A 115343-nucleotide genomic window follows, 5' to 3' on the forward strand; every position below is an offset into this window, starting at 1 on the left:
ATTACCCGTTTCTTTCCGAAAGCATCACTTCAAAAGGGTTATTTTATCTTGCGCTTGGAGGCGCTTTTTACACCATCGGGATATTGTTTTATGCCATCAAAAAAATCCCCTATAACCATTTAATTTGGCACTTTTTTGTGTTGGGAGGCGCTATAAGCCATTGGGTAATGATATTTTTCTCAGTGATTTAAAATAATTACCAGCTATGACTTTAACAAATTGACTTGCAGGTAAAGTTTAGTCGATAATAAAATGTTTACTTTTCAAGTGTATTGATTCTCCAAGATGATTCTTAAATTTTGATTCCATTTTGGGAGACACTGTAAATGAAAATTCATTGTTTTTAAGAATTTGATGAAAGTATTCACTGTAAGAGGAAATATTCTCGTACGCTTTGACTTCGGCTTGTGCAACTTCTAAATTATTGTTTTCATAAAATTGATTAAAATCCCAAGATTTAATTTCATCAGGTATTTCAGGCAAGAATACCTCATCTGTGTTTTGACTGTCAAAAACTAGGTTCCAGGTATACGTAACATATTTACCATCAATTTGCGGTGGTGGCCAGGAACTGCCTCTCATTAATATCTTACCAACGTTATGATCAGACCCACTGCTGATAATAGAAATTACATTGTTAGAAAATGCATAATCAATGGACCAGTCTTTTGTTGTGAAGCTTGATAAAGGCTCCCCCGTCCTTAATGTATAGTAATCATCTATAACTACTTCATATTTATACTGGCTAAAAATAGAATTTGTGGCATATGGAATAATGTAGGGCGGATCCATACCTCCCCCCCGGGAAGATACTTGGTGAAAAATGTCATTTTGATAATCATCTTCATTAAGGTATCCAAATACTTGCATTAAAAAATGCGAAACATCTGCCCCATCATATCGAATAAGCAGAGACGTCTTATTTTCTACTCCTTCTGATGATAATGCATCTGAATCCAAAACTAGACTGTCGAGATCTTCGATTTGCACCAAGGCATGGCTATGGGTACTAAGATTAAGGTTCCACAAAGAAAAATAGATTTCGTTGGTATTTGCCATACTTGCCGTGTTGGTGCTTCTAAATAAGTTGAGTTCGCTATTGGAATTTGAACTACCTCCGTAACCATATCCTGAGGCATTTAGGACTATTGCTCCGGAGCCATCTTGGATCGGAGCCGGTATTGAGGTGATTCCTTGGTCGACAAACTTTGGAGCTACCCTTATGTTTATTTCATATGTGTCACCGCTGGATGGTTTTAGATTTAGTATGGTGGCCAAATCGCTGTGATTTCCATCCGCGCCTACAATATTATTAGCAAAGGTCAGCGCAAATTCTGATTCTGAATCTACTTCTTCTGGTGTTGTCAATACCACTCTTTCGGTATCGTTATAAACCCTTTCAACTGCCAAAAGATTTCCATTCATTCCTGATGCGAATACATAAAGACTATCCCAATCATTCTGCAAAAAATCTAGCGGGAAATTAATGCCTATCAATTTTCGATGAATTTCTAGAGGGATTTCTATAATGGTTTCATTTAGTAATTCGTCTGTGGCCTTTATAGCCAAAATACCCGTTCCTGTTGGAAGATTATCAGGGTTAAGGTCAAACGTATGATTATCCGAACCTTCCAAAACTATCAAACTTTGATTGGCAAATAGAATTTCCACCGATTGAATTGCTGATAACGCATCCGTAACGATTGGATTCAAAGAGGTTGTTTCATGGATAATTTGCTCTTCGACCAAAGATTCAAACTTAATTCCCGGTCCCGTATTGTCCGAGATAAAGGCAACTTCAAATGTCACTGTATTTTCAGCCAAGTCCGTAGCCTCTATTTTTAGGACGTTTTCGCCATCTTCCAACTGCTGTGTATCGATATTTACTTGATAATTGGCATCAATGATTTCTGTCAACAAATTATTGTTTAAATAGGTTTTCACTGTACTTAAACCCTCATTGTCACTAGTATCGAAAGTTACCATGTTGGTATCTCCATTGATTATGGTTCCTGGTTCCAATGAGACCAGCGTTATAACCGGGAGTTCATTATCTATATTTATGACTTGTTCTTGTGATGAAGTATTTCCTGAAGTGTCGGTTACAACTATTTTGAGTGTATAGTCTTTGAACTTTGCTGTCTGTGTAATTTTGGACGCGAAACCAGAAATATCAATAACTATTTGGTATGGGGCAGTAGTATCTTCACCAACTTTCTCATTATCAATGAATGCTTCAACTTTTGCAACTCCACCAGCATCTTGTGCATTGATGTTAATTTCTATTTGATTACTTGCGACGATCGGTTCTGAACCTGGATTTGAAAATCCGGCTATATTAAAACTTATTGTCGGTGCTGTAGTGTCAGGTTCAGGTTCAGGTTCTTCTGAATCCGATGAACAGGAAAAAACGATTAATGTAAATAAGGTAACAAATACTAGGTAAATATTTTTCATATGTCCAGTGGTGATTAACACCATAAATAAAAGAATTTTAAAGCAGATGTTTAAGAAAAATCGCCCAAATCAATACTAAAGTCTCCGTAGGACATTAAGGATATTAATTGCCTACAATTATTTGCTATAGATAGTATGCAATTCCTACCCCCAAAATAATTACTAGCAGTTTTTGTAGATTGAAAGAATGTCCTTGAGAACTCTCAAAAAGTATTATTGTAGATACATGAAGAAAAACCCCAATGGCCAAAGCGGTAAAAATTGGTGCGTACGCTTCTATCCAAGCTGATTGTGCTAAATAACTGCCAATAGGCGTCATTATTGAAAAGGCCGTAATGAAAAGGACAACAGAACTTGTTTTTAGCTTCGAATTGATTAAAAAGATGCTAAGAATAACGGCAACAGGTATTTTATGGATCAATATGCCATATAGGATTGAATTATCACCATGAATAGGTATGCCTTCAATTAATGCATGTATGGACAAGCTTAGGAATAGTAAAAAAGGGAATTTGTTTTTTTCTAAATCTAAATGAACATGTCCGTGTTCTGCACCTTTTGAGAAGAACTCCAAAAAAATCTGGAGTAATATTCCTGCAAGAATAAAAACTGCAATTGTTTTAGGTTTTTGATTTTCATATACCTCTGGTAGTAGTTCAAAAAAGGTGAGTGCGAGTAAGAAAGCCCCACTAAAGGCCAACAAAAGCTTTATGTTCTTTTTATCCTTTGGCTTTGAAATCCAAACAAAAGCAAAACTGGTCCAAACTGCTAAAATCGGTACAGCAAAAACCATAAAAAAAGGAAAATCCATAAGTTGGTTTGAAGGGGCAAAAATAGCCTATTTTTACCGAAAGATTTTGAAAAGTATGGCTGGGAATTTTAGGATGTTGGCCAAGACCTTTTATGGTTTTGAGCCAATTTTGGCAAAAGAACTTCGCAATTTAGGTGCTGGTCATGTGAAAGAAGGCGTACGAAATGTCACCTTTGAAGGAGATACCGGGTTCATGTATAAGGCTAATTTATGTCTTCGTACGGCACTGAAAATCTTTAAACCAATAGTCTCGTTTAAGGTGTTCAATGAAAAAGAACTCTATCAAAATGTGTACAATATCAATTGGCCGGAACATTTCGATTACGATAAGACTTTTGCCATTGACACAACAATGCACTCCGATATGTTCAATAATTCAATGTATGTGTCACAAAAGGTAAAAGATGGCTTGGTTGATAAATTCAGGAATGTAGAACGCCAACGTCCAAGCGTAAATACCCATGACCCGGATGTACGTATCAATATCCATTTGTATAAGAACTTGTGCACGGTGTCTTTGGATAGTTCAGGAAGTTCATTGCACCAAAGAGGATATCGTATTTCGACCAATATTGCACCTATTAATGAGGTATTGGCAGCTGGGTTATTGTTGACAAGTGGATGGGATGGCCAAACGGATTATTTGGATCCCATGTGCGGTAGTGGAACCTTTTTGATTGAAGCAGGAATGATTGCCTGTAATATTCCTGCGAACATTAATAGGGAAAACTATGCGTTTATGCATTGGAAGAATTATGATGCCGAGTTGCACAGCAAAATTGTCGATGCAAGCTTGAATAAAACGAGAGAATTCCATCATAGGATTATTGGATATGACAAGGCTCCTTCCGCGGTACGAAAGGCACAGGAAAACGTGGATAATGCCAACCTTTCTGAATATATATCCATTGAAAGAAAAGACTTCTTTAGAACGGAGAAACCTGTAGATTCAAAACTACATATGGTCTTTAACCCTCCATATGGAGAACGTCTTCCAATCGATATCTCTGAATTTTATGGAAAAATTGGCGATACATTAAAGCAACAATATCCAGATACAGAAGCTTGGATGATAACTTCAAATTTGGAGGCATTAAAATATGTTGGGCTAAGGCCTTCCAGAAAAGTAAAAACCTTTAATGGAAAGTTAGAGTCCAGGTTGGTGAAATATGAAATGTACGCTGGGAGTAAAAAAGGAAAATATAAAACCGATTCTACCAACAAGGAAGGGTAGTTTTAGAATTCACTCTTTCTAGATTGCTATATTGACATAATGGTTCACGGTGCAGCTCTGAATGTATTTTTCCATTCCATTGGGAATATGAGCCTCATTCCATTGCTCTCCGGTAAAATTGATTATATCTTCTTGCGTAGCCCATTTTGAAATCATTACAAAAGAATTTGGATTCCATTGAGTAGGTTTGGCAATTGCCATTTCTAACAAACCATTTTGCGTTTTGACCAAAGGAACAGAAATTTCCTTGAATTTCGCTTCAAACTCTGTGTGCAATGATGATGGCACTTTTGCCGTGAAAATTCGGATTATCATAGATGTTACAACTTATTTATCTGACCAAACAGCTAACTCATTACCCGAAGGATCAGTGAAGTGAAACCTGCGCCCTCCTGGAAAGGAAAAAATTTCTCGAACCACCTTTCCACCAGCTTCAATGATTTTTTGTTGAATGTGTATTAGGTTTTCATGATAAAGAACTATCAAGGCACCATTAACAACGGTTTCTTCGCTCGTTTCAAACCCACCTTCAAGACCACTTTCTGAAAATGCGGTATACGTTGGTCCATAATCCGTGAACTTCCATCCAAAACAACTGCTGTAGAATGCTTTTGTTTTTTCAAGGTCGAAAGCCTTGAACTCTATATAATTTATTGTCGAGTTTACCAATTTCATCTATGTGTTTTAAGTATTGACGGGCAAAAATGCTGTTTATAAATCTAATTTTGTTCGGGTGCAGCAGGTTCTTCTTTTTTCTTATTTGATTTTTTATAGAATGGAATGAAATAGGAGATTGAATAATTGTAACTCACCCCAAAATTACTTCCATCGGTAACCTTATTGAATCCGGGAATCCAAAGATTTGGAAAACGTTCCTCTTCTTTGTTGGTAATCAAAAACCCCAATCGAGCACTCATGCCCACATAGATATTTGCAAAAAGCTCAACTTTGACACCAGCAACGAATTCGAGCCATGAGGCATTAAGACCGCTGAATTCCTCACCATTTTCAACCCCGGCCAAAAACCCATCAGGATTAAAAAACCTATTGCTATCAAAAATGTTATACTCGTTCAAGGTATTGCTAAAACTTGCTATAGCATATCGTCCTCCAATGGTAATGGAGTTGTTCATGCCGAACCAATTTTCATAGGAGTTGATTTCTACCCCTAGCTTTAAATAACTTCCTGAGGTTGTATAGTTATACAAAAGACTGTTGCTAAGGCTTTCTGTTTGGGTTTTTTCTTCGTTCCCTATTTCCGCAGCTAAATATAGTTTACGCGTTAGTCTATAGTCCCCAACCAATTCCAATCCGGTATAATCTTCGTCCAAAAATGAGAAAATCAAACGACTTATATCTGCACCAACGCGCAATCCATATTCCTGTTTGTATTCAACAGTATCCTTGGGCTGAAGATCTACGGGTTTGTTTTGACTGAACCCCATGAAGGAGCTAGCAATGAAAAAAAGACTAATGAAATATCTTGACATGGATATTGTTAGAGTTTTCTATGGTTTGTTGAACTATGGTAATGTCCTGAATCCAATTTTCAGCATTATCTGGTAAGGTGACATTTACATCATCATAATTGGCAACAAATCCACATGCTCTTGATATAAATGCTTCCCTAGTAGTGTATGAAATTGTTAGTGTGTCGATATTGCCTGTTTCCTCTCCTGTGGTATCATCGTCAGCCGAATTGGTGATGAATGCAAACTGCGTACTTGCGGCATCAATTCTAAGGGGAACACCAATGGAATCTAAACTTGTCCGGTCCGTTATGGTATTAATAGTGCTGTCCAGAATAAGCTCTTTTATGCGTAATGTAGGGGCATCTTTGGCTAGGGTGGTGTCCGTAGCATCGAAAAACCCAATAACTATAAGAGGAGTATCACCATCAACGCATATATCATCCTTTTCGCAGGAGGCAGTATAAAAAAACAAGAAGGTAATCAGTAAGATGGGAAGTATTTTTTTCATGCTAAGACTAAAAACAGATTTCGTCAAAAATTATACCCGTTTCTCCAAAAGTACAACATTTTCAACGTGATGAGTTTGCGGAAACATATCAACGGGTTGCCACTTGGTTACTTTGTATTTTTCGTTCAATAGAGCCAAATCCCTGGCTTGGGTTGCGCTGTTGCAGCTTACATATACAATCTTTTTTGGAGCTGCCAATAAAAGCTGCTCTACAACAAGTTTGTGCATGCCATCGCGAGGAGGGTCTGTGATTACCAAATCTGGAGTGCCATGCTGGTCTATAAATTCTTCGTTGAAAACATTTTTCATATCACCTACATAGAAAGCGACGTTGGTAATGTTGTTATTGTGTGCATTAGTTTTAGCATCTTCAATGGCTTCAGGAACGGACTCAACCCCTATAACCTTTTTTGCATTTTTAGAGACAAACTGCGCAATCGTTCCTGTTCCCGTATAAAGATCATATACCAATTCCGTTCCGGTCAATCCAGCAAAATCTCTAGTGATTTTATAAAGCTCATATGCTTGCTCAGAATTGGTTTGGTAAAAAGATTTGGCAGTTATTTTGAACCGAAGCCCTTCCATTTCCTCAAAAATATGGTCTCTGCCAGCAAAACAGAACACTTCTTGATCATAAATAGTGTCATTCTGTTTTTGGTTGACGACATAAAGCAAGGTTGTGATTTCGGGGAATTTTTGTTGTAGATGATTGAGCAATGCTTCCCGTTGTTCTTTGTTATCATCGCAAAACTGAATCAAAAGCATTATTTCCCCAGTAGATGCAGTTCGAAGCATCATGGTCCGTAGAAGCCCTTTTTGCGACCTTGGATTAAAGAAAGACAACTCATTAGCTACAGCAAAGTCCCGAATTTCCAGTCGAATGGCATTTGAAGGATCTTCCTGTAAATGACATTTTTTTACGTCTAAAATTTTGTCCCACATTCCTGGAATATGGAAACCCAAAGCATTCCTATCTGCAATGGGAATTTCAGAATCAATTTCTTCTTGGGTAAGCCATCTACTGTCGGAAAAAGAAAATTCCATTTTATTGCGATAGAAATATTGCTTTTTTGAACCGAGAATCGGAGTTACTTCAGGTAACTCAATATTACCAATGCGTTTTAGGTTATTTTCAACTTCTTTTTGCTTAAAAAATAGTTGGTGCTCATAACCCATATGCTGCCACTTACAGCCACCGCAAACTCCAAAATGCTCACATTGCGGAGCAGTTCTTTTGTCGGAAAGAGTATGAAAGTTCGTGGCAAAGCCTTCAAAATAGGCTTTTCTTTTCTTTGTGGTCTGTACATCGACAACATCACCAGGAACTGCATTGGAAAGAAAAATCACCCTTCCATCAGAGGCTTTACCCACTGATTTTCCCTTGGCCCCGGCATCGATAACTTCGACATTTTCAAACGTTCTTCGTTTGTTTTTTCTACGCATGGCGCTAAAATAAGCATAGCTTTTTATACAGAACAATTAACTTGTATAAGGAAAATATAAAATCCACCTTTTTTGAACCTTTTTGATTGTTCTCCGTCTTTAGGGTAGAAATTCACATGAAAACAACGGAAAAAGCTTTTGACGGGTTAATGGTATTGGAATTCCAGTCAGGAAACAAAAAATCGTTCCCAGTATTGGTAAAACGACATCACCTTCGATTATGCAAACATTCATTTCGATACACCAAAGATGTTGAAGCTTCGAAAGACGTTGTGCAAGACTCTTGGAATGCTATAATCAACAAATTACATACACTGAAAGACCCGAATAGTTTTGCCAGTTGGGCGACTAGAATTGTGACTCGAAAATCGTTGGATTATGTGAAAAATGTAAAGTATCATCGAAATAAAGTTGAAACCTACTATCATGAGACCAAGATTACAGAAACAAACGATGGGCGGGAGATTCAGATAAAAAGGCTCTTGTCTGCGATAAAAAGTCTTCCGCAAAACCAACAAATGGTACTTAAGTTATTTTATGTGGAAGACTACTCATTGAAGGAAATAAGCAGCATACTGGAGATATCAGTGGGCACAACAAAATCTAGGTTGTTCCATGCTAGAGAAAAATTAAAAACAATATTAAAAGTCAATACGGATGAAAAAGGAAACTGAAAAAATAGATGAGTTGATCAAAGAGGCACTTACCAAAGAGGAAGCTAAGTTTTATGACGAATTGGGTGAACAGAATGTACTTGAAAAGTTAGGAGGGGTTTTTAAAGGTAAAACCGCTTGGCTGGCGATTATCATGAACGTGGTAAACCTAATGATTTTTGCATTCTTGATTTATTGTGTGGTTCAATTTTTTAATTCTGAAGTCACAAATGAAATTATCAAATGGGGTGTTGGTATATGTGCTTCACTTTCTTTTATGGGTATGATCAAGTTATATGTGTGGATGCAAATGGATAAGAACGACATCCTAAGGGAACTTAAAAGATTGGAATTGCAGGTTTCGGCTCTAGCACATAAAAAATAAGCCAATAGTCCAAAAGTTGGAGAAATTTGCCAAATATTTAATAATTTAGCAGCTCTTCAGGGATGATTTCTCTCCCACGCTGCTTTTTCGAGTCCTCGAAAGAATAAAGGTATTGTAGGAATAGTTGTTTTATTAATTTAACCATAATTAAAATGGCTGTTTTAGAGCATTTAACATCGCAGCATGCGATAGATTTAGAGAACAAGTACGGAGCCCACAACTACCACCCGCTTCCTGTAGTTTTAAGTAGAGGAGAAGGTGTGTTTGTTTGGGATGTTGAAGGAAAAAAGTATTACGATTTTCTTTCAGCATACTCCGCAGTGAACCAAGGACATTGTCACCCTAAAATTGTAGGGGCAATGACTGAACAGGCAAGAACCTTGACCCTAACTTCAAGAGCGTTTTACAATGACATGTTGGGGAAGTTTGAGCAGTATGTTACGGATACGTTTCAGTTTGACAAGTTGTTACCCATGAACACAGGAGCCGAAGCTGTTGAAACGGCTTTGAAAATCTGCAGAAGATGGGCGTATCAGAAAAAGGGAATAGCTGAGAATCAAGCAAAAATCGTTGTTTGTGAAAACAATTTCCATGGACGCACCACAACGATTGTTTCATTTTCGAATGATCCAGTAGCAAGAAAAAACTATGGCCCATATACAGAAGGGTTTATCAAAATTGAATATGATAACTTATCTGCGTTGGAAGCTGCCCTAGAAAACGATACTAGTATCGCCGGATTTTTAGTGGAACCTATTCAAGGAGAAGCTGGAGTTTATGTCCCATCAAAAGGTTATTTAGCGTCTGCTAAGGCACTGTGCGAAAAGCACAATGTGCTTTTTATTGCAGATGAAGTTCAAACTGGAGTAGCAAGAACCGGTAAAATGTTGGCTGTTGATCATGAAAATGTCAAACCTGACATTTTGATTTTAGGAAAGGCACTTTCAGGAGGAGCTTACCCAGTATCAGCGGTTTTGGCCAATGATGATATTATGGAAGTGATTACCCCAGGCAGTCATGGAAGTACTTTTGGCGGTAATCCCATTGCAGCGGCTGTGGGAATGGCGGCACTAGAGGTTGTAAAAGAGGAAAGTTTGGCTGAAAATGCTATGGAGTTGGGACAACTGTTCAGAGATGAACTGAACAAGTTTATACCGAACTGCGACCTGGTAACCAAAGTACGTGGAAAAGGATTGCTAAATGCTATTCTTATCAATGACACCGAAGATAGTTCTACAGCGTGGGATATTTGTATGGCATTGAAAGAGAACGGTCTTTTGGCAAAACCTACGCATGGCAACATTATTAGATTTGCGCCTCCGTTGGTTATGGACAGGGAACAACTCTTGGAGTGTGTTTCGATAATCATAAAAACGCTGGAAGCGTTTAAAAAATAAGAAAAGCCCCTTTAAAAGGGGCTTTTTTATATTCTCATTTTTAGATTTTATGGAGCAGAATTACCTTCTTTAGACCTTGCTCTACGCAATTGACGTTGAATTTTTCGAATTGCAGATTCAATGGACTTTTCTGGCTCAATAATGTTGTATTCTCCCCAAAAATCTGGATCAGAAAACCCAACAGCCTCATCACTTAGTATGATTGATTTTTTAATACGGTCCCTGTTTTTAGGTAATTCCCCAGTGCTATTTTTTTCCCAATCGGTTACGGCCATTTCAGCGGTCATGCTATATACAGAATTGAACAGTTTATCCTCCCAGTCCACTTTGAACTCAAGAAGGACATTGCTATATCCATAATACCATTTTCCATTTTTTTCACGATAATCAACTCTGTATGCAACTTCGGTTGGCCATACATCTACTTTGGCAGGCTTTCTTCGTACAAAAAGCTTTGCAGCTTTTACCTTATCGGTAATATTAAGTGTATAAATTGCACTTGTCAGTGTCCTTTGTTCAACATCGATAAAAAGTTCACCTTGATATAAAGGCTCAGCTACTGTTTCCAGCTGAGTAAACTTGATAACATAAATCAATTTGTCATTGATACGAGTTGACCTGCTAAAAGTGAACTTGTAATCCTCGATAGCTCCTGCTGAAAAAATGTATTCGGGGTACTTCATAATATCCACATACAACGTATTGAATGGCCCGCCCTGTAGTTTAAGTGCCACCGTATCCAATTTGCTGTAATCCGTACTTTTTCTGGCTTTATACAATTCCACTGCATCTTTTCGCACTGATGAGTAGGGAGATTTGTAGATATTTACGACAGCTTCCGAAAGTGATACATTTCGTTTTCTCCTTTTAATGGTTTCCCGATAAAAAGCGGTCATCAAAGTGGGGTCATCAAAATAATTATCACCTTTTCGTGCTAAAGTCTCTTTTACCAAAGCCGCCGCATCTTTTGGAGCGTTTATGTTTACCTCTGTCAGTTCGGTTACAGATATGACCAAGGAAATCTTGTTTCTATTTGGTTTGAGTTGACTAATAGGAATGCTTTTACTTTTATATCCCAAAAAAGAAACCACCACTGTGCCATCTGTCATCGTATTCGGAATTTTCAATTGAAAACTACCTTCAGTATTGGTAATGGTACTAATGTTAGTGCCTTCGACGGATAGTGTCGCAAACACCAGCGGTTTATTTGAGGAAGCATCTGTCACTTCACCTTTGTATTGCGTGAATTTTTCTTGCTCCTGAAAGCCAAATACTTTGGAAGTGCCCATAGCGAACATGAGACATAATGAAAATGCCCAGGCTAGGGTCTTAGATGGAATGTTTAGCCATTGTTTATCCATAACAACTGCATTTTTTGATTAAATAACTATTATTCTAAATTAATGATTTTTAATGATATAACTCTTCCTAGGTTTTATAAACTCCGGAATTTTAATTTGTCTTGCTTTCAGTTAAACGGTTGAGACTGTACTTTGTCCTCCATTTTCCAAACCAGTTTGGTTTTTCACCATTCGGGTAGGTCTCATCAAATAATGTCAAAGTCATTTGAGTTCCTTGAATATGATAACTATAATATTGCATTCCTCCCTCAAAACCAGGTACTTTGGCCAAATGTGCCTTGGTAGTAAAATAGTCTTTTGAAACGGTATAACCGCCAGTATTGAAAACAATGGTGCTGAAACCACGAATCATTTCCTCTTTCGTAGGATTGCTTAGATTTTCGAAGGGAACCCTTGTTTGTTCCATGGGACTCCAACAGATGCTATAACAATCCGGGGTTACCAGCAATAAACCTTTTTGGACAGGTACCCTGCTTAAAGTGGTGTCTTCTGAAATCCATTGGATTTTTTCTATTGACCATGAACCCAATAATGGATTGGTGCTGTTTGATTTTTCTTTGCAGGCCACAACCATGACCGTTAGTACAAATAAGAAAAATTTAAGGCTGCTTTTCATTGATGTGGTGTATGCTTTGGTTAAATGTAAAATCTAACGCCAATGAAGCTGTCTCTTTGTGTAAACCTTTACTATTATTTTATGTCTATGAAGCTTGTTTTGGGCTTAAATATTGAGATGGGTTTTGATTCTCAAACTTTTTGAATGCCTTGTAAAAAGATGCACGATTGTTAAAACCAACATCATAGGCAATTTGTGCTACCGTAATTTTTTCCTGAGGTTTGGACAATAATGTTTTAGCCTCTTCAATACGATATTTGTTGATAAAATCGAAAAAGGACAAATTGAAATGTTGGTTGATTATTTGGGAAGTATGGTTGCGAGATAGATTTAGCATTTTGGCTAGATCATCTAAACGCAAGGTACTTTCGATGTATGGTCTTTCGTTTCTCATTATGGACTGCAGTTTGTCTCTCATTTCCATGGACAAATCGTCTGTAAGACCTGTTTTTCGATATTTTATAAAGGGGATAACCTGTTGAATGGTCCTTCCTTCAAAGACCTCCGGTTGAACAAAACCGAAAAAACATAAAATACCAATGAAAAAAACAATTATGATGTCCACGAAATAGTCATATGCGGGGTTCATAAGGTTAAACCTCGTCAGTGTGATATAAGAGGAAAAGGCTACAGCGAATCCTAGGTAAGAACCCACAAACCACTTAAGCCATTTATTTTGTTGAAATCTGGTATTTTTTCTAGGCCCAAAATCGTGAAATGTCAAAAAGCCATAAAAAAACATGATAAAAATAACCGCCCAGATGGTTCCATTAGGCATCCAGTTAAATTCAGAGAAACGTCCCTTTTGTATTATTTCCGCTTTTTGGGAAGCAGATTGTATATAAAAGGGCAGGTTTAAAATAATTACAGTTACTATGGGAACAAGGAAATAAATATCACTCTTTCTAAATCCCGGTGCAGTTAGAACGCTCCTGCAAAAAATATATACTATGGGTCCGTATGTAAGCCAAAGTGGATAGTGGGTGATAGTGAGATGGACAAATTCGGGTTGAATTAAATATCCCGACCATTTTAAACAATTATAGAACAATTCGTATGAGAACAGTAGAGTATATATGCCTAAAAGCAAATTGGCAAAACGAATACCTTGTTTTTTGAAGAAAAAAAGTAATCCAATGCAAGTGCCAATTCCAACAAAAAAAAGAAAAAGTATGATGTGCCAGGCCATGTTCTAAATTGAGAACCAAAGATACACTTACATGAAATTTTGATGTCTCTTAATGTAGGCAGGTATAAAAATTAAGAAAAATATAGAGGTTCATTTGGTTTTTAACTGGAGCAAGGCCAACATTTCAGGGTCTTTTGTCATCTGCATTACCGTTGATCCATAGCTAGTTAAAATGTCTAAATCTGGTTTGTACGGCATTAACATTTCAACAAAATCCCGATTTCCATAAACAACAGCCCAAATAAGAGGCGAAAAGTTGTTTATTTTATCCGTGATATTGATATCTGCTCCACTTGCGATTAACTCTTTACCGGCTGTCACATTATTTTTAATAGCAGCAGCTATTAAAGGAGTCAAAATGTATCTCTTATCGGTTTTATTTACATCGGCTCCTTGGTTTAATAAATAATCGACTACTTCAAAATTTTTAAAATAGACAGCACGGTTAAGGGCAGTATGTCCGGTAGGATTCATACCGTCAATGTTGGCGCCTTTTGACAAAAGAACTTTCACCATATCCAATAAACCTAGTTCTGCGGCAGTTACCAAAAGTGGGGTTCCGGAAGCATCTTGAGTATTTGCATTTTCGGAAGTTAGAAGCTTTTTTACGACTATTGTATTATTATGTTTTACAAGTTCGATAAGTTTTTCATCTTCCGGACTTAGGTCATAATGTGTAACTCCATTTTCAACTAAGAGCCCTACAATATCCGATTTCCATTCCTTAAGTGCCACGTTCAACACCCCATCTGAATGTATACTTATAAGGTCCGTTCTAGCATTATGGTTCAATAATAATTTGGTGAGTTCTACCTGACCCAAATAGGCGGTCCAATGAATTACTGGATCACCATTTTTATCAATAATATTTACATCAGCTCCATTTTCCATCAATAATTTGGCTAGTTCCAAAGCGTTGAAATTACTGCATTGCATTAATGCAGTAGTTTTTGAGTGGTCTTGATTTATTGTATTTGGGTTAGCTCCCATGTTAAGCAAAACCTCCAGAAGTTCTACGCTTTTTTTTCGGACTGCAATCGAAATAGGATAATAGCCCGAAGAATCGATTTCATTGGTGAAAGAATGGGGGAACATTTTCACAGCTTGAATATCGTTTTCTTTTAGGGCTTTGAAAAATGAGTTAATTTCTTGGGAAGGGAATGAATCTTTTTGACTATAAGTGACATGGAAACATAACGTCAAAAGAATAACACCCAAATACTTGCACATAGTTCTAATTTTCCGCAAAATAGAGTAGGTGGCAATAAAAGGTGTCTCTTCCTTTAAGGAAACCTTAATTTAAGTCAAAAGCAGGGTGTTTACAATGGTTAGTCTACCATAAAAAGTGCGTTGGCAAAAAACAGTTTTCCATTTTCCCAGAAGCCTCTGAACAAAGGATTGTCAACCATATAAACTACACGCCCCTTTCCGAAAGATTCAACACCGAATACCAACGAATTGTTGACCTTTTTTTGTGCTTCACTTCCTGCAAATCCAGAAACAGGTTTGGTTGTACTCTCTAAATAGACCGCATTGCCACTTTTTAAATAGTTGTAGCTGGCACTTCCAAGTTTAAGGCTAAAGTAATCGGAACCGTAACCGTATGCCAATGGATGGGTATTATCCACTTTTGTTTTGAAAATGGCGCCGGTAATTAGATTTTTAATACGCTCTCGTTGGGTATTTTTATGTGGTTTAGGTTTTGGCTTAGCCGTATCCTTGGCCATCTCTTTCTTTTTGATTCCAAATCCTTTTTCCCCATCAATACCATTGATTGCTCCGCCCATGGCTACTAGCTTGCCACCACTTTTTACCCACGCTTTCAATTTTTTCAATTGATCTTCGGAAATGGAGCTTCCATAATTCCCACCCGGGAGGATGAGAATCTGATAGTCGTTTAAATCCACATTCTTCCAATAATCACTATCAATTACGGTGATGGGATAATTCAACTGTTGCTCAAAAAAGTGCCAGATTTCACCAAAACGAAGTGTTGAAGTAGGTTTTCCGGATAAGATGGCGATTTTAGGTTTGGTAATCATTTTTACATAAGAAGACCCAAAATCTTTTCCCGAGTCTACAAACCCTGTCTCAACAGAAATGAGCTTGGTATGATACTTCTTTCTGATTTGATTCAGTACCGAAATAAAATCGGCCTTATTTTGGTTATCAGCTTTGGTAATAATCAAGCTACCCCTTTTAAAAGATTTCCCTTCCAATGTAAAAGGATGATCTGTTTTACGAACTCTAATACCATTTTTTAGAAGATCAGCAAGAAAACGGGCGTCTTCCATACTGTTCCAATCAGCAATATGCGCATAGGCACTTTCCTTGAAAGTAGAAGGTCCTGAATTGATATGAACTATAGGGTCGTCTACATTGGCACTTCCAGAACTTTTTGCGTTTATCACCGACTGAGTAGCAATGGCATTCAATCCATAGGCATATGGCAGTGACCACGCTGTGATATCGTAGGTCAATGAATCACTTAACTTGGCTTTTGGTTCAAACAGGACTTTTACAAGTGTTCCTTTCGATTGGTTGGTGGATACCACAACACTGTTGTCTGATACTGGCATGGTCCCACTAGCTCCTGTAGCATAATTGAAACCTTTTACAGAACCTTTTGCAGGGGTTCCCCATTCAATTTTATGTTTTGATAATAATTGTTTTAAGGCAATGATTTTATCTTCATCTCCATTCAATACATAGTTTTTATACTTGAAACTTTTGTTTTTATAAAAGTTACGAAACTCGGTATTCAATTTATCAGCGTTGTTTGCAGATACTTCCACCGTAGACAAACCTGTTGTATGGTGATGGGCTATTCTGTCCTTTAGGGTCAGTGTATCTCCAATTTTTGTAATAACACCAAGACCTCCACGTCCGCTTCCGCCTTGTTCGTATGTCATGCCAATTGCTCCGTTATATGTAGGATAGGTATCACCATAACTGGGATAGAATAGATCAAAAATCTCTTTGGTAAAGTAAAACCAGCCGTTGGCATCAAAATATTTTGCGTGGTTTTTCCCTAAAGTGACCTGGAAGTCGCGTTGAAAGCTTGTAATTACTTCGTGGTAAGGTTCTGCAGCAGGAGCAAAGTAGTATGGATTATCTACTCCCTGCTCATGGAAATCTACATGCACATGCGGTAACCATTCATTATACACTTTAATGCGTTGTTGGCTTTCAACTTGTGTAAGCCATGCCCAATCTCTATTTAAATCGAACATATAGTGGTTACTTCGCCCATTCCACCAACCTTCATGGTGTTCCTTACTGTTCGGGTCTACCTGGTGCGGTGCGTTTTTATATTGGTTATACCAATTGCTATAGCGATCACGACCGTCAGGGTTGATACATGGGTCCATTATGACTACGCTATTATCCAGATAAGAGCTTTTGGTAGTCAATAGTTCATATATGGTTTGCATGGAGGCTTCAGTGCTTACACTTTCGTTTCCATGAACGTTGTAGCTCAACCATACAATGGCCTTGGAAGAATTTCCAGTACCTTGGGTATCTTTCAAATGTTCCTGTCTTATACGCTCAAGGTTAGACATATTATTTGCAGATGATACATATGCCAATAATAAAGGTCTGCGCTCATTGGTTTGTCCATATACAGTAAGCTTTACGCGGTCAGAAGCTTCTTTGGCAAGGTATTCATAGTAATCCACCACCTCGTGGTGTCTTGTGAATTCAGTTCCCAGTTCGTAGCCCAAAAATTCTGAAGGAGATTTAAGTTGAGCTGTGGATACAATAGAAAAAAGGAAAGACGATAAAAGTAAAAATCTTGTCATTTAGAGAGAATTAGTCTGTCCAAATCTAACAATAAATTCATGAACAATCATGCTACTTTTAGCACCATCGACTATAGTCTTAAAGCAATTAACGTATTTTTAGGATTAGAAAAAAAGAAGAGGTTTATCTTTAGCCCGATATTTCAACTTTAATGGAAGTAGATTGTATACCGTTCAAGGAAACAGGTTATTTTTCCAAACTTATTTGCGATTATCTTGACCAAGAAAAGGGCCTTGAGCCTTTTTTCAACAGATTTCCGGATATAAAGAATTTCAAAAATCAGATTCAAGAAAAGGAATCTCATTTCCCAGAAGCTTTTAGACCTATTTTGGTGAATGCCCTTAAGGAGCAGTATCAATCCATCAAGGTTTCAGAGGAAACTGCAAATAATCTTTCACTTCTGGGTGATAAAAAGACATTTACTGTTGTTACCGGTCATCAGTTAAATCTGTTTACTGGTCCATTATACTTTCTATACAAAATAATATCAACCATCAACCTGACAAAACAACTGAAAGAAGCTTATCCAAAGTATGATTTTGTCCCGGTGTATTGGATGGCCACGGAAGACCATGATTTTGACGAAATCAACTATTTCAATTTTAAAGGACAGAAAGTACAATGGAATAGAGATGCATCAGGAGCGGTCGGCACTTTAAAAACTGAGGGTCTGGAAGCAGTTTTCAATACTTTTTCTGCAGAATTGGGCAATTCTTCGAATGCAAAATGGTTGAAAGAGCTTTTTCAACAAGCGTATCTGAATCATAAAAATTTGACAGATGCCACCAGGTTTCTCGCAAACCAACTTTTTGGTGCTTATGGTTTGGTGATTGTTGATGGAGATGATGCACAGCTTAAAACGTTATTGGTTCCTCATGCGAAAAAGGACATTTTTGACCACATTCCTTATAACAAAGTGTCGGCATCGATTGAAGTACTTAAGGAAGTTTCATCCGATTACTCCATTCAGGTTAATCCAAGAGAGATTAACTATTTTTATTTAACTGATGGATTGCGAGAACGCATTGTTAGAGAGCATGACATTTTTAAAGTAAACAATACTGACATCCAATTTTCACAAAGTGAATTGGAGAGTGAACTCCAAAATCACCCTGAACGGTTTTCGCCGAATGTGATTGCACGGCCCCTATACCAAGAAACCATTTTACCGAACCTCTGCTATATTGGAGGAGGAGGGGAACTGGCCTATTGGTTGGAGCTGAAATCGTATTTTGAAACGATAGATGTCCCTTTTCCCATGTTGCTGCTTCGCAATTCAGCCTTAGTACTAACTGATAAGCAAGCTAAAAAGGTTGAAAAGTTAGATTTGAAAATTTCCGATTTGTTCTTGAAACAGAACAGTTTTATCAATAAGAAGATTCGGGAAATCTCCAATATTGATATTGACTTTTCAACCCAGAAAAAACACTTGGAAGAACAATTCAGTTCTATGTACCAATTGGCCGAGGAAACGGACAAAACTTTTATCGGAGCGGTTAAAGCTCAAGAGGTAAAACAGAAGAAAGGTCTGGATGCTTTGGAAAAGAGATTGCTACAAGCCCAAAAGCGAAAACTAAAAGACCATGTTGTGCGCATGACCGACATTCAAAATGAGTTGTTCCCAAACCAATCATTGCAGGAACGTCAATTGAACTTTTCAGAATTGTATTTGGAAATGGGGGAAACACTTATTCCTACCCTAATGGATGCACTTAATCCGCTAACAGACCAATTTATTGTTGTGAAGTACTAAATTCTAGTTTACGTAATATATTGAAAATCAATTCAGTAACCATCATCTTCATAAGATTTTATAAAAAAGATAGAAATGTGGTAGGGTATCTTATCCCTGAGTTGTTCTATATATGAAAATTGCTATGAAATTTTCAACAAACATGAGTGGTATACTCATATGTTTAGGTTGGTTTTGATTTTATTAAAAGCCCCGGAGTGGTTCCCGGGGCTTTTGTTTTAACTAACCTAACTAACTCTGAATGTTTAATTGGTACAGGCGTCCGGAATATCTCTGGTCACTATTTCTTTTGAAATTAAATGACTAATTACGGTAGTGCCTCTAAGTGTTATATCGATAAAGTCAGAACCAATCTCATTTATTACACCTGAAAAACCATTAAAGTTGAATTGTGACATAATTTCTAATCCACTTAAAGCAGTCCCATTTTGATAATCCCCACGAATACGATATTCTTGGACATAGGGTACACGGATGTTTTCGTACTCTTGATAAATATCCGCTGCAGCGGTTCCTCTACCAGCCGGAACAGTAATGGTTCTTTTAGATGAAAGCTCTAAAGTTTCTGAAGTGCTGGTCTCTGCAGTTTCTGTTCGGGTTTCTGTTGTGGTATGCCCAACACTTAAACCTGCCGTTACAGAGGCTGTCGTTGAATTGGAGGCTCCAAAAAATTGTGTATTCACGCTAGTTTCTACCGTAGAAGAAATTGTTGTGGACAAACTCGCTTCCACGGAAGTCGCCACCTGAATGGATTCAGACCATGAGTAGGTGTCCGTTCTGGTCAAAGTTTTTACTACCCCAACTTCATCGGTCAATGGGCCGCTACTACAATTTTTAAGAGCTGTATTATAAGCAGCGATAGTTTTTGATGGAGGAAGTATTGGGGCTAGAAAACTAGTGTTACGTGATTCGAAGTTCCAGTCAATTTCAAAATTTAAAATTCTAAAATGTGAGGGAGTTTCCACAGTTTGGGAAGTTATGGACGCCAAACTTGCCGAAGCAATTAAAGGGATATTCGTGGTCTGCGGAATGATAAAAAATTTGCCCGTGTCCATTTTTTGAATCTTAAATTGATAGTTGGTCCGTGAAGCAGCATCTGGAGTGTTGCCACCATTTGTGGTATAGTTCGCCTCAGATTGCACGTTTAATCTATTGTTGGCATCCATGTACAGATAATGTTTTTTACTTCCGTTGGGGTTAAAAATATTGAAGATATTATTTTCAGCATCTACAGTTTCAAATCTAAATTTGGTAAACGGAATAGTCTGTTGTGTATCGTTTATATAGTCCAAATCTGAAGCTCTACGCACCCTAACTTCAGTATCAAGATCAGTTGTGGATGTGCGCAAAGTTGCTGAGGGAGCTCCAAAAACCGAAGTAATGCTGGCATCTAAAATTTGCAGGTAATAATCTACTTCTGGGTTTAAAACTATGGGGTTGATATCGATTTTGGTCGGGTCGTCTACCTCAGTTTCCGAAGGACTGGATGTGAAAGACTTTTTAGTGCTGGTAAATACAGCTAGGACTTCACCAAGAGCATTTTCAACAGTGATACTCATGGCCACACCATCTTCAAGCTCATTCCTTTCCGTTTCTGATAGGTCTTTATTTTCAAATGAAAAGCTTGCTAAAAAGGTATCCTGACCTATGTTGGCATCATAATCACCTGCTTTTTCTCCTTCGGATATGGTAATAATAGCCTTAGTTGGAGCGTATCCCTTTCGTTTTAAACTTCGTGCACTAATGCTAAGGCCCAATTGCCCCTCATCTACTTCATATTCATTGGTGTCAACATTGGACTGGGTAGTTTCCAATTCCGAATTGGGTCCAGGTGGCATGGTTGTCCCAGGGTCATCTTTGCTGCATGCTACGACCGTAATAAGCAGGAGTAGTGTAAAAATTCGATTGAATACTAGATTTGTTGTTTTCATCACTTTTTGTTTTGCGGGTTAAACTTGATTGTTGTTTTGTGTGACCTGCCCGGGAAACGGTCTGCAGCCCTTAGCCGAGCAAGACCACAAAACGGTTGTCAACTTAATGACACTACAAACCTAAAGTGCTGATTTTGAGGAATGAAAAAACTTAGGTGGACAACAGGTGGACACCTTAAACATATGTATGGGACAATTGGTGGACAGGCTTGAGAACGCTTGTTTTTAAAGGGATAACACTAAATCTTGTAAAGAGTCTTCCGTAGTAATATCCAACTTTTTGCGGAGTCGATAACGGGCTTTTTTGATGCCTTCTTGGGATATGTTCAAGATATTGGCAATCTCTTTTGAGGACAGATTCATCTTTAAAAGAGCCAGTAAACGGAGTTCGTTTGAAGTTACTTCCGGGTATTTTGATTTTACATTACTGTTGAAGTCTTTATGAACTTCTTCAAAGTAGCGGGCAAAATTTTCCCAATTGTTATCGTCCTGCAAATCAAAATTGATGGTTCTGATAAGTTGTTGATATCCCTTTTTGGACTCCTCATTTTCTTTGAGTTCTTGGGCCTTTTGTTTTAAACTTTCCAAGACTTCGTTCTTTTTGGCTAAATGCAAAGCATGCGTAGTGAGTTCTTTCTTTTTAAAGGCGAGTTCGGCATCAACTTTCTCTTTTTCGAGTTTGTTGCGTTTTAGTTTTTGGCGGATTCCATAAAATCCAATCAGAGATAATACCAGTAAACCACCCAGGAGTATTTTTTGAAGGGTGCTGATTTCAGCTTGTTGTTCCAACACGGTAATTTCTTTTTCTTGAAGAGCGATTTGCTGTTCCTTTTTTTCAGTTTCGTACTGTGTTTTAAGTTCCTCGATTTGCTTGAATTTACTTGAATTAAATATGGAATCTTTCAACTCTTCAAATTTTTTTCTATTCTTAAGAGCCTTTTCATACAAACCCATTTTTTCTTGAATCCTAGATCTATTGTAGAAAGCATCCTTTAAATAAACCAAGGACCCAACGGAATCGGCTAAATGAATAGACCTAGCATTAAACTCCAGGGCTTTTGTATACTCTTTTTTGCCTCGATATGCATTTGTGATATCATTATAACCGATTATTTCATTATTGACAGATCCTCTTTTTTTTGCAGTATTGATTGAGTTGAAAAAATATTCCAGAGCCTTATCATATTCTTTCTGTTCCATGAAAACTGCGCCAATGTTCCCCAAGTTGGCGGCAACATAATCATCCCTGTTCATGGCGTAGCTAACCTCTAAACTATTATGATAGTTTTCTAAGGATTTATCATACTCTTTCAAATGAAAGAAAAGTGAACCTATCTCCATGTAAACATTTGCCTGCCATCGTTTATCATCTTGTTCTTTAAAGATTTCCAAGCTTTCGGAAAGTGGTTGAAGGACATCATCATAGTTACCTCGAAGAAGTTCAATTCTACCGTACTTCGCTTTTAATATCCCTGATTTCATCGGTTTTGGAATACTTAAAGTATCCAAAGCTCTCAGCGAAAACAATAAATTTTCAACTGCTTTCTTGTAGTTGCCTTGATCAACATAAGTGGTTGATTTCTGAGAAAAAGCATCGGAAATCAACTCTCCGTTTTCCAAGTTTTTCGCTATTTGTATGGTTTCATCGCAGAGGCTTAAGGCCTTCTCGAAGCTTCCTTCAAGATTTTCCAACCTAGTCCAATTTAAGAGAATTTCATATTGATTTTTTAAATCATTTAACTCTTCATAAATAGCTTTTGCTAGCTTGGAATAATAGGTGGTAGAGTCAAGATTTCTACTGGCCCCAAAGTATTTGGCTATGTTTCGGTAAGCATTGGCCTTTCCTTTTGTATAATCTATTTTTTTGGATAAGTCCAATTGTTCTTTTGCATAACCTATTGCTTTCTCTGAAGTTTCTCGGCTGAATTCAACTTTAAAAAGCTCGTCTAAAGTCTTTACTTTTTCAATACCAGCGGTTTGGGAATGGTATACTTTTAAGATACTATCTAATTTCTGTTTTTCCTGCCCAAGAGCAAATAGAGAAAAACCAAGAAATATAAAAAGGAGGGAGATTGAGGTTTTCATGAAGGTTGGATTACCAACTAAAAATAGGGATTTTAAACCAAGCTTTTGAAAAAGAGGTGTTTATAAAAAGCCCCGAGGTGATTCCGGGGCTTTTGTTTTAAAATGGTTGTTTACATATTAAAGGGGCCAATAAACTCATCATTGTCAATATCAAAGAAAACGTATTGCGTGCCTGCCTCATCAAAAAGTGCTAATAGTGTTCTGGTTTCCGCAGCGGGAAGGTCTACGCGCATTGCAGCGCCTATACTTTCAAATGGTATTTCAAAGGAGTCTCCACTTGTTTTGATCTGAAAATCCTTTATTGATCTTGCAGGTTTAAAAACACCACCTTCGCGTATGCTGTATTGGGTTCCATCTTCATTAAATACGCACAGCAAACTTTGACGACCACCAAAAGAGACGTCCATTGCCGCTCCTATAGCATCAAAAGTCAACCCCGATCCCAAGGCACTAATATCCTGAACACCCAAGAATACACCCCTTCCGTTAGAGGAGTTTATAAGATAGGCAGAGTACATATCTCCCGAAGGGTTAAAAAAGTAAATTCCATCACTGACACCTACACTTTGGGGTCTAAAAGCAGCAGCTCCAATTCCATTGAAAGGGTAGCTCTCCGCTGGTGGCCCTATCGCTCCGAGTCCAAATTCTAGTGACGTATCTCCCTTATTATTTATATGTATAAAAAAGTTATTTGAATCAAATAGAAGGTTGGATGGGTTAGAGACAGCTGCACCCCATGTTTGGGTGTTAATGCCCCCGTAAAGGGCAGCTTTAACACTGCTTCTTAGATTAGTATATATGGGTAGCCCTTCGCTAATGTTTTCGCATGTCACAACATCATAGCTAGTGGCTAAGGTTGTGCCCACAATTATATCTGGACGTTCGACACTTCTTACCACATAGGACAGAGGTAGACCTGATCTAATGTCTGTACTTTCATCAAGCCTTTTTACTATGTCTGAGATATTGGATTCACCTGCTAAACGGGCAGAACTGGTTCCTCCATAGGCGATTACCTTTATTTTAACATCTGATAGTTCGTTAAATGCATTGACGTCTACTTGCGCTGAAGCATTATCTTCAAAGGCCCCGTATGCAAGATCCAGTTTGGTATCCATTTCCTCTCGACTTGACGTGGATTCTACAAGCATATAAAAAATCCTACCATAAGTGACCGATGATATAAATGTTGCGGGGTTGTCTTCTTGAACATATATAGCCAGCTGTTCCGGTGTAACCGTCTCATCAAAAAATTCTTCAAGGCTTGTGGGCAGGTCAAAAATCATCGTATAAAAAGATTGTTGGAGCTTTACCAAAGTTCGGTTATACTGCTTGTCAGTGCTGAATGACATATCTGCCGATACTCTGGTAGTAAAAGTATTTACATCAAGCCCCATTTCAATGGCCAATTGACTTTCAGACTCTACTTGTTCTATATCCAAAACGAAACTATCAGGTACCAGACCAGTTCCATCGCCAATGATTGCGTTCATGGCTTCTTGAATTGTACTTCTTTTTACTTCGTCCACCGTAAAGCTGGATTCTATTCGGTTACTTTCATCTCCGTCCCCAATATTCAGATTATAGGAGATGGTTCCACCACCTCTTTTGACTACAATTGGTGAAGGAGTTGCATTGGAGACGGTCTTTCCCTGTAAAAGGTTACCGGGATATATAACCTCGGCATTTGTATTAAATAATGGAAATTCAGGGTTTCCATCAAGAATACTGATTGTCTTTCTGCTACATACAAAGAAGTCGTTGATTATGTTGCCTTCGCTATCCGTATATTGATACGTTTCATTTTCAGTCCCATGGTCTTCAATTACTTCTTCGGTGGGTCCTTCCGGATAAGGTGCGGGTTCGTTACCTAGTGCTATAACTTCGGCAAAAGTTAGAACTTCTGGCTCTGGGTTTTCACCCGGAGTGTTATCATCCTTACTACAAGCAACGGAAGCTAGTAGAAGTAGCACAATTAAAACCTTGTTCAATTCTTTACATGTTGTTTTCATCACGTTTTGGTTTTGTGGGTTAAACTTGATTGTTTTGTGTGACCCGCTCGGGAAAATGGTCTGCAGCCCTTAGCCGAGCAAGACCACAAAACGGTTATCAGGATTCATATAGAATTCCGATGATAGGACAAACATAGAATAGCGATTTTGGTCTTAAAAATTTAGAGGGGGTACAAAGGGGGTACGTGCCATAAGACCAATAAAAATAGGAGTTTTGAGAGTTTTTGTGAAGGATTTTAAATTGCTAAAACAGCATTTTCCAGTGAATCTTCAGATGCAAGATTCATCTTTTTTCGAAGACGTTGCCGTGCTTTTTTGATACCATCAGTAGAGATATTTAGAATGGTGGCAATCTCTTTGGAGGACATGTTCATCTTTAACAAAGCCATAAAGCGAAGTTCGTTTTTGGTAACATCTGGATATTTGGATTTCGCATTGGAGGCAAAGTCTTTATGGACCTGCTCAAAGTATTGGGTAAAGTTTTCCCAATTTTTGTCATCCTGTTGATCAAAGTTGATAGTCTGTACCAATTGTTGATAGCTTTGCTTGTTTTCGCTGATTTTTAACTCCTTGACCTTTTGTTTTATATGTTCTAAAACTTCGTTCTTTTTTGCCAAATGCAATGCATGCGTTGTGAGTTCTTTCTTTTTAAACGTAAGCTCGGTATCTAACTTTTCTTTTTCCAGTTTGTTGCGTTTCATTTTTTGGCGCAGTGCATAGTAGCCAAGCCCAAAAATTAAGAACGACAATCCTAGACAGACTCCCAGGAGTAATTTTTGTAGATTGTTTATTTCTGCCTTTTGTTCTAAAAGTGCAATTTCTTGCTCCTTTTTTTCAGTTTCATAGATGGTTTTTAGCTCTAAAGTAGCCTTTTCGCGACTGAGGGTAAAGATGGAGTCGCTAATTGCTTTGTTTCTCTTGAAATAGGTTAAAGCTTCTTCATGTTTTTGTAAAGCTTCTAGTGCAACTGATTTTTCTAAATATACCTTGTTTAAAACCTCAGGGTCTTTAATTGTCTTAGCTATTTCAATACTTGAATCAAAAAAACCTATTGCTTTTGAAGCTTCCTTCTTCTCTAAGTAACAACGTCCTAAATAAAATAGAGCATTGGCTTCATTGTTTGGGGAGCCAATCTTTTCCCATATTTCCAAACTCGATTCAAGATTGTCAACAGCTGAGTGATAATTTCCAGTGACATATCCAAGTACTCCCTTATTGTAATAAGTTCTTGCAATATTGGATGTATATTCCAATTTTTTTGAAAGGGTCAGGGCATCCTCTATATCTTTTCTAGCAGATTCAAATAACGATAACTTGATTTTTGAATCTGCCATATAATTTAATGCTTGAGCAATACTTTGATCGCTATCCACTCTTTTATAATACGCAATACTTTCGTTAAAAATGTCGACTGCTTTTTTGTTTTCACCTGTTCCCTGATAGATTATTCCAATTTGTAATAAATCTTCTGCTATTCTAAAATCATCGTTAATTTCCTTGTGCATTTTGAGGGCATTGTAGGTTTCTTTCAATGCTATATTGAAGAAACCATCGGTAATGCCAATTTTACCTTTCAGTAAAAATGCGTTACCTAAGTGGAGCGTATCACCAAAGCTTTTAAATATTGGGATATTTAAATCCATTATAGCCTTTGCACTTTCGGCATTTCCTTGGTAGTGATCAAGGATTCCAATATTGTGTCGAATGACCGCACCTCTCAGGGTGTCCCCCATAAAGAAGGATTTGTCCACAGAACTTACAAGGTAATGCCTAGCTGAATCTATTTCTCCAAGCCTATAATAATAATTTGCTTTTTGAGCATAAAGTTTGGCAACTCCTTTATCGTTATTTGATTTCTTGTAAATAGCGGCAGCCTTTTCTATGTATCCAATCGTTGCTGTTTGGCTATTGTACATAGTAAGATTGGATAGCTCCAAATAATTCCTTGCCTTTATGGTGTCAATTGTTGTTTCGTTTATGACCTCAAGGATACTGTCAATTTTTTCTTGATTTTCCTGAGCGTTAAGATTGGAAAAAAGGAAAATGCCTAAAAGCAAGCATAATTTGAATAGGGTTTTCATTGAGGTTGATTTTACCTCCTTAAAAATAGCCAATAAAAAATAACAGATTGAAAGCGAAATGTTTAACCAAAAAGTTCTTTGAAATATGCTTTGACTTCAAACAAGGTTGCCTCTGCCATGGTATCAAATCTCAAATCAGCATGACCTATTCGTTCTTCGGGACCAATTCCTACACTATAAAACCCACCGGCTTTGGCAGCATCCACACCACTTTCGGCATCCTCGAAAACAATACACTCATCGGGTTGAAGGCCCATTTTTTCCGAACCGTATAGAAAAATATCTGGCTCGGGCTTACTTTTGGAAACACTATTTCCATCCCCGATAACATCAAAATAGGCCGTTGCATTCAATTGTTGCAGCACTTTTATTGCATTTTTACTGGCACTGCCCAAAGCAACGCTAAACCCTTCTGTCCGTAAGTGGGTCAAAAGTTCTTTGGCCCCTGGCAAATAGTCTTCTGGAGTCATAGTTTCCAGACTTGCCACATAGATTTCATTTTTCTTAGCTGCAAGTTCAATAATTATTGCTTCATCCAATGAAGCATTGTTATGGTCCATGATGACTTGTATGGAATCCATTCTAGATATACCTCGGAGCTTGTTATTGACTGTATGGTCAAAAGCCCAGCCCATTTCGTCGGACAATTTTTTCCAGGCATCATAATGCGATGCTGCGGTGTCTGTAATTACACCATCCAAATCAAAGATGAATCCCTTTATCATAGCTAACCATATTTTGGACCGCAAAGAAATGATGAAAAATGTTAAGAAAAAAACTACTTAGCATTATATTCTTATCATTTGGGTTACGAAATGGAGCGAAAATGAGTACGGGAATGGAATGTTGATAAATCCTTAAATAAGTTGTGTAAATATCCTCAGAAAGATACTTTTCCAACAGTTGCAAATTGCTATTTTTGCCCATGCAAAACAACGTACTTATCCTAGACTTCGGTTCCCAGTACACCCAGTTGATTGCACGACGCGTAAGGGAACTCAATATTTACTCAGAAATTAAACCCTATAACAACCCTCCAGAGGATTTATCGTCCTATAAGGCAGTGATTTTATCCGGTTCGCCCTTTTCCGTGCGTGCGGAGGATGCTCCACACCCGGATCTTTCGGAAATAAAAGGCAAAAAACCTTTGCTAGGTATTTGTTATGGAGCACAATATTTGTCTCATTTTAATGGTGGGAGTGTTGCTCCTTCCGCAACCCGAGAGTACGGACGTGCCAATTTATCTTATGCAAAGGATGGCGAAGTTTTTTTGGATGGTTTGTCCGAAGGAAGTCAAGTATGGATGAGTCACAGTGATACCATAAAACAATTGCCAGAAGGTGCAGTGCATTTGGCCAGCACTCACGATGTTGAAAACGCGGCTTTTCGTATCGATGGAGAGCAGACGTATGGCATTCAATTCCATCCAGAAGTATACCATACCAAAGACGGGAAACAATTGCTAGAAAACTTTTTGGTGAAAATTGCAGGATTGAACCAAGATTGGACTCCGGATGCCTTCATAGAAACAACAGTTACAGAACTCAAAAAACAAATTGAGGATGAAAAGGTAATTCTCGGACTTTCCGGTGGGGTAGACTCCAGTGTGGCAGCGATGTTATTGCACAAGGCCATCGGCCCTCATTTACATTGCATATTTGTGAACAACGGATTACTACGCAAGAATGAATACGATAGCGTTCTTGACCAGTATCAGCATATGGGTTTGAATGTAAAGGGAGTGGATGCTTCGGCACGCTTTTTGGAAGCCCTGAAGGGAGAATCGGACCCGGAAACAAAACGGAAGATTATAGGAAGGGTTTTTATTGAAGTTTTTGATGATGAGTCTCATAAGGTTGAAAACGCCAAATGGTTGGCGCAAGGCACCATTTATCCGGACAGAATTGAGTCGGTTTCGGCAAGTGGAGGACCATCCGCAGTCATAAAAAGCCATCATAATGTGGGAGGCTTACCAGATTATATGAAACTGAAAATTGTAGAGCCCTTACAACTTTTGTTCAAGGATGAGGTGAGACGGGTTGGTAAAAACTTAGGTATGGATGCAAACATATTGGGCAGACACCCATTTCCGGGTCCTGGTCTTGGAATTCGTATTTTAGGTGACATTACTGCGGAAAAGGTGTCTATTTTACAGGACGTCGATGCTATTTTTATTGATGGATTGAAAAAATGGGGACTTTATGATAAGGTTTGGCAGGCCGGAGCCATGCTTTTGCCCGTAAATAGTGTAGGGGTTATGGGTGATGAACGTACCTACGAAAAATGTGTAGCACTGAGGGCAGTAGAAAGTACAGATGGGATGACAGCGGATTGGGTGAATTTACCCTACGAATTTTTACAAAAAACCTCTAATGATATAATAAATAAGGTCAAAGGCGTTAATAGAGTAGTGTATGACATTAGTTCTAAGCCACCTGCAACTATAGAATGGGAATGAAAAAAAGTATTTTAGCACTCGGTTTGGTTGTTTTTTTAATGGCAACAGTTGATGTTTTGGCCCAAAACAAGACTACCCATGTGGTCAAAGAAGGAGAGACTCTTCAAAGCATCTCACGTCAATATCGAGTTACCCCTTATACTATTTTACAATCCAATAGTGAAATCAAGACAGCAAACGATGTCAAGGTAAATACCATTTTGATTATCCCACTGGATGGCTCAGTGGTAAAACAAGAAGAAAAACCCATACAAGAAGAAATACAAGAAGAGGATAAGCCGACAGGTTTTAGCAGACATCGGGTAAGAAAAAGGGAAACACTTTTTGGGCTGACCCAGAAGTACAAAATCACTGAGGAACAACTGAAGCGCTATAACCGCCAATTATATGCAGAGCCTTTAAAAAAAGGAATGGTGCTACAAATTCCAAAGTACCCTGAACGTACCGAGGAAGACGAACGCGAGCTGGATTTTGAAACCTACACCGTACTTCCCAAAGAAACCAGGTGGAGTATCGCCCATAAATACGGGATTACTATAGATAGCATGTTGGTATTGAATCCTGACCTTGAGAAGAATTCCAATTATCTTGCAGTAGGCCAAGAATTAAAATTGCCCAGACCCAAAGGAGATAGTTTGAAGGACCAGCAAGTTGATCTTTATACTTCTTTCACTGTTCCGCCCAAACAAACGCTGTATAGCCTTGGGAAAGAATATGGTATTCCGTCGGATTCCATTGTGAAGCTGAATCCAGAGATTATGGAGCGTGGAGGACTGAAAGAAGGAATGGTACTCCGTCTACCTAAGAAAAGGGATACAACAGGGGAGGTCAATACCGAAAATTTCATCTTTTATGAGGTTAAGCCCAAACAGAATATTTTCAGACTTACCCAAAACCTTAAAGTTTCAAGCCAGGAATTGTATCGATTAAATCCTGATTTGGAAAATGGGCTCAAGGCAGGAATGGTGCTAAAGCTTCCCAAAGCAAATGCTGAGAACCTTGAAGTTAAAAATGCCTTGATACTCGATAAAATAAACCTTATTGACAGTATCAATGTAGAAAACAATCCAAGCTTGGTTTTTATGCTTCCATTTCGATTGGACCGCATAAATATGAACGACAGGAAGAAGACTTCTACCCAGATTAAGACCCGAAGAGACCTTAGTTTAAGTCTTGGTTTTTATTCAGGAGCGATGGTCGCCTTGGATTCAATTAAAAAAATGGGCCTGTCTGTCAATGTAAAAACCTTTGATACTGAACTGAATCAAGCCAAAGTAAAGGAAATATTGTTCAGGGAGAGCTTAATCGGTGTTAATGCCATTATAGGACCCATTTCCGGAACTGCTTTAGACGAGGTTGCTGTTCAAGCAGCCACCAACAATATACCTGTTATCGCACCTGTTGCTTCTGAAAGGCCTCTAAGTCATGGTAATGTATTTTACACGGTGCCCACGGAGACAGTCTTAAGGGATAAGATGTTGTCTTACATGCAAAAAATCCATACAGATCAGAATGTGGTGATTATTGCTGACTCCACACACCAAGTGGCTCATGATTCCATTTTATCGAAATTTCCTTCAGCTCAAATTGCTAAAATCATTGATAATAAATCATTGCATTTGGATGAATTTCTAATCCAACTATCTGAAGATAAAGAAAACTGGGTTTTTGTAGAAACGGATCAGGCGAATATGGTTTCTAGTGTTAGTTCAATTTTGAATTCAGCTATAACCGAGGAAATTTCTGTTCGAATGTTCACCACAAACTATAGTAGCGCTTTTGAAAATGATGCTGTTCAGGTGACCCACCTATCCAAGTTAAGATTTGCGTACCCATCCTTTTACAGGGAATCGGGTAACGATACTTTTATCAGGGCATATAGAAAGCGTTATAAGGGATTAAAGCCTGACCGCTATGCCGTACGTGGTTTTGACGTGACTTTTGATATTTTACTGAAGTTGGCGCACAAGAACAATCTGTTTGAAACTTCCAAGATTATAGGCTTGACGGAATATACAGGGAACAGTTTTGATTACTTCAATGACTGGTCATCTGGATATTACAATAAAGCAGCCTATCTGATGGAATACGATAACCTTCGAATTAAAGAAATAAAATTAAATGACCTCTAAAGTTACCTATACCGGCGAATTAAGAACTACGTGCGAACATCTTAGATCGGGCAATGAGTTTATTACAGATGCTCCTGTTGATAACAATGGTTTGGGACAGGCGTTTTCCCCTACCGATACTGTAGCAACGGGTTTGGCAAGTTGTATGATGACTATGATGGGGATCAAGGCTAGAGATTTAGAAGTGGATTTATCAGGGTCAACTTCGGAAGTGACCAAACATATGGCTGCCAATCCAAGACGTATATCAAAAATTGAGGTCAAAATGGAATTACCATCCAATATATCTGATAAGCACAGAAAGATATTGGAGAATACCGCTAATACTTGTCCAGTGCATTACTCTTTGCACCCGGACGTTGAAAAAGTCATTGAATTTCATTGGATAAGATAACTTTCATAGGATGCTTTTTGCTTTTTGGTTTCTTTGGATTTGCCCAAGAAATTGAGGAAGGTGTTTTATGGAGTGCTGATATGAAGCTTAATTGGACAGATTTCAAAGGAAAAGTTCCTCCAGCATCTGTTCCTGCCGCGACCACGGCGAGCGGCATCAGTTATAGATATTCTGCCAATTTGATTCATCACGAAGTGGAACTGGATTTTGAAGTAAATGCCTTCTTCTATCCAAATGAATCATGGTATAAACCAGAACTTTGCGATGATTTGATTTTAAGTCATGAACGCTTGCATTTTGACATCACCGAATTGTTTGCCCGCAAAATGCGAGATAAACTGAATCGAACTTCCTTTTCGGATAATGTAAAAGCTGAAATCCGCAAGATTTATAAAGAAATACTAACTGAGCTGAAGGAATTCCAAAGTCAATATGACTGGGAAACCAATTTCTCTCGAAATGCAGCCAAGCAGTTAGAGTGGAATAAAAAGATTGCCGAAGCATTGGCAACGGGTTCAGATTAACTTTTATCCAATACCGGTCATTTCATTTAAGATTACATTTTCCACCGCGTCTTCTGTGGCTTTTGTGCACATAGTGACATGTTGACTTTCCATGTGTTTCTGCCATAGCTCACGGCTCTCCCAATTTTCATAAAATAGAAACAAGTTAGGGTTTTCGTTATCCTGATAAAGGTCATAGTCGATACATCCTTCTTCAGCTTTGGTGACATTAATTAATTTTAGAAGCTCACTTTTTACCAATGCGCGATGTTCTTCCTTGGCCAAAATTTGGGCAACGATGGTTAATTTTTGATTGGACATGTTCAAGTCTTTATTTCGATTATTAATTTGGGAGTGTCTACTGATTGGAATCTGAAGCGGGAATTAAACGAGCGGTTAAATCAGGGTCCTTCATATCCTTGTCAAAAGGAAACATAGGTCTTTTAATTCTTTTGTATTCCAATCGTTCCAAATCTTGATCAACACCTCCTGGTGTCAAAGCCATAATCCAATCACCCCGCATATCATAAAGTTCGGGTACTAAGTATCCGATTTTAACTACTACGAGATCAGTGGTCCTCGGGTTTAGGTCGAGCCTTGTGAAATCCATTTCTTGGTGATAGGGCTTTCTCTTTTTTGTGACAATGACGCTAATACTACCGATTTTAACGACCACTTCAGTTTCTGCATGTTTATCGCCATGTACTATTGCGGTAATAGTTCCTGATAATTCAATAGGTGGGGAGTATCGGTTGTCGACTGCTGCGCCTGCTGGGGCTGATATTTTGCCACCAATCCCAATTTCAACTGCTTGCTCAACGAATTTCGGTCCAGGAATTGACGCATAAATTAGAGAAGGACCTTCTTCCGATTGAAATTCTGGTCGCTCCAGTATTTTTTCCAAAGTCCAGGTAACATCTCCAGCACCCCCGGCTGTAGGGTTGTCACCCATATCGCTGATGATGAAAGGTATAGTGTCACTCGCTATGGCCATATCCAGACTCTCTTTTAAAGAAGCAGTCGGAGCTACAAACTCAAATTGGTTTCGGGCTTCCCAAAAATTGGAAGCCAATTGTTCAGCAGCTTGAATTACCTCCTTTTTGTTATCACCCGTCGCCATGACCACAGCATGGTTCCGCGGTTCATCCGCCCAGGCATAACCAATCCAAATGGCGGCATCAATTACCCCTTCCTGTTCCGTTAAAGGTGCTACTTGCCCATACAAACTTTTTCCTGGCTCAATTCGGGTGCTTGTTTTTTCACCTGGTAACAAAATTGGTATTGGAACCCATGCTTTATATGCTGGTTTCCCTTTGCCATTTTCAATTCTGTCCAAAAGATTATCCACGGCTCTTTTTTTAGATTCCAGGGCATCTTCATGAGGGGCCATGCGATAACAGGTAATTAAATCTGAATGTTTTGCCAACCGCTTGGAGACATTTCCATGAAGGTCCATGGAAGTTGAAATAAGGGTTTCATTACCGATTACTTTCCTGATTCTCTCAATAAAATCCCCTTCCGGATCATCAAGCCCCTCTACGCTCATGGCACCATGGATATCTAAGAACAAACCATCAAAAGGAGCATCTTTCTCCAACATTCCAAGGGTTTTTACAACCATGGACTCATAAGCTTTGCGAGTTACAATACCTCCGGGAAGTGACCTTCCTCTTAGCGTTGGAATCCATTCGGCCCGATTCCGATTGAGTGAATCCAAATGGAAAAACGGATACATGTCCAGAATTTTTTCCCCTGTCATGGGATGAAAGGCTTCAATATGCGATTTTGCTGGAGAAAAGGTGCTCGATTCTATGGCAATGCCTGCAATAGCGATTTTAGGAAGCTTATTACTTGGATTGTTAGTGTTACAAGATGCCATAAGCAGCATCAAGAGTGCACATTGCAGAAGTTTTTTCATGGGATTCTTATTATACATCACACCTTGTGAAGGCATCTTTGAGAGCAGCAATTTTATCGTCCCAAGTGGCAATAAATTCCTGAGCTACGTAGCCTATGTATCCGGTTTCTAAGATAGCTTTCATGATGGCTGGATAATACAGCTCTTGGGTTTCATCAATTTCATTTCGGCCAGGGACACCTGCGGTGTGATAATGTCCAAAGTAAGGATGGTAGTTTTGAATACTTCGAATGATATCGCCCTCTTGGATTTGCATGTGGTAAATGTCGAAAAGTAATTTAAAGTTGTCGCTCCCCAAACGTTTACAAAGTTCCACCCCCCAAAGGGAACTATCACACATATAGTCAGGATGGTTCACTTGATTGAACAATTCCATCTGAATTACAACACCGTGCTTTTCTGCCAGTGGCATAATTTTGGAAAGTCCATCCACACAATTTTGAAGTCCAACATAGTCGTTGATTCCTCTTCGATTGCCACTAAAACATATAAGATTGGTATAGCCAGCTTCGGCCACTTGAGGTATAATATTGGTGTAATTTTCAATAAGCTGTGCATGATATTTTGGATCATTCCATCCCTCTGTCAAGCTTATTTCCGCCCCATTGCACATGGAGCAATGGATGTCATATTTTTTAAGTAAAGGCCAATCTTTGGGACCGATTAAATCAATGGCTTTAATTCCCAATCCATTTAATACCTTAAGAAACTCTTCCAAAGGCAAATGATCAAAACACCATTGGCATACACTATGGTTGACATTGTTCTTCAACTTAAAATCTTTGTACAATTGACTTTGTGCTAAGGATGAGCTGGTTACCATACCTGCGGAACCGATGGTGGCCGTGGCAATGAAATTTCTTCTCTTCATGTTGAGGTGTATATCCCTAGAAAGATAGTATTTTAGAAATACAAATGGAAATTCGACCCGATAAAGAAAAATTACTTGAACTGGCACATTATAAAATGCCATTTGGTAAATATAAAGACCGCTATTTGGTCGATTTGCCTTTGGCTTATTTAGTGTGGTTCAGGCAGAAGGGATGGCCAAAGGGAAAACTAGGGGAACACCTTACCACTATTTTGGATATCAAGGATAATGGGCTAGAGCCTTTAATTCGAAAAATCCGAAAAGAATTTCCACGGGAATAATCCAGTTTCCGGTTGCAATTTGTACCTTTACACCCCGTATTGAAATCCCAAATATGTCACAGACAAAGTACATTTTCGTTACGGGCGGAGTTACTTCTTCCTTAGGAAAAGGAATTATAGCAGCTTCTTTGGCCAAATTACTTCAAGCCAGAGGATACCGAACCACCATACAGAAACTAGATCCATATATCAATGTAGATCCCGGAACTTTAAATCCATATGAGCACGGTGAATGCTACGTGACCCATGATGGCGCTGAGACCGATTTGGATTTAGGACATTACGAACGATTCCTTAACGTTAGAACCTCGCAGGCGAACAATGTAACTACAGGTAGAATCTACCAAAGTGTTATTGAAAAGGAACGAAAAGGAGAATTTCTGGGTAAGACGGTACAGGTTGTGCCACATATTACCAATGAAATCAAACAACGAGTCCAGATTTTAGGAAAAAGTGGTGATTATGATATTGTAATCACTGAGATTGGAGGAACCGTAGGTGATATTGAATCACTACCGTACATTGAGGCTGTTAGACAATTGCTTTGGGAATTGGGCGATAATAATGGTATAGTTGTTCACTTGACTTTGGTTCCATTTCTTTCAGCTGCTGGTGAATTGAAAACAAAGCCAACTCAACACTCTGTTAAGACTTTGATGGAGAGTGGAATAAAGGCAGATATTTTGGTATGTCGAACAGAGCATGAAATTTCCGATGATATCAAGAAAAAGCTGGCACTTTTCTGTAATGTAAGACAAGAAGCAGTTATTCAATCCATAGATGCATCCACGATTTATGACGTTCCTGTGTTGATGCAGCAAGAAGGTTTGGACAAGGTGGCCCTTGAAAAGTTGGCCCTTCCAAGCGATTCAGAGCCCAATCTTGAGCAATGGAATCAGTTCTTGAATAAACATAAGAATCCAAAACACCAAGTTACCATTGGTTTAATAGGAAAGTATGTTGAGCTTCAAGATTCCTATAAATCCATTTTAGAATCCTTTATACATGCCGGAGCGGCAAACGAGGTGAAGGTTGAGGTGCGTTCCATTCATTCTGAACATTTATCCGCTGATAACATTGCCCAAAAATTAATGGGTTTGGATGGAGTACTGGTAGCCCCTGGTTTTGGTGAACGCGGTATTGAAGGAAAGATAAAGGCAGTTCAATATGCCCGCGAAAACCATATTCCTTTCTTAGGAATTTGTTTGGGAATGCAAATGGCGGTTATCGAATTTGCAAGAAATGTTTTGGGCTTGGATGGCGCGAATAGTACCGAAATGGACGGAAGCACAACGCATCCTGTAATTTCCTTAATGGAAGAACAGAAATTGGTCACTGACTTGGGAGGCACTATGCGTCTTGGTGCTTGGGATTGTACCCTGAAGGAAGATACTTTGGTCCACGAAGCATACGGAGATACTGAAATTTCGGAACGTCATAGACATCGTTTTGAGTTTAATAACGAATACAAAGACCAAATGGAAGAAGCTGGTTTGGTTGCAACAGGTCTGAATCCGAAAACGGGATTGGTCGAAGTGATAGAGATTCCATCACACCCATGGTTTGTTGGTGTACAATACCACCCAGAATATCGCAGCACTGTGGCTAATCCTCATCCATTGTTTGTTGGTTTTGTAAAGGCAGTTTTAGCGCAAAAACAGCAACAAACTAATGCCAGTTTGGCATAAACTGCGGTTTTGGACATATATTTGCCACCTGAAAAAGCAGATAAAGATTTTCACTAAATAACTTTCATGGAAGAAAAGAAGCTGGATATCAATTCCATTATAGGATTTGTATTGATTTTTGGAATACTAGTTTTTATGTTTTACCAAAATCAACCCACCCCAGAAGAATTGGAGGCCCAAAAGGCTGAACAAGCTAAGATTGAAGCCGAGGCCAAAGCGGCAGAGGTGAAGGTAGAACAGGTAGTTGAAGAAAATAATACACCTACTCCAGTCAATTTGCAAGATTCGGTTGCTGTTGCTGAATATAAAAGTTCAGTTGGGGCATTTGGTTTTACTACGGCATCTGAAGGAACAACAGTATTGGAGAACGAAGTACTCTATCTGGAAGTGGCCAATAAAGGAGGACAGATCGTTGAAGCAAGAATGAAGAATTTTGTCACCTATGACTCTATACCTGTTTATCTTATAAAGGATGCGAATGCTAATTTTGGCATTAATTTTTCAACTTCAGACAATAGGGTCCTCAATACCAAAGAATTGTTTTTTGAACCATCGCTTACCAAGAGTGGTGATAATCAAGTGCTTTCTATGAAAGCAAAAGTCGATAACAATCGTTTTTTGGAGTATCGATATGAAATGAAACCTGATGAGTATTTGGTGGATTTTAATGTTCGTTCACAAGGGTTGAATGGGATTGTCAATTCAAGTCGACCTATTGATTTACAATGGAACTTAAAAGGTATTCGCCATGACAAAAGTGTACAGTATGAAAACCGTTACACAGAGGTCATGTACAATTATGAAGATGGGAAAATAGATTATCTGTCCGCTTCTTCCAGTGAGGATGAAGAAACCGAAACAGATGTGCGTTGGCTTTCATATAAACAGCATTTCTTCACTTCGATTTTGGCAACTAAAAAGAACTTTAAAACCGCCGACCTTCGTTCTGAAAATTTGGTCGAGGAAGAAAATAAGGATATCGCTTTTACCAAGAACTTCGGTGCTTCTATTCCGCTATCACTAGAAGGAGGGGAGTTTTCCGAGAGCCTGAATTGGTATTATGGCCCTACAGATATCAAAGTATTAAGTCAATATGAGGAGTATAAACTGGAGGACACTATATATTTTGGATGGGGAATCTTCGGCTGGATCAATAGATACGTGTTTACACCATTCTATAGTTTCTTGAGTTCCTTCTTACCTTTCGGTATCGCTATTGTTGTAATGACCATTTTGGTTCGATTGGCACTTTCACCTGTTACGTATAAATCATACTTGTCTCAAGCTAAAATGAAAGTTTTAAAGCCAGAGATTACAGAGATTAACGAAAAGTATAAGGACAATGCCATGAAGAAACAGCAGGAGACCATGAAGTTGTATGGTAAAGCTGGGGTGAGTCCAATGAGTGGATGTGTGCCGGCTTTGATGCAGTTACCTATTTTCTATGCGCTCTTTATGTTCTTCCCAACCTCTTTTGCTTTGCGTCAGAAATCGTTTTTATGGGCGGAAGATTTATCATCTTATGATACTATTTTCAATCTTCCATTTTCAATTCCATTTTATGGAGACCATGTAAGTTTATTTCCAATTTTGGCATCTGTAGCCATTTTCTTTTATATGACTTTGACTACAGGACAGACCATGCAGATGCAACAACAGCCTGGTATGCCCAATATGAAATTCATCATGTACCTTTCTCCATTGATGATGTTGTTCTTCTTTAACAACTATGCCAGTGGATTGAGTTTGTATTATTTCATTTCCAATTTGATTACCATCTTTATCATGTTGGCCATCAAAAAATACATTTTGAACGAGGATAAAATTCATGCACAGATTCAAGAGAACAAGAAAAAGCCTAAAAAGGAGAATAAGTTCCAAAAGAAAATGCGTGAGATGATGGAACAAGCCGAGGAACAAAAAAAGACTGGTAGAAGATAAACCTGATTCCTAAAAGACAAAAACTCCCCCATGAAATGTGGGGGAGCTTTCACCATTGATAGGTGTAGTTTGGAAAGATTTGGGACTTCAAATATGCCACATAAATCTGCCCAAAAAAATTAATAGTTGTCAAAGCCCCCTTTTTTGTATGGTAAAGAGACCACTTTTGATGTGACATCGATAAACGGTAAACCCTTATAGATAAAGGAACTCCCTTAATTAATATTAAGGGAGTTGTTTTGTAATATTTGACTTACAAACTCAGTGTTTAATGACACTGATATTTAGTGAAGCGCATCCAATACTTCTTGAGGTAATAGCACTTTGTCGATAATGTGAACTATACCGTTACTTGCCTCGTTATCCGGACCATCGACTTTTGCATCAACATGGGTTTTGTCTCTAATAAATACACCGTGATTGATGATGGCAAAAAGGGATTCTCCTTGAACCGTATGCAGTTCTTGATGGTTGTATAGGTCTCCAGATGCAACTGCTGCACCGGCCACCACATGATACGTAAGGATTTTTGCTAGAAGCGCTTTTTCTTCTACGGTGTCAAAATCTTCCAAGCTATTATATTGGCTTCCAAGCGCGTGGAGCAAATCGATAAAAGCTTGATTTGTTGGAGCGAAAACGGTAAAAGGCCCATCCCCACTTAACACGTCAACCAAGCCAGCATCTGCCTGAATCAAGGCATCAACCAGTAGACTTAAATCATCAACAGATTGCGCCAACTCCACAATGTTTGGAGTAGGAGGGTAAAGGATATCTAGGACTTCCTGAGGCAATAATACTTTATTGATTACATGTACCACACCGTTACTGGCCTCCACATTAGGTAGGACTACTGTTGCATTGTCATCTGTGGCATCTTCTACGTGGACAGTGCCATTTTTGATATTGATTCCAACTGACTCTCCCTGTACTGTTGGAATTTGTTGACCATTGGATAAATCGGTAGAAAAAGCAGCTGTTCCTGCAACGACATGATAGGTAAGTACTTTTATCAATATGTCAATTTCTTCATCTGTATCAAAATCGCTTAAGCTGTGGAAACCTAATACTCCCAATAAATCTTCAAATGCTTTGTTGGTCGGTGCAAAAACGGTAAATGGTCCGTCGCCGCTCAAAGTTTCTACAAGACCTGCATTTGCAGTTTGTAAAGCTTCAACCAATAGACTTAGGTCGTCAGTTTCAATAGCGATTTCTACGATATTCTTTAACTGCAATGAAGCCACAAAGTCTATTGCGGATTGAGGCAATAAGACTTTGTTGATTACATGAACCACTCCATTGCTGGCCCCAACATTTGGAAGAACAACTTTAGCATTGTCATCAGAAGCATCAACGATGTAAACGTGTCCATCTTTTAGGCTGATGCCAACATTGTCACCTTGAACCGTGGCAATGTGTTGTCCATCAGATAAATCCGTTGAGAAAGCAGCTGTTCCTGAAACCACGTGATAGGTCAAGATGTCAACCAAAAGGTCTAATTCTTCTTGTGTATCGAAGTCAGACAGACTGTTGTAGTCATCTCCTAGCACCTCTAAAAGTGCACCAAAAGCTTCGTTGGTTGGTGCAAAAACGGTGAATGGTCCATCACCGCTAAGCGTTTCAACAAGTCCAGCGTTGGCTGCTTGCAATGCTTCAACCAATAAGCTTAGGTCATCAGTCTCAATTGCGATTTCAACAATGGTCTTTAACTGCAATGAAGCCACAAAATCAACAGCAGATTGAGGTAACAAAACTTTGTTGATTACATGCACAACTCCGTTGCTTGCCTTTACATTGGGAAGGACAACTTTTGCATTTTCATCGGAGGCGTCAACGATATGAACATATCCATCCTTTATATTAATTCCAACATTATCACCTTGAACGGTAGCGATGTGTTGTCCATCAGATAAATCCGTTGAGAAGGCGGCTGTACCCGCAACCACATGATAGGTCAAGATATCTACCAAAAGGTCAATTTCCTCTTGAGTATCAAAGTCGGAAAGACTATTATAATCATCTCCCAATGCATCCAATAAAGCTATAAAAGCTTCGTTGGTAGGCGCGAAAACCGTAAATGGACCATCACCGCTAAGTGTTTCAACAAGTCCAGCGTTGGCTGCTTGCAATGCTTCAACCAAGACACTTAGGTCTTCTGTTTCGATGGCTATTTCTACGATGTTCTTTAATTGTAAAGAAGCTACAAAGTCAATAGCTGCTTGTGGCAATAATACCTTGTCAATAGTGTGGGCCACTCCATTTGTTGCCATAATGTCCGTACCAGTAATATTGACGTTGGTATCCGAAGCATCTCCAATAACAAAAGCTCCACTTTCCTCAATAACAGTTATTGAATTATCTGTAAGAGCAGTTCCAACTTCACCAGCTGCCAAATCAGCTTCTAGGACCTGTGCTGGAATAACATGGTACAACAATATACTTTTTAGAAGCTCAATTTCTTCGGCTGTATCAAAATCTTCTAAGCTCATGTAATCATTGCCAAGGGCCATAAGAAGTGCTTCAAATGCATCATCTGTAGGTGCGAAAACAGTGAAAGGTCCATCACTATTTAAAGTATCTACCAAGTCAGCCTTGATTACAGCTGCTTCGAGAAGTGATAAAGCTTCGGTTTGAACAACGATATCTACCAAAGTACCGGGTCCGTTGAGCGCATCGATTATAGCCTGTGGTAATAAAACTTTGTTGATGACATGTACAATGCCATTTGAAGTATTTACATCTGGAAGAACAACTTCAGCATCCATGTCAGTTGCATCATCGATAAAGACACCACCATCCAGATTGATGGTAACTTCTTCACCTTGTACTGTGGCAATAGCCTGTCCATCGGAAAGGTCGGTGGATGCTGCAGCAGTGCCGGCCACTACGTGATATTGAAGAATAGTTGCCAGGATAGCTCTTTCTTCATCCGTATCAAAATCATCCAAAGAGTCAAAACCTTCAAGACTTTCAAGCAAGGCTGTGAAAGCGTCGTTCGTTGGAGCAAAAACAGTGAAAGGACCATTTCCGCTTAAAGTTCCAACCAAATCAGAATTTTCATTTTCGTCCGCTTTGAGTAAGGCGGCTACTAGAGAGCTTAAGGCATCGGTTGCTTGAGCGGTTTCAACAATGTTGCTTTCTGTCTCGGAAGATCTGTTGATTTCTTGGTCATCATCCTTATCACATGCTGTGAATAGTGACAATGAAAATAAAATCATGAGGAGATAACTCCTTAGGTGTAGGGTTGTTTTCATTTCAAAAGTGTTTAAAGGTTATAATTAATTGTTGAGGTAAAGAGGGGCATTTTAGTGCCCCTCTTTTAAGAATTTAATTTGTTGTATCTGGAATTAGAACTGCATCCAAAACATGGATTACTCCATTTACAGCTTGAACGTCAACAGCATCTATTCCAATTCCTGTATTGCCTGATCCATCAGTTACGTCGGCAATATTTCCATTAGTACCCGGTAAGGTTATAGTAAATGTGTCACCTTCCAAAGTAGCTGGGGTAACAGTGTCTCCATTTGGTGTAAGGTCACCTGAGCGTATGTTAGCTGCGGCAATTACATGATGTTGCAGTACGCTGGTCAATAGACCTTCCTCAATATCATCAACCGTGGTCCAATCCATATTGCTGTCAAGCAAAGCTTGGAAAGCCATGTTTGTTGGAGCGAATACGGTGAATGGATCACTTCCGGCACCATCTTGAGCAGAAAGTACGCTTACGAAATCTGTAGCGGGTGTTGCGGTGGTGAGCGCTTCAACTAAAGATGCAAAAGTCGGGTCTGCTGTTGCAAAGGTTACTACCGTTGGTAAATCGATTACAGCATCTACAGCGTGTATCACTCCATTTGTTGCCACAATATCGGCTATGGCCACATTACTTACGCCATTTAAGGTAACACCGTCGTCAGTATTGATATATAAACTTAAGTTTTCATCAGTATCGAATTCTGCTGCTGTGTTGACATACGAATTGCTAAGACCAGAAGAAAATGCAGCGGCTCCAACAACAACATGGTTGGAAAGGATATCGTTCAAATCGTTTCCACTTGGATTGGTAAATGCATCAAAGGCAGCATTAACAGGTGCGAAAACTGTGAAGCTTTCTGCTTCATCGGATAATAAATCTGTGAAAGTCATATTTCCACCATCTGTTAGGGCACTTACTAGAGATGTAAGTCCTGGATTGGCAACAGCATGATCTACAATATTTGGTAAATCAATTACAGCGTCTACGACGTGGACCACCCCATTCAATGCTTTTACATCAGCCATATCTACTGAAGAAACATTGTTGAAGGTTACCCCATCTGATGTATCAAAGAAAATACTCATATTCTGATCTCCAGCTCCAGTGGCCAATGTGTTTGAGTATCCGGAACCGAGAGCTTCCAAATCTGCTTGGAATAGAGCACCATTAATAACATGGTTTAGCAGTACATTGGTCAACACATCAACTGGAATATCACCCAAACTTGCACCATTCAAAAAGGTGTCGAATGCGGCATCCGTAGGAGCCAAAACAGTGAAAGGCCCATCTCCGCGAAGTACATTCGGCAAATCTCCATTTGCAGCTACAAGGGCAGCTACCAAACTTTCCAAATTTTCATTACCAATTGCCAAATCGGTAATGGGTACCAAAATGATATCCGCTAATTCGTCAAGAATAGCCTGAGGAAGCAAAACCTTATTAATGATGTGAACCACACCGTTTGTAGTCTCAACATTTGCTGTAGTGACTTCTGCGCTAACATCCGTAGCATCAGATATGAATACCCCACCTTGGGTTGATACGGTAAGGGTTGTGCCCTGAAGCGTAGCAAGGGTTTGACCATCGCTTAAATCCGTAGATTGAGCAGCAGCACCTACAATAACGTGGTATGTAAGGATAGTTGCCAATAAATTCTGAAGTTCCTCAGTGTTGAAATCATCCAATGAGTCAAAACCATCCAGCTGGGCAAAAAGATCATTAAAAGCAGCATTGGTAGGTGCAAATACCGTGAAAGGCCCATCCCCACTTAAAGCACTAACTAGATCATTGCTGGCGCTTTCATCAGCTTTTTGAAGGGCACTTACCAAGCTGCTAAGGTCTGCAGTTGCTAGTGCGGTTTCTACAATATTACTACCCTCGGGAGGGTTAATTACCACTCCATTATCATCGTTTGAACATGACGATAGAATGAATGTTGCACAAAAAAATGCGATTTGGGACAGTCTAACTAGTGCTTTCATGAGATTGTTTTTAAGAAAATTAATTGTTTAATGTTTGAAAGATATAGTTAAACATAAAAGGTTGCTTTTGTTTAATGTTTTTTGTGAAAAATTTAACAAAATGAATTCTAGGATATCAAACATTAAATGAAAATCCTTTGATTTTAAGTAATTGTAGGGTTCTTTGCTTCGAATTCAATACTTATTCCGTTTACAATACTTGTTATTACTAAGAATTTTATTGTTTAAGTAAATTGTTTATAATTAAAACATAATGCATTAAAACTATTTCTAGGAGTGAAGATTTTTTGCTATCAATCATGGTTTTAAAAGTGTTCAGAAAAGAGCTATTAGTGAAAAGATCACTGTAAGCTTGAATTAAGACGAAGTTGATAATGGTCACTCATGATTACTAACGACTCTTTTGTATTTTTGCACATTGAACGAGTAAGATGAAAAAGGTTGTTATTGGACTTTCGGGAGGTGTGGATTCTAGCGTTGCAGCATATTTACTAAAAGAACAGGGATATGAAGTAATCGGTCTCTTTATGAAAAATTGGCACGACGATTCGGTCATCATTTCCGAAGAGTGCCCATGGGTCGAGGATAGTAACGATGCACTTATTGTTGCTGAGAAGTTGGGTATACCATTTCAAACTGTTGATTTAAGCGCAGAATATAAAGAGCGTATTGTTGATTATATGTTCAATGAATATGAGCGAGGTCGAACCCCAAACCCCGATGTGCTCTGTAATCGGGAGATAAAATTTGATGTCTTTCTTAAAATCGCATTACAATTAGGAGCAGATTATGTGGCAACAGGGCATTATTGCAGAAAGGGGACAATTAGAAATGAAGATGGTAGTGAAACCTATCAGCTGCTGTCAGGGAAGGACCCAAATAAGGATCAATCCTATTTTCTATGTCAACTTTCCCAAGAGCAGTTGTCTAAAACATTGTTTCCGATAGGAGAACTTCTTAAACCGGAGGTAAGAAAGATTGCAGCTGAAAACAATCTGATTACCGCGGATAAAAAAGATTCCCAAGGATTATGCTTTATTGGTAAAGTACATTTACCTGATTTTTTACAACAAAAATTAAAACCAAAAAAGGGTGTCATTGTTGAAGTACCGAATAATGCCCAACAATTTCTGTTAACAACACCGGAGTTTAAAACCAAATCCGAAGAATTGGCTTTTTATGCTGAAAAACCGGAATATTCTTTGGAAGATGGAAAGGTAGTGGGAGAGCACCAAGGAGCACATTATTTCACCAAAGGACAGCGAAAGGGATTAAATGTGGGTGGAACTAAAGAACCATTGTTTGTAATAGATACCGATGTTGAGAAAAACATTATCTATACAGGTCAGGGAAAATCACATCCAGGGTTATTACGGAATACCTTATTCGTAAACAATGATGAATTGCATTGGGTACGGCAAGATTTGGCTTTGAAAACAGGAGAAACGATGGATGTAATGGCACGGATTCGATATAGACAGCCTTTGCAGATTGCTACATTACATAAAGCTGACCATGGTCTTTATGTAGATTTTAAGGAAAAGCAATCTGCAATTACAGAAGGTCAATTTGTTGCATGGTACCAAGGAGACGAATTAATCGGATCTGGAGTGATTTCATAATATGGATGAAAATAGGATTACACAACTTTTCGGAATAGAACACCCCATAATCCAAGGTGGAATGATTTGGACCAGTGGCTGGCGATTGGCCTCGGCAGTTTCCAATGCAGGAGGATTGGGACTATTAGGAGCCGGAAGCATGTATCCCGATGTCCTTCAAGAACACATAGACAAATGTAAAAAGGCAACGAACAAACCTTTTGGTGTGAACATCCCGATGCTCTATCCCAATATCGAGGAGTTGATGGATATTATCGTTGCAAATGGAATCAAAATTGTTTTCACTTCTGCAGGGAACCCCAAAACTTGGACCGAGTTTTTACAAAAAAATGGTATTACGGTGGTTCATGTGGTCAGTAGCGTCAAATTTGCTCTAAAGGCACAGGAGGCAGGAGTGGATGCCATTGTGGCAGAAGGCTTTGAAGCAGGAGGTCATAACGGAAGGGATGAGACTACAACAATGGTTTTGATTCCATCCGTGAAAGAAAAAATCAATATTCCTTTGGTTGCTGCGGGTGGAATAGCCACTGGCAAGGCTATGTTGGCAGCGATGATTTTAGGCGCCGATGGAGTTCAGGTGGGAAGCAGGTTTGCAGCCAGTATAGAGGGTTCATCCCATGATTTGTTTAAAGAGCAGATTGTTTTAGCAAAGGAGGGTGATACGCAATTAACGCTTAAAGAGTTGGCACCTGTTAGACTGTTGAAGAACAAATTCTACAATGATGTACAAAACGCATATGCAAAAGGAGCTTCCGTCGAGGACCTAAAAATTCTTTTGGGAAGAGCAAGAGCCAAAAAGGGTATGTTTGAAGGGGACTTGGAGGAAGGTGAACTTGAAATAGGTCAAGTATCTGGATTAATCCATGATATAAAATCAGCCGAAGAAATTATCAACGATATGATTGAAGAATTTGGTCGGATAAAGAATACACTTAATCGACTGTGAAACAGCGCATAACGGAATTTTGCTACATTTAGCCGACAACATGAGAACACTACTATCAACCTTCCTGGTCCTTATGATCGGTACGCAACTATTTGCTCAAATAGAGCGAGATAAAGCGCTTCATTATTTGGGAGGCAATCTTTTTGGTTTGGTCGGAGCTGGAGTGGCAAAACAAATTTCCGATGGAAATCGAGCGTGGACCTTTGTTGGTGCTGTTGCCGGTGGCGCGTTGATAGGCCTTGGAAAAGAAGCAGTTGATTCCGGTCAAGAAGGGAACCAATGGGATAATGATGATTTGGTGGCGACAATACTTGGTGGTGTCACTGTAGGTGTGACCATTGAAATATTTTCTAAAAAACGCAACAAAAAGAAACCTATGGGGAGCCTTACCACCCAACGTTTGGATTGGAAGGACTTTTCAATAACATCTGGTCCTAACGCAGTACTTACCTTGAGTACAGAGCTTCCTGATTTAACTACCTCAATGAGGTATACCTTTAATCCTTAGAGAAGTCCTCTAGCTTTAATTTCAAGATATTTGTTAATGGTGTTTATGGTCAAATCCTTCGGTTTGGTCAGAATCGTTTGTATACCATATTTCCGAAGTTCGTTCACGATAAGCTTTTTCTCATAAATGAATTTTTCAGCTATGGTCTGTTCAAAAATTTGATGAACTGTTTTAGCATTTTTATCGGCAAACTCATTCAATTCCGTATTCTCAAAAAAGATGACGACCAATAAATGCTGTTTTGCAATGGCCTGTAAATAGGGAAGCTGTCTGTGAAGGGCATCCAATGTCTCAAAATTGGTGTAAAGCAATAACAGACTCCGTTGGTTAAGATTCCGCTTTACATCGATATACAATCTGCTGTAATCACTTTCTATAAAGTTGGTTTCCAGATTATACAATGTTTCGAGAATAAGGTTCATCTGGGAACTCCGGCGTTCCGCCACCACTCGATTTTCAATTTTATCACTAAACGAAAACATTCCTGCCTTGTCATGCTTTTTTAGGGCAATATTACTGATGACCAAAGTTGCATTTATAGCATAATCCAAAAGACTCAACTCATTGAAGGGCATCTTCATTACCCTTCCTTTGTCGATGACCGAGTATACGGGTTGGGATTTTTCATCTTGATATTGATTGACCATCAACTGGTTTTTCTTGGCAGTGGCTTTCCAGTTTATGTTTCGGATATCATCTCCCTGAACATATTCTTTAATTTGCTCAAACTCCATGGTATGTCCAATCCGTCTGATTTTTTTCAGTCCATATTCGTGCAGTCGATTGGTAAAAGCGATTAAGTCGTACTTCTGAAGTTGAAGAAAAGATGGGTATACAGGTACTTCCTGTGATTGGTCAAATGTGTATCTTCTTGAAAGAAAACCAATTGGGGAAATTGCAAAAACGTTGACACTTCCGAAGGAATAGACACCACGCTCGGTCGGTCTGAGTTGATAATCATATCTTTTAGTGCCTCCACTTACGAGTTTACTTTCCAGACCAAAATCCCGTTTCTGAAATTGAAATGGAATTTCATCAATGATTTTTATTTGGGCTTGAAACAAATAAGTGTTTGAAATCTCCAGTTGAATCGGATTTTCATCTCCATTTGAAAACTTATCGGGAAGAATTCTACTTCCTGCTAAGTTTCCTTTGGAGGCAAACAACAGTAAGAAATCAATAATCAAGAAGAGTACAAAAACATAAAATAAAACTTTAATCGCGCCATAAATATCATTGTAAATAAATGATAGCAAAAAGCCCACAATAATGGCGACCAACGAAACAAAAAATCGCTTCTGAAAAAAGGTATGTTTAAATAATCTTTTCAAGGGTTATCTATCTCGGGATTTCAATACTTTCAACAATCTGCTTTACAACTTGTTCAGATGTCAAGCCTTCCATTTCTCGTTCTGGAGTTAGAATGATTCTATGTCCTAATATTGGACCCGCCACTTTTTTAATATCGTCTGGAGTAATAAAATCCCGACCGTTTATGGCTGCCAAGGCCTTGGAAGCATCCATTATGGCAATAGAGGCCCTTGGAGAAGCACCAAGATAAAGATTGGCATTGCTACGTGTATTGTCCACAATAGCGGCTATATACTTTAGCAGATTTTGCTCAACAATGACCTCTTTAATGGTGTCCTGGTATTCAGCAATTTGTTTAGCGGACAGAATACTATTAATCAGATCTTCCGCTTCGGTGTTTTTTTGTTCGTGCTTGCTCTCCAATATTTGGATTTCCTCTTCTAAACTTGGGTATTGTACATTGATTTTAAAAAGAAAACGGTCCAGTTGTGCCTCTGGGAGACGGTACGTTCCCTCTTGTTCAACTGGGTTTTGTGTGGCAAAGACCAAAAAGGGTGGTTGCATGGCATATTCAGTCCCATCCATGGTAATTTGACGTTCGGCCATAGCTTCGAACAAAGCTGCCTGGGTCTTTGCAGGAGCTCGATTTATTTCATCAATCAGAATAATGTTTGAAAACAAAGGACCTTTCTTAAACTCAAACTCAGAAGTTTTTACATTAAAAATGGAGGTGCCCAAAATGTCACTTGGCATCAGGTCAGGGGTAAACTGTATACGACTGAACTCTACATTCATGGTCTTCGCCAGCAGCTTTGCAGTTACTGTTTTGGCAACTCCCGGTACTCCTTCTATTAATGAATGGCCATTGGCCAAAATTGAGATAATCAACAGTTCAATCATATCTTGTTGACCAATGATGACTTTTCCCAGCTCTGACTTTATTTGTGAAACAGCCTCCTGTAATTTGGTAAGATCTACTCTTTGGTTAAACTTCAGGGCATCTCCTTGTGGTTCTTTTTCTTCCATCTGTTATTGCTTAAATGCGGTTATTTTTTTGTTGAGTTCAATACTCTCCTGTTCGGTATGTGATTTTTTGTTTTTTAAATGGATGATATATTCCATTAGTTCCTTTGTTCTTTTGGGTTCTTTACCAGCTTTCGCCGCTAAAACCTGAATGGTTTTTTCGTTCAATTGGCTGGTATCCATAAGGTATCTATTCCGAATATACGCCAGAAAATAGTTGATTTTTTTATGGTTCAAATCTGTAAAATCCTTGTTTTGATGGTAAAGAGAACCCACGGCTTGAGCAAACTCCACCGAAGAATTTTTTAAAGGCTCTATTACAGGTATAATGCGCTGTTCTCGTTTGGCTTTAAAGAAAACAAAAAGCAAGAGTCCTAACATAGTTAGGTAATAGGCCCATTTAAGAGCTGTTTGGTTTAAAACAAATCGCATGGGCGAATTTATTACAACTCGACCTGCTTTTTTGTAGTTGTCCCAGTAAAGAACATCTTGATTCTCTAGATATGACAATGTATGAGATACATAATCCTGATTTCCTTTGAGCATATAATAATTTGAATAGGCCACGGGAGTAGTATTCAAAATAAAATAACCATCTCCAAATTTTGTCTTTATGAAGTTGGGTTTGGTAACTTTTTGAGAAGGTTTGTCATCAATGAAATTATCGACCGTATATGATATGTGTCCTAAAATGGTAGTGTTGGTTGAGTCTACACTTGTAAAGTGGGAATTGAAATTGCCTCGCGACAGCTCATATTTTTGGTCACGGATTTCATTGTTTGTAAATTTTAAAATACTGCTTCCTTCTTCAACACTATAGTCAGAACCAATTTCAACATTTAATGTATCTGATAATTGCCATCCAAAACCGGTAGCAGCAATAAAAACTGTATTTCCCTCGGATACATAATCCAAAATTTGATTGGTTTCCTGTTCATCTAGGTCGACATAATCATTTATGAAAATGTAATTGGAGGTCCGGGAGTCGCCTTTATTGACCAATGCATCATAAACACTTTCTTCAACAGTTTTAATCTCACTTTTGTCAAACATTGTGGATAGCTCGTTGTAAAGCACATAACACCCGAACGGAATTTTATCTACGGCCGTATAAGATGGTCTCCAGTTGATGGGCTTGGGCCGTACAATTTCAGTAACTATGATTCCAAGGACCACAAGGGAGAAAATCGTAATAACTATTTTAGATCGCTTGTCCATGGATTAGTTAATCAGATTATTTAGGGTTGCAAAACGAGAACTGGTTTTGGAATAACCCGTTTCATCAATGTATTGTTCTCCATACCAAATGTACTCGTACAGGTACGATGCTTTTTGAAACTCGGTCTGCAGTTTGACTTCACCAATTTCCTTTTGATAGTCTAGATTGGTTTTTTCAAAATGCCATTCAATAATCTCTTTTTGAGACAATAGCTTTAAAATTTTTAGGAACTGATAACGAACGGCGAGCCTGTAATCCTTGTTCTCAAGAGCTAAGGCCATCAAAGCGTCTAGGTCCACCGTTTCAATATGTTGCTCAGCAAAGTCAACGTCTACAATGGGCTTGGCTTTTTTTGTGAAGATGGCATTGAACTTTTCATTAACGAATATTCGAATCAGAATAAATATGACCAGAAGTCCCATCAAGCCATAAATAATATATTCCAAAATCACCAAGGTTTGAGGTGAAATATCAACTCCAAAAGCACTGCCCAATGATTCTAAAAGCCATTTAAGAAACCGTGCCAATAGGTTTAGCGATTCACCTGTCTTTACCTCATAATTGAATTCGTCACCAGTATATTTTTTGCTCAAATCCTCATCCAGAATGCGGTCTTGCAGCAGGGATTCTTGGTCAACGGGTATTGCAATAGAATCGTTTTGACCAAACGCTATCGTGATACATAAAAGAAAGAATAAAGTAATGCTATGTTTTATCACTAGTTGGACTGTCCTATTTGATCAATTTTACTTCTTGTGTTAATGTTATAGGTTTTCTCGTGAAGGGCATAAAAGAGAATACCATTCACAAATTGGGAAAGACATTGGGCATATACCATCAAAATCAATACTAAACAGCCACCCAAGGTATAGACAATAGTTGATACCACAGAACCTCCCTCAGTGGCGCCACTCTGCACATCATGGAAGACATAAATTCCGATGATTACTGATGGAATTATCAAAATGATAAAAAACAAAAGCCCGTTTAGTAATCCTAAAATGAAATTCACACCAACGGATTTCCAAAAGCTTTTAGTGACCAAATTCCATCCTTCGCCAAAAGCGTCTGTCACACCTTTATTTTCGCTCATCATACTGAAAAAGGAAACTCCTATCCAGGCGGTGATAAAAAATTGGACGATGTATTGTGCAAACATTCCCAATAATGGAATAAAGGCAAAGATTATGGCCGCAATCATAAAGACAAGATAAATCGGAATCAACAGCAAAATGAAAAGTAATGTATTTCCCAATTTACTTTTGGTCAATTCCCAAACCTCTTTCTTATCGAAGGGCATACCTTTTTGTTCATCATATTTTACCAAATAGGATGAGCTGAGGCTAAAGTTGAGACCGGCAACTAGTAGAAAGATTATGATAAACAAAATACTCCCGGCTGCAATGTAAATCCAATAGGTATCTTCATTAGTCGGGGCAGGACCAGTACCAAAAAAGTTGCCCTCTGCAGCGATAAGACCGATGAAACCAGACACCAATAAATAGCTGGTGATGAGCAGGCCTACCAGAAACACGCCATTATAGCTCAAGAAAACATTGGTGAATTTCTTGATGTTCTGTTTTAAAAAGTCAAAATAGACAGTAAGGATGTCACCAAAATCGCGGTTTATCCTCAGTTCAATGTATTTGTCTTTCATATGATCGGTTAACTTTTATTGGGTATAAGATGTAATAAAAAAGTATCAAGAATAAAGATGTTCCTATAATGGAAAACGCTAGCCAGTTGGGCATATTGGAGTAGCGAGTGATGAAACCTTCAATAAAACCGGCAATAATAAAAAATGGTATGGTGCTAACCACTACTTTAAGACCATCTTTCGCGCCTTTCATAAAGGAAACCCTTCGGGAGAATGTCTTTGGAAATAGGATGCTGTTCCCCATAATAAGTCCGGCACAACCTGCTATAATTATCACAGATATTTCTATGGTTCCATGCAACCAAATCTGTTTATTGGCCTCAAAAAAAACCCCTTTAGTGTAAAAAAAGGTGATAAATGCACCAAGCATTACACCATTACTAAACAAAATATAAGCTGTTCCTATGCTGGTAATTACTCCAAAGGCGAAAGCCAAAAAAGCCACACGTATATTATTTATTGTAATTCCCAAAAAAGTACCTATCTCACTTCCACTTTTATATATGGCCGTGGGTTCACCATTTGCGATGTTGTTCAATGTTTCATTTACATAGGCGTCTCCCAAAATTAAACGTACAAATGAAGAATCGTTCAGTGCCGAAATACTGCCTATGGCCGATGCAACCAAAAAAATAAGAAAAGCGATTCCCAATGTGCTATGATATTGCTTAAAGAATAAAGGAAACTCACGTAGCCAGAAATCAATAATCCTATTTCCCGATTCTTTTTTGTTTTTATAAATTTTTTGATGTGCTTGGGACGCCAAGGAGTTCAGATACAATAAAGTCTTACTTTGATCGTAATACGTTTGTGCATATGCAAGGTCGTTGGTCAACTGAATATAACCATCCACTAAGCTATCCGGGTCAGTATTGGAGCCTAAGGAAAGTGCTTTTTCAAAAGCAATCCATTTTTCCTTATTTTGTTTCACAAAGGCGGCCTCGCGCATAAATAAGAATTCGTTAAGCTAAAATTACGGTTATATGGGTAACCTCCAAATCAATACAACGCAAAATGTCAATCTAGATTATAAAATAGTCAGCATTGGCGAAAGAATCGTTGCATTTTTAATTGATGGTTTCATTCTTTGGATGTATGCGTTTTTGGTCAATATTATTATTGATGCGATGGGATATATTTATGAAGATACCTGGACTCAAAGAGGACTGGCCGCACTTATCTTTTTACCGGCGATGTTTTATTCGCTTTTGATGCATAGCATTTTTAATGGCAGAACAGTGGGAAAAATGTTATTGAAAATGAGAGTGGTCCGATTGGATGGGACCCCGGTCCATTGGAGCAACTATTTGGTGCGATGGATGTTGCGGTTAGTGGACATTTGGATATTTTTGGGGTCTATTGGAATACTGTCCATACTTTTCTCTGAACGAAGACAACGGGTTGGAGATGCTGCGGCCGGAACTGTTGTGATCAGCACAAAGAACAAGACCAAGGTTTCCCACACTATCCTGGAAGAAATCAAGGAAGAATATACACCACAGTTTACAAATGTCACACTATTGACAGATAAAGACGTAAGATTGATAAAAGATACTTTTTTGATTGCACGAAGAAGCAACGATTTTAAAACCCTTACCGCCCTGCGAAGCAAAGTTGAGGGCTTATTAAGTATAAAATCGGATTTGTATGATGTACAATTTCTAGATACCGTTTTAAAAGATTACAATTATTACACCCAAAAAATGTAAATATGTTTTATCAGACCATTGACATATTGGGAACCGTTGCATTTGCTCTTTCCGGAGTGCTTGTAGCCATGGAAAAGCGTTTGGATTTATTTGGGGTATTGATCATTGCTTTTGTAACGGCAATTGGAGGAGGAACCTTACGAGATCTACTTATTGGAAATACCCCAGTTGTTTGGATGCGTGATTTAATTTATGTTACAACGATTTTTATCACTGTGGTTTTTGGGATTCTTTTTGTCAATCAACTAAGATATTTAAGAAAATCATTGTTTTTGTTTGACACGATTGGAATCGGGCTGTACACTATGGTTGGCATCGAAAAAGGCATACAAGCAGGTCTTTCGCCAGTTATGTGTGTGGCATTGGGTACAATGACGGCTAGTTTCGGTGGTGTGCTTAGGGATATTTTGTGTAATGAAATCCCGGTGATTTTTAGAAAGGAAATTTATGCAACCGCCTGTATCGCGGGAGGCTTTAGTTATTTTCTTTTTGTGAAACTGCCCATGCCAGAAGACTACGCCTATATGGCCGCTATAATTTTGGTAATTTCACTACGTATTTTGGCTGTGAAGTTGGACATCCGCCTTCCCAATATTTATAAGAAGAAAGCTTAGTTAGAGTACCTCTGCTTTCAAAATATATACATTTTGCCATGGCCAATCTCCGTCGCCTACTGGGACGTTGTTTATGGCATCTACCACATCCATCCCTTCAATGACCCTTCCGAATGGAGTGTAAGAACCATCTAAATGATAAGAGCCAGGTTTAGTAACCACAATAAAGAACTCATAAGGAGAGGCTAGTTTGTGGGGGTTGTTGCGTTCACTGCTAGGCATAGAAATGGTGCCTCTATGGTGCTTGTGTCCTTTTTTCGCATCAGGGGGAAGTAGATATCGACCAATCAACCTTCTTTTTTTAGAAGTTTCTTTATCATCAGAATTTCCACCTTGGATGATAAAATTCTTTACTACTCTATGGAATTGCGTATTGTCAAAATACCCTTTACGCGTTAAATAAATAAAATTGGCTTTATGGTAGGGTACATTGCCGTACAACTCAACAGTAAAAGTTCCCATACTGGTGGTTAATCGTACCTTGTTTTCTTTCACCTCTTTGGCGTAGTTAAAAAAGAAATCAATGGCATTTTCTTCATTAAGTACAAAAACCTCCTCTTTTTGCTCCTCAACAATTTCTTTTTTCTCCGGAATTGAATCTGTCTGAACAACAGAATCTTCAACTTTCGGATTGCTCTTTTTGGGTGATTCTGCACAAGAGACCAGAAAAAATAATAGTATACTTGTAGTTAAAGTAGCTTGTTTTAAAAACATGGATTTTAAGGAATTTTACCAACAGGTTTTAAAAATAAAAAATCTACCACTACCCGGAGAAGATTCACATCATAAAATGTCACCCGCAATGCGTGTGCAATGGTTGAAATCCAACGAGATTCAGAAAATGAACCCGAAAAGGGCAGGAGTAATGGCTCTTTTTTACCCGGATATGGATTTTAACACGAAGCTACTTCTGATTCTCAGAAAGACTTATAATGGGGTACATTCCAATCAAATTGGATTCCCGGGCGGAAAGGTTGAGCCGAAGGATAATGGATTGTTGGAAACTGCATTACGTGAAACACATGAAGAAGTGGGCGTTGCTCCAGATGCTGTTGAGGTTTTAAAGGAGTTGAGTGAGGTTTACATTCCTCCGAGCAATTTTATGGTTAGTCCCTTTATTGGCATCTATCAACAGCCAAAACCTTTTTTGATTCAGGAGACTGAGGTGGAGGCCTTGGTTGAGGTGTTTTTGAAGGATTTTTTGGACAAGTCGAATCACATCGAAGAAAACCTTACAACTTCCTACGCTAAAAATATTAATGTACCGGCCTATAAATTAAATGGTTATACAGTTTGGGGAGCAACTGCAATGATGTTGAGTGAAATCAAAGAACTATTGGAACAGGTGCTTTAGCTGCTATTTTGTAAATTAGCCCGCAAGGCATACTATATGGGGCTGTTTAAGAAAAATCCTTTCGGACATATTTTGTTTTTAAAACGATGGTTAATTCGCGTTGCGGGTTCTATCACGCATCAGCGTTACAAAGGTTTTAATAAGTTGGAAATCGAAGGATCTCAGATTATTCGGGATTTACCGGATGCCAATGTCCTTTTTGTAAGCAATCACCAGACATATTTTGCAGATGTTGTTGCCATGTTCCATGTATTCAATGCCAGTTTGAAAGGAAGGGATGATAATATTAGAAACTTGGGTTATTTATGGAATCCCAAACTGAATATTTATTATGTGGCTGCCAAGGAGACCATGAAGCAAAGTGTCTTGGCAAAAATATTGGCCTATGCAGGCTCCATTAGCATAGAAAGAACTTGGCGTGCAGATGGGCAGGATGTAAATAGACAAGTAAAGTTCAGTGATATAAGTAACATCGCAAAAGCCTTGGATGATGGTTGGGTAATTACCTTTCCACAGGGAACCACAACTCCATGGAAACCTTTACGTAAAGGGACTGCGCATATTATCAAAAGGTATAAACCAGTGGTTGTTCCGGTGGTTATTGATGGTTTTAGACGCTCTTTTGATAAAAAAGGACTACGCGTCAAAAAGAAAGGGATATTGCAATCCATGCATATCAAGCAGCCTTTGGAAATAGATTACGATAACGAATCCATCGATTCTATCTTGGAAAAATTGGAATATGCGATTGAACAACATCCTTCTTTTTTAAAGGTAATCCCAAAAGAAGAATTGGCAGCTTACGAAGCCGAACATCAGAAAAGAAGATATAGTTACAAAGGAGACTAAACCTCCAGTTTCTTTAGATCATTATAATTCTCTTTGAGCTTTTTAAGAAGTATTCCATAAAGCAATTTGTAAAAAAGCCAAATCAACAGGAGTAGCACCGCTATAAAGACTATAGAAATTATAGAGACCATTATCCAAAAAGTTATTTCATTTACATCTTGTAGCGCTGATTCAATTATTTTCTTTCCTTCGGGACCATATACAAGCACCCCATAAATGCTTATTAACATGGTGATGGTGAAAATTATAAGGTTAAACCAAACGTAGTGAGTAACGGTTTTTTTGACTTTAAGGATAGCACCCATCAACTTTTTGGAAGAATCAGTAAAAGAGATTTTTCTATAGTTCTTATAAAAACTAAAAATGAAGTAGAGAATTACACCATAATTGACAATGTTCAATACCATCATCACATTGTAAATGTGCATTGCCTTAAGTTCTTGCATGGAATTTGGGTCGCTAAAAATAATGTTTATCCCTGCCCAGAAAACAAATTCAATAATACTGATATAAAATATCCATTTGACTATGGAAGATGATTTTTTCCAAATCATCTTATATATTTCATCGTAGGACAGTTTAGGAAGGTGTTCACCCTTTTTCTGCCAGTCCTTTTTCAAGAGTTCCAGTTCATCCACCATGCTTAAGGATTTAATATGGTTCTTAATTTATTTTTTACTCTATTCATTTTCACTCGAGCATTTACCTCGGTTATACCCAAGGTTTCTGATATTTCAGAGTAATCTTTATTCTCTAAATACAAAAAGACCAAGGCCTTATCAATATCGCCCAATTGCTTTATAGCATTGTACATGAGCTTCAATTGCTTTTCTTCGGTATCATCGTATTCGTCGGTCTTAATCTTAAAAATTACCGAATCATAGTCTTGTGTCTGCACCCTTTTCTTGGATTTTCGGTATAGGGTGATAGCCGTGTTTAGGGCTACCCTGTACATCCAGGTACTGAACTTGGCATCTCCTCGAAACTTCGGATACGCTTTCCACAATTGTATAGTAATCTCCTGAAACAAATCGTTGTGTGCATCCCGATTATTGGTATACAGACTGCATACTTTATGAACAATATTCTGATTGCTCTCAAGCTCCGTCACAAAACGATGTTCAAGTTCTTTATTCACTATGGTTGGTAAGTTTGCTGTATAGGTATTAAGAAATTGACTTTTGTTACAGCATTTTTGGCAATACTTTTATTTTCTATAGTCCAAAGCAGGAGGCCTGTCCCCAAGAAGAGGAATGTATTTAAAATCTTTTCCCCTGCGTTTTTCAAGCTCCAACTTAGCTTCTTCCACTATTTTAGGATTCTTAAATATGTTCATAGCAGTAAGGGTTATTGCCTTTGCCGCGACCATCATGCCTTTTGTGCCAATGGAAGTTCCTCCAGCGGCAACGGCCTGCCAGCTATGAGCGGGTGTTCCTGGAACCCAAGTTGCCGCACTCAAGCCGACCGTGGGTACTGCAAAACTTACATCCCCAACATCTGTGGAACCATAGGCTCTGGCGGTTTCTTTATAAGGTTGAATACCTGTGGCTTTTTCAATAGCCAACTTATCATAACCAAAACTTGTGGAAATTTTTTCTGCAAAAGCTTTTTCTTCATCCGAATATGTTATACCGCCTACTTTCGATAGATTGTCATGCATTAATTTTTGAAGCACCAAGTTGGGTAGAAGCTCATGTGTTCCACCGATCATTTCGTAATCCATAGTGGTCCCGGTTCCCAAAGCGGCGCCTTCCGCAGCTTTTACCATACGGTCAAAAATATCAATGACCACATCTCTTTGATTGTGTCGGGCATAATAATATACTTCGGCAAAGTTGGGGACAACGTTGGGGGCTTTTCCTCCATCAGTGATAACGTAATGGATTCTAGCCTCTTGCGGAATATGCTCTCGCATCATGTTTATCATGGCATTCATGGCCTCTACACCATCTAAAGCGGAACGTCCCATTTGTGGTGCTCCTGCAGCGTGGGCTGATGTCCCATAAAATCGAAACTTCGCTGATTTATTGGCCAAAGCCGCGCCGGCACTGGCTGCGTTTTGCGACCCAGGGTGCCAATGTAGTGCAATATCAACGTCGTTAAAAAGTCCTTCCCGGACCATATAAACCTTCCCTGACCCTCCTTCTTCCGCAGGACATCCATAGAATCTGATTGTGCCTTGGATTTTATTGGTAGCCATCCAATCCTTAACTGCAATGGCCGAAGCCGTAGAAGCAGTCCCAAAAAGATGGTGTCCACATGCATGCCCCGCAGCTTTACCCGCTGATTTTTTTTCAGCCACCGCCTGTTGTGACAAACCTGGTAAAGCATCGTATTCTCCCAAGATGGCAATTACAGGAGACCCCGAGCCATATTCTGCTATAAAAGCGGTTGGAATCCCGGCAACTCCCTTTTTAATGGAAAATCCGGCATCTGAAAGCGTTTCTTGTAAAAGCGCTGAACTTTTTTCTTCCAAATAACCCATTTCGGCAAGGTTCCAAATCTGATGTGCAATGTCTCCGTATTGCTCTGTTTTGGAACTTAAGTTAGCAAGCACAGCTTTCTCATCCTTTTGAGAAAAACCCATTAGGGGAGATAGTACGATAATCCAAATAAAAAGGTGTGTGAGTCTCATTTCAGTTTGTTTTGTTAGTCAGGTTAAATATACTAAAAAAGGAGGCCTAAAGTCCTTTTTCCAGCATGGGAATGCGTAAATTTGTATACATGTCGAGCATGAATATTCCACAATCAAGTCTTCCCCGAATCGTCATCGTTGGCGGTGGTTTTGGAGGCATAGCATTAGCTAAAAAATTGTCCAAAAAAGAAATTCAGGTAGTTCTTCTGGACAAACATAACTACCATACCTTTCAACCCTTATTGTATCAAGTTTCCACTGGTGGATTGGAGCCGGATTCCATAGCGTATCCGATTCGTAAAGTACTACAGGGTTACCCAAATTTTTACTTTCGGTTGGCAGAAGTACTTCAGGTGGATACTGAAAATAGACGGTTGACAACCAATATTGGGGATATTGGCTTTGATTATTTGGTAATCGCAACGGGTTCAAAAACAAATTTTTTCGGAAATAAGAATATCGAAGAAAAAGGAATGGCCATGAAAACCATTCCACAGTCCCTGAACCTTAGGAGCTTGATTCTCCAGAATTTTGAACAAGCCTTATTGACTGATGACCTTCATGAAAGAGATGCCCTAATGAATTTTGTAATTGTAGGAGGAGGGCCTACCGGAGTTGAATTGGCAGGTGCATTGGCTGAAATAAAGAAAGGAATTTTACCCAAGGACTACCCCGACTTGGATACACGAAGAGCGCAAATCAATTTGGTACAAGGAAGTGATAGAATTCTTCCGGCGATGAGCGAGATTGCCTCGAGTAAGGCAGAGCGGTTTTTAGAAAAGTTGGGCGTGCATGTTTGGAAAGATATTAGAGTTATGGATTATGATGGAAAACATGTAACCACTGATGGGGATATCTCTTTTGAGTCTGCCACTTTGGTATGGGCAGCTGGTGTTCAAGCGGTCTGTCTGGATGGGTTGAACGCCAAAGAAATACTTTGCAGAGGGAATCGATTGAAGGTAAATCAATTTAACCAAGTTGATGGATTTAAGGAGATTTTTGCAGTAGGCGATGTTGCACAAATGGAAACTGAAGTCTTCCCGCATGGACATCCCATGATGGCACAGCCCGCTATTCAGCAAGGTGAGAATTTAGGAGAAAATCTAATCCGATTGATAGAGGATAAACCTTTAAAACCTTTTAAATACCATGACAAAGGGAGCATGGCAACTGTCGGTAGAAACAAAGCCGTCTGTGACTTACCAAGGTTCAAGTTTCAAGGAGTTTTTGCATGGTTTGTTTGGATGTTTGTCCATCTGTACTTTTTAATTGGTTTTAGAAATCGGGTAGTGGTTTTTATCAATTGGGTTTACAATTATATCCGATTTGACCGGGAGGCGAGACTCATTATCAGACCGTATAAAAGGAATACTAGCGTTTCCAAAGAAACAGAAACTGTTGTCTAAACAATCGGGATATATTTATTTTCTTGGGTGATAAGCATGTAAAACATCGGTAAGATGTTTGCGGTTTACATGCATATAAATTTCGGTAGTGGTAATGCTCGAATGCCCCAACATTTGTTGAATGGCCCTTAAATCAGCACCATTTTCCAAGAGGTGCGTTGCAAAAGAGTGCCTGAACGTATGGGGGCTTATATTTTTTTTCTGCCCGATTTTTTCGGCTAAACGCTTTATTATCGTAAAAATCATTGCCCGAGTCAATTGTTTTCCCCTTCTATTCAAAAAAAGAAAGTCCAAATGCTCTTTTTGAACAGGTATATGCACTCGAATTTCATTTTTGTAAATATTGATGTATTTCTTGTTCACGGCACTTATCGGGACAAAACGCTGCTTATTCCCCTTTCCGGTTACTTTTATAAAATCCTCATCAAAGAAAAGGTCGGAAAGCTTTAGATTAATCAGTTCAGATACCCGAAGCCCACAGCCATATAAAGTTTCCAAAATGGCTCGATTACGTTCTCCCTCTGGTTTTGAAAGGTCTATGGCTTCGATAAGAGCATTGATTTCTTGAATGGACAGCGTGTCGGGTAATTTTCTACCAATTTTTGGGGTTTCGACCAAATCCATGGGATTGTCTTGCCGATAATCCTCAAAAACCAGATAACCGAAAAAGCCTTTAAGGGCGGAAATGGTTCGCGCTTGAGAACGTGGATTAACGGTTTTAGCAATGGAATAAATAAACTCTTGTATTGTCTCTTGTTGAATTTGAATCGGGGAAGCTACGATTTCATGTAAATCAAGGTAATCCATGAGCTTTTGTAAGTCCAAAGAATAACTGGAAATAGAATTATCGGAAAGTCCGCGCTCTATTTTCAAATAATGCTGATAATCCTGTAAGGCCTGCTTCCAGTTCATTGGTTAAAGATAATTACAAATAAATAGTATTGACGCTACCTCCTTTTTCGATTTTAACACTTGAAGTTTTTTGGATACTTTTTTTGGCAAGACTGCGTTTTAACATTCTAAAAAACCTTTGACCAAACATGAAAACAATCATTACAACAAGTATTTTTTTGTTCTTTGTAGCTTTTTCAACCCATTCACAAGTAGATCGAAGCAATTTTAAAGCAGGCTTGAATGCCGGTATACCTGTCGGTGATGCCGCGAATTTATCCAGTTTCAGCCTTGGGTTGGACCTTGCCTGTCACTGGGGTGTTTCTGAATTATTGGATGTGGGTGTTGCAACGGGATTTGTAAACGCTTTTGGGGAAACAATTAACGAATCACAGGGTGGAGTTACGATTTCAGGTGAATTCGAAGATTTTCAATTTGTGCCTGTAGCCGCTTCCTTTAGATTATATCCAACGTACCAATTTAAGTTGGGAGTTGATGGTGGTTATGCCTTTGGAACCACTGAAGGTTTGGAAGGAGGATTGTATTATCGTCCTGTAGTTGGCTATAATATCACGGGAAATACAGAATTGAACGTTTCCTATATGGTTGTCGAAGATGATTTTTCCTTTTCTATAGCATCGATAGGAATATTATTCTTGTTTTAATTAGATAAGAAGAGAAGACCACAAAATATAAACTTATGGAAGGGACGGATTTTTCCGTCCTTTTCTTTTTGTTGTATTTTTGAGCGTATGAAACTGATGATAATCAACGGACCGAACCTAAACCTTCTGGGCAAACGCGAACCTGAGGTTTATGGAAACACCACTTTCGAAGAATACTTTTCTGAATTGCAGGCAAAGTTCCCTCAAGTCCAAATGGGGTATTTTCAATCCAATATCGAAGGGGAGTTGATAGATAAGATCCAAGAAGTTGGGTTCGAGTATGATGGTATTGTCCTAAATGCGGCATCTTACACCCATACTTCTGTAGGTATTGGAGATGCTGTAAAGGCGGTAGACGCTCCCGTCGTTGAGGTCCATATATCAAATACCCACAAGCGGGAAGATTTTAGACATGTTTCTTACATTTCTTCGGGAGCGAAGGGTGTAATATTGGGATTTGGTCTTCAAAGTTATGATCTGGCCATTAAAAGCTTTTTGTAATTACCGGACCTTGGGTAATTGTCTTTGAGAACTGATAAGGGCATATTTTTCGTATCACAAACAACCCCAATTTCTATCGGGATGCAGTCTTGTTGAGAATTGATTAAGCGTCTTTTAAGTATTTCTTATCAGCATAAAAGGTTCCAAAAGGCAATAAAGAGGCCGCAAAGAGTACCAGAAAGCGCTTAATGCTCCATTTGTATTGCCAACAAAATAGCAAAGCGATCAAGCCATACGCTATGAAAAGCCCTCCGTGGATGTATCCAACAACTTTGTTGGGCTCCAAGATATTGGCCCAATATTTCAGGGGCATGGTAAATCCGAATAAGAGGAGATAGGATATTCCCTCTAAAATTGCTGTGATTCTAAATAGTTTAAGCATCAGGCAAATAGAATTAAGAACAACAAAGGAAATAGAACACCGGCTAAGGCCAATTTCCAGCCTCGTTTACTGAAACTATTCTTTCCTTTGGTAATGAATAGTCCCGTAAAAGCAATTACCAACATGGCGGCGCCGAAAATATCAGAGTACCAAATCCAAAAACTGTTTGTACTCTTATGCAAAAACATGGTATGACCAATCACGGGAACTTTTCTTTTGTATTCCAAGAAAGCTTTTCCTGTTTTGGTATTGATATCGAGCGTAATGTTGCGTTTAAAACTAACACGAAGCTCTTCTCCCCGGATTCTATGACCATCATATTTATCTTGCAAATCCCATTTTTCAGCAATGGATCTGATAAACTCTTCGGAGTCCAGACTCTTGGGATTATCAGGCAACGCTATTTGAACCTCTTCAGTATCATAAGCATAATCCATGGGGTACCAATCCTGCCTATGATTCAAAATAATACCTGAAAAAGAGAAAGCTATAATGAGGCCAATGTAAAAATATGCAATATCCCTATGGATATTTCTGTTGTTCCATTTCATGAAAAAATGTTCTTACAGATGGATTACTTCATCATAAGCATCCGCAACAGCTTCCATTACCGCCTCGCTCATTGTAGGATGGGGGTGAACCGCTTTTAGAACTTCATGCCCTGTTGTTTCCAATTTTCTTGCAACAACAGCTTCCGCAATCATATCCGTTACACCTACGCCAATCATATGGCAGCCGAGCCACTCTCCGTATTTGGCATCGAAAATCACTTTGACGAATCCATCCGGAGTGCCCGAAGCCTTTGCTTTTCCACTGGCGGAAAATGGAAATTTACCCACTTTTATGTCATAGCCTTGTTCTTTGGCCTGTTTCTCTGTTAGACCAACGGAGGCAACTTCCGGTACACAATAGGTACACCCTGGAATATTTCCGTAATCCAATGCCTCCACATGCATTCCTGCAATTTTTTCAACACAAAGAATACCTTCGGCCGAAGCAACGTGGGCCAATGCTTGTCCTGGAGTTACATCACCAATGGCGTAGTATCCTGGAATGTTGGTTTGGTAGTAATCGTTGACCAAAATTTTATCCCGGTCTACGGCGATTCCTACGTCTTCCAACCCGATATTTTCAATGTTGGTCTTGATACCTACAGCTGAAAGTACAATATCAGCTTCCAATACCTCTTCGCCTTTAGCAGTTTTGATGGTGGCCTTAACTCCCTCACCCGAGGTATCAACATGCGTTACTTCCGCAGAGGTTTTAATTTTCACACCTGCCTTTTTGAAGCTTCGTTCCAATTGTTTGGATACATCTTCGTCTTCAACAGGAACAATGTTAGGTAAATACTCTACAACGGTTACTTCGGTTCCCATGGAATTGTAGAAATAGGCAAATTCAATCCCGATGGCACCACTACCTACAACAATCATTTTTTTAGGTTGCTTATCCAAAGACATCGCTTCGCGGTATCCAATGACCTTTTTTCCATCTTGTGGAAGACTTGGCAATTCACGACTTCTCGCTCCCGTTGCTATAATAATGTGATCAGCTGTATATTCAGCAGGATCTCCATGTTCTCCTTTTACAACTACTTTTTTACCGGGTTGTACCTTCCCATAGCCTTGAAGAACCTCAATCTTATTTTTTTTCATCAAAAATTGAACGCCCTTGCTCATGCCACCGGCAACATCTCGACTTCTTTTAACTACTGCATCAAAATCGTGTTCTACTTTTTTGGCGCTCAAACCGTAATCTTCAGCATGCTTTAAATATTCAAAAACCTGAGCGGACTTTAATAGTGCTTTGGTTGGGATACATCCCCAGTTTAAACATACACCTCCCAAACTTTCCTTTTCCACAATTGCAGTTTTGAATCCAAGTTGTGAAGCCCTAATAGCCGTTACATATCCGCCGGGACCACTACCCAAAACAATTACATCGAAGTTGCTCATTAGTTTTTGATTTTTTGCTGTTAAAAATGAAGTGCAAAAGTACGGAATTCGGACGCCATTTACCAAGGTTTGGCTATGCAGAATTGGAACTGCCGAACATCTTTTTGTTGAAATCCTTTGAACCTCCTTTGGGAATTGATAGTGAGACCCAATCGCTTCCCTTGATCATTCTGCCAACAAATACAATTTGCCCCACATGACCGGCGTAGTGGGCCAGTTGACGGTTAACAGCTTCAATAATAGTATGTTGTTCTGACCTTATATTGACTTTTGTATCAAAATTGGAAGCATTGATGCTTTCTAATGCATTAAAGAGACAGTTCCAACCTTTTTCCCAAGCGATAAGCATTTCTGCTTTAGATTGATACTCCCCTTCAAATTCCATATCACGATTACGCCAATTTTTTTCGCCATCTTCAGTTAAAAAATTGGTCCAGCGGCTGAGCATATTGCCAACCATGTGCTTTACAATGATAGAAATTGAGTTATCGGTATCTTTAAGTTTCCACAGGATTTCTTTGTCAGAAAGCTGGTCAAATGTCTTATCGCCCATCGTTTTGTACCGACGGAACTCAAACAAAACACTTTTAATGTAGTTTTCGTGAAAACTCATTCTTTTTCTGGGTCAAAACCAATACTTATAGAGTTTATGCAATATCGCTGACCAGTAGTTTCTCTAGGGCCATCATTAAAAACATGTCCCAAATGACCGCCACAGTTGGCACATACGGTTTCCGTCCGAATCATACCATGTGAGGTGTCCCTGATGTATTCAATAGCTCCTTCCACAGCTTGATCAAATGAAGGCCACCCACAACCACTTTCAAACTTATGTTCACTTTCAAATAGTTTTGAGTTGCAGGCTTTACAATGATAATCCCCATTTTCGAAATGAAGGTCGTACTGTCCGGTATGCGGCCTTTCCGTACCTTTTTGACGAAGCACAAAATATTCTTCTGGTGAGAGTTTTTCCCTCCACTCTGCTTCGGTTTTCTCGATATCGTATTTTTTGTCCATGGTTGGATGTTGTTATTTGGAGTCAGGAATAAAATCTAGGGCGACACCATTGATACAGTGTCTTTTTCCAGTGGTATTCCCGGGGCCATCATTAAATACATGACCCAGATGCCCACCGCAGGTGGCGCAATGTTCCTCGGTTCTTGGATATCCTATTTTATAATCGACATCATAAGCTACATTACCTTCGATTTCTCTGTCGAAACTTGGCCAGCCAGTGCCGGAATCAAATTTGTATTCACTTCTAAATAGGGGGGTAGCGCAAGCAGCACAAACATAGGTGCCTTTTTCTTTATTATCGAGCAAATCACTTGTAAAAGCATTTTCGGTAGCAGCCTTTCGAAGCACATAATATTCCATGTCGGTAAGTTCTGCTTTCCATTGCGCATCGGTTTTTGTGATAGCATAGGCAATTTCCGATTCTTTTTCATTAGATGTTTGCTTGTCTTCCTGAGACACTCCTTTGCATCCTGAAAGAATTAAAACAAAGACTAAAAGCAAATTTTTTCCCATGATATTCTTTTTCTCAAAATAGACGCTTTTTTTAGCTGTTCCTTTCAAAAATAAGGTAAAAAAAATCCCACTGAAATACAGCAGGATTTTAAGTTAGCATATTTGAGGGACTTAGTCCATATTTATTTTTTTGACATCACTTTCCTTAAGTCCTAAAGCAGCCATGACGTTGGCCACATTGGAAGTATCCATTTTAGAACCAGTGGCGAATACACTTGGCACAAACACAATCCTAAAGGATTGATTGTCCGTAAACGCGGTATCTATTGCAGATAAATCAAAATTTCCATCAATGAAAAGTTCCAGATCCACAAAAGTATGGGCCATTACGTATTGAATGGTACCCTCAGGTAAAAAGAAACTCTGTGGAATTTGACTCCATGCATCGGCAGTACTTCCATCGGCAAGATCTATGGTGCCATCAAAACGGTATACAAGTACAGCATCAGACTCAAACACTTCGAAGTCGGTGACATCACTAAAAGTGATAAGACTGCTAAAAATATTTCCGCTAGCATCATAATCGAAATTGACACCGTCAACTTCCACTACTTGTCCTTGAATTCCATCCAGTCCATCTTGTCCGTCCAGTCCATCAAATCCGTCAAAACCTGGAGGGCCTTCTGGTCCTTCACAAGAAGTTGCAAACACTAGGATAAATATTCCGATAATTGTACTAAATCTATTCATGATTTTTGATTTTTGATTTGTATATAATTCAATTGTTTTTCTACCAAAATCAAAAAGCGTTCCATAAATTCTGATGATTTGATAATCTGATGGATAAAATCCCATTTCTTGGGCAAAAGATGTTAATATTGCAATAGTAAAACCGATTTCATGTCCAAGGTAGTTGCACATAGTCTTTTCACCGATTTCGATATCAACCTATTTAAATCTGGGAAGCATTTTAGACTTTATGAAAAATTAGGTTCGCATCTAATGGTGGTCGATGGAGAAAAGGGCACCTATTTTGCCGTTTGGGCCCCTTCAGCTAAATCTGTCTCCGTAGTTGGGAATTTCAACTCATGGGATGCAGAAAATCATAAATTGCTCGTACGATGGGATGGAAGTGGCATATGGGAAGGTTTTATACCTGGAGTGGACAAGGGCAGTATTTATAAGTACAAAATTGAATCGCATCACGATAATATATGGACGGAAAAGGCCGACCCTTTTGCGCGATATTGTGAACAACCTCCTAAGACGGCTTCTATGGTATGGGATGCCCCATATCAATGGAAGGATAAAAATTGGGTGGATACGCGCGAGAAAAAAAATGGGCTTGATAAACCTTACTCGGTTTACGAAGTGCATTTGGGATCTTGGCGAAGAAAAAATGGCAATGAATTTCTCTCCTATTTGGACTTGGCGGATGAATTGGTAAACTACGTCGCCGATATGGGATTTACCCATGTTGAGTTCATGCCCGTTATGGAATATCCTTACGATCCTTCATGGGGGTATCAGCTTACGGGATACTTTGCACCGACCTCCCGCTTTGGAAAACCAGAAGATTTTAAGTTGTTGGTCGACAAATTCCATGAAAAAGGTATAGGTGTTATTTTAGACTGGGTACCGTCACACTTTCCAGAGGATGCCCACGGACTTGGTTTTTTTGATGGCTCTCACCTTTATGAGCATCCTGATAGAAGAAGAGGATATCACCCCGATTGGAAAAGCTTGATTTTTAACTACGGTAGAAACGAAGTGCGTGCTTTTCTCATTAGCAATGCTGTTTTTTGGTTAGATCAATTTCATATAGATGGACTTCGTGTAGATGCTGTTGCTTCTATGTTGTATTTGGATTACTCGAGGGAAGACGGGGAATGGGAGCCAAACATGTATGGGAACAATGAAAACCTGGAGGCGATGTCCTTCCTAAGGGAAATGAACCAAGAAGTGTACGGAAGCTTCAAAGGAATTCAAACCATCGCTGAGGAATCCACTGCGTTTTCTGGGGTTTCGAAGCCAGTCGACCTTGGTGGACTAGGTTTTGGTATGAAATGGATGATGGGATGGATGCACGATACTTTGGAATTTTTCAAGAAAGAACCAATACACCGTTCATACGATTTAAATGCGATTACATTCAGTATGACTTATGCCTTTACGGAAAACTTTATGTTGCCTTTTTCACATGATGAGGTTGTATATGGCAAACAGTCTTTGTTATATCGCATGCCAGGTGATGAATGGCAGCGTTTCGCCAATCTAAGGTTACTGTTTGGATATATGTTCACGCACCCTGGTGCGAACTTACTTTTTATGGGCGGTGAGTTTGGCCAATCTTCAGAATGGAATTTTCAAGAAAGTTTGGATTGGCATTTGACTCAATATGACTTTCACTCGGGAATTCAAGAAGTGATCAAAGACTTGAACAAGGTATACAAAAACAATCCGGCCCTTTATGAAAAGCAGTTTAGCCAGGAAGGTTTCCAGTGGATAGAGTACAATGATCAGGAAAATTCTGTGATTACCTATCTCAGGAAGGGTAACAATCCCAAAGATGATCTTATCGTGGCCTGTAATTTCACACCAGTACCTAGAGAAAATTATAGGGTAGGAGTTCCAAAGACCACCCAGTTGAAATTGCTTTTCAATAGTGATGATTCCAAATATTCAGGAAGTGGAATTGGCAAAAAAACGATAAAGCCATCCAAGACAGCATGGAACGGTTTTGAACAATCGGTTTCGATGACTTTACCGCCTTTGGGAGTGGTAATTTATAGATAATCGGTTAATTACAACGTTGTAGTTGAGTTGTTATGAACATCTCTTTAATTTGTCATTCTAATGTATTTTTTTTGTCTGTCTTAATTAGCCAAATATGATTACCAATACTGAAATTGAAAAAAGAGGCAATCAGTACCCCAACCATATAACAGATTTCAAACAGGAAAACGATAAGCTCTATTTTACTACTCAAAATGGGGTGGTATTGCAGATTACTATTTTACGGAATAGCACCATTCGTTTTCGATATGCTACGGAATACGCTTTTGAACCTGACTTTTCTTATGCCATTAGCGAAGACGTGAGCTTAGGCTACAACGAAATTTCTGTAGAAGAAGAAGTCTCACAATATGTTGTTTCAACCTCTAAAATCAAGATTCTTCTAAACAAAACGAATCTCAAAATAAACATCCATAATATGGATGATGTTACCTTGTTGGAAGATGAACTGGGCTTTCATTGGGAAGAAAATTACAATTATGGAGGCAACGTGGTCAAAATGAGCAAGGTTTGCCACACAGGTGAAAGCTATTATGGAATGGGAGATAAAGCCTCGCATACCAACCTTAAAGGCAAGCGGGTAAATAATTGGGTCACGGATTCGTATGCCTATGGAAAAGACCAGGAACCACTGTATAAATCCATCCCATTTTATGTGGGACTTAAGGAGAATCTTGCCTATGGTATTTTCTTTGATAATTCGTTTAGCACTTATTTTGATTTTGCCAATGAGAAAAGGAACGTGACCAGTTTTTGGGCGGATGGCGGAGAAATGAACTATTATTTCTTCTATGGTCCCAAAATGGGGAAAGTTGTGGAAGCCTATACCGATTTAACCGGAGTACCTGAACTTCCACCATTGTGGGCACTGGGATTTCATCAATCCAAATGGAGCTATTACCCTGAGAAAAAGGTAAAAGATATTGCATCCGAATTCCGAAAAAGAAAGATTCCTTGTGATGCCATCTATCTCGATATTGATTATATGGATGGATTTCGATGTTTTACCTGGGACAAAAAGCGTTTTCCAGACCCCAAAAAGATGATTGATGAACTGGAGGAAGATGGTTTTAAAACCATTACCATGATTGATCCAGGAATTAAAATAGATCGGGATTATTGGGTGTATCAAGAAGCGATGGAAAAAGGTTATTTCTGTCGTAGAGCAGATGGACCCCATTTTAAAGGAAAAGTCTGGCCTGGAGAGTGCAAGTTTCCTGATTTTACAGATCCAAAGGTTCGTGAATGGTGGGGAGACTTATATAAAGAGATGATAGCAGATCTTGGTGTACATGGCGTTTGGAACGATATGAACGAACCGGCAATTATGGAAGTGCCTTCGAAAACGGCTAATTTGGATGTACGTCATGATTATGATGGAAATCCTTGTAGCCATAGAAAGGCGCATAATGTCTATGGAATGCAAATGGTTAGGGCTACATATAATGGTGTCAAAAAGTTTATGTTTCCCAAAAGGCCTTTTGTCCTTACCAGGGCTGCATATGCCGGAACACAGCGTTACTGTGCGACCTGGACGGGTGATAACGTGGCCACTTGGGAACATTTATGGATTGCCAATGTGCAGATGCAGCGCATGTGCATGAGCGGTTATTCCTTTGTAGGTTCAGATATTGGTGGTTTTGCCGAGCAACCCAATGGTGAGCTATTTGCCCGTTGGATACAATTAGCAATTTTTCATCCATTTTGTAGAGTGCACTCCAGTGGAGATCACGGAGATCAAGAACCATGGTCGTTTGGAGATGAGATCACCGATATTTTTAAGAAGTTTGTTGAATTGAGGTATCAATTGCTTCCGTATTTGTATACCATGTTCTACAAGTATATCAAAGAAGGAATGCCTATGCTTCAATCTTTGGTTTTCTATGATCAAGACGATACCCAAACACATTTTAGAACCGATGAATTCCTTTTTGGAGAGCAAATTCTAGTTTGTCCCGTACAAGAGCCTAATGCTCAAGGTCGTAGAATGTATTTTCCCAAAGGAAGATGGTATAATTATTGGACTGAGGAAGTTGTTGAGGGTGGAATGGAAAAATGGGTATCGGCCGAGATACACCTTATTCCAATGTTTATAAAGGAAGGGGCCATGATTCCGAAATATCCTGTACAGCAATATGTTGGGGAGAAGGAACTAGAAGAACTACAAATTGATGTGTACTTTATTGAGGGAATAGAGAACTCCATCGTGTATGAAGACCAGCAAGATGGATATGATTACAAAAAAGGACGATATAGTCTGAGAAAATTTAGGCTAAAAGGAAAGGAAAATGAATTGATCATTCAACAATTTAAGGATGGTAACTTTATAACTTCCTATTCCACGTTTAAACTCACATTTCACGGATTACCTTTTACAATTGGTACCGTGGAAGTGGACAACGAACAAGTCAACCTAAAGGACATTAAGCTGAATGGGAACAATAGTATTGAAGTGACCAAGGATTTTACGGAGCTTCATATCGTTGGAAAATAATTTTTTGTATTTTCCCTAGACTAAACACTATTAACAATTATGAAGAAGTTGATTATCACAGCTGTGGTCTTTATGACCGTGGCATCATGTAAGACAAATCCATTTACGGGTAAAAGCACACTTAACTTTTATCCGAATAGCCAGATTTTTCCAATGGCTTTTGCACAGTATGACCAGTTTTTGACTGAAAACAAGGTTATTGAGGGCACTTCCGAGGCTCAAATGATAACAAGGGTAGGTCAGCGTATTTCCTCTGCGGCTGAAAGATGGTTGGATGCAAACGGTTATCCCGGCTATCTGAAAGATTACAAATGGGAATACAATTTGGTAAATGACGAAACCGTGAATGCTTGGTGCATGCCCGGTGGCAAAATTGTTTTTTATACAGGCATTTTGCCGATTACCCAAACGGAAACGGGTGTAGCGGTTGTTATGGGACATGAGGTGGCTCATGCATTGGCCGATCATGGTGCACAGCGTATGAGTGCTGGAATGGTACAGCAGATAGGAGCGGTAGCTGGAAACGTTGCAATTAAAGACCCGGAAAAACGAAATACCTTTAACCAAGCTTACGGATTGGGCTCTACAGTTGGAATAATGCTCCCTTTTAGTAGAAGTCATGAAACAGAGGCGGATAGAATTGGACTTCAAATTATGGCTATCGCAGGTTATAATCCAGATGAGGCTGCCGAGTTATGGAAAAGAATGAAAGCTAAGTCGGGAGGACAGGCACCACCTGAATTCATGAGTACGCACCCTTCAAACGATACCAGAATTAATAATTTGTCGGCTTGGGCTCCAGCGGCAAAACAAGAAGCGGCTAAATTTGGTGTAACATCATTTAAATAGCAATTGACCAAAATAACCATTATAACCACTACCCACATACTCCAAAAATTGGAATGTAGGTAGTGGTTTTTTTATTTGACAACATATGGCAAAAGCATTCGCATTAAAAGGAAGTAAAAAACTGTTGAATGCTTGGGCATTTTATGATTGGGCAAATTCTGTATATAGTTTGGTCATCTCATCGGCCATTTTCCCTATTTTTTATGGGGCTTTGTTTCGTGTTGCTGAAATTGAAAAGGTAACCATTTTTGGAGGTGAGATTGCGCGGGCTCCGCTTATCAGCTACGTCACTTCCTTGGCATTTGTTTTTATTGCTATTGTAACCCCATTGGTTTCCGGTATAGCAGATTATTTAGGAAATAAAAAAGTTTTCCTCAAGTTCTTCTGTTACTTGGGTGGTTTGTCTTGTATAGGGCTGTACTGGTTTTCTTTGGAAAATATTTACTTTGGGTTGGTTTGCTATTTCTTTGGCTTGGTAGGGTTTTGGGTGAGTTTCGCCATAAATAATTCGTACTTGCCAGATATTGCCTTCCCTGAACAACAAGATGGCATAAGTGCCAAAGGCTTTTCCTTGGGCTATATAGGAAGTGTAATCTTGTTGGCCATCAATTTATCAATGGTGATGTTCTTACCTTCCATTTTAGGTATAGAAGAAATCAATGGAGAACCGGTGGCCATCGCAATGATGAAATACTCCTTTATTATGGTCGGGGTTTGGTGGATTTTATTTAGTCAATACACATTTAAACATCTACCTAAAGGACATAAACGCGAAGGGGAAAGAAAGAATATTGTATTGAACGGCTTCAGGGAACTTAAAAGTGTTTGGAAGCAATTAGGTGCTGAAACCAGACTTAAACGGTACCTAGGCGCCTTTTTTGTATATAGTATGGCTGTACAGACCATTATGTTGATTGCAACATACTTTGGGGAGGAAGAAATTGACTGGGGCTCTGATGATTTTAGGCAAATTGGATTGATTGCAAGTATTCTAATAATTCAGGTGATTGCAATTGGAGGAGCTTATTTAACGGCGCATTTGTCAAAATTGTACGGTAATGTCAGAACATTGGTTTGGGTGAATGTGGTATGGATTTTATTATGCATTTATGCCTATTTCCTTCAGACACCAATGGACTTTTTCATTGCAGCCGGATTGGTGGGTATTGTGATGGGAGGAATACAGGCACTTTCGCGTTCTACTTATTCCAAATTTCTTCCAGAGACTACTGATACCACATCGTTTTTTAGCTTCTACGATGTTGCTGAAAAAATCGGGATTGTAATCGGCACGTTTTTGTACGGTGCCGTTGCCCAACTTACGGGAAGTATGCGCAACAGTACCATCTTTTTGGGAATTTTCTTTTTGATTGGGGCTTTGTTGCTGCTAAGGGTTAACAAAACCTCCGATTAGGAAGGTTTTGGTTCAAATTTTCAACATTATTTCCTAGCTCTTCTATGCTTGTAAAGAACGAATATGGTAACGCCCACAAGGAGAATAGGCCAGATATATACAATAGCCAAAATTGTATTTTCCACAAAATGCCACCCAAATACGACACCCTCTTTACCACGTGACCAGAAACTTTTTTCATAGGCATCAGGTTCCTCCTTATAATTTACGGTCTCATAAAGGTCAATTTGAATGGTGCTAAAGGAAATTTTATTGGTTAAGTATTTCAACTTTCCTTGGGAAGCCTCAATCTCTTCCTGTATCACTTGTAGCTTTCCCTCTGCAGCCAAAATGTCCTCAACGGTTTTAGCCTTCTCTCTGAGAACAGTTTCATATCTGCTTTTTACCTCGAGTTTGGTTTTCAAACGTGTTTTTACATCAATAAACTCCTCAGTTACATCTTTAGAGGTAATGTTTTCGTAATCCACGAACTCAGCCACATGGACAATAGTATCCATTACCCTATCAAAATAGGCTTGAGGGACTTTAAGAGTGAATCTATTCTCTAAGCTATGCAGATTGTTTTCAAAACGCATATCGGAAACATAACCATCATATTCATGAGCTATGCTCTTAATTAGTTTACTTGCCTTTTTAACGTGCTTCACCTTGTATCTTACCTCTGCAGATTTGATAATTTTTATATGTGAAGGCTGGGATGAAGTTTCGTCAGAAATATTTGTATTGGATATGACTTCAAACTCCTTGCTGATATCAACCGATTTGGTAAGAGCATTTTCTTGATAACTTTCATTTCCGCATGATGAGATGTATCCAAATCCGATAAGTAATGCTGATAATTTAATAAATCGTTTGGCGACTTTTGTTTTCATTGTGTTTATTTTTAGATATTGAATCAAATCTATTAACCACATGAATTTGAAGTTTGTAAATGGCTTGTAAAACGATTGTATTATGTCTGTAAACATTGCAATTAGCTATTAATCAATCAATTAGGTGTAATTGACAAAAGATGACAAGTTTTATTTTGACCTTTTGAAAAAAGAGGTGGTAGCGTCCTTTGCAGGGAAGCACGGAGTTTCATCCAACATCGAGGATTGGAAGGGAAGCGAAATAGCCTTGTTCCAAGAAGATTTGTTGGCTAGAGTAAAGGCAAGTATCAGTGAAAAATGGTTTTACACTTATTTTAAAAATGAAACGGGCAAACTCCCGCGAATTGATATGCTTAATATATTGAGCATATACCTTGGGTACAAAAACTGGTATGTCTTCAAGAAAAGTTATGGCGAACGAGGTGCATCCAAAAGTAAACTTGGCAAAAACGCGTATCTCCTGCTAGCTGGAATTTTGGTATTGGGCATCTTTTGGTTCTCTTGGGAAAAGGAAAATGAATTTAACTTCTGTTTTGTTGACCAATTAACAGACCGAGCAATCGTCCAAACACCTTTGGATATCAAGATTCTTCAGGATAAGGAGTCCCCCGTGGTCCTTAAAACGGATAGTTTGGGATGTTTTAGGTATAAAACCACCATGGACTATGTAACTTTTATTGTAAAATCTCCATTTTATAAGACTGATACCATAACGAGGTATATAAATACCAAATCCACAGAAGCTATCGAAGTAGCCAGTGATGATTATGCACTGATGTTAAATTTTTACACTTCAGGTAATGTAAAGGATTGGAAAAAACATAAAAGACAACTTGATGATTTAATATCAGAGGAGGCTATAGTTTATGAGCTATATAGTTCTAGCATTGGAGTTGAGGTATATACCAAGGAGGATTTTATCCAAATGCTTACGATTCCAACAACTTCTTTAAAGAAAATCGAGATTTTGGATAAACGTATAGTAGATGGGAAGATTGTGAAACTAAAATTCATGATGAAATGAAGAAGGGAACAATATATTTTGTTTTGGTTTTGTTATGTTCATGTGCGGGCAGAAACAAAGAATCAATGAATGAAATTGTGGATTATGAAGTTGAGGCCAGACATATTACTATTGAAGAATTGGCATCCCAAAAACTCAAAGATCATATTGAGTTACTTAAGATTAGGGATGATTATCCAGAATTTGGGACTAGTTTGACGTCATCAAGTGACACATTGACTATCCTTAGTTTTTTTGACCCTAAAACTATTTTGGATTTAAGTCAAATCAATATTCGACAAATAGGGAAGAAGGAGAAGGTCTCGAATTCAATAGAACGAATAAAGTTCCTTGTAAATATAAGCTCAAGTGATGACCTTTTAAAGGATTCGGTTGCGGTATATATTAAAACTTCTGAAATTCTTATAGATGGAAAACTAGAAGTATCTAGAGAATTTTTCTTTAAAAGAGATTAAATAAAAGCCTCGACCCTTAGACCGAAGCTTTTAAGTTTTTGATTGGTGATAAACTCCTAGACTAGCTCAAAAGAAGATTTATCCTTTAGATATATCTCCAGAACCAGAAGCTTTACTTTTAACTTTATCAGGATTTCCACGATAATGGATATCCCCAGACCCTGAAACTTGCGCATAAATGGATTGATTCGCAGTTACCTTTATGTCAGCAGAACCTGAAACTTGAGCGGTTACATTTTCAGCTTCCAAATCATACGCCTTAACATCCCCGGAACCCGAAACTTTGACGCTTAAATCGGTGGTTTTACCTTCTAGCACAATGTCTCCTGAACCGGAAAGACCTGCTGTTACACTTTGAGCTTCAACCGAAAGCGTAATGTCACCTGATCCCGACATACGTGTACTGAAGTCATCCGCTTTGATAGTGGTTTTACCCACGATATCTCCTGAACCTGATAGGGCAACAGAACTTATACTTTCAACAGGAACGGTAATATGAATGCCTCCATTCCAGTTAGAAGGTCTTAGGTTCACCCCTTTTTCAGTTTTGATGACCAATTTTCCGTCTTTAACCTCAGTTTTGATGTATTCCAGTAGGTTGGACTCTCCTTTTAAAGATAGTTCACCCTCTTGCCCGCTTACTAGTTCAACGTCGAACCAACCGGCCAAGGCCACCTCATCATAATCGCCAACAGAACGCTCTATGGTGACAATTTCACCGTTTCCTTTTACTCTTTTTCCCCATTGTGCACTTGTAACTGAAACAATACCTAGGGCCAAACTTAATGTGATTAATTTTTTCATGATTGTGTTTTTTGATTATTTATTATTATCCGCTTACTATTTTAAAACTTTTCTTTGAACGTTCAATAAGTGATTGCTCAATTCTCGCCGCTTCATCTTCACTGATGTTATTTTGAAACTCTTCCAAATTTAGTTTGGTATTATCTTGAAGCATTTCGATATAAAAAATGATTATTTCCTTTTTCCTATCTGCGCTTGCAAGTCCAACAAACCTTGACATCATGAATTCATCAGCAATCCTATATCCTTTTTCAATCAAAAACTTTCTGGTTAAAGCCCCTTCGTCATTCGGATTTTTCAAAGCTGCTTTTTTACTATTGTAAAACCATGTATTGTTTCTGTATTTGTTATCCCCAATATACGGGGCGTTATCCAAATCATAGTTGTAAATGAATTCATTGTTATCCAAAAACCCTTCCAATTGTACAATGAACATCTTTTTGACTGCACGTTTCTCGTCTGAATCTACAAAAACAAATCTGTCACCAGCCGCTATAGTTTTGCCCTTCACTTCCTTTGAGTATTCATCTGTCAAAGCTTGTATTTCAAATTCAAAACTTCCAACATACTGAAAATTATCACTTACTTCAATTTCTATGGTTGGATCCTTCTTCGAAATTAATCTATTGCCAACTACCCATCTGGTTTCAGCCATTTTGCTAGAATTTTCACCAGCTGCTATATCTTTCTTATCCTTTGTTTTGGTTATACAACCAAAGCAAATACTCACAAAGCAAAGTATTGATATAGAGATATTACGCATGAAAACCCAACTCATTATTTGCAATTTATATTTAGTTTTGATTAAAACTTACACCTCCGTAATCGCTGTAAATCTGAACCAGATTGCCCGAATTTTGCTTTCCGTAATAACCTTTGTAATATTTTTCACTTGATTTCTCTTTACTGATGTTGATTTCAAATGCATCTTTACCACTTACCCCAGCATATTCAGTTGAGATTTCGAAATCGAAATGATAACCCGTATTGTATCCTATTTTGACTCCGGTATAATCGGACTTGATATTGATATTTCCTGCATCAGGCGCCATCTCAGTAATTTTTATAGAACCATAGTCAGAGTTGATATTGAGATTCCCATGTACTGTTCCCAGTTTAACTCCAATGTAGTCACCATTCCCCTGGACATTTTGAACTTCTTTTACTTCAATGGAACCATAGTCGCTAGAGTAATCCAAGTTACCCATCTCATTGATTACTGCATTGGTGTAGTCCGTCTTTACAATTAGGTCACCTGCTTTTTCAATTGTAAACCCTGAGTAATCCGCGATGATTTCCGCGCTGTTGATATAATCAAAAGTCGACCTTGATGTGTAATCAAACCTGAGCTCGTTGTTTCTCCCTCGTAGTTCACCTACATCAATTTTTCCATAGTCACAGCTGATTTTGGCATGGCCATCAATACGATCTACATAAATGTTGCCATAATCATTGTTTAGATGAATACTGCTTTTTACCGGGAGCTTTATGGTGTAATTCACTTGAACATTTACATTGCGTTTTCCCCAGTTCCAGCCCCAACTGTTGCCTTTGTCCCCAAAACGGGTTCTGGCCGAAACAAGACTGCTGGTGTTTTCAAAGTCCACATCTATTTGATCCAACCTTTTTAATACTCTTTCTTCATTATTGCCGCTGGTTTTTATGTGCACCTCAATAACGATTCGGTCTTCATCCCAAGAAGTGAGATTTAAATTTCCATAGCTGTTTTTTGCCTTGAATAAGACATCGGAATTAACCTCAAATTCCTTTTTAATGGTCTTTTCCTTGGTGTACTTCCCTTTTAATTCGTCGTTGTTGGCGACAACTGCCAAAGGCAAAAGAAAGAATGCGAGAAGCGTGTATTTATATAGTAAAGTTTTCATCATTGTATGATTTTAAATTCTTAATGTTTTCAATATTGGTCAATACTTCTTTTAATAAATCTATCCTGGTTTGGAAGTTAGTAATCATAGCGTTGAGTATAATTTTACTGTTACCGCCATTTACAAGTTCTTGTTCCAAGGTTTGGTAATTATTTTCCAGCTTTTGCAATTGAAGTAAGGTGTCATCTACCAGTTTTGCTGTTTCCGGAGATTTTACATCCTTCAATTGCTGCACCTGTTCCTCGATGAGGTTGGCAAAGTAAAACTCGGTCTTGGACACCTCCGGAGCAATTTCAACAACCTGCTCCTTTAATGTGGGTTGACCGTTGAATACCTTGAGTCCCAATACGCATAATAGAATGATGGAGGCTGCTATTGAAAGTGGCCTAAACCAATTTGTTTTTCGCTTATTGAGTGTGACAACCCCCTTGGACCGATTCAATTTTTCCAAAAAACGTTCTTGGTGCCCAGAATTAGGTTCCTCAATATTAAATTCACCTTCAAGTCGTTCAAACAGTTGTTCAAAATTATCCTTGCTCATAATACTGCGTTTTGGGTCAATTTTTTTCTCAAGCTTTCTTTGGCCCTTGAAATTGTTGTTCTGCAATTGGCATAACTAATATTCATAATGCCGCTGATTTCTTCATAATCGTAACCTTCAATTAAATGTAAGGTCAAAGAAACTCTGTAATTGTCTTTTAAACTTTTCATGGTTTCCATCACTTTTTGAGCCTTCAGTTCAGTATAACCATCGTGATTTAAAGCAACTTCATCATTATCTTCGACCTTGTACATTACGTCATCCAAATCCACAGCTTTTGTTTTTAGCTGCTTTCGGTAATGATAAATACTGTTGTTGATCACAATGCGCTTTAACCATGCCCCAAAGGCGACATCCCCCTTAAATGTGTGCAGTTTGGTGAACGCGTTCAAAAATGATTCCTGCATCACATCTTCAGCTTCTGCCGTGTCTTTTACAATTCGAAAAGCAGTGTTGTACATCGCTTTATAATATCGATTGTAAATTTCCAATTGTGCACTTTGATTTCCCTTTAAGCACGATTGAAGCAGTGCATCAGTATGTTCATTTTGGTGGCTCAAAAAATGAATGGTTTGTCTTATAGATTGATGAATTTATCAATTGTTACACTTTTTTACGCATTTTTATTTTTTAATGGCATGAGAATTGCCTTTATAACCTTGAAAAAAGGGCCAAACATCCTTGTAGTGCTTACTTTTAGAGCGTTACGGCGGAGTTGGGCAAATGATGAAAAGAAAAATTGGGGTCATTCGTGACAAAATGACCGAAACTGAAGATATGGGAGAAATAAAGATTTCAACTTTTGACAATATGTCCTTGCAAGGTTTAGATGAAGATGCAGAATTAATACCCTTGCTTACCCCAGAAGATGAGGAGGAAATGAACCGGGAAACCCTTCCGGAAACCCTTCCAGTACTTCCCCTAAGGAATACAGTGCTTTTTCCGGGAGTGGTAATACCCATTACCGCGGGGAGGGATAAGTCCATCAACCTTATAAAGGATGCCAATAATGGCACAAAGACCATAGGGGTAGTATCACAAAAAGATGAAGAGACCGAGAACCCGGGTGTTGAAGATATTAACACTTTGGGTACTGTGGCAAGGATTCTTAGGGTACTGCAAATGCCTGATGGTAATACCACAGTTATCATTCAAGGTAAAAAACGTTTTGAGATTGCTGAAGTAGTTACAGAGAAACCGTATTTCACGGCAACTGTGCGAGAGGCCGAAGAAGAACGCCCTGATGAACAAAGTGAAGAATTTGTGGCCATCATCGATTCGATAAAAGAATTGGCTTTCAAAATCATCAAGGACAATCCAAATATCCCAAGTGAAGCCACCTTCGCTATTAAAAATATTCAGAGCAATTCGTTCCTGATCAACTTTGTATCCTCAAACTTGAATTTGAGTGTTGCGGATAAGCAAAAACTTCTGGAGATTCCAAATCTGCAAAAGCGGGCTTTAACAACGTTGAAGTACATGAACCAAGAACTTCAAAAGCTTGAACTGAAAAATGATATTCAGTCCAAGGTCCGAAACGACATGGACCAACAGCAACGCGAGTACTTTTTGCATCAACAGATGAAAACCATTCAAGAAGAACTTGGTGGGGTTTCGTATGAAGAGGAGGTTGATGAAATGCGGGTCAAAGCCAAAAAGAAAAAGTGGAGCAAAAAAATAAAAGAGCATTTTGAAAAAGAATTGTCCAAAATGCAACGCATGAATCCACAAGTGGCCGAATACTCCATACAACGGAACTATTTGGACCTATTCTTGGATTTACCTTGGGATGAATTTTCGAAGGACGTATTTGATTTAAAACGTGCTCAAAAGATATTGGACCGTGACCATTATGGACTCGAGGATGTGAAAAGACGAATCATCGAATATTTGGCAGTACTAAAGCTGAGAAACGATATGAAATCGCCTATTCTTTGTCTTTATGGCCCTCCTGGAGTAGGGAAGACCTCATTGGGCAAATCTGTAGCGGAGGCTTTGGGCCGGGAATATGTGCGAATGTCTTTGGGAGGATTGCGTGATGAAGCCGAAATACGCGGACATAGAAAAACTTACATCGGCGCCATGCCTGGAAGAATTGTACAAAGCATCAAAAAAGCAGGCACTTCCAATCCAGTTTTTATCTTGGATGAGATAGATAAACTTTCGAACAGTCATCAGGGAGATCCATCTTCTGCAATGCTTGAAGTTTTAGACCCAGAACAGAACAGTGAGTTTTATGATAACTTCTTGGAGATGGGCTATGACCTTTCCAAAGTCATGTTTATCGCGACAGCAAATAACTTAGGTTCTATTCAGCCGGCTTTGCGTGATCGTATGGAAATCATCAATGTGACTGGCTATACCATTGAAGAAAAAGTGGAGATTGCCAAAAAACATTTGCTTCCGAAGCAATTAAAAGAACACGGACTTTCCAATAAGGATTTGAAAATTGGAAAACCACAATTGGAAAAAATCGTGGAGGGTTACACACGTGAATCCGGAGTACGAAGTTTGGAGAAACAATTGGCGAAAATGGTACGTTATGCGGCCAAATCCATTGCAATTGAAGAGGAGTACAACATAAAGGTTACCAACGAAGATGTTGAAAAAATTCTCGGACCAGCACGTTTAGAGCGTGACAAATACGAGAACAATGATGTTGCTGGAGTGGTAACAGGTTTGGCGTGGACGAGCGTTGGTGGAGACATTTTGTTTATTGAATCCATCCTTTCCAAAGGAAAAGGGACACTCAATATTACTGGAAACCTTGGGAAGGTGATGAAGGAGTCTGCCACCATTGCCATGGAATATATCAAATCCAATGCTGAAACATTTGGTATAGCTTCGGATGTTTTTGAAAAGTACAATGTACATATCCATGTTCCTGAGGGTGCTACACCTAAAGACGGCCCAAGTGCTGGTGTTACCATGTTGACCTCTTTGGTTTCGTTGTTCACCCAACGCAAGGTAAAGAAGAGTTTGGCCATGACAGGTGAAATTACCCTAAGGGGTAAGGTATTACCTGTTGGTGGAATCAAAGAAAAGATCTTAGCTGCAAAAAGGGCTCGTATCAAAGAGATTATTCTTTGTGAGGATAACCGAAAGGACATCGAGGAAATCAAGCAAGATTATCTAAAAGGTCTCACTTTTCATTTTGTAAATGATATGAGCGAGGTGATAGATATAGCAATTACCGATAGGAAGGTTAAAAACGCCAAACAGCTTTAAACATAAAGAAGGTTTTTTGGGAGTGTACTTATAGGTTTAGGCTTTGATTTATAAATTAAACTTTGTGCCACAATGAATCATAACCATTGCTAGCAGTAGGTTGTATTAAAATCGTTCATCTGAGGTTTCAAGTGACCAAGTTTTTCCATTGAGTTCAAATTCTCGGAACATTTCTTTGGCTTCCTCAATTGTCCATTTTGTCCATTTTGGATTTAAATGATTGCCGTACCATTTTTTTGAGAAGTTCCAAATTTTCTCAATCGGTTGAATATCTCCCTTCGGAATGTTATGTCTTTTTGTCCACTTGTCAATTTGTTCTTCGTTCTCAAATATCAACATATTACTGCAAGTGTAAATCACATTGTCCCAAGCATTTTTCATGGGAATCGGGAAATGGATAAAGTAATTCTTTTCTTGAATGTCTTCGTTGATAATATTTATTTCTATTTGCTTGGTTTCCGCTCCGATTGTTGTCGTTATTTTAACATCATCTTTGAGCAAAGCAGCAACACCTAGCGAGCACCAAGCACAATTTCCCCACCATTCTCCATTCCTTGTTTTTACATAAAAATTTGTTGGGGCCAAGGAAAATGGATGAATTACCCAAACTTTCGGTTCGTTTGGATGAAGAACAACTCCGTGATATTCTTGTAGTTCATTTAATCCTTTTACAATTTGATTTTTATCTTCATTTAAGGTCTTTGCAAGTTCATCGACATTTGGTGCAAAACCGTTGTCAATTATTCCTTTGATAATTAAAAAGTGAAGATTTGAATTTGTTATCATATATTCTTTTGAAGCTCTATTTTTAAACTTGCTGCTAACATTAAAAATATCGCTGGTTTTAATGAGCTACATCGACTGATAAGTGAAGTTCGGGAATTTCTATGAAAAAGTCCAGCTCAAATTTATGTGTTGATTTTTTCAATGGATACTTTCTGGTTTCCTACTTAGTTGAGTTTTCCCTGACACGACTTTAGCCCTTTTTTTTGAAATCCTTTATTTCCTTCTCCTTATTTTTATCCCATGGGAAAGATTACAATTGCCATTGATGGATATTCCTCAACCGGAAAGAGCACTATAGCTAAGCAACTCGCCAAGGCGCTCAACTATATTTATGTGGATACCGGCGCCATGTATAGGGCGGTCACTTTATATGCCATCCAAAACAACTATGTGGGCAGCGAAGATGATATTGAAGCTCTGGTCAACGATTTGCCGAAAATCAACCTGAAGTTTGTTCCCAATGCAGATTTGGGGATTTCCGAAATGCATCTAAACGGGATAAACGTGGAGCGGGAAATTCGGACTATGTTGGTCTCTGGTCAGGTGAGCAAGGTTGCCACCATCCCAGAGGTACGGCATAAGTTGGTGGAAATGCAGCAACAAATGGGTACTGAAAAAGGCATTGTGATGGACGGAAGAGACATCGGAACCGTTGTTTTCCCCGATGCGGAATTAAAGATATTTATGACCGCCTCGCCGGAGGCTCGCGCTACCAGACGCTACAAAGAATTGTTGGATAGGGAAGAGGAGGTTTCCTATGAAGAGGTCCTTGAAAATGTGCAAAAAAGGGATTTTATCGATTCTACCAGAGAAACGTCACCCTTGCGTAAAGCCGATGACGCTATTGCTTTTGATAACAGTGACATGGGCTTGGCGGAACAATTTGAGCGCATTTTTGATTATACGCAAAGGGTTATTTTAAAAGCTTAGAGAAGCTAACAATTTTATCAATTATCTACGTAACCTTGGTCCCATGTTTTTTTTGGGTTATGATTCCGCAAATCACATTGAAAGTCTGCAACGGCCTTTAGGTTCATAAGTACAGATATCCACCCAGCATGCACCTGATAAAAATCACTTTCAGGTATATTTTCATTACTTAAAGTAAGATCTGTCCCCCCGTTTTCCATTTCCTTTAATTTAAATTTAACCAAGCTATTAAAATAGTCTAAATGGAATTCTTTACTGGGAATGCTCTTTATAATTTGACCCTGATAGGTTTGGCCATTTGGAAACAAGAAGTGAATTACATTACCATCTAAATTTACTTTTTCGGACCAGAACTTTGTTATTCCCTCAGCAGTGGTGAGCAAATCAAAAACCTTATTTGGGTCAGATGCTAACTGTAATTTCCAGGTAATGGTTTTCATTTTGAATCAAGATTTCAAATTCACTTAGCGGTATCGTATAACCGTCAGTTACGGGTTAATTTACACAGACTTTTCGGTTTAGCGCAGGCGTTAGCAATTCCGAGTGAATTCGGACGTAGTCGAATCCGCGGTAATTGCGGTTATACATTGTTGTACACCGTTATTTATATTTTCTTTTAGCAACAAGATATTCCTTTCCGTTTACTGTTTTATACTTTTTAGTCCAAACTCCATTCTTGTTGTATTTGTATCTAAAATTCTCAAACTCATACAAAAATGGTCCTCCTGTGATTGGGATTGGAAATTCTTGTTTTGGTTCATATTCTCTGTGAATTTCAATCACATTATTTCGATTGTCATATCTATAATATGTTGTAGCTTTTTCGTTGACAGTTTTTCCGTTCAAATCTTCGTAAGTACTGAATTTTGTTGATTTAATGATATTTCCTTTTTTATCATATTCCATCAATTCTTTATAAGGCCACGCTTTGAAATCAGATTCCTCAATTCTTTCAATCAGTTTGGGTTTTCCCAATTCGTTGAAGTCAGAATATTTTTCGGTCATTCCAAAATCAAATTTCTTTCTTACAAGCAATGAGTCATCATATTCCAATTTAAGGTTTGAAATATCGTTTATCTGTCCTTCGTTGATGTCAAAGGTATTTGTTTCACGTTCTACATTTCCAAATTGGTCGTATTCAACTTCCGTTCGGCTTCGTAGTTTATTTTTCCAATAATTTTCTCGTACTGAAACAAGTCCGTTTATAAGATAAAATTTAGTACTCCATTTTCCCATTTCTATGTTTTTCTCAACATAGAATTCATAATTTTTCAATAATTCAGATTCACTTTTTTGAGCAAAGGAATTATTAAAAATCAGAAGGGTAATTATGCTTGCAAGCAGGTTTTTCATATTGGTGTACAACGGTTAAGATATCGCTTGTTTTAATGAGCTATTTCGACAGAAAAGTAAAATTTGGGAAATTTAACTAAAGATTCAAAGAATAGATTTGATTCCCCCTTCTAAATGGTAAAGTTTCTTTACTTGAGCGTCTGTCAATGGTGCATTAAAAATGGATAGTTCGTCCATTAAACCGGTATAATTTAATCCAAGGAAAATTTTGGATTCCTCCAATACCCAGGTAAAAGGATCATCCACACCACTTACCGTTCCAATTTTTTCCCCGTTCAAGTAAAGATTCCCAAGACTGTTTGCTGTACCCAGACCATCATAGGTTGCAAGAACATGCGTCCAGCTGTTTTTTGAAAAAGGAGGCTCTTTCATAGTCACCAACCTTTTTTCAAAAACGGTCATTACAGGGGCATTTAGGGTGTCTTGGGTCCAAGCGTCCTTATCACCGATAAGCCCCAATCTAAAGTCAGGAGGGTCTGCATCGGTAAAATCCACCCATATGGAGGCATCATTGAATTCTGTATCGGTGATTTGAATCGGGTCCGTATAACCATCTAAGTCATTTACGGTATCAACACTCAACCAAAATGAAATGGTGCCAGACCAGCTTTGAGGGCTGTAGACAATGTTGTTTTCACTTTTATAAAAAACAACGGTATCACTTTTTTTACCGAATTCAAAAGCATCGCCAAATATGCCTTCTCCTTTAACGATGCGATGGTCAGGGTTGTTCATGCCCATCTGAATCCCTTCCAAACTTCTTCTTGAGTTAACATAGCTTGCCTTCGCGGTAAACATATTGGAATTTCCAAGAGCAAAATCTGCTGTAGTTCCATTGTCAAAAGAAACGTAAAACGTCAAAGCCTCCTTGAAATCTGTGTCGGATTTAGGCTGACAAGAAAGAAGTTGGAGAAAAAGTACTCCAATTACGATAAAACCGATATTACAATTTTTCATGTTTTGTTTTTAGATTGATGAACCACAAATTTATTAAAGTTAAAGAAGAGTTTTTAATTGAAACCAAAGTTGAGGTGTGAATAGATTGAAATGCAAATATTTTACTTTCATGCTATTACAAAAAAAAAGCGCCTGTAAGGCGCTTTCTATGGATTAGATTGTTTCTATTACAGATTTGGAATCACCAAAACTTGGTCAGGATGGATTAAATCCGGATTCTTTAAGATATTGGTATTCGCCTCGAATATTTGCTTGTATTTCATGGCATCACCATAGTAGTGCTTGGCGATTTTGCTTAAAGATTCACCACCTTTTACCGTGTGTCTGTGGTATACAGAGTCATCAGAAACAGAAATATTTGCTTTGATGTCACTTGGGCTTTCCCCTCCAATTTCCTTGATTTTGTCCCAAATCGCATTTTTCTCATATGGGGTGTTGGCTTCACCTTTTATTTTCAAAACCCCTCCGTCTTCAGAAACATCACCGTCTTTAATCGCAAATTGTTGTCCTAAATCTAAAACTGCCTGATATTTTGCTTTTACACTCATAATATGTTGTATTGTTTTAATGGTTAATATTAGGAAACAAGATATGCATAAAAGTCACATTTTGACTTAATTTTTCATTAATTATCCCGGCTGGTCGATAAGAGTTCAATAAGGGTTTGTAAAACAAGGAATTAATTGTATTTTTGCACTCCTTTTTGGCAAAGCAGCAGGAGAAAAAGGGATTACAAAAAACGATAACAACTTCCATAGCGATTGTCTAACTCCTGTAGACTTATGGAATACAAATTTAAATCAGCAGATGGCTGAAGAAAAAGCAAATGTTGAAGTAGAAGAAACTACGGCAACAACAGAAGTTAAAGAAGAAGTTACCACGCAACAAGACCCTAAGGAATTTTTGGAAAGTTTCGATTGGGACAAGTACGAGGAAGGTATTGAAAAAGTTGATGACAGCAAGTTGGACGAATTTGAAAAACTTGTTGAAGAAAACTTTGTGGACACTGCCGATGAAGAGGTAGTTGAAGGTAAGGTAGTTCACATGACAGATCGCGAAGCGATCATTGACATCAATGCCAAGTCCGAAGGTGTTATCTCGTTGAACGAGTTCCGTTACAATCCGGATCTTAAAGTAGGGGATAAAGTTGAGGTACTTATCGATATCCGCGAAGACAAAACCGGTCAGTTGGTATTGTCACACAGAAAAGCAAGAACCATTATGGCATGGGACAGAGTAAATGCTGCCCATGACAAAGAAGAAATTGTTACTGGTTTTGTAAAATGCAGAACTAAAGGAGGTATGATCGTAGATGTATTTGGAATCGAGGCGTTCTTGCCAGGTTCTCAAATCGATGTGAAACCTATCCGTGATTACGATCAGTACGTTGGTAAGACTATGGAATTCAAGGTGGTGAAAATCAACCACGAATTCAAAAACGTAGTTGTTTCTCATAAAGCACTTATTGAAGCTGATATTGAAGAGCAGAAGAAGGAGATTATCGGTCAACTTGAAAAAGGTCAAGTACTGGAAGGTATCGTTAAAAACGTTACTTCATACGGTGTGTTTATCGACCTTGGTGGTGTTGACGGATTGATCCACATTACTGACCTTTCTTGGAGCAGAATCAACCACCCGAACGAGGTTGTTGAACTTGACCAGAAAATGAACGTGGTAATCCTTGATTTTGATGATAACAAATCAAGAATCCAATTAGGTCTTAAGCAATTGGAGAAACATCCATGGGATGCTTTAGGTGATGAAATCAAAATAGGTGATAAAGTAAAAGGTAAAGTAGTAGTTATAGCTGATTATGGTGCCTTTATCGAAGTTGCCGAAGGTGTTGAAGGTTTGATCCACGTTTCTGAAATGTCTTGGTCTACCCACTTAAGATCTGCACAAGATTTTGTAAAAGTAGGTGATGAAGTTGAAGCTGTTGTATTGACCTTGGATAGAGAAGATCGTAAAATGTCATTGGGCATTAAGCAATTGACTCCAGATCCATGGACTGATATTACATCTAAATACCCTGTAGGTTCTCGTCATAAAGGAATCGTTAGAAACTTTACCAACTTTGGTGTCTTTGTAGAAATGGAAGAAGGAATTGACGGATTGATTTACATCTCCGACCTTTCTTGGACCAAGAAGATCAAGCATCCATCGGAATTTGTTGCTGTGAACGATACTTTGGAAGTTGAAGTATTGGAATTGGATGTAGAAGGACGCAAATTGAGCCTAGGTCATAAGCAAACTACAGAGAACCCTTGGGATAAATACTCAAAAGAGTTTGCCGAAGGAACTTTGCACAAAGCATCAATTGCTGAAGTTGTTGACAAAGGAGCTACTGTAAACTTCAATGAGGATATCGTAGGATTTGTTCCTTCACGTCATATGGAAAAAGAAGATGGCAAAAAGCTTGTTAAAGGAGAAGAAGTTGATTTCAAGATTATTGAGTTCAACAAAGACTTCAAACGAGTAGTGGCAAGCCACACAGCTATCTTTAGAGAGCAGGAAGAAAGAAATGTAAGAACTGCTAAAAAGCGTTCTTCATCTTCTGATGAAGCTGCACCTACATTAGGTGATGCCAATTCACAACTGCAAGCTTTGAAGGATAAAATGGAAGCTGATTCTAAAAAATAATCAGCCCTTCATTACATAATAAAAACCCCGTTGGAAACAACGGGGCTTTTTTATACCCTGTTCATTTTAAAGAATTGTTTACTTTTGTATCCAACTGAGACGGTAGTACAGCAAATGAGTCAAAAAGTTCTTCTTACTTCCAAAGAAATCAACATCATACTTCACCGTTTAGCTTGTCAACTTTTAGAAAACCATTTAGATTTTAAAGATACCGTACTGATAGGAATTCAACCTAGGGGTGTTTATTTGGCCGAACGTTTGGCCAAGGTGCTTCGCGAAGATTACAAAGTAAAGGATATACAACTCGGTTTATTGGATATCACATTTTACCGGGATGATTTTGGAAGAGGTGAAAAGACCTTAAAAGCAAGTACTACAAAAATTGATTTTTTGGTAGAAGATAAAAACGTGGTCTTGATAGATGATGTTTTGTATACCGGAAGAAGTATCAGGGCAGCCTTAACAGCCATTCAATCCTTTGGCAGGCCTTTGGATATTGAATTGCTCACGTTGATTGATAGACGGTTCAGTAGGCACTTACCCATTCAGCCCAATTATAGGGGTCGACAGGTAGATGCCATAAATGAAGAGAAAGTAAAGGTAATGTGGGAGGAGAATGATGGAAAGGACATTGTGTATTTAGTAAGCAAATAGTATAGAATGAGTGAATTAAGTGTAGATCACTTGCTAGGAATAAAATATCTTGATAAAAAGGATATAGCACTCATTTTTGAAACGGCCGATCACTTTAAAGAAGTTATTAATCGGTCCATAAAAAAGGTGCCAACACTTCGTGATACGACCATTGCGAATATCTTTTTCGAAAACAGCACCCGAACCAAACTCTCATTTGAACTTGCGGAAAAAAGATTATCAGCTGATGTTATTAATTTTTCAGCTTCCCAATCATCCGTAAAAAAAGGAGAAACCCTAATAGATACCGTAAACAATATCCTGTCCATGAAAGTGGATATGGTGGTGATGCGGCACCCAAACCCTGGCGCTGGAATATTTTTATCCAAACATGTAGACGCTTCTATAATAAATGCAGGAGATGGAGCCCATGAACATCCAACCCAAGCACTTTTAGATTCTTATTCCATAAGAGAAAAGCTTGGGGATATCGGCGGGAAAAATGTGGTTATAGTTGGTGATATTCTACATTCCCGAGTGGCCCTATCCAATATCTTTGCATTAAAACTGCAAGGCGCCAATGTAAAAGTATGCGGGCCTAAGACTTTGATTCCAAAACATATAGAATCTCTAGGAGTGACAGTCGAAACAAACCTGAGGAAAGCCTTGGAATGGTGCGATGTGGCCAATATGCTGCGGGTGCAGAATGAACGAATGGACATCAGTTATTTCCCATCTACAAGGGAATACACCCAACAATTTGGGGTTAATAAACAACTATTGAACAGTTTAGATAAGCAAATTGTGATTATGCATCCAGGTCCTATAAATAGAGGAGTGGAAATCACAAGTGATGTAGCAGATTCCGACCAGTCCATTATTTTGGAACAAGTAGAAAATGGAGTGGCGGTTCGTATGGCAGTAATGTATTTATTGGCGGCAAAAAAGTAACGAAATGATTTTCAATAAAGAAGGAACAACGACCATTGTTTTTCAGGAGAAGACTTCCATTTCCATATTCATGGAAAACCTTGAAAAGGCATATTCCAAATTAAAGCACGATAATATTGTGGTTAACCTTTTCTCCTTCGAAAAGTTGACCACGGGTGATATCTTGGAATTTCTTGATATTTCTAACACCCACAAAAACTCGAATAAATCTTTTGTCTTGGTTACAAACAAAGTTTCATATGACGAAATTCCTGACGAAATAAGCGTCGTACCCACAATTCAGGAAGCAAAAGACCTTATTGAAATGGAGGACATAGAACGGGACTTGGGCATATGAAGTTGACCATTCTCGGATGCTATTCCGCCACACCTCGCACTTTTACCAATCCTACAGCCCAAGTTCTTGAAATTAGAAACCATCTTTTCTTGATTGATTGTGGAGAAGGAACACAGGTACAGTTAAGAAAGAATAAAATCAAGTTTTCCAGAATAAAACATATTTTCATTTCACACTTGCATGGTGACCACTTTTTCGGTTTACCGGGACTTATTTCAACTTTTAGACTTTTAGGAAGAGAATCAGAACTCCATATTTATGGACCCAAGGGCATTAAAGAGGCCATCACCTTGTTTTTGAAATTGGGAGATTCATGGACAAATTACCCTTTGATTTTTCATGAATTGACCAGTAAGGAATCTGAATTAATACTGGATGACGAGACTGTCAGTGTTCAAACTATACCATTAGATCATCGAGTATACACCAACGGTTTTTTGTTTCACGAAAAGCCACTTCCTCGGAAATTGAATATTGAAGCCACCGAAAAATATGAAATAGACAGAAGTCAGTTTAACAATATCAAAAATGGAGCAAATGGTGTACAACAAAATGGCATTGAAGTTGCCAACTCCGATTTGACCATTGACCCACCAAAACCTAAAAGCTACGCTTTTTGCAGTGATACCGCTTATAATGAAAGTATTGTACCCATTATAGAAAACGTGGACTTGTTATATCATGAATCGACCTTCTTGGAATCTGAAGCCCATTTAGGTACTAAAACTAAACATGCCACAGCTACTCAGGCCGCACGGATTGCCGAAAAGGCAAACGTTGGGCAACTTGTTTTGGGACATTATTCGACCCGGTATAAGTCAATCGACCTTTTCAAAGAAGAAGCCTCAAAGGTGTTTTCACAGGTAGATTTGGCAGATGATGGCAAGACTTTTGAAATTTAAGGTCAAAGAGCAAAAACTTAACCCATACAATCTTTTTAATCTCCGTTCTTTTGTTGAAATTTGATGGTACTAATAGAGTGTCATGCAAAAAGACCTGAGCAATTACAGGAAATCCTACGAAAAAAGCGAGCTTGATGAAACGTCCATAAAGGAAAACCCTATGGAGCAATTTCAAAAGTGGTTTTATGAGGTAGAGGCAACGTATGGTATGGATGAACCGAATGCAATGACGGTATCTACTATAGGTTTGGATGGATTTCCTAAAAACCGGGTTGTACTGATGAAAAAATATACACACGAAGGTTTTATTTTCTATACAAACTATCAAAGCGAAAAAGGGAAAGCCATTGAAAATAATCCATTGATGTGCCTTTCATTCTTTTGGCCTAATATGGAACGGCAGATTATCATAAAAGGTAAAGCCGAAAAGGTTGCCGAAAACCTGTCAGATGGGTATTTTGAGTCACGACCAGTTGGTAGCCAACTTGGAGCAGTAGTTTCAGACCAAAGCGACGTGATTCCATCCAAGGCATTTCTACAAGAAAAACTGGACGCTTTGGAAAAGAAATATGAAGGGAAAGAAATACCCCGTCCGGAAAACTGGGGAGGGTATTTGGTCAGACCTGTTTCTTTTGAATTTTGGCAAGGTCGTCCCAATCGCTTGCATGATAGAATTCGCTATACCCTTCAAGAAGATTACAATTGGAAAATAGAACGATTAGCACCCTAACTACCGGAATATGAAGCGGATAATATTGATGAGGCATGGCAAATCTTCATGGGAATATGAAGTTTCTGATAAAGACAGGCCTCTTAAAGAAAGAGGAATTAATGATGCGCACTTAGTATCCCAAGAATTCAATAAAAAGGATATGCAAATCGATTTCGCGTTTTCAAGTCCAGCGAACAGGGCATTACACACCAGTATGATTTTCCTTAGAAATATTGGTTTTTCATTCAGCAGGTTTCAAGTCACAGAAGCACTTTATGATTTTTCTGGAGGTAGCGTACAGAACTTTATAGAAAATTTGGACAACCAATACGAAACTGTTTGCATTTTTGGACACAATTATGCGTTCACATCCCTTGCAAATGCTTGGGGAGATCAGTATATTGACAACGTTCCAACTGCCGGATTGGTTCAAATCAAATTTGATGTAAACAACTGGGCAGAAATTTCGAAAGGAACCACAGAACAAATCAGTTTCCCAAAACACTTAAAAGGATAAATGGTAAAGCCCAAGAACGAATATGTAAACAGAGAAATCAGTTGGTTACACTTTAATGCCCGGGTGCTTCAAGAAAGTGCCGACAAAAGGGTCCCATTAATTGATAGACTAAGATTTCTGGGTATTTTCAGTAATAATCTCGATGAATTTTTTAAAGTAAGATACGCTACGGTAAAACGTATTGTTGATGCCGGAAAAAAAGGAAAAAGCGTTCTAGGAGGGGAAAAGGCCAAAGATTTACTTGAAGAAATTACCAAGATTGTAATAAATCAACAAGCTAGAAGTCTAGAAATTCTCAACAGTATAGAAGAGGAACTCAAAGCTGAAAATATTTTTATAATAGATGAGAATGAAGTAAGTGAAAGTCAGGCAGAATTTATAAAATCATATTTTCTTAAAAAGGTCAATCCAGAATTGATGACCATTATTCTAAATGACTTAACCGAATTTCCTCTACTTAAAGATACTGCAGCCTATTTGGCCGTAAAAATGGTGATGAAGGACGATGAAACCATGGGTGTCAATGGGAAAAACCGATATGCCCTGATTGAAATTCCCAAGGGCATTGACCGTTTTATTGTGCTTCCGCAGGAAGGAGACAAAAATTACATCATCATTTTAGATGATTTGATACGATTCTGTTTGGGTAGTGTCTTTACGATGTTTGATTTTGAGTCCATTTCTGCTCATATGATCAAGATTACGCGAGATGCAGAATTGGATATTGATAACGACCTGACCAAAAGTTTTATCGAGAAGATATCGTCTAGCGTTGAGCACCGGAAAATTAGTGACCCAGTGCGGTTTGTTTATGATAAGCAAATAGACAAGGATACCCTTCAATTCCTAAAAGATAAAATGAATATTGTGGACACGGATAGTGTAATTCCAGGTGGAAGATACCATAATAGAAGGGATTATATGGGTTTTCCAAGTCTTGGCAGACAAGATCTCATGCACAAGAAAATAGAACCTTTACCCGTAAAAGGGCTTAGTATGGAAGGAAGTCTTTTGGAGATGATCAGCCAAAAAGACTATATGATCTATGCTCCTTATCACACCTTTAATTACGTTACCAAGTTTTTGAGAGAGGCTGCTCTTGACCCGAAGGTAAGAAGTATCAAAATCACCGTGTATCGTTTGGCCAATGATAGTCAAGTTGCAGCTTCGTTAATCAATGCTGCTAAAAATGGTAAACAAGTAACTGTTCAAATTGAACTTCAGGCACGATTTGACGAACAGGCCAATATTAAGTATGCAAATCAGTTACAAGCTGAGGGAATAAAACTGATTTTTGGCGTTCCTGGTCTGAAAGTACACAGCAAAATTTGCTTGGTAGAACGGGAAGAAACCGAAGGAGTGAAAAGATATGGCTTTATAAGTACAGGTAACTTCAATGAATCCACTGCAAATATCTATACGGATTACACCTTGTTTACGGCCCATGAAGGGATTTTAAAAGATATGAATCGCGTGTTTGAGTTTTTCGAGACCAATTATAAAATCAACAAATACAAGCACCTCATCGTCTCACCCCATTATACAAAGTCCACCTTCATACGACTGATTGACCAAGAAATTGAAAATGCAAGGGCGGGGAAAGAAGCTTACATCAAAATCAAGATGAATAGTTTCACTTCGTATAAAATGGTGGACAAGTTATATGATGCAAGCAGAGCTGGGGTTAAAATTCAATTAATTATCAGAGGGGTGTGTTGTCTTATTCCTGGTGTTGAGGGAATGAGCGAAAACATTGAAGCCATTAGCGTAGTGGATAAGTTTTTAGAGCATCCACGTTTGTTCATTTTCGGGAATGGAGGCGAACCCATAGTGTATATCTCATCTGCGGATTGGATGACACGTAATCTTGATTTTAGGGTTGAGGTAGGCTGTCCAATTTATGATAATGAGATTAAGCAAGAGTTGTTGGACACTTTTGACATTTCTTGGAGAGATAATTTTAAGGCCCGAGTCTTTTCGGACAAACAGGATAACGCCTATAAACCAAAAGCTCCCAATGAACCTGAATTAAGGTCGCAATTCGCACTATATGATTACTATCAAAAGAAAGTAGAATCTTAAGTAAGCCTTGCTTTGATAATTCGAAAATTTGCCGCTATAGATATTGGCTCCAATGCAATAAGATTGTTGGTGACCAATGTAATTGAGCAAGCAGATAAACCCACTACATTTAAAAAAAGCGAAATTATTCGGGTACCTGTGCGCTTGGGGGAAGATGCTTTTACCAAAGGTGAAATCTCGGAAGGTAGCTTGCAACGGTTGATAAAGACCATGAAATCTTTTAATTTGTTGATGCAGGTATATGGTGTGGAAAAATATATGTCCTGCGCAACTTCCGCCCTTAGGGAAGCTAAAAATGGAGAGATAGTAGTTGAAAGGGTGAATAAGGAAACTGGAATCAAAATTGAAATAATAGATGGAAAAAGAGAAGCATCCATAATAGCTTCGACAGACTTGAAGGAACTTATAAAAAAGGACAGATTATATCTTTACGTTGATGTTGGCGGTGGAAGTACTGAATTCACGATTTTTGAAAAAGGCAGCGTACTCGTATCAAAATCTTTTAAAATAGGTACGGTCAGGATTCTTAATGGGTTGGTTGGTGACGCTGCTTGGGATGAAGTGCATGAATGGATAAAGAAATATATTTCACGAGATAGCAAGGTTGAGATAATTGGTTCTGGAGGAAATATTAACAAACTTCATAAGATGTCCGGAAGAAAAATAAATCAACCATTATCCTATATTTGGTTGAACGCCCAGTATCTTTTTCTAAATAGTATGGATTATGAGGATAGGATTTCAGAATTGGGATTGAACCAAGATAGGGCCGATGTTATTATTCCTGCTACCAAAATATTTTTATCTGCAGCCAAATGGAGTGGCGCCAAGAAAATTCACGTGCCTAAAATCGGATTGGCAGATGGGATGATAAAAACCTTGTATTACGAGTAAAACTATCCGTGCATGGTTTCTCGTTTACCCAGATTTTTCATGAGTTTGGCCTCATATTCAAGCAATTGTTCCCATTTTTTATCCACCTCTTCGCGGTTACCATACTTTCTGGCAAATTTTAAAAACATGGTATAATGGTTGGCTTCGCTTACCATTAAATTTCGGTAAAAATCAGACAATTCCTTGTCGTCAAGTTCTTCGGAAAGTAATCGAAAACGTTCACAGCTTCTAGCCTCGATAAGGGCTGCATAGAGTAGTTTGTGAACTAAATGTGTTTCACGACTACCACCTTTTGGAAAAAACTTCATCAACTCCAAAACATATTCATCTTTGCGCTCCCGACCTAGAATCCATCCTCTTTTCAGAATTCTATCATGTACCATATTAAAATGGCCCATTTCCTCCCTGGCCAAAGCCGTCATTTCTTTGACCAATTCTGATTTTTCAGGAAAACCGATAATCAATGAAATAGCTGTGCTTGCCGCTTTTTGCTCGCAGTATGCGTGATCAGTTAAGATTTCCTCAATATTTTTTTCAACGATATTGACCCATCTGGGGTCTGTTGGTAATTTAAGACCAAGCATTTTTTAAAATTTAAAGAACAAAGATAAGGGTATTAAAAAAGAAAGTGGAAGGTTAAAAATCGAGGTCGAACTCTTTTCTGAGTAGATCAATGGCAGGATTTTTCTCTTTCAATTTCTGATATTTTTCCTCTGGAGTGAAGGCAAACTTTTTCGCCACCTCTTCATTTACGGTAATATTCAAGGTGATGGAATAATTGTTCAATTTTTGTTTTAGGTAGTCCATCATAAGACTTTGTTCCCTTTCTACCTCTTTTTTCATGGTACTGTTGGGAAGCTCAATCCATATGTTATGCTCATCTTTAAGTTTCGGAACATCGGTCTGGAAATTACTGGCCAATATTTTTCTTCCCTTAATTTCCAGCTGTTGTACCATATCGTTCCAATGTGCTTGCATATCCTGTTCCGTAAAGCTTTCCTTTGGAAGATCATCTTGGTTAACCGGAGGGGCCTTAACATTTTCATGGGCCTTCTTGGCCTTTATACTGGATATGGATAAGCCTGAAACCCTATTTTCTGGAGTTTTAAGTTGAATTTTTTTAATCGATGGAGGTGCAGCTTCAGGTTCAGTATCGGGTTCTTGCGATTGAACCTCAGGTTGTATTGGCGTTTCTTGGAACCCAGATGATTTCGGTTGTTCAGTGGTGTACGAAGGTGTGGGCTCTTCTAAACTTGGTGTAGGAGCTGCAACGGGACTACCATTATTAGATTCATTGGATTTAAAGAAGGAAGCGGGAATTATGAAATCAGACTTTTTTTTTCTCCATCAAAGGAGATGGAAGCCAATTTCATTAAAGTAAGCTCAACAAGCAGACGCTGATTTTTACTGGTTTTATATTTTAGATCAGCATTATTGGCCATTTCCAACGCTTGTAAAAGAAATGCTCTGCTAGCTTTTTTTGCCTGCGTCTGATAATGTTCTTTTACATCTTCGCCCACCTCCAGTAAAGCTATTGTTTCAGGATGCTGACATACCATCAAATCCCTAAAATGAGAGGCCAATCCAGAAATAAAATGATGACCATCAAACCCTAATGAAAGTGTTTTGTTGAACAGCACAAGTAAATCTGGAATATTGTTGGCCAAGATAAGATCGGTGGTATTGAAATAGGTGTCGTAGTCAAGAACATTTAGATTTTCCGTGACCGCCTTTCTGGTCAATGTATTTCCTGAAAAGCTAACCACTCTATCAAAAATGGAAAGTGCGTCGCGCATGGCGCCATCCGCTTTTTGAGCAATGATGTGAAGCGCACTGTCTTCGGCTTCAATTCCCTGTTGCTCTGCTATATACTTTAAGTATGCCGAAGCATCCTTTACCGTAATTCGTTTAAAATCGAAAATTTGACAACGTGAAAGTATTGTCGGGATTATCTTATGCTTCTCAGTAGTGGCCAGTATAAATATGGCGTGCTTTGGAGGTTCTTCCAAGGTCTTTAGAAAAGCATTGAAAGCAGACTGCGATAGCATATGGACCTCATCAATGATATATACCTTATACCTACCCACCTGAGGCGGTATGCGAACTTGGTCGATGAGGCTTCTAATATCGTCAACCGAGTTGTTCGAGGCAGCGTCCAATTCAAAAATATTGAATGCAAAATCCTCATCTTCCCGTTCCGTCCCGTCCTGATTGATTTTCTTAGCGAGAATACGTGCACAGGTAGTTTTACCGACACCTCGTGGTCCACAAAAAAGTAGGGCCTGCGCTAAGTGATTATGATCAATCGCATTGAGTAGCGTATTGGTAATAGCTTCCTGACCCACTACATCCTTGAAGGTCTGGGGGCGATATTTTCGAGCCGATACTATAAAGGGTTCCAAAATCAGGAAATTTGCGTTACTACAAATATAAAAATAGGAACGTGCAAAGTGCCATTGTCGTTGGTGAGGAAGCTACTTTTTATTAACAATTAGGTTACCTTTGCTCGTAGCAGGCCACCTTATCGCTTCCGGTCACCATCGGAAGAGGAAAGTCCGGACACCATAGTGCAGCATAGCGGATAACATCCGTCCGTTGAAAAGCGAGGACCAGTGCAACAGAAAGCAAGTACAGTTCGGCTGTAGTGAAATCAGGTAAACTCTATGCGGTGAAACGTCATGTAAACCAGTGTTTGAGGGCTGCACGCCCGAGTTGGAGGGTAGACGGTTCGAGCTTTTGGGCAACCAAAAACCTAGATAAATGATAAGGCTAGACAGAATCCGGCTTATGGCCTGCTTTTCTTTAATCTCCTGAAATCCAACTAATTGAAATTTTATTAAGAAAAATTGAGGTATTTTCTTTCATGATTAGCCTTAATATAAGAGTTCGTCAATCCTAACCCTCTATATATCAATTGTGTATTCCTGCTTTTGAATGGAGATGGTAGTTTTAAACCATGATTGCTTTTTGGATTAATATTATTACAGCCACTCTATGCCTTGGTTACATATGCATAAGGTTGATAAAATTTATACATCCTTCCAAAAGTCTTGATATAAAGAGCTATGAGAATGGCGAATTCCATCAATTTTGGGACGAAAGCGATAGATATTTTGATTAGTTCGTGGCTTGAAAAATTAGACTTGTATAGTATTTCGGACAGGAAAATATCAAAAAGGTATTTAAACCCTAAACAACCTTAAGGATGATTTCAACATATTTGATTTTTCCGTTTGTCCTATTGCTGTACGTTTTGGTGCTATTTTTGGATGACTATATTGGAAGAAATGGAAGGTTCTGAGCAGTTTGTAGAATGTTTCTATTTTTCGAAAAAACTAAAAATACTTCCACCATATTTTCTCGATTCCACAAAGTTGGAATGTTCCGATAAATCAGTTTGGTCCGAGTGTTCAATAATTAAAACTCCATCTTCAACCAATAATTCATTTTCGAAAACCAAAGTTGCAATTTGATGAAATTGAGACATCTCAAAGCTATAAGGGGGATCTGCAAAAATTAAATTGGCCTTTTCAGGTGTCCGTTGTAGATATTTGAACACATCAGATTTTATGCTGGTAATCGATAAATCCAACTCCTCTGCTATTTTACTGATGTACCGAACACAGCCAGCATAACCATCCACTGCAACAATGTTCTCGGCACCCCTTGATGCAAACTCGAAGCTTATATTACCGGTGCCCGCAAAAAGGTCTATTACTTTAAGTTCATCAATAAAAAAACGATTGTTAAGAATATTGAAAAGTCCTTCCTTGGCCATATCAGTGGTGGGCCTTACCGGAAGTTTTTTTGGAGCTACAAGTCGTTTGCCCTTATATCTACCCGAAATAATTCGCACTACAAGGAACTTAGGGTTGTAAAATCAATGGTCTGGGTTTCCAATTGCTCTAAGGGGTAGGTGGGGTCAATTGGAACAAAAACCGAAACATTCCTAACATAGCGATGGCATAATTCGAATATAGTATCTCCTTCCTCCACCAAACCAAACAATTTTAGCTGTACTTTTTCCAAATCGATATGCAATTGCTCTAATCCAAAAAGAAGGTAGTATAGAAAATCTTCTGCAGTTTTGTAGGTGAAGTGATTGTAAAAAAGTAGTTTTTTTTCAGAAACAACAACCATTTCCATCTCCTTATCTGATACTTGCACGTAGCAGACCGGTTCCGATGAGGCTCTAGTTTGATTCAATAGGGTACCGATTAATACTGTACCACTGTGTTTGAATTCAAACTCTCCGAAAAGGTCAAAAATGTAGTTGTTGATATTTGCGAAAGGGACATAAACATTGACCAAATCATGGTTGGAAATCTCATCATAGATAATATGATCGGTCGCCATAATTTTGGCATTGAACTTTAGGTAATTGGGTAGTTCTTCTTTATTGAAAAGAGTTTTGGGGACTAGACTGAACAACCCATTTTTATGAATAACCACAACATCTGAGAACTTATTTTGAATTTCATCCACCGTTCCCAGAAGCTTTTTAAGCTCTTTGAGCATTAAATAGGGAGTGGAAGGTGTTTTGAAGGATATCTTTTCAAACGCCAATATCTCATTTGAAATAGTATCCAAAACACAAAAAGAAAGTCCATTCAAACCAACTTGAATGGACAGTTTCTTAAAGGTATTTTCAGTTTCTGACTCCTGTATATTATTAATTTTTTCTGTCATAGATTGGAGGCCAGTTTCCATTTGTACTTACATCAGTAAGAGAGCCCACTTTAATTTCCGTACCATTCACTTCCTCAACACTTTGATGTGCATTTTCCCGCGCCACCAAATCCGTTGGCTGATCGTAAAGAACAACATTTTTGGCAACCTTAGCTTCAAAAACAGGCGCTTTATATCCTTGCTTGTCAATGATGTCTGCCTTCATTGTGAATTTTTCATCTGCTTGACCACCGGGAACTTTCATCATGTCTTTGTAACGACTATCATTTTTAAACAATGAGTCCTTTACTTTAATGAAACCAAGAGTGTCAACGATAATGGTATCAACCTGTAAATCGATTTGATATACTTTGTTATAACGCATGAAAGAAGAATCTCTTTGCTGCGTAATGGTATAATTCCCTGTATCAACAAACTGGATAAGGCTATTGAAGTTACTTGCAAATCTACCATTTACGGTTTTATATGCTTCTTGGGAATCACGTATGTCCTTCAACTTTGCGATTACTTTTGAAAATCTTTCTTGTCTCACCTTTTTAAACTCAATAGGTGCATTGATGGATTGATAAATTTTGTAGCCTAAGAAAATGCTTAAAAGTCCAAAAGCAATGACCAGAATCGGTTTTATCTTTTGAGGTAAAAACCTATCAATTAGAAATACAAGGCCTATGGTCAGTAGGCATATAACTACAACTATAAGAATTAAACTTAACATACTAATTTTTTCTTTGAGAGTTAATTTAGCGGTTACAAGCAAATCTACAATTTTTTTTTAATCACGAAACTTTTTGCTTTAAAAATCCATGCTATCTTTAGGTGCTTATGAAAGACCCTTCTTCCAGTGGATTTTTAACCCTGCTCAAGGATAAATTTCCTCACGAACCTACCTTGAAACAGGCCAGTGCTTTAGACAAACTCTCAAGATTTGTTTTAGATGGAAAGCGGGACGAACTTTTTCTCCTAAAGGGATTCGCTGGTACTGGGAAGACAACCATTGTAGGTACACTGGTCAATAGTTTGTGGAAAGTAAAAATGAGCGCGGTGCTCCTTGCACCTACCGGAAGAGCCGCTAAGGTAATGTCTTCTTATTCTGCAACCCAGGCATTTACAATCCACAAAAAGATATACTTTCCGAAAAAACAAGCGGGAGGCGGGGTTCAATTTGTTTTGGCCCCTAATAAACATAGAAATACACTGTTCATTGTGGATGAAGCCTCAATGATACCGGATACTCCGGCCGATTCTAAACTTTTTGAAAATGGTTCTTTATTGGACGATTTAATGTATTATGTGTACGCTGGTCATAACTGTAAACTGTTACTAATAGGTGATACTGCCCAATTACCTCCGGTAAAATTGGATATAAGTCCTGCATTAGAAGAAGATAGACTATCGCTTAATTATAATAAAGAGGTCGAAACTCTAGAGTTAGATGAAGTTATGCGTCAGCAAGATGACTCTGGTATACTTTTCAATGCTACCAATTTACGCGAACAACTACAATCAGAATATTTTGATGAATTCAAATTCTCCGTAACCGATTACAAGGATATTGTACGGTTAATTGATGGAACCGAAATACAAGAGGCCATAGATTCGTCATATGCAGAAAACGGAAAAGAAGAAACAGCCATAATTGTAAGATCAAACAAACGCGCCAATCTATATAATAAGAATATAAGGGAACGTATTTTGTACCTGGATCACGAAATCGCGGTTGGAGACTATATGATGGTGGTCAAGAACAATTATTTCTGGTTGAGACCAAATTCTGAGGCTGGATTTATTGCAAATGGGGATATTATGGAAATTTTAGAGCTCTTTGCTATTAAGGAATTATATGGGTTCTCTTTTGCAGAGGTAAAAGTTAAAATGGTTGATTATCCTAATCAGAAACCTTTTGAAACCGTTTTGCTTCTAGATACCATAAATGCGGAAACCCCATCATTGTCATATGAAGACGGAAATAAACTCTATCAAGAAGTTTCCAAGGATTATGCTCATGAAAAATCAAATTACAAAAGGTTTTTAGGTGTAAAAAACAATAAGTTTTTCAATGCCCTGCAGGTTAAGTTCTCTTATGCGATTACCTGTCATAAGTCACAAGGTGGACAATGGAATACAGTGTTTGTGGAACAACCTTATCTGCCAAATGGCCCCGACAAAGACTATTTACGATGGCTGTACACTGCAGTTACTAGAGCGAAACAGAAACTATTCCTTATAGGATTTAAAGATGATTTTTTTCTTGAGTAGGAATACGTTATTTTAGTCAACATCATGAGCATGAATCCCGATACCATTATAAGTATTTTTTTAGGCGTTGGCCTGGCCGCATCCGTGGGTTTTAGAGTATTTCTTCCACTTTTTGCTTTGAGTTTAGCAGCTTATTTGGGAGTATGGGATCTAAATGAAAATTGGGAATGGATAGGAAGTGTTGCAGCACTGATAGCTTTCGGAGTAGCCATGCTTGTTGAGATTTTTGCGTATTTCATTCCATGGGTAGACAATGCCCTGGATGGTTTGGCAGTTCCTCTGGCCGCCATAGCAGGTACAGCGGTTATGGTATCAACCGTAGCCAATTTAGACCCCATAATTACATGGTCATTGGCCATCATAGCTGGTGGAGGAACAGCAACAGCTATTAAGGGCGCAAATGCCGCCGGAAGAATGACCTCCACGGCGACTACAGGAGGAGTGGCCAATCCAGTAGTATCAACCATCGAAACAGGAACTGCGGTAGCAGTTTCAACAGCCTCTATATTAGTACCACCAATCGCAGCCATTCTTGTAATTGTAATTTTGGTGATTATTTTTAGAATTTATCGCAAATTGCGGCCAAAAAGGTAGTTTTGGCCATAATATAGAAGTAGTGAAAATAATTTCATTGATTCCAGCAAGGTACCAAGCCTCAAGATTTCCCGCAAAACTGATGCAAGATTTAGGCGGAAAACCGGTGATTGTCCGAACCTATAAAGCAGCGGTTGAAACAGGACTGTTTGATGAAGTCTATGTGGTAACCGATAGTAAAATAATTTATGATACCATTTCCGCTATTGGAGGCAAAGTGCTGATGAGCAAAAAAGAGCACGAAAGTGGAAGTGATAGAATTGCTGAGGCTGTGGTCGATTTGGATGTTGACATTGCAATTAATGTGCAAGGTGATGAACCTTTTATTGATGGAGAAAGTTTAAAAAAGGTCATAGAAGTCTTTAAAAATGACGAAGAAGAAGAGATAGACCTAGCTTCATTGATGACACCCATTACAGATTGGGACGAAATTGCCAATCCTAATACGGTAAAAGTAATAGTGGATAACCAAGATTTTGCACTTTACTTTTCAAGATCACCCATCCCTTATCCTAGAGATGAACAAGTAGATGCCAAATATTACAAGCATAAAGGAATCTATGCCTTTCGAAAGCGCGCCTTGCTCGATTTTCAGCGTTTGCCTATGCTTCCCTTGGAAGCCAAGGAGAAAATAGAGGCCATACGATTTTTAGAATATGGAAAGAAAATAAAAATGGTCGAAACACACGTGACCGGCATAGAAATTGATACCCCAGAAGACCTAGAACGAGCCCAAAAAGCATGGAGATAGATTTTAAGAACATAAAAGTTATAGGCTTTGACGCTGATGATACCCTATGGGTAAACGAAACCTATTTCCGAGAAACGGAGGAACGCTTCGCCGAACTTTTGGAAGGTTACGAAACCAAAAACAAAGTTGATCAGGAGCTCTTTAAGGTTGAAATGCAAAACCTTGAAACCTATGGTTATGGAATAAAAGGTTTCATGCTTTCCATGATTGAATCCGCTTTAGACCTTTCCAACAATAAAATTTCTCAAACAACTATTCTGGAAATTCTCGACTTGGGAAAAAAAATGATCCAGCATCCTGTCGAATTATTGGATGGAGTAGAGGAGGTATTGCAAAAATTACAGGATAAGTATCGGCTAATAGTCCTTACCAAAGGAGATTTACTAGATCAAGAACGTAAATTAGAAAAGTCAGGAATATCCAAGTACTTTCACCATGTGGAAGTACTCAGCGACAAAAAAGAAAATAATTATAAGAACCTACTAGACCATTTAGAGATTAATGTGGATGAGTTTTTGATGATTGGCAATTCGTTAAAATCAGATGTATTGCCTATCTTGAATATTGGGGCCAAAGCCATCCACGTTCCATTTCATACCACTTGGGTACATGAAATGGTAGAAGATGAGCATCAGGTGAATGGTCACCTGAAGTTGAACAGCTTAAAAGAAGTTCTAAAGTATTTGAACAACTAATGAAGACACAAAGCAATTTGAAAAAAGAACTTAAATCGGACAAGAATGCCCCGTACCGCAATTTCCCCATGGTACCAAGGGTGGTTTTTGGACGTGGTAGTTTTTCCCAATTGGGAGAAGTGATACTGCCCAAACGTAGAAATTCAGAAGCCCCTTTTATTTTTTTAGTGGATGACTTTTTCCAGGATACCGATATCGTAAACAAGATACCACTCATGTTTAATGATGAACTCATCTTTATCTCAGCAGATGAGGAGCCCAAAACGGAGCAAGTAGATGCTCTGGTGGCAAGAATTGGAGAAAAGTTTGAAGAATTACCATCCGGAATCGTTGGAATTGGTGGCGGAACATTATTGGATTTGGCCAAAGCGGTCGCCATAATGGCTACTAATAAGGGTAATTCCAGCGAATATCAAGGATGGGACTTAGTTCATAAACCTGCCCTCTACCACGTTGGGGTTCCAACGATAAGCGGAACTGGGGCGGAAGTTTCACGAACAACGGTATTGCTAGGGCCAGATAAGAAGTTGGGCATTAATTCGGATTTTACCACATATGACCAAGTAATTTTAGATCCGGACCTGACAAAAACAGTTCCCAAGGAACAATGGTTTTATACCGGTATGGATTGTTATATCCATTGTATTGAGTCGTTAAATGGAACCTATTTAAACGCTTTTAGCAAAAGTTATGGGGAAAAATCCCTGGAACTGTGTATGGATGTTTTCTTAAAAGATATTCCTGAAGATGAATCAAGAGATAAATTGATGATGGCTTCTTGGCATGGGGGTATGAGCATTGCATACTCGCAGGTTGGTGTTGCACATGCCATGAGTTATGGTCTCTCATACCTGTTAGGCATAAAACATGGTTTGGGCAATTGTTTGGTATTTCAGCATCTGGATAAGTTCTACCCTGAAGGAGTGCGATTTTTTAAAAAAATGATGCGAAAACAGCAAATACAGCTCCCAACAGGAATTTGCTCCAATCTAACACAAAACGATTTTGATATCCTCATAAACGTTGCCTTTAGTATGGATGCCTTATGGGAAAATGCCCTGGGAAGTGATTGGAAAAATAAGGTTACACCCGATTGTTTGCAGGAAATCTATATGAAAATATAGTAATAAGGGCTCTGCAAATTTATTAACCCCGATTACATGCATAAACTAGCAAAGTTTTTATACTTCAAAGTGTTGGGCTGGAAACTTTTGGGCACTTTTCCCGATTTGGATAAATGTATAATAATTGTGGTACCGCACACCCATTGGATGGATTTCTTTTTGGGACTTTTGGTTAGAAAAGTCATAAATAAGGAAATGAATTATATCGCAAAAAAGAGTCTTTTTAAACCTCCTTTCGGTTGGTTTTTTCGGTGGACGGGAGGAGCACCCATAGATCGTGCCAAGAATTCGAATACTGTTGATAGCGTGGCACAAATTTTTAAGGAACGAAAGGTATTCCGGTTTGCTTTGGCACCCGAAGGCACTCGCAAAAAAGTTACAGCGTTAAAAACAGGTTTTTACCATATTTCAAAAAAGGCCGAAGTGCCTATTGTAATGGCAGCTTTTGATTTTGGAAGAAAACAGGTCAAAATATCCGAACCTAAGTTTCCAACAGATGATGTTCAGAAAGACTTCAAAGAGATTAGAATGTTTTTCAAGGGCGTGCAAGGCAAAGTGCCGGAATACAGTTATTAGGTTTTATTCAACTTTTTTTCCGGCTTAGGTTTTTCAACTTTTTTGGAATTTCCAGGAAAAACCAAATTGGTACTGGAATATGAATTCCCGAAAGTTATTGCAGCCGCATAAACTTGCTGAATGGCATCAATTACCTGAGGTTCTGAAAGCTCTTTTAAAGGATGAGTATAAACGGACCAAATAATTTCATCACTTAGGGCATACTTTACATCCAAAGCCGAATGAAAGTTGGCCACTAGCGCATTTAAAAGTTCTTCCTCTCCCAGTTTTTCCCTTTCAACAATTGGCGAAATAATACGCATTCGATTCGCGTTTTCATCGAAAATGCATATCAGCATGGCATCATTAAATAAAAATTGATATTGGTTGCCATTAGTCTTGACCGTATCGGCTTCTTGCTCAATAATTTCATAAAGCTTGGCCGCGGTCATTTCCTGAGCTTGAATTGAGCCAAGAAAGAACAAGAAAATTCCGGAAATTAATATACGCATGATGGGAAGTTTAATTATTGGTCGCCAGGTTCTCCAATCCTTTACAAATACCAATGATAGTTTTAAAACTAAGAATAAATTAAGTGATTGATACCATCGACAAATTGATATTTGGAAAATATCAGAAAATCGAGAATAGCTTTCATACTGTAACAGTTTGATTTTTAGTGTATCATTAACTATACAACTAAAAACCACGTGATGAACAAATTACCCTTCCCTTATCCGTTCCGATTATATTTTTCCACTTTAATGGGCTGTCTTTTCTTATCCTCATGTCAAAACACTAAAAAAGACAATATAATCATAACAGAAGACGCCATCGCCTATGCCTTACCTATGAATGAGATTATGCTTGATGGTGATTTGGCGGAATGGCCAGATGATATGCCCAAATATCCTATCAAAAATGCCGAACTGGGAAAAACACCTAAGAACGAGGAAGATTTTCAGGGTGACTTTAAAATAGGATACAATGTGGAGAAAAATGAGATTTATATAGCCATGGAAATCTCAGATGAGTCTTTGGTTACTGAATCCGCGGATAGGTCATTTTGGGACAATCAAGACGGTCTTGAGTTGTATATTAATGAGAAAAGCTTAAAATCTGGTTCGCCGGTGACCCAATATAGCGAATACGGGGATAGCAGAAATGCCTATGGTGCAAGAACAACTTGGGACAATGTCGAGATGGTAAAACATGTTACTGAGAATGGTAAAACTGTTGAGTGGAAGGTAAAACTAGAAAAGAAAATTGAAGAGGGGATGTCATTAGGGATTGATTTAGTCGCAATTGATAAAGATAGCGACGAAAGTTTTACATGGCTCTCTTGGGGAAGAGGAATGCAAAAAGTATCGAATCCCGATAGGTTAGGGAATTTGATTTTTGTGGCTAATGCCACTGAAATTGGTTTGGTAAAAGGAAAGGTGGATACCAGTGGATTTCATTCAAAACCAATACCTGTAAGTATTAGGATAAACAGTTTGGAAAATGAAAAAATGTGGGTCCAGACCGTCGCTGATTCCTTGGGAAATTTTTCCGTCCCCCTTCCCTTGGGAGACTATCAACTTGAGGTCCCCACCAAGGTTGTAGAAGTTGATTACAGATTCAATAGGATGGCTCCAACAGAGCCCATACCTTTTACTTTAAGAAAAGATGGACATGACCCACTTCCAACAATAAAAGTCAAGATGCTTCCAGAACCTGATGTGATTCCAGTAAGGGGTCTCCTTCATGATTTTGATGATGATGCTAAAAAACAGGTCGACCAAATAATTGCAGAATATCAAGAATTTTATAATATCCCAGGTGTTTCATTGGCCCTGATCAAGGATGGTCAAATAGCTTACCACAAAACGTATGGAGTGAAGAATTCAGAAACCAAAGAGCTGGTAAATGAAAACACGTTGTTCGAAGCCGCTTCAATCACTAAACCGGTTTTTGCCTTTGTGGTTTTGAGGTTGGCAGATCGTAATCTGATTGGCTTAGATAAGCCATTGCACAAATATCTTCCTTTTGAACAACTTGAAAAATATCAAGAGTATAAGAAAATGACGGCAAGGCATGTTTTAATTCACCGTACAGGTTTACCCAATTGGGGAATTGATATGATTGCTGAACCGGGAGAAAAATATGGCTATTCAGGTGAGGGCTTTGAATACCTTAAACGTGTTGTTGTTGAAATTAGGGGAAAGCCTATTGAACAAATTTTGGAAGAAGAACTTCTTGAACCCAATGGCCTCTACCATATGGAATTTAGTGACAGTGAGGCATTGCGTGAGGTGGTATCTGATGGTCATTTTGGAGGACACCCTACCAATTGGGGTATTCCCCAAGAAGCAGGTATGGCTTTTAGCATGCACACGGAGTCCAAGGCTTTTTCAAAATACGCTCTTACCATATTGGAAAGAAAAGGGTTGAAACCAAATACATACAAAGAGTTTTTAAAGATTCATACAGAATCAAATTCGGAGTTTTGGAATTATCAAGATAAACCAGAAGGAGCAGGACTGGGAATTTTTATTCGTAAGACAGATTACGGTGACACCTTTTTCCACGGCGGTAACAATGGTGATTTTAAATGTCAATTTGAAATATATGACAAACTAAAGATGGGCTATATCATTTATACAAATTCAGATACGGGAAGCGAACTTACAATGGATGGTTGGCAGATTTTTGTTGAAGGAAAGAAGAAAGAAGACTGACCCAGTTGAAAAACTATTCTTTCATGGTGTGATAAACCTGTTGTACATCATCATCCTCTTCAATCTTCTCGAGTAACTTTTCAACATCCGCTATTTGTTCTTCATTAAGTTCCTTGGTTACCTGTGGTATACGCTCAAAGCCAGAAGAAATGATTTCAATTTCTCGGGATTCCAACTCTTTTTGAATGGATCCAAAACTTTCAAATGATGCATAAATATGGATGCCATCTTCATCAACAAAAACCTCTTCGGCACCAAAATCAATCATTTCCAATTCCAGTTCCTCTGGATCCATACCTTCTCCATTAATTGCAAAGTTGCAGGTATGGTCAAACATAAATTCTACCGAACCTGAAGTGCCCAAACTACCGTTACATTTGTTAAAATAACTTCGAATGTTCGCAACAGTTCTAGTGTTGTTGTCCGTGGCGGTCTCAATCAAAATAGCAATACCGTGGGGCGCATATCCTTCAAAAAGCACTTCCTTAAAATCCCCTTGGCTTTTGTCCGAAGCTCTTTTTATAGCCCGTTCAATGTTGTCCTTGGGCATATTCACAGCTTTGGCATTTTGAATTACCGCACGCAAACGCGAGTTGGAATCTGGATCCGGACCACCCTCTTTGACGGCGATAACGATATCCTTTCCAATTCTTGTAAATGCCTTGGACATTGCTGACCAACGCTTCATCTTACGTGCTTTTCTAAATTCGAATGCTCTTCCCATGAATTTTTCTTGATTATGGACGAGGACAAATTTAGCAAAAAAAGCCCCTTTGGCAAGTTGAAAATATAAGACGTCGGTTAGTTATTCCCAACAATGTTTTCGATGCTTTTAGCGAGGTTAAAGTCGTATTGAGTGATACCACCCGCATCATGGGTGTTTAGTTTTACGGTCAGTTGATTATAGACATTTTCCCAATTGGGATGATGGTTTTGTTGTTCGGCTTCAAAGGCAATGCGAGTCATTATCGAAAATGCTTCCTTAAAATCCTTAAAGACAAAAGATTTGCAGATACTACCATTTTCATAAGTCCATCCATCCAAATGTTCAAGTTGATGTTCTATTTGAGAGAGGTCTAGTTTTTCCATTTTTTATTTGAACTTTATTAACGGTCTAATATATGTCGTTATGGGAAAATTACTGGGGACTTTTCCGCAGTTGTACGAAGTTAACTAATCAGACCGTATTTTCTTCTGTACTCTGCGGGGGTAAGCTTGTTGTATTTTTTGAAATTGTTGTAAAAAACAGAAAGGCTATTGAAACCACTCTCAAAGGCAATGGCCTCAATACTTAAATTAGTACTGTTAATGTCGTTGAGTAACAGCAGCGAATATTCAATTCGAAAATGGTTTAGTAATTCAGGAAAACTTTTGTTTTCAAAATTATTCAGGGCCATGGACAATGTGTGCTTGTTGGTTCCCATTTCCTCGGCCAGAATAGATATGGAAAGATCATTTTTGGTAAACAACCTGTCTTTTTTTAAAATGATTATAGTATTTTTTGCCAGGTTTTTAAGTTCTGTATTTCCCAGCACTAAAGTATTGGCCGACTTTACAATAAAACCATAATCCCTCATGGCAATCAACGCAATACCAAAAAAAACAAGTACCTCACCGAATGTAATAACCACGTAAAGGAATTTATCCTTAACCAATGCCTGAAGAACAAACCCTATCCAAATAAAAATCATGGAAATCGTCAACCTGTATACCCATTTTTTCTTTTTATTTTGTCCTGGATGGTTAGACCCGTTGCCTTGGTATAAAACCCAAATACCCCTAACAAAATATATCAACATATGTCCTAAACTAGATACGTAAATAAATAGTAGCACACGATGCTTCAATGTAAACGGGCTATTATGTGTGAGCCATGGTATAACCATTAACACTAAAAGCATAGGCGCAAAATGCAAGTAATTGATTTTAATCTTTACCAAAATTGCATTGATGTAAAACCAATACAATGGGCCAATTGCCAACATTCCCACAATACCTATCGATGTTAACGTGCTTGAGTACTCAGGAAAGAGAATATATATAACAGATTTGGCAATTCTTAACGCAAAGGCTAGCAAAATGAAAGCCAATATATATCTAATAGCCCGATACTTCCGATTTCTTTTATCCATAAATAGGAATAGGGCAAAAAATATGGAAAGCCCCAATAACAGGGAACTGGCCATAACCATTAAATGTGTGTGATCCATATGGATGATTTCTATAAAAGTAATTTCCTCATTTGAAATTCTATTTCATGATTTGCAAATCAGGAAGGAGAACCTCATTAAAATTATCAAATTTGATGGTATGAATGATATGCTTATGAAACAGTTTCGGTTTTTAATTTTATTGGTTTTGATGATTCCCGTGGAACATATTTGTTCCCAGGAAAAATCCGTGGAAGTTGTGGTGCAGGAATTCATTGAAAATATGGGTGGAGAAGAACTCTGGAAAACAACCAATTTTCTTTACTTAAAAGAAAAAATGTGGACCAAACAAGCAGACCCAATAGATATGGAGGTTTGGTTGGATTTAACCATTGCAAAATCAAAGATTAAGCTTAAAAATAGAACTTTTGATAGGGTAAGGGCATTTACCGCCCATGGAGGTTGGGGCAGGCTTGAAAATGGTAGACAATATGAATTTGATTCAATGAGATTGAAACAGGAAATAGCCAACTGGAAAAGAAATATATATACCATCTGTCGAAGAATAGCACTTGAAAAAGATGAACTGACCTTTAATCTAATGCCAAATAATATTATAGAAATCTATGAAGATAGTAACGTACTCTTGTGCATTGTTGAGTTGAACAGCAATAGCAATCCCATCAAATGGAACATGAAAAGTATATATGGCGAGGAAATAACAATCCATGGACCGTTAAGTACTTTCGGAAGGTTCAAATTACCAAAGTGGAGTACCTCTGAAGATGGTCATTGGCAGTTTGAGTATGTGGAGGTAAAAGGGTTTAAAATTGCTCCCGATATCTCCTTTCAGTCAGAAAATCAGTAATTCTAAAGAATGACTTTATGAAGAAAATTTTGGGCATATTAATCGGAATACTAATTTATTCGCATGCGCATGGTCAAGAAACAAGCACGCATAGACCAGAGCGAATTGATAAACTTATGAAGGCTGTTGGTGACGAGAATTCATGGCGTATGGCCAAGGGCTTTCATATGTTGGAAATAACCAACGTCAGTAGTCATAAATTACCTTTGGTAAGAGATTTTTGGATTGATTTTGAGCAACCAAGAATTAAGATTATTACCAGGAGTATTGGAGAAAATAATGAAAGAGTTTTAAATATTAACAACGGTTGGACCTTAGAGGGTAATACCTTAACCGAATGGGAAGAGAAAACGGTAAATGGCTTCCGTTCTTTCTGGCCAGGAATTCCAACTAGGATTTTTCATCTCATAGCCTCCAATGACCCGAGTCTCAGTTATGATTTAAATGAGGATAGAATCGATTTTTATGTTGATGGAAGGTTTGCAGTATGGATTGCTACGGATTCTAATGGAAATCCAGTGGCTTATGGTCGGTCCAATAATCATGCGGAAACGCATTTTCTTGGTGAAATGACAGATTATGGCCCTATCAGATTATGGAAAGAAGCCTTTGAGCCTGGAGGCGAATGGAGCGTACTTATGGTGGACTACAGGCTTCTAAAAAGTCTATCCGATATATCGTATGAATCGCAAGAAAATTAAATGGTCATACAATGTTTCCCCAAATACATATGATTAGAACTTTGTTTTTGATATTGTTAATCTTTTGCTCCATCAGTACTTGCCAAAAAACCAACGAATTCCATCACATTTTACTTTACACATGGTCGGAAAATGTTGGAGGTCAAAAAAAGGAAGCTTTCCTTAAGATATTTGAAGAGTTACCCTCTGCCATTGAAGGTCTAGAAAAGGTAAGAATCGCCGAGATTGAGAACTCTTCAGGGGATTACGATTTTGTAATTGACCTAACATTCTCATCCAACAGAATTTTAAAGCATTATCAGAGTCATCCAAACCATCAAAAAATTGAACATTTGGCAAACGAGGTTATCCAAGATTATTCATATTTTCAATACAGTATGAAATAATGATTGTTCAAAAAGTTTAATCTACAACAATATGGTGGTCAATAATATCCTGGGATTTGACTCTTAAATTTTTCGGCAGTTTATTGTGTTTGGGAAGAGCTGCTAGATAACGGTCTTCGTTCGTGGTAAAAACACGCTTAAGTATGGGGTGATAATTCCCCATGCGTTTGATGACCTCTTTAATAAATTCTTCGTGCTGAATCAAATCTTTGCTTCCCAAATGGAAAATACCCGTTTTGTTTCTGTTGATGAGGTAATGGATTTGTTGGGTCAGTCTGTCATCATTGGTCACATTAATAATCAAGTTGGGAAATACTTCAATAGGTTGATTAGTATCCAGTAGCTCCTTTATTTCTTTGATTCTGGGAGAGGTGTTGCCAAAGACCATAGGAACCCTAAGAATTGCCATTTTTTCTTTTGGCAATCGCATCATCATGTTTTCTATCTTGATTTTTAATCGACCATAAACACTT

At 38.5% G+C, this 115343-nt stretch carries 110 protein-coding genes, 1 other RNA gene and 1 pseudogene (2 of these 112 running past the window's edge); 51 read left to right on the top strand and 61 right to left on the bottom strand.

The features are described from left to right. Positions 1-191 carry the 3' portion of a PAQR family membrane homeostasis protein TrhA gene (gene trhA / locus ACOKFG_RS08755; RefSeq protein ID WP_299484692.1) on the top strand. 445 nt of this gene lie to the left of the window's left edge, so only the last 191 of its 636 coding nucleotides appear in the window; its start codon lies off the left edge, out of view; it ends in the stop codon at positions 189-191. A gap of 46 nt (positions 192-237) precedes the next feature. Here trhA and ACOKFG_RS08760 read toward each other — a convergent pair whose 3' ends face one another. Then, entirely contained in the window at positions 238-2457 is a 2220-nt protein-coding gene (locus tag ACOKFG_RS08760) for an Ig-like domain-containing protein (protein WP_422861087.1), read from the bottom strand. A 124-nt stretch (positions 2458-2581) separates the two neighbouring features. After that, on the bottom strand, positions 2582-3268 hold the full coding sequence (locus tag ACOKFG_RS08765; protein ID WP_299484696.1) for a ZIP family metal transporter: 687 nt from the start codon (positions 3266-3268) through the stop codon (positions 2582-2584). Between the two features lie 55 nt (positions 3269-3323). Here ACOKFG_RS08765 and ACOKFG_RS08770 point away from each other — a divergent pair, with 55 nt between their 5' ends. After that, positions 3324-4502, top strand: a complete 1179-nt coding sequence (locus tag ACOKFG_RS08770; protein ID WP_299484698.1) for a THUMP domain-containing protein — start codon at positions 3324-3326, stop codon at positions 4500-4502. Between the two features lie 18 nt (positions 4503-4520). On the opposite strand, the gene ACOKFG_RS08775 is transcribed toward ACOKFG_RS08770, so the two are convergent. From ACOKFG_RS08775 to rlmD, 5 genes are read right to left on the bottom strand one after another with little or no spacing between them, the layout of a single operon-like run. Continuing rightward, a complete protein-coding gene (locus ACOKFG_RS08775) occupies positions 4521-4817 on the bottom strand; it encodes an antibiotic biosynthesis monooxygenase family protein (RefSeq protein ID WP_299484700.1) in 297 nt (98 codons plus the stop codon). A 12-nt stretch (positions 4818-4829) separates the two neighbouring features. After that, positions 4830-5177, bottom strand: coding sequence for a VOC family protein (locus ACOKFG_RS08780; protein ID WP_299484702.1), 348 nt, complete (start codon positions 5175-5177; stop codon positions 4830-4832). A 44-nt stretch (positions 5178-5221) separates the two neighbouring features. After that, on the bottom strand, positions 5222-5992 hold the full coding sequence (locus ACOKFG_RS08785) for a DUF6048 family protein (protein WP_298793553.1): 771 nt from the start codon (positions 5990-5992) through the stop codon (positions 5222-5224). Then, positions 5973-6482, bottom strand: coding sequence for a DUF6452 family protein (locus tag ACOKFG_RS08790; protein WP_422861088.1), 510 nt, complete (start codon positions 6480-6482; stop codon positions 5973-5975). The genes ACOKFG_RS08785 and ACOKFG_RS08790 overlap by 20 nt, the downstream gene beginning before the upstream one ends. Positions 6483-6512: 30 nt before the next feature. Then, a complete protein-coding gene (gene rlmD / locus ACOKFG_RS08795) occupies positions 6513-7925 on the bottom strand; it encodes a 23S rRNA (uracil(1939)-C(5))-methyltransferase RlmD (protein ID WP_299484706.1) in 1413 nt (470 codons plus the stop codon). Positions 7926-8041: 116 nt separating this feature from the next. Here rlmD and ACOKFG_RS08800 point away from each other — a divergent pair, with 116 nt between their 5' ends. The 3 genes from ACOKFG_RS08800 (at position 8042) to rocD (ending at position 10360) form a co-directional block, all read left to right on the top strand. Beyond that, positions 8042-8599, top strand: a complete 558-nt coding sequence (locus ACOKFG_RS08800) for an RNA polymerase sigma factor (RefSeq protein ID WP_299484708.1) — start codon at positions 8042-8044, stop codon at positions 8597-8599. Next, positions 8583-8963 (top strand): DUF6768 family protein, encoded by a 381-nt coding sequence (locus tag ACOKFG_RS08805; protein ID WP_298793557.1) that lies wholly within the window; start codon positions 8583-8585, stop codon positions 8961-8963. Before ACOKFG_RS08800 ends, ACOKFG_RS08805 begins: the two co-directional genes overlap by 17 nt. A gap of 152 nt (positions 8964-9115) precedes the next feature. After that, complete coding sequence (gene rocD, locus ACOKFG_RS08810) at positions 9116-10360, top strand: ornithine--oxo-acid transaminase (protein WP_299484710.1); 1245 nt, start codon at positions 9116-9118, stop codon at positions 10358-10360. A gap of 47 nt (positions 10361-10407) precedes the next feature. Here rocD and ACOKFG_RS08815 read toward each other — a convergent pair whose 3' ends face one another. The 5 genes from ACOKFG_RS08815 to ACOKFG_RS08835 all read right to left on the bottom strand — a co-directional run bounded on the left by ACOKFG_RS08815 (position 10408) and on the right by ACOKFG_RS08835 (position 17329). After that, on the bottom strand, positions 10408-11721 hold the full coding sequence (locus ACOKFG_RS08815) for a carboxypeptidase-like regulatory domain-containing protein (RefSeq protein WP_422861089.1): 1314 nt from the start codon (positions 11719-11721) through the stop codon (positions 10408-10410). 91 nt (positions 11722-11812) lie between these two features. Beyond that, on the bottom strand, positions 11813-12337 hold the full coding sequence (locus ACOKFG_RS08820) for a hypothetical protein (protein ID WP_298793559.1): 525 nt from the start codon (positions 12335-12337) through the stop codon (positions 11813-11815). An 85-nt stretch (positions 12338-12422) separates the two neighbouring features. Beyond that, positions 12423-12926, bottom strand: coding sequence for a helix-turn-helix domain-containing protein (locus ACOKFG_RS08825; protein WP_298793560.1), 504 nt, complete (start codon positions 12924-12926; stop codon positions 12423-12425). Between the two features lie 690 nt (positions 12927-13616). Beyond that, positions 13617-14756, bottom strand: coding sequence for an ankyrin repeat domain-containing protein (locus tag ACOKFG_RS08830; RefSeq protein ID WP_298793561.1), 1140 nt, complete (start codon positions 14754-14756; stop codon positions 13617-13619). A gap of 98 nt (positions 14757-14854) precedes the next feature. Next, positions 14855-17329, bottom strand: coding sequence for a M14 family metallopeptidase (locus ACOKFG_RS08835; RefSeq protein WP_298793562.1), 2475 nt, complete (start codon positions 17327-17329; stop codon positions 14855-14857). Positions 17330-17481: 152 nt separating this feature from the next. On the opposite strand from ACOKFG_RS08835, the gene bshC reads away from it, so the two are divergent. Then, entirely contained in the window at positions 17482-19083 is a 1602-nt protein-coding gene (bshC, locus tag ACOKFG_RS08840; protein ID WP_298793563.1) for a bacillithiol biosynthesis cysteine-adding enzyme BshC, read from the top strand. 245 nt (positions 19084-19328) lie between these two features. Here bshC and ACOKFG_RS08845 read toward each other — a convergent pair whose 3' ends face one another. From ACOKFG_RS08845 to pgmB, 5 genes are all read right to left on the bottom strand, one after another. Beyond that, positions 19329-21014: a hypothetical protein gene (locus ACOKFG_RS08845; protein ID WP_298793564.1), complete on the bottom strand. Its 1686-nt coding sequence runs from the start codon at positions 21012-21014 to the stop codon at positions 19329-19331. A 225-nt stretch (positions 21015-21239) separates the two neighbouring features. Beyond that, positions 21240-23099: a tetratricopeptide repeat protein gene (locus tag ACOKFG_RS08850; RefSeq protein ID WP_298793565.1), complete on the bottom strand. Its 1860-nt coding sequence runs from the start codon at positions 23097-23099 to the stop codon at positions 21240-21242. Positions 23100-23209: 110 nt separating this feature from the next. Beyond that, positions 23210-25111 (bottom strand): thiol-activated cytolysin family protein, encoded by a 1902-nt coding sequence (locus ACOKFG_RS08855; protein ID WP_299484716.1) that lies wholly within the window; start codon positions 25109-25111, stop codon positions 23210-23212. A 236-nt stretch (positions 25112-25347) separates the two neighbouring features. Further along, complete coding sequence (locus ACOKFG_RS08860) at positions 25348-27192, bottom strand: tetratricopeptide repeat protein (protein ID WP_422861090.1); 1845 nt, start codon at positions 27190-27192, stop codon at positions 25348-25350. Positions 27193-27254: 62 nt separating this feature from the next. Then, entirely contained in the window at positions 27255-27917 is a 663-nt protein-coding gene (gene pgmB, locus ACOKFG_RS08865) for a beta-phosphoglucomutase (RefSeq protein WP_422861091.1), read from the bottom strand. Positions 27918-28117: 200 nt separating this feature from the next. Between pgmB and guaA the strand changes: the two genes are divergently transcribed. The 4 genes from guaA to ACOKFG_RS08885 are packed head-to-tail and all read left to right on the top strand — an operon-like array spanning position 28118 to position 32700. Continuing rightward, positions 28118-29650, top strand: a complete 1533-nt coding sequence (gene guaA, locus ACOKFG_RS08870; RefSeq protein WP_422861092.1) for a glutamine-hydrolyzing GMP synthase — start codon at positions 28118-28120, stop codon at positions 29648-29650. Continuing rightward, the gene (locus ACOKFG_RS08875; RefSeq protein ID WP_422861093.1) at positions 29647-31782 is read left to right on the top strand and encodes a LysM peptidoglycan-binding domain-containing protein; all 2136 of its coding nucleotides are present in this window, start codon (positions 29647-29649) and stop codon (positions 31780-31782) included. Before guaA ends, ACOKFG_RS08875 begins: the two co-directional genes overlap by 4 nt. After that, complete coding sequence (locus tag ACOKFG_RS08880) at positions 31772-32176, top strand: OsmC family protein (protein ID WP_299484724.1); 405 nt, start codon at positions 31772-31774, stop codon at positions 32174-32176. Before ACOKFG_RS08875 ends, ACOKFG_RS08880 begins: the two co-directional genes overlap by 11 nt. Further along, positions 32164-32700, top strand: coding sequence for a DUF922 domain-containing protein (locus ACOKFG_RS08885; protein WP_299484726.1), 537 nt, complete (start codon positions 32164-32166; stop codon positions 32698-32700). The genes ACOKFG_RS08880 and ACOKFG_RS08885 overlap by 13 nt, the downstream gene beginning before the upstream one ends. Before the next feature lie 3 nt (positions 32701-32703). Here ACOKFG_RS08885 and ACOKFG_RS08890 read toward each other — a convergent pair whose 3' ends face one another. The 3 genes from ACOKFG_RS08890 to ACOKFG_RS08900 are packed head-to-tail and all read right to left on the bottom strand — an operon-like array spanning position 32704 to position 35468. After that, the gene (locus ACOKFG_RS08890) at positions 32704-33000 is read right to left on the bottom strand and encodes a putative quinol monooxygenase (protein WP_299484729.1); all 297 of its coding nucleotides are present in this window, start codon (positions 32998-33000) and stop codon (positions 32704-32706) included. Between the two features lie 37 nt (positions 33001-33037). Then, positions 33038-34597 carry a M81 family metallopeptidase gene (locus tag ACOKFG_RS08895; RefSeq protein ID WP_299172082.1) on the bottom strand — a complete coding sequence of 520 codons (1560 nt, stop codon included), beginning with the start codon at positions 34595-34597 and terminating at the stop codon, positions 33038-33040. Between the two features lie 10 nt (positions 34598-34607). Then, positions 34608-35468, bottom strand: coding sequence for a TIM barrel protein (locus ACOKFG_RS08900; RefSeq protein ID WP_299172084.1), 861 nt, complete (start codon positions 35466-35468; stop codon positions 34608-34610). Positions 35469-35512: 44 nt separating this feature from the next. Between ACOKFG_RS08900 and ACOKFG_RS08905 the strand changes: the two genes are divergently transcribed. The 3 genes from ACOKFG_RS08905 (at position 35513) to yidC (ending at position 39378) form a co-directional block, all read left to right on the top strand. After that, positions 35513-35749 carry a DUF3820 family protein gene (locus ACOKFG_RS08905; protein ID WP_298793576.1) on the top strand — a complete coding sequence of 79 codons (237 nt, stop codon included), beginning with the start codon at positions 35513-35515 and terminating at the stop codon, positions 35747-35749. 53 nt (positions 35750-35802) lie between these two features. After that, a complete protein-coding gene (locus ACOKFG_RS08910) occupies positions 35803-37437 on the top strand; it encodes a CTP synthase (RefSeq protein ID WP_299172085.1) in 1635 nt (544 codons plus the stop codon). Between the two features lie 66 nt (positions 37438-37503). Further along, positions 37504-39378 (top strand): membrane protein insertase YidC, encoded by a 1875-nt coding sequence (yidC, locus tag ACOKFG_RS08915; protein WP_299172086.1) that lies wholly within the window; start codon positions 37504-37506, stop codon positions 39376-39378. Positions 39379-39662: 284 nt separating this feature from the next. Here yidC and ACOKFG_RS08920 read toward each other — a convergent pair whose 3' ends face one another. Further along, positions 39663-42629 (bottom strand): fasciclin domain-containing protein, encoded by a 2967-nt coding sequence (locus ACOKFG_RS08920; protein ID WP_422861094.1) that lies wholly within the window; start codon positions 42627-42629, stop codon positions 39663-39665. Between the two features lie 73 nt (positions 42630-42702). Continuing rightward, on the bottom strand, positions 42703-44610 hold the full coding sequence (locus ACOKFG_RS08925; RefSeq protein WP_298793580.1) for a fasciclin domain-containing protein: 1908 nt from the start codon (positions 44608-44610) through the stop codon (positions 42703-42705). A 431-nt stretch (positions 44611-45041) separates the two neighbouring features. On the opposite strand from ACOKFG_RS08925, the gene mnmA reads away from it, so the two are divergent. From mnmA to ACOKFG_RS08940, 3 genes are read left to right on the top strand one after another with little or no spacing between them, the layout of a single operon-like run. Continuing rightward, the gene (mnmA, locus tag ACOKFG_RS08930) at positions 45042-46232 is read left to right on the top strand and encodes a tRNA 2-thiouridine(34) synthase MnmA (RefSeq protein ID WP_298793581.1); all 1191 of its coding nucleotides are present in this window, start codon (positions 45042-45044) and stop codon (positions 46230-46232) included. A gap of 1 nt (position 46233) precedes the next feature. Further along, positions 46234-47178 (top strand): nitronate monooxygenase, encoded by a 945-nt coding sequence (locus ACOKFG_RS08935; protein WP_298793582.1) that lies wholly within the window; start codon positions 46234-46236, stop codon positions 47176-47178. Positions 47179-47218: 40 nt separating this feature from the next. Further along, the gene (locus ACOKFG_RS08940) at positions 47219-47686 is read left to right on the top strand and encodes a hypothetical protein (RefSeq protein WP_298793583.1); all 468 of its coding nucleotides are present in this window, start codon (positions 47219-47221) and stop codon (positions 47684-47686) included. Here the strand turns inward: ACOKFG_RS08940 and ACOKFG_RS08945 are convergent. From ACOKFG_RS08945 to ACOKFG_RS08970, 6 genes are read right to left on the bottom strand one after another with little or no spacing between them, the layout of a single operon-like run. Continuing rightward, positions 47683-49017, bottom strand: coding sequence for a DUF58 domain-containing protein (locus ACOKFG_RS08945; RefSeq protein WP_422861095.1), 1335 nt, complete (start codon positions 49015-49017; stop codon positions 47683-47685). The genes ACOKFG_RS08940 and ACOKFG_RS08945 overlap by 4 nt on opposite strands. Before the next feature lie 7 nt (positions 49018-49024). After that, the gene (locus ACOKFG_RS08950; RefSeq protein WP_299172097.1) at positions 49025-50023 is read right to left on the bottom strand and encodes an AAA family ATPase; all 999 of its coding nucleotides are present in this window, start codon (positions 50021-50023) and stop codon (positions 49025-49027) included. Between the two features lie 3 nt (positions 50024-50026). Continuing rightward, a complete protein-coding gene (locus tag ACOKFG_RS08955) occupies positions 50027-51238 on the bottom strand; it encodes a DUF4350 domain-containing protein (protein WP_422861096.1) in 1212 nt (403 codons plus the stop codon). A gap of 3 nt (positions 51239-51241) precedes the next feature. Then, complete coding sequence (locus ACOKFG_RS08960; protein ID WP_298793587.1) at positions 51242-51958, bottom strand: hypothetical protein; 717 nt, start codon at positions 51956-51958, stop codon at positions 51242-51244. After that, positions 51958-52896 carry a hypothetical protein gene (locus ACOKFG_RS08965; protein WP_298793588.1) on the bottom strand — a complete coding sequence of 313 codons (939 nt, stop codon included), beginning with the start codon at positions 52894-52896 and terminating at the stop codon, positions 51958-51960. The genes ACOKFG_RS08960 and ACOKFG_RS08965 overlap by 1 nt, the downstream gene beginning before the upstream one ends. Beyond that, positions 52877-53845: a stage II sporulation protein M gene (locus tag ACOKFG_RS08970; protein ID WP_299484750.1), complete on the bottom strand. Its 969-nt coding sequence runs from the start codon at positions 53843-53845 to the stop codon at positions 52877-52879. Before ACOKFG_RS08970 ends, ACOKFG_RS08965 begins: the two co-directional genes overlap by 20 nt. Before the next feature lie 34 nt (positions 53846-53879). Here ACOKFG_RS08970 and ACOKFG_RS08975 point away from each other — a divergent pair, with 34 nt between their 5' ends. Both ACOKFG_RS08975 and ACOKFG_RS08980 read left to right on the top strand, forming a co-directional pair. After that, on the top strand, positions 53880-54605 hold the full coding sequence (locus tag ACOKFG_RS08975) for an RDD family protein (protein ID WP_299484753.1): 726 nt from the start codon (positions 53880-53882) through the stop codon (positions 54603-54605). Positions 54606-54607: 2 nt separating this feature from the next. Beyond that, positions 54608-55219, top strand: coding sequence for a trimeric intracellular cation channel family protein (locus tag ACOKFG_RS08980; protein ID WP_422861097.1), 612 nt, complete (start codon positions 54608-54610; stop codon positions 55217-55219). Here the strand turns inward: ACOKFG_RS08980 and ACOKFG_RS08985 are convergent, their stop codons facing one another. Beyond that, positions 55220-55933 carry a peptidylprolyl isomerase gene (locus ACOKFG_RS08985; protein ID WP_298793592.1) on the bottom strand — a complete coding sequence of 238 codons (714 nt, stop codon included), beginning with the start codon at positions 55931-55933 and terminating at the stop codon, positions 55220-55222. It lies immediately after the preceding gene. Between ACOKFG_RS08985 and ACOKFG_RS08990 the strand changes: the two genes are divergently transcribed. Together ACOKFG_RS08990 and ACOKFG_RS08995 are read left to right on the top strand one after the other, a co-directional pair. Next, a complete protein-coding gene (locus ACOKFG_RS08990) occupies positions 55932-56573 on the top strand; it encodes an NUDIX hydrolase (RefSeq protein ID WP_298793593.1) in 642 nt (213 codons plus the stop codon). The genes ACOKFG_RS08985 and ACOKFG_RS08990 overlap by 2 nt on opposite strands. A 36-nt stretch (positions 56574-56609) precedes the next feature. Further along, on the top strand, positions 56610-57422 hold the full coding sequence (locus tag ACOKFG_RS08995; protein ID WP_298793594.1) for a lysophospholipid acyltransferase family protein: 813 nt from the start codon (positions 56610-56612) through the stop codon (positions 57420-57422). Here ACOKFG_RS08995 and ACOKFG_RS09000 read toward each other — a convergent pair. The 3 genes from ACOKFG_RS09000 to ACOKFG_RS09010 form a co-directional block, all read right to left on the bottom strand. Next, positions 57419-58063: a hypothetical protein gene (locus ACOKFG_RS09000; protein WP_422861098.1), complete on the bottom strand. Its 645-nt coding sequence runs from the start codon at positions 58061-58063 to the stop codon at positions 57419-57421. The genes ACOKFG_RS08995 and ACOKFG_RS09000 overlap by 4 nt on opposite strands. A 2-nt stretch (positions 58064-58065) precedes the next feature. Continuing rightward, positions 58066-58560, bottom strand: coding sequence for a sigma-70 family RNA polymerase sigma factor (locus ACOKFG_RS09005; protein ID WP_298793596.1), 495 nt, complete (start codon positions 58558-58560; stop codon positions 58066-58068). Between the two features lie 69 nt (positions 58561-58629). Then, positions 58630-60009, bottom strand: a complete 1380-nt coding sequence (locus ACOKFG_RS09010; RefSeq protein ID WP_422862186.1) for an amidohydrolase — start codon at positions 60007-60009, stop codon at positions 58630-58632. Positions 60010-60155: 146 nt separating this feature from the next. Between ACOKFG_RS09010 and ACOKFG_RS09015 the strand changes: the two genes are divergently transcribed. Beyond that, on the top strand, positions 60156-61463 hold the full coding sequence (locus tag ACOKFG_RS09015) for an NAD(P)/FAD-dependent oxidoreductase (protein ID WP_298793849.1): 1308 nt from the start codon (positions 60156-60158) through the stop codon (positions 61461-61463). A gap of 15 nt (positions 61464-61478) precedes the next feature. Here the strand turns inward: ACOKFG_RS09015 and xerD are convergent, their stop codons facing one another. Beyond that, positions 61479-62375: a site-specific tyrosine recombinase XerD gene (gene xerD / locus ACOKFG_RS09020; protein ID WP_298793598.1), complete on the bottom strand. Its 897-nt coding sequence runs from the start codon at positions 62373-62375 to the stop codon at positions 61479-61481. 128 nt (positions 62376-62503) lie between these two features. On the opposite strand from xerD, the gene ACOKFG_RS09025 reads away from it, so the two are divergent. Further along, positions 62504-63019, top strand: a complete 516-nt coding sequence (locus tag ACOKFG_RS09025) for a hypothetical protein (protein WP_298793599.1) — start codon at positions 62504-62506, stop codon at positions 63017-63019. An 87-nt stretch (positions 63020-63106) separates the two neighbouring features. Beyond that, positions 63107-63520: a type II 3-dehydroquinate dehydratase gene (gene aroQ, locus ACOKFG_RS09030; protein WP_298793600.1), complete on the top strand. Its 414-nt coding sequence runs from the start codon at positions 63107-63109 to the stop codon at positions 63518-63520. Between the two features lie 103 nt (positions 63521-63623). Here the strand turns inward: aroQ and ACOKFG_RS09035 are convergent, their stop codons facing one another. The 7 genes from ACOKFG_RS09035 to ACOKFG_RS09065 all read right to left on the bottom strand — a co-directional run bounded on the left by ACOKFG_RS09035 (position 63624) and on the right by ACOKFG_RS09065 (position 68248). Beyond that, positions 63624-63902, bottom strand: a complete 279-nt coding sequence (locus tag ACOKFG_RS09035) for a DUF3817 domain-containing protein (protein WP_298793601.1) — start codon at positions 63900-63902, stop codon at positions 63624-63626. Beyond that, positions 63902-64453, bottom strand: a complete 552-nt coding sequence (locus ACOKFG_RS09040) for a PepSY-associated TM helix domain-containing protein (protein WP_422861099.1) — start codon at positions 64451-64453, stop codon at positions 63902-63904. Before ACOKFG_RS09040 ends, ACOKFG_RS09035 begins: the two co-directional genes overlap by 1 nt. 12 nt (positions 64454-64465) lie before the next feature. Further along, entirely contained in the window at positions 64466-65857 is a 1392-nt protein-coding gene (gene lpdA / locus ACOKFG_RS09045) for a dihydrolipoyl dehydrogenase (RefSeq protein ID WP_298793603.1), read from the bottom strand. 73 nt (positions 65858-65930) lie between these two features. Further along, positions 65931-66470 (bottom strand): DUF1572 family protein, encoded by a 540-nt coding sequence (locus tag ACOKFG_RS09050; protein ID WP_298793604.1) that lies wholly within the window; start codon positions 66468-66470, stop codon positions 65931-65933. Then, positions 66467-66874 carry a peptide-methionine (R)-S-oxide reductase MsrB gene (msrB, locus tag ACOKFG_RS09055; protein ID WP_298793605.1) on the bottom strand — a complete coding sequence of 136 codons (408 nt, stop codon included), beginning with the start codon at positions 66872-66874 and terminating at the stop codon, positions 66467-66469. The genes ACOKFG_RS09050 and msrB (ACOKFG_RS09055) overlap by 4 nt, the downstream gene beginning before the upstream one ends. A 12-nt stretch (positions 66875-66886) precedes the next feature. Further along, positions 66887-67387, bottom strand: a complete 501-nt coding sequence (gene msrB / locus ACOKFG_RS09060; RefSeq protein ID WP_298793606.1) for a peptide-methionine (R)-S-oxide reductase MsrB — start codon at positions 67385-67387, stop codon at positions 66887-66889. Between the two features lie 111 nt (positions 67388-67498). After that, positions 67499-68248, bottom strand: coding sequence for a collagen-like triple helix repeat-containing protein (locus ACOKFG_RS09065; protein ID WP_298793607.1), 750 nt, complete (start codon positions 68246-68248; stop codon positions 67499-67501). Here ACOKFG_RS09065 and glgB point away from each other — a divergent pair. From glgB to ACOKFG_RS09085, 4 genes are all read left to right on the top strand, one after another. Further along, the gene (gene glgB, locus ACOKFG_RS09070; RefSeq protein WP_422861100.1) at positions 68228-70123 is read left to right on the top strand and encodes a 1,4-alpha-glucan branching protein GlgB; all 1896 of its coding nucleotides are present in this window, start codon (positions 68228-68230) and stop codon (positions 70121-70123) included. The genes ACOKFG_RS09065 and glgB overlap by 21 nt on opposite strands. Before the next feature lie 94 nt (positions 70124-70217). Continuing rightward, on the top strand, positions 70218-72617 hold the full coding sequence (locus tag ACOKFG_RS09075; protein ID WP_422861101.1) for a glycoside hydrolase family 31 protein: 2400 nt from the start codon (positions 70218-70220) through the stop codon (positions 72615-72617). Positions 72618-72656: 39 nt separating this feature from the next. Then, positions 72657-73466 carry a M48 family metallopeptidase gene (locus tag ACOKFG_RS09080; RefSeq protein WP_298793610.1) on the top strand — a complete coding sequence of 270 codons (810 nt, stop codon included), beginning with the start codon at positions 72657-72659 and terminating at the stop codon, positions 73464-73466. Between the two features lie 85 nt (positions 73467-73551). Further along, complete coding sequence (locus ACOKFG_RS09085; RefSeq protein ID WP_422861102.1) at positions 73552-74880, top strand: MFS transporter; 1329 nt, start codon at positions 73552-73554, stop codon at positions 74878-74880. A 26-nt stretch (positions 74881-74906) separates the two neighbouring features. Here the strand turns inward: ACOKFG_RS09085 and ACOKFG_RS09090 are convergent, their stop codons facing one another. Continuing rightward, the gene (locus ACOKFG_RS09090; protein ID WP_299172149.1) at positions 74907-75752 is read right to left on the bottom strand and encodes a DUF4349 domain-containing protein; all 846 of its coding nucleotides are present in this window, start codon (positions 75750-75752) and stop codon (positions 74907-74909) included. A 130-nt stretch (positions 75753-75882) separates the two neighbouring features. Here ACOKFG_RS09090 and ACOKFG_RS09095 point away from each other — a divergent pair, with 130 nt between their 5' ends. Further along, the gene (locus ACOKFG_RS09095) at positions 75883-76776 is read left to right on the top strand and encodes a hypothetical protein (RefSeq protein WP_422861103.1); all 894 of its coding nucleotides are present in this window, start codon (positions 75883-75885) and stop codon (positions 76774-76776) included. Continuing rightward, the gene (locus ACOKFG_RS09100; protein ID WP_299172155.1) at positions 76773-77231 is read left to right on the top strand and encodes a hypothetical protein; all 459 of its coding nucleotides are present in this window, start codon (positions 76773-76775) and stop codon (positions 77229-77231) included. The genes ACOKFG_RS09095 and ACOKFG_RS09100 overlap by 4 nt, the downstream gene beginning before the upstream one ends. A 78-nt stretch (positions 77232-77309) precedes the next feature. On the opposite strand, the gene ACOKFG_RS09105 is transcribed toward ACOKFG_RS09100, so the two are convergent. The 5 genes from ACOKFG_RS09105 to ACOKFG_RS09125 all read right to left on the bottom strand — a co-directional run bounded on the left by ACOKFG_RS09105 (position 77310) and on the right by ACOKFG_RS09125 (position 81019). Beyond that, positions 77310-78035, bottom strand: coding sequence for a head GIN domain-containing protein (locus tag ACOKFG_RS09105; protein WP_299172158.1), 726 nt, complete (start codon positions 78033-78035; stop codon positions 77310-77312). A 25-nt stretch (positions 78036-78060) separates the two neighbouring features. Beyond that, positions 78061-78690 carry a hypothetical protein gene (locus ACOKFG_RS09110; protein ID WP_299172161.1) on the bottom strand — a complete coding sequence of 210 codons (630 nt, stop codon included), beginning with the start codon at positions 78688-78690 and terminating at the stop codon, positions 78061-78063. 139 nt (positions 78691-78829) lie between these two features. After that, entirely contained in the window at positions 78830-79918 is a 1089-nt protein-coding gene (locus ACOKFG_RS09115) for a hypothetical protein (RefSeq protein ID WP_299173269.1), read from the bottom strand. Beyond that, entirely contained in the window at positions 79899-80459 is a 561-nt protein-coding gene (locus ACOKFG_RS09120; RefSeq protein WP_422861104.1) for a hypothetical protein, read from the bottom strand. The genes ACOKFG_RS09115 and ACOKFG_RS09120 overlap by 20 nt, the downstream gene beginning before the upstream one ends. Next, the gene (locus ACOKFG_RS09125; protein ID WP_298793615.1) at positions 80456-81019 is read right to left on the bottom strand and encodes an RNA polymerase sigma factor; all 564 of its coding nucleotides are present in this window, start codon (positions 81017-81019) and stop codon (positions 80456-80458) included. Before ACOKFG_RS09125 ends, ACOKFG_RS09120 begins: the two co-directional genes overlap by 4 nt. A 217-nt stretch (positions 81020-81236) precedes the next feature. On the opposite strand from ACOKFG_RS09125, the gene lon reads away from it, so the two are divergent. After that, on the top strand, positions 81237-83687 hold the full coding sequence (gene lon / locus ACOKFG_RS09130) for an endopeptidase La (protein WP_298793850.1): 2451 nt from the start codon (positions 81237-81239) through the stop codon (positions 83685-83687). A 105-nt stretch (positions 83688-83792) separates the two neighbouring features. On the opposite strand, the gene ACOKFG_RS09135 is transcribed toward lon, so the two are convergent. Continuing rightward, a complete protein-coding gene (locus tag ACOKFG_RS09135) occupies positions 83793-84473 on the bottom strand; it encodes an alkylmercury lyase family protein (protein ID WP_422861105.1) in 681 nt (226 codons plus the stop codon). Between the two features lie 240 nt (positions 84474-84713). Between ACOKFG_RS09135 and cmk the strand changes: the two genes are divergently transcribed. Continuing rightward, positions 84714-85403 carry a (d)CMP kinase gene (gene cmk / locus ACOKFG_RS09140; RefSeq protein WP_422861106.1) on the top strand — a complete coding sequence of 230 codons (690 nt, stop codon included), beginning with the start codon at positions 84714-84716 and terminating at the stop codon, positions 85401-85403. A 17-nt stretch (positions 85404-85420) separates the two neighbouring features. Here cmk and ACOKFG_RS09145 read toward each other — a convergent pair whose 3' ends face one another. The 4 genes from ACOKFG_RS09145 to ACOKFG_RS09160 all read right to left on the bottom strand — a co-directional run bounded on the left by ACOKFG_RS09145 (position 85421) and on the right by ACOKFG_RS09160 (position 88261). Beyond that, the gene (locus ACOKFG_RS09145) at positions 85421-85843 is read right to left on the bottom strand and encodes an SRPBCC domain-containing protein (RefSeq protein ID WP_422861107.1); all 423 of its coding nucleotides are present in this window, start codon (positions 85841-85843) and stop codon (positions 85421-85423) included. 160 nt (positions 85844-86003) lie between these two features. Beyond that, on the bottom strand, positions 86004-86756 hold the full coding sequence (locus ACOKFG_RS09150) for a hypothetical protein (protein WP_299172172.1): 753 nt from the start codon (positions 86754-86756) through the stop codon (positions 86004-86006). Between the two features lie 84 nt (positions 86757-86840). Beyond that, positions 86841-87713 (bottom strand): LamG-like jellyroll fold domain-containing protein, encoded by an 873-nt coding sequence (locus ACOKFG_RS09155; protein ID WP_422861108.1) that lies wholly within the window; start codon positions 87711-87713, stop codon positions 86841-86843. Positions 87714-87880: 167 nt separating this feature from the next. Further along, positions 87881-88261: a LysM peptidoglycan-binding domain-containing protein gene (locus tag ACOKFG_RS09160; protein WP_298793620.1), complete on the bottom strand. Its 381-nt coding sequence runs from the start codon at positions 88259-88261 to the stop codon at positions 87881-87883. 259 nt (positions 88262-88520) lie between these two features. On the opposite strand from ACOKFG_RS09160, the gene rpsA reads away from it, so the two are divergent. The 9 genes from rpsA (at position 88521) to ACOKFG_RS09205 (ending at position 97381) form a co-directional block, all read left to right on the top strand. Continuing rightward, positions 88521-90353: a 30S ribosomal protein S1 gene (gene rpsA, locus ACOKFG_RS09165; protein WP_298793621.1), complete on the top strand. Its 1833-nt coding sequence runs from the start codon at positions 88521-88523 to the stop codon at positions 90351-90353. A 114-nt stretch (positions 90354-90467) separates the two neighbouring features. Next, on the top strand, positions 90468-91007 hold the full coding sequence (gene pyrR, locus ACOKFG_RS09170; protein ID WP_298793622.1) for a bifunctional pyr operon transcriptional regulator/uracil phosphoribosyltransferase PyrR: 540 nt from the start codon (positions 90468-90470) through the stop codon (positions 91005-91007). 6 nt (positions 91008-91013) lie between these two features. Continuing rightward, a complete protein-coding gene (locus ACOKFG_RS09175; RefSeq protein ID WP_298793623.1) occupies positions 91014-91937 on the top strand; it encodes an aspartate carbamoyltransferase catalytic subunit in 924 nt (307 codons plus the stop codon). A 4-nt stretch (positions 91938-91941) separates the two neighbouring features. After that, on the top strand, positions 91942-92274 hold the full coding sequence (locus tag ACOKFG_RS09180; protein ID WP_298793624.1) for a ribonuclease Z: 333 nt from the start codon (positions 91942-91944) through the stop codon (positions 92272-92274). After that, positions 92271-93176: a ribonuclease Z gene (locus tag ACOKFG_RS09185; protein WP_298793626.1), complete on the top strand. Its 906-nt coding sequence runs from the start codon at positions 92271-92273 to the stop codon at positions 93174-93176. Before ACOKFG_RS09180 ends, ACOKFG_RS09185 begins: the two co-directional genes overlap by 4 nt. Positions 93177-93258: 82 nt before the next feature. After that, positions 93259-93906 carry a pyridoxamine 5'-phosphate oxidase gene (gene pdxH / locus ACOKFG_RS09190; RefSeq protein ID WP_422861109.1) on the top strand — a complete coding sequence of 216 codons (648 nt, stop codon included), beginning with the start codon at positions 93259-93261 and terminating at the stop codon, positions 93904-93906. 10 nt (positions 93907-93916) lie between these two features. Beyond that, positions 93917-94405 carry a SixA phosphatase family protein gene (locus ACOKFG_RS09195; protein WP_422861110.1) on the top strand — a complete coding sequence of 163 codons (489 nt, stop codon included), beginning with the start codon at positions 93917-93919 and terminating at the stop codon, positions 94403-94405. Then, complete coding sequence (ppk1, locus tag ACOKFG_RS09200; RefSeq protein WP_298793629.1) at positions 94406-96487, top strand: polyphosphate kinase 1; 2082 nt, start codon at positions 94406-94408, stop codon at positions 96485-96487. 12 nt (positions 96488-96499) lie between these two features. Then, positions 96500-97381, top strand: coding sequence for an exopolyphosphatase (locus tag ACOKFG_RS09205; protein WP_299172193.1), 882 nt, complete (start codon positions 96500-96502; stop codon positions 97379-97381). A 2-nt stretch (positions 97382-97383) separates the two neighbouring features. Here ACOKFG_RS09205 and ACOKFG_RS09210 read toward each other — a convergent pair whose 3' ends face one another. Both ACOKFG_RS09210 and ACOKFG_RS09215 read right to left on the bottom strand, forming a co-directional pair. Further along, on the bottom strand, positions 97384-97965 hold the full coding sequence (locus ACOKFG_RS09210; RefSeq protein ID WP_422861111.1) for a tRNA-(ms[2]io[6]A)-hydroxylase: 582 nt from the start codon (positions 97963-97965) through the stop codon (positions 97384-97386). Positions 97966-98017: 52 nt separating this feature from the next. Beyond that, positions 98018-99783: pseudogene (locus tag ACOKFG_RS09215) on the bottom strand (DNA polymerase III subunit gamma/tau). Positions 99784-99889: 106 nt separating this feature from the next. Here ACOKFG_RS09215 and rnpB point away from each other — a divergent pair. Beyond that, positions 99890-100184, top strand: an RNA gene (gene rnpB / locus ACOKFG_RS09220) — RNase P RNA component class A. Between the two features lie 516 nt (positions 100185-100700). On the opposite strand, the gene ACOKFG_RS09225 is transcribed toward rnpB, so the two are convergent. The 3 genes from ACOKFG_RS09225 to ACOKFG_RS09235 are packed head-to-tail and all read right to left on the bottom strand — an operon-like array spanning position 100701 to position 102698. Then, entirely contained in the window at positions 100701-101237 is a 537-nt protein-coding gene (locus tag ACOKFG_RS09225) for an RsmD family RNA methyltransferase (protein ID WP_298793634.1), read from the bottom strand. Next, positions 101237-102070, bottom strand: coding sequence for a DUF3822 family protein (locus ACOKFG_RS09230; RefSeq protein ID WP_298793635.1), 834 nt, complete (start codon positions 102068-102070; stop codon positions 101237-101239). Before ACOKFG_RS09230 ends, ACOKFG_RS09225 begins: the two co-directional genes overlap by 1 nt. Next, the gene (locus ACOKFG_RS09235) at positions 102054-102698 is read right to left on the bottom strand and encodes a hypothetical protein (RefSeq protein WP_422862187.1); all 645 of its coding nucleotides are present in this window, start codon (positions 102696-102698) and stop codon (positions 102054-102056) included. The genes ACOKFG_RS09230 and ACOKFG_RS09235 overlap by 17 nt, the downstream gene beginning before the upstream one ends. A gap of 194 nt (positions 102699-102892) precedes the next feature. Here ACOKFG_RS09235 and ACOKFG_RS09240 point away from each other — a divergent pair, with 194 nt between their 5' ends. From ACOKFG_RS09240 to ACOKFG_RS09265, 6 genes are read left to right on the top strand one after another with little or no spacing between them, the layout of a single operon-like run. Next, entirely contained in the window at positions 102893-104326 is a 1434-nt protein-coding gene (locus tag ACOKFG_RS09240) for an ATP-dependent DNA helicase (protein ID WP_422861112.1), read from the top strand. 30 nt (positions 104327-104356) lie between these two features. Beyond that, on the top strand, positions 104357-104920 hold the full coding sequence (locus ACOKFG_RS09245) for a DUF4126 domain-containing protein (RefSeq protein ID WP_298793638.1): 564 nt from the start codon (positions 104357-104359) through the stop codon (positions 104918-104920). A 22-nt stretch (positions 104921-104942) separates the two neighbouring features. After that, a complete protein-coding gene (kdsB, locus tag ACOKFG_RS09250; protein ID WP_299172212.1) occupies positions 104943-105671 on the top strand; it encodes a 3-deoxy-manno-octulosonate cytidylyltransferase in 729 nt (242 codons plus the stop codon). After that, positions 105662-106366, top strand: coding sequence for an HAD family hydrolase (locus tag ACOKFG_RS09255; protein WP_298793640.1), 705 nt, complete (start codon positions 105662-105664; stop codon positions 106364-106366). The genes kdsB and ACOKFG_RS09255 overlap by 10 nt, the downstream gene beginning before the upstream one ends. After that, positions 106366-107490, top strand: a complete 1125-nt coding sequence (locus tag ACOKFG_RS09260) for an iron-containing alcohol dehydrogenase family protein (protein WP_298793641.1) — start codon at positions 106366-106368, stop codon at positions 107488-107490. Before ACOKFG_RS09255 ends, ACOKFG_RS09260 begins: the two co-directional genes overlap by 1 nt. A gap of 36 nt (positions 107491-107526) precedes the next feature. Further along, the gene (locus ACOKFG_RS09265) at positions 107527-108066 is read left to right on the top strand and encodes a 1-acyl-sn-glycerol-3-phosphate acyltransferase (RefSeq protein ID WP_299484784.1); all 540 of its coding nucleotides are present in this window, start codon (positions 107527-107529) and stop codon (positions 108064-108066) included. Here ACOKFG_RS09265 and ACOKFG_RS09270 read toward each other — a convergent pair. Further along, positions 108063-108557, bottom strand: a complete 495-nt coding sequence (locus tag ACOKFG_RS09270; RefSeq protein ID WP_298793643.1) for a hypothetical protein — start codon at positions 108555-108557, stop codon at positions 108063-108065. The genes ACOKFG_RS09265 and ACOKFG_RS09270 overlap by 4 nt on opposite strands. 201 nt (positions 108558-108758) lie before the next feature. Between ACOKFG_RS09270 and ACOKFG_RS09275 the strand changes: the two genes are divergently transcribed. Further along, a complete protein-coding gene (locus ACOKFG_RS09275) occupies positions 108759-110765 on the top strand; it encodes a serine hydrolase (protein ID WP_422861113.1) in 2007 nt (668 codons plus the stop codon). A 13-nt stretch (positions 110766-110778) separates the two neighbouring features. Here the strand turns inward: ACOKFG_RS09275 and ACOKFG_RS09280 are convergent, their stop codons facing one another. From ACOKFG_RS09280 to ACOKFG_RS09290, 3 genes are all read right to left on the bottom strand, one after another. Further along, positions 110779-111489 carry a YebC/PmpR family DNA-binding transcriptional regulator gene (locus ACOKFG_RS09280; RefSeq protein ID WP_298793645.1) on the bottom strand — a complete coding sequence of 237 codons (711 nt, stop codon included), beginning with the start codon at positions 111487-111489 and terminating at the stop codon, positions 110779-110781. Positions 111490-111566: 77 nt separating this feature from the next. Continuing rightward, complete coding sequence (locus ACOKFG_RS09285) at positions 111567-111854, bottom strand: 4a-hydroxytetrahydrobiopterin dehydratase (protein WP_422861114.1); 288 nt, start codon at positions 111852-111854, stop codon at positions 111567-111569. Between the two features lie 80 nt (positions 111855-111934). Then, positions 111935-112975, bottom strand: a complete 1041-nt coding sequence (locus ACOKFG_RS09290) for a helix-turn-helix domain-containing protein (protein WP_422861115.1) — start codon at positions 112973-112975, stop codon at positions 111935-111937. Positions 112976-113075: 100 nt separating this feature from the next. On the opposite strand from ACOKFG_RS09290, the gene ACOKFG_RS09295 reads away from it, so the two are divergent. From ACOKFG_RS09295 to ACOKFG_RS09305, 3 genes are read left to right on the top strand one after another with little or no spacing between them, the layout of a single operon-like run. Further along, a complete protein-coding gene (locus ACOKFG_RS09295) occupies positions 113076-113783 on the top strand; it encodes a hypothetical protein (protein ID WP_422861116.1) in 708 nt (235 codons plus the stop codon). Between the two features lie 17 nt (positions 113784-113800). Next, the gene (locus ACOKFG_RS09300) at positions 113801-114484 is read left to right on the top strand and encodes a hypothetical protein (RefSeq protein WP_422861117.1); all 684 of its coding nucleotides are present in this window, start codon (positions 113801-113803) and stop codon (positions 114482-114484) included. Positions 114485-114495: 11 nt separating this feature from the next. Further along, complete coding sequence (locus tag ACOKFG_RS09305) at positions 114496-114870, top strand: Dabb family protein (RefSeq protein WP_422861118.1); 375 nt, start codon at positions 114496-114498, stop codon at positions 114868-114870. A gap of 16 nt (positions 114871-114886) precedes the next feature. On the opposite strand, the gene ACOKFG_RS09310 is transcribed toward ACOKFG_RS09305, so the two are convergent. Then, positions 114887-115343 carry the 3' portion of a sugar nucleotide-binding protein gene (locus ACOKFG_RS09310; RefSeq protein ID WP_422861119.1) on the bottom strand. It continues 368 nt past the right edge of the window, so the window shows 457 of its 825 coding nt (coding positions 369-825); its start codon lies beyond the right edge, outside the window; it ends in the stop codon at positions 114887-114889.

This window comes from Flagellimonas rhodophyticola (assembly GCF_049332665.1).
In the GTDB taxonomy this organism is placed as follows: domain Bacteria; phylum Bacteroidota; class Bacteroidia; order Flavobacteriales; family Flavobacteriaceae; genus Flagellimonas.

What these genes read in the sequence shown, in the direction of transcription:
- ACOKFG_RS08760 (WP_422861087.1), bottom strand. Translation starts at nt 2,457, where the DNA reads ATGAAAAATATTTACCTAGTATTTGTTACCTTATTTACATTAATCGTT.
- ACOKFG_RS08765 (WP_299484696.1), bottom strand. Translation starts at nt 3,268, where the DNA reads ATGGATTTTCCTTTTTTTATGGTTTTTGCTGTACCGATTTTAGCAGTT.
- ACOKFG_RS08770 (WP_299484698.1), top strand. Translation starts at nt 3,324, where the DNA reads ATGGCTGGGAATTTTAGGATGTTGGCCAAGACCTTTTATGGTTTTGAG.
- ACOKFG_RS08775 (WP_299484700.1), bottom strand. Translation starts at nt 4,817, where the DNA reads ATGATAATCCGAATTTTCACGGCAAAAGTGCCATCATCATTGCACACA.
- ACOKFG_RS08780 (WP_299484702.1), bottom strand. Translation starts at nt 5,177, where the DNA reads ATGAAATTGGTAAACTCGACAATAAATTATATAGAGTTCAAGGCTTTC.
- ACOKFG_RS08785 (WP_298793553.1), bottom strand. Translation starts at nt 5,992, where the DNA reads ATGTCAAGATATTTCATTAGTCTTTTTTTCATTGCTAGCTCCTTCATG.
- ACOKFG_RS08790 (WP_422861088.1), bottom strand. Translation starts at nt 6,482, where the DNA reads ATGAAAAAAATACTTCCCATCTTACTGATTACCTTCTTGTTTTTTTAT.
- rlmD (WP_299484706.1), bottom strand. Translation starts at nt 7,925, where the DNA reads ATGCGTAGAAAAAACAAACGAAGAACGTTTGAAAATGTCGAAGTTATC.
- ACOKFG_RS08800 (WP_299484708.1), top strand. Translation starts at nt 8,042, where the DNA reads ATGAAAACAACGGAAAAAGCTTTTGACGGGTTAATGGTATTGGAATTC.
- ACOKFG_RS08805 (WP_298793557.1), top strand. Translation starts at nt 8,583, where the DNA reads ATGAAAAAGGAAACTGAAAAAATAGATGAGTTGATCAAAGAGGCACTT.
- rocD (WP_299484710.1), top strand. Translation starts at nt 9,116, where the DNA reads ATGGCTGTTTTAGAGCATTTAACATCGCAGCATGCGATAGATTTAGAG.
- ACOKFG_RS08815 (WP_422861089.1), bottom strand. Translation starts at nt 11,721, where the DNA reads ATGGATAAACAATGGCTAAACATTCCATCTAAGACCCTAGCCTGGGCA.
- ACOKFG_RS08820 (WP_298793559.1), bottom strand. Translation starts at nt 12,337, where the DNA reads ATGAAAAGCAGCCTTAAATTTTTCTTATTTGTACTAACGGTCATGGTT.
- ACOKFG_RS08825 (WP_298793560.1), bottom strand. Translation starts at nt 12,926, where the DNA reads ATGAACCCCGCATATGACTATTTCGTGGACATCATAATTGTTTTTTTC.
- ACOKFG_RS08830 (WP_298793561.1), bottom strand. Translation starts at nt 14,756, where the DNA reads ATGTGCAAGTATTTGGGTGTTATTCTTTTGACGTTATGTTTCCATGTC.
- ACOKFG_RS08835 (WP_298793562.1), bottom strand. Translation starts at nt 17,329, where the DNA reads ATGACAAGATTTTTACTTTTATCGTCTTTCCTTTTTTCTATTGTATCC.
- bshC (WP_298793563.1), top strand. Translation starts at nt 17,482, where the DNA reads ATGGAAGTAGATTGTATACCGTTCAAGGAAACAGGTTATTTTTCCAAA.
- ACOKFG_RS08845 (WP_298793564.1), bottom strand. Translation starts at nt 21,014, where the DNA reads ATGAAAACAACAAATCTAGTATTCAATCGAATTTTTACACTACTCCTG.
- ACOKFG_RS08850 (WP_298793565.1), bottom strand. Translation starts at nt 23,099, where the DNA reads ATGAAAACCTCAATCTCCCTCCTTTTTATATTTCTTGGTTTTTCTCTA.
- ACOKFG_RS08855 (WP_299484716.1), bottom strand. Translation starts at nt 25,111, where the DNA reads ATGAAAACAACATGTAAAGAATTGAACAAGGTTTTAATTGTGCTACTT.
- ACOKFG_RS08860 (WP_422861090.1), bottom strand. Translation starts at nt 27,192, where the DNA reads ATGAAAACCCTATTCAAATTATGCTTGCTTTTAGGCATTTTCCTTTTT.
- pgmB (WP_422861091.1), bottom strand. Translation starts at nt 27,917, where the DNA reads ATGATAAAGGGATTCATCTTTGATTTGGATGGTGTAATTACAGACACC.
- guaA (WP_422861092.1), top strand. Translation starts at nt 28,118, where the DNA reads ATGCAAAACAACGTACTTATCCTAGACTTCGGTTCCCAGTACACCCAG.
- ACOKFG_RS08875 (WP_422861093.1), top strand. Translation starts at nt 29,647, where the DNA reads ATGAAAAAAAGTATTTTAGCACTCGGTTTGGTTGTTTTTTTAATGGCA.
- ACOKFG_RS08880 (WP_299484724.1), top strand. Translation starts at nt 31,772, where the DNA reads ATGACCTCTAAAGTTACCTATACCGGCGAATTAAGAACTACGTGCGAA.
- ACOKFG_RS08890 (WP_299484729.1), bottom strand. Translation starts at nt 33,000, where the DNA reads ATGTCCAATCAAAAATTAACCATCGTTGCCCAAATTTTGGCCAAGGAA.
- ACOKFG_RS08895 (WP_299172082.1), bottom strand. Translation starts at nt 34,597, where the DNA reads ATGAAAAAACTTCTGCAATGTGCACTCTTGATGCTGCTTATGGCATCT.
- ACOKFG_RS08900 (WP_299172084.1), bottom strand. Translation starts at nt 35,468, where the DNA reads ATGAAGAGAAGAAATTTCATTGCCACGGCCACCATCGGTTCCGCAGGT.
- ACOKFG_RS08905 (WP_298793576.1), top strand. Translation starts at nt 35,513, where the DNA reads ATGGAAATTCGACCCGATAAAGAAAAATTACTTGAACTGGCACATTAT.
- ACOKFG_RS08910 (WP_299172085.1), top strand. Translation starts at nt 35,803, where the DNA reads ATGTCACAGACAAAGTACATTTTCGTTACGGGCGGAGTTACTTCTTCC.
- yidC (WP_299172086.1), top strand. Translation starts at nt 37,504, where the DNA reads ATGGAAGAAAAGAAGCTGGATATCAATTCCATTATAGGATTTGTATTG.
- ACOKFG_RS08920 (WP_422861094.1), bottom strand. Translation starts at nt 42,629, where the DNA reads ATGAAAACAACCCTACACCTAAGGAGTTATCTCCTCATGATTTTATTT.
- ACOKFG_RS08925 (WP_298793580.1), bottom strand. Translation starts at nt 44,610, where the DNA reads ATGAAAGCACTAGTTAGACTGTCCCAAATCGCATTTTTTTGTGCAACA.
- mnmA (WP_298793581.1), top strand. Translation starts at nt 45,042, where the DNA reads ATGAAAAAGGTTGTTATTGGACTTTCGGGAGGTGTGGATTCTAGCGTT.
- ACOKFG_RS08935 (WP_298793582.1), top strand. Translation starts at nt 46,234, where the DNA reads ATGGATGAAAATAGGATTACACAACTTTTCGGAATAGAACACCCCATA.
- ACOKFG_RS08940 (WP_298793583.1), top strand. Translation starts at nt 47,219, where the DNA reads ATGAGAACACTACTATCAACCTTCCTGGTCCTTATGATCGGTACGCAA.
- ACOKFG_RS08950 (WP_299172097.1), bottom strand. Translation starts at nt 50,023, where the DNA reads ATGGAAGAAAAAGAACCACAAGGAGATGCCCTGAAGTTTAACCAAAGA.
- ACOKFG_RS08955 (WP_422861096.1), bottom strand. Translation starts at nt 51,238, where the DNA reads ATGGACAAGCGATCTAAAATAGTTATTACGATTTTCTCCCTTGTGGTC.
- ACOKFG_RS08965 (WP_298793588.1), bottom strand. Translation starts at nt 52,896, where the DNA reads ATGAAAGACAAATACATTGAACTGAGGATAAACCGCGATTTTGGTGAC.
- ACOKFG_RS08970 (WP_299484750.1), bottom strand. Translation starts at nt 53,845, where the DNA reads ATGCGCGAGGCCGCCTTTGTGAAACAAAATAAGGAAAAATGGATTGCT.
- ACOKFG_RS08975 (WP_299484753.1), top strand. Translation starts at nt 53,880, where the DNA reads ATGGGTAACCTCCAAATCAATACAACGCAAAATGTCAATCTAGATTAT.
- ACOKFG_RS08980 (WP_422861097.1), top strand. Translation starts at nt 54,608, where the DNA reads ATGTTTTATCAGACCATTGACATATTGGGAACCGTTGCATTTGCTCTT.
- ACOKFG_RS08990 (WP_298793593.1), top strand. Translation starts at nt 55,932, where the DNA reads ATGGATTTTAAGGAATTTTACCAACAGGTTTTAAAAATAAAAAATCTA.
- ACOKFG_RS08985 (WP_298793592.1), bottom strand. Translation starts at nt 55,933, where the DNA reads ATGTTTTTAAAACAAGCTACTTTAACTACAAGTATACTATTATTTTTT.
- ACOKFG_RS08995 (WP_298793594.1), top strand. Translation starts at nt 56,610, where the DNA reads ATGGGGCTGTTTAAGAAAAATCCTTTCGGACATATTTTGTTTTTAAAA.
- ACOKFG_RS09000 (WP_422861098.1), bottom strand. Translation starts at nt 58,063, where the DNA reads ATGGTGGATGAACTGGAACTCTTGAAAAAGGACTGGCAGAAAAAGGGT.
- ACOKFG_RS09010 (WP_422862186.1), bottom strand. Translation starts at nt 60,009, where the DNA reads ATGGGTTTTTCTCAAAAGGATGAGAAAGCTGTGCTTGCTAACTTAAGT.
- ACOKFG_RS09015 (WP_298793849.1), top strand. Translation starts at nt 60,156, where the DNA reads ATGAATATTCCACAATCAAGTCTTCCCCGAATCGTCATCGTTGGCGGT.
- xerD (WP_298793598.1), bottom strand. Translation starts at nt 62,375, where the DNA reads ATGAACTGGAAGCAGGCCTTACAGGATTATCAGCATTATTTGAAAATA.
- ACOKFG_RS09025 (WP_298793599.1), top strand. Translation starts at nt 62,504, where the DNA reads ATGAAAACAATCATTACAACAAGTATTTTTTTGTTCTTTGTAGCTTTT.
- aroQ (WP_298793600.1), top strand. Translation starts at nt 63,107, where the DNA reads ATGAAACTGATGATAATCAACGGACCGAACCTAAACCTTCTGGGCAAA.
- ACOKFG_RS09035 (WP_298793601.1), bottom strand. Translation starts at nt 63,902, where the DNA reads ATGCTTAAACTATTTAGAATCACAGCAATTTTAGAGGGAATATCCTAT.
- ACOKFG_RS09040 (WP_422861099.1), bottom strand. Translation starts at nt 64,453, where the DNA reads ATGAAATGGAACAACAGAAATATCCATAGGGATATTGCATATTTTTAC.
- lpdA (WP_298793603.1), bottom strand. Translation starts at nt 65,857, where the DNA reads ATGAGCAACTTCGATGTAATTGTTTTGGGTAGTGGTCCCGGCGGATAT.
- ACOKFG_RS09050 (WP_298793604.1), bottom strand. Translation starts at nt 66,470, where the DNA reads ATGAGTTTTCACGAAAACTACATTAAAAGTGTTTTGTTTGAGTTCCGT.
- msrB (WP_298793605.1), bottom strand. Translation starts at nt 66,874, where the DNA reads ATGGACAAAAAATACGATATCGAGAAAACCGAAGCAGAGTGGAGGGAA.
- msrB (WP_298793606.1), bottom strand. Translation starts at nt 67,387, where the DNA reads ATGGGAAAAAATTTGCTTTTAGTCTTTGTTTTAATTCTTTCAGGATGC.
- glgB (WP_422861100.1), top strand. Translation starts at nt 68,228, where the DNA reads ATGTCCAAGGTAGTTGCACATAGTCTTTTCACCGATTTCGATATCAAC.
- ACOKFG_RS09065 (WP_298793607.1), bottom strand. Translation starts at nt 68,248, where the DNA reads ATGTGCAACTACCTTGGACATGAAATCGGTTTTACTATTGCAATATTA.
- ACOKFG_RS09075 (WP_422861101.1), top strand. Translation starts at nt 70,218, where the DNA reads ATGATTACCAATACTGAAATTGAAAAAAGAGGCAATCAGTACCCCAAC.
- ACOKFG_RS09080 (WP_298793610.1), top strand. Translation starts at nt 72,657, where the DNA reads ATGAAGAAGTTGATTATCACAGCTGTGGTCTTTATGACCGTGGCATCA.
- ACOKFG_RS09085 (WP_422861102.1), top strand. Translation starts at nt 73,552, where the DNA reads ATGGCAAAAGCATTCGCATTAAAAGGAAGTAAAAAACTGTTGAATGCT.
- ACOKFG_RS09090 (WP_299172149.1), bottom strand. Translation starts at nt 75,752, where the DNA reads ATGAAAACAAAAGTCGCCAAACGATTTATTAAATTATCAGCATTACTT.
- ACOKFG_RS09100 (WP_299172155.1), top strand. Translation starts at nt 76,773, where the DNA reads ATGAAGAAGGGAACAATATATTTTGTTTTGGTTTTGTTATGTTCATGT.
- ACOKFG_RS09105 (WP_299172158.1), bottom strand. Translation starts at nt 78,035, where the DNA reads ATGAAAAAATTAATCACATTAAGTTTGGCCCTAGGTATTGTTTCAGTT.
- ACOKFG_RS09110 (WP_299172161.1), bottom strand. Translation starts at nt 78,690, where the DNA reads ATGGCTGAAACCAGATGGGTAGTTGGCAATAGATTAATTTCGAAGAAG.
- ACOKFG_RS09115 (WP_299173269.1), bottom strand. Translation starts at nt 79,918, where the DNA reads ATGAAAACTTTACTATATAAATACACGCTTCTCGCATTCTTTCTTTTG.
- ACOKFG_RS09120 (WP_422861104.1), bottom strand. Translation starts at nt 80,459, where the DNA reads ATGAGCAAGGATAATTTTGAACAACTGTTTGAACGACTTGAAGGTGAA.
- lon (WP_298793850.1), top strand. Translation starts at nt 81,237, where the DNA reads ATGGGAGAAATAAAGATTTCAACTTTTGACAATATGTCCTTGCAAGGT.
- ACOKFG_RS09135 (WP_422861105.1), bottom strand. Translation starts at nt 84,473, where the DNA reads ATGATAACAAATTCAAATCTTCACTTTTTAATTATCAAAGGAATAATT.
- cmk (WP_422861106.1), top strand. Translation starts at nt 84,714, where the DNA reads ATGGGAAAGATTACAATTGCCATTGATGGATATTCCTCAACCGGAAAG.
- ACOKFG_RS09145 (WP_422861107.1), bottom strand. Translation starts at nt 85,843, where the DNA reads ATGAAAACCATTACCTGGAAATTACAGTTAGCATCTGACCCAAATAAG.
- ACOKFG_RS09150 (WP_299172172.1), bottom strand. Translation starts at nt 86,756, where the DNA reads ATGAAAAACCTGCTTGCAAGCATAATTACCCTTCTGATTTTTAATAAT.
- ACOKFG_RS09155 (WP_422861108.1), bottom strand. Translation starts at nt 87,713, where the DNA reads ATGAAAAATTGTAATATCGGTTTTATCGTAATTGGAGTACTTTTTCTC.
- ACOKFG_RS09160 (WP_298793620.1), bottom strand. Translation starts at nt 88,261, where the DNA reads ATGAGTGTAAAAGCAAAATATCAGGCAGTTTTAGATTTAGGACAACAA.
- rpsA (WP_298793621.1), top strand. Translation starts at nt 88,521, where the DNA reads ATGGCTGAAGAAAAAGCAAATGTTGAAGTAGAAGAAACTACGGCAACA.
- pyrR (WP_298793622.1), top strand. Translation starts at nt 90,468, where the DNA reads ATGAGTCAAAAAGTTCTTCTTACTTCCAAAGAAATCAACATCATACTT.
- ACOKFG_RS09175 (WP_298793623.1), top strand. Translation starts at nt 91,014, where the DNA reads ATGAGTGAATTAAGTGTAGATCACTTGCTAGGAATAAAATATCTTGAT.
- ACOKFG_RS09180 (WP_298793624.1), top strand. Translation starts at nt 91,942, where the DNA reads ATGATTTTCAATAAAGAAGGAACAACGACCATTGTTTTTCAGGAGAAG.
- ACOKFG_RS09185 (WP_298793626.1), top strand. Translation starts at nt 92,271, where the DNA reads ATGAAGTTGACCATTCTCGGATGCTATTCCGCCACACCTCGCACTTTT.
- pdxH (WP_422861109.1), top strand. Translation starts at nt 93,259, where the DNA reads ATGCAAAAAGACCTGAGCAATTACAGGAAATCCTACGAAAAAAGCGAG.
- ACOKFG_RS09195 (WP_422861110.1), top strand. Translation starts at nt 93,917, where the DNA reads ATGAAGCGGATAATATTGATGAGGCATGGCAAATCTTCATGGGAATAT.
- ppk1 (WP_298793629.1), top strand. Translation starts at nt 94,406, where the DNA reads ATGGTAAAGCCCAAGAACGAATATGTAAACAGAGAAATCAGTTGGTTA.
- ACOKFG_RS09210 (WP_422861111.1), bottom strand. Translation starts at nt 97,965, where the DNA reads ATGCTTGGTCTTAAATTACCAACAGACCCCAGATGGGTCAATATCGTT.
- ACOKFG_RS09230 (WP_298793635.1), bottom strand. Translation starts at nt 102,070, where the DNA reads ATGACAGAAAAAATTAATAATATACAGGAGTCAGAAACTGAAAATACC.
- ACOKFG_RS09240 (WP_422861112.1), top strand. Translation starts at nt 102,893, where the DNA reads ATGAAAGACCCTTCTTCCAGTGGATTTTTAACCCTGCTCAAGGATAAA.
- ACOKFG_RS09245 (WP_298793638.1), top strand. Translation starts at nt 104,357, where the DNA reads ATGAATCCCGATACCATTATAAGTATTTTTTTAGGCGTTGGCCTGGCC.
- ACOKFG_RS09255 (WP_298793640.1), top strand. Translation starts at nt 105,662, where the DNA reads ATGGAGATAGATTTTAAGAACATAAAAGTTATAGGCTTTGACGCTGAT.
- ACOKFG_RS09260 (WP_298793641.1), top strand. Translation starts at nt 106,366, where the DNA reads ATGAAGACACAAAGCAATTTGAAAAAAGAACTTAAATCGGACAAGAAT.
- ACOKFG_RS09265 (WP_299484784.1), top strand. Translation starts at nt 107,527, where the DNA reads ATGCATAAACTAGCAAAGTTTTTATACTTCAAAGTGTTGGGCTGGAAA.
- ACOKFG_RS09270 (WP_298793643.1), bottom strand. Translation starts at nt 108,557, where the DNA reads ATGCGTATATTAATTTCCGGAATTTTCTTGTTCTTTCTTGGCTCAATT.
- ACOKFG_RS09275 (WP_422861113.1), top strand. Translation starts at nt 108,759, where the DNA reads ATGAACAAATTACCCTTCCCTTATCCGTTCCGATTATATTTTTCCACT.
- ACOKFG_RS09280 (WP_298793645.1), bottom strand. Translation starts at nt 111,489, where the DNA reads ATGGGAAGAGCATTCGAATTTAGAAAAGCACGTAAGATGAAGCGTTGG.
- ACOKFG_RS09285 (WP_422861114.1), bottom strand. Translation starts at nt 111,854, where the DNA reads ATGGAAAAACTAGACCTCTCTCAAATAGAACATCAACTTGAACATTTG.
- ACOKFG_RS09290 (WP_422861115.1), bottom strand. Translation starts at nt 112,975, where the DNA reads ATGGATCACACACATTTAATGGTTATGGCCAGTTCCCTGTTATTGGGG.
- ACOKFG_RS09295 (WP_422861116.1), top strand. Translation starts at nt 113,076, where the DNA reads ATGAATGATATGCTTATGAAACAGTTTCGGTTTTTAATTTTATTGGTT.
- ACOKFG_RS09300 (WP_422861117.1), top strand. Translation starts at nt 113,801, where the DNA reads ATGAAGAAAATTTTGGGCATATTAATCGGAATACTAATTTATTCGCAT.
- ACOKFG_RS09305 (WP_422861118.1), top strand. Translation starts at nt 114,496, where the DNA reads ATGTTTCCCCAAATACATATGATTAGAACTTTGTTTTTGATATTGTTA.